Source organism: Pseudarthrobacter sp. 05T312, assembly GCF_056396685.1.
Genome location: NZ_JBFTLY010000002.1, coordinates 168,117 through 279,190, shown reverse-complemented (window position 1 = coordinate 279,190; position 111,074 = coordinate 168,117). Strand labels below are relative to the sequence as shown.

At 67.4% G+C, this 111,074-nt stretch carries 104 protein-coding genes, 1 pseudogene and 1 riboswitch (2 of these 106 cut by a window edge); of the genes and pseudogenes, 55 read left to right on the top strand and 50 right to left on the bottom strand.

The window, feature by feature from the left end:
- Window positions 1-1,400: the 3' portion of a choline BCCT transporter BetT gene (gene betT, locus AC1DIP_RS05420; protein WP_477733135.1), read on the top strand. It extends 835 nt beyond the left edge of the window; the window shows 1,400 of its 2,235 coding nt (coding positions 836-2,235); its start codon lies beyond the left edge, outside the window; the stop codon is at window positions 1,398-1,400.
- A gap of 38 nt (window positions 1,401-1,438) precedes the next feature.
- On the opposite strand, the gene AC1DIP_RS05415 is transcribed toward betT, so the two are convergent.
- Window positions 1,439-2,293: a prephenate dehydratase gene (locus AC1DIP_RS05415; RefSeq protein ID WP_476207652.1), complete on the bottom strand. Its 855-nt coding sequence runs from the start codon at window positions 2,291-2,293 to the stop codon at window positions 1,439-1,441.
- Window positions 2,294-2,344: 51 nt separating this feature from the next.
- Complete coding sequence (locus AC1DIP_RS05410) at window positions 2,345-4,258, bottom strand: amylosucrase (RefSeq protein WP_477733134.1); 1,914 nt, start codon at window positions 4,256-4,258, stop codon at window positions 2,345-2,347.
- A 135-nt stretch (window positions 4,259-4,393) separates the two neighbouring features.
- Between AC1DIP_RS05410 and AC1DIP_RS05405 the strand changes: the two genes are divergently transcribed.
- Window positions 4,394-5,446: a tartrate dehydrogenase gene (locus tag AC1DIP_RS05405; RefSeq protein ID WP_477733133.1), complete on the top strand. Its 1,053-nt coding sequence runs from the start codon at window positions 4,394-4,396 to the stop codon at window positions 5,444-5,446.
- Window positions 5,447-5,465: 19 nt separating this feature from the next.
- Here AC1DIP_RS05405 and AC1DIP_RS05400 read toward each other — a convergent pair whose 3' ends face one another.
- Window positions 5,466-6,134: a GntR family transcriptional regulator gene (locus AC1DIP_RS05400; RefSeq protein WP_159630237.1), complete on the bottom strand. Its 669-nt coding sequence runs from the start codon at window positions 6,132-6,134 to the stop codon at window positions 5,466-5,468.
- A 125-nt stretch (window positions 6,135-6,259) separates the two neighbouring features.
- Here AC1DIP_RS05400 and glyA point away from each other — a divergent pair, with 125 nt between their 5' ends.
- The 7 genes from glyA to purU (AC1DIP_RS05365) are packed head-to-tail and all read left to right on the top strand — an operon-like array spanning window position 6,260 to window position 15,148.
- Window positions 6,260-7,600: a serine hydroxymethyltransferase gene (gene glyA, locus AC1DIP_RS05395; protein ID WP_477733132.1), complete on the top strand. Its 1,341-nt coding sequence runs from the start codon at window positions 6,260-6,262 to the stop codon at window positions 7,598-7,600.
- Window positions 7,597-8,817: a sarcosine oxidase subunit beta family protein gene (locus AC1DIP_RS05390; RefSeq protein ID WP_477733131.1), complete on the top strand. Its 1,221-nt coding sequence runs from the start codon at window positions 7,597-7,599 to the stop codon at window positions 8,815-8,817. Before glyA ends, AC1DIP_RS05390 begins: the two co-directional genes overlap by 4 nt.
- Window positions 8,818-8,846: 29 nt before the next feature.
- Window positions 8,847-9,251 (top strand): sarcosine oxidase subunit delta, encoded by a 405-nt coding sequence (locus tag AC1DIP_RS05385; RefSeq protein WP_457946819.1) that lies wholly within the window; start codon window positions 8,847-8,849, stop codon window positions 9,249-9,251.
- Complete coding sequence (locus AC1DIP_RS05380; RefSeq protein ID WP_477733130.1) at window positions 9,248-12,190, top strand: sarcosine oxidase subunit alpha family protein; 2,943 nt, start codon at window positions 9,248-9,250, stop codon at window positions 12,188-12,190. The genes AC1DIP_RS05385 and AC1DIP_RS05380 overlap by 4 nt, the downstream gene beginning before the upstream one ends.
- Window positions 12,183-12,833: a sarcosine oxidase subunit gamma gene (locus AC1DIP_RS05375; protein WP_477733129.1), complete on the top strand. Its 651-nt coding sequence runs from the start codon at window positions 12,183-12,185 to the stop codon at window positions 12,831-12,833. The genes AC1DIP_RS05380 and AC1DIP_RS05375 overlap by 8 nt, the downstream gene beginning before the upstream one ends.
- Complete coding sequence (locus AC1DIP_RS05370) at window positions 12,833-14,248, top strand: L-serine ammonia-lyase (protein WP_477733128.1); 1,416 nt, start codon at window positions 12,833-12,835, stop codon at window positions 14,246-14,248. Before AC1DIP_RS05375 ends, AC1DIP_RS05370 begins: the two co-directional genes overlap by 1 nt.
- 3 nt (window positions 14,249-14,251) lie before the next feature.
- Window positions 14,252-15,148, top strand: a complete 897-nt coding sequence (gene purU, locus AC1DIP_RS05365) for a formyltetrahydrofolate deformylase (RefSeq protein ID WP_477733127.1) — start codon at window positions 14,252-14,254, stop codon at window positions 15,146-15,148.
- A gap of 158 nt (window positions 15,149-15,306) precedes the next feature.
- Here purU (AC1DIP_RS05365) and AC1DIP_RS05360 read toward each other — a convergent pair whose 3' ends face one another.
- Window positions 15,307-15,885, bottom strand: a complete 579-nt coding sequence (locus AC1DIP_RS05360; RefSeq protein WP_477733126.1) for a TetR/AcrR family transcriptional regulator — start codon at window positions 15,883-15,885, stop codon at window positions 15,307-15,309.
- Between the two features lie 170 nt (window positions 15,886-16,055).
- On the opposite strand from AC1DIP_RS05360, the gene AC1DIP_RS05355 reads away from it, so the two are divergent.
- The 3 genes from AC1DIP_RS05355 to AC1DIP_RS05345 all read left to right on the top strand — a co-directional run bounded on the left by AC1DIP_RS05355 (window position 16,056) and on the right by AC1DIP_RS05345 (window position 19,364).
- Entirely contained in the window at window positions 16,056-16,400 is a 345-nt protein-coding gene (locus AC1DIP_RS05355) for a cupin domain-containing protein (RefSeq protein ID WP_477733125.1), read from the top strand.
- A gap of 11 nt (window positions 16,401-16,411) precedes the next feature.
- A complete protein-coding gene (locus tag AC1DIP_RS05350) occupies window positions 16,412-17,785 on the top strand; it encodes a flavin monoamine oxidase family protein (protein ID WP_477733124.1) in 1,374 nt (457 codons plus the stop codon).
- A gap of 103 nt (window positions 17,786-17,888) precedes the next feature.
- Window positions 17,889-19,364: an APC family permease gene (locus AC1DIP_RS05345; protein WP_477733123.1), complete on the top strand. Its 1,476-nt coding sequence runs from the start codon at window positions 17,889-17,891 to the stop codon at window positions 19,362-19,364.
- Here AC1DIP_RS05345 and AC1DIP_RS05340 read toward each other — a convergent pair.
- A complete protein-coding gene (locus AC1DIP_RS05340; RefSeq protein WP_477733122.1) occupies window positions 19,357-19,986 on the bottom strand; it encodes an AmiS/UreI family transporter in 630 nt (209 codons plus the stop codon). The genes AC1DIP_RS05345 and AC1DIP_RS05340 overlap by 8 nt on opposite strands.
- Window positions 19,987-20,187: 201 nt before the next feature.
- Between AC1DIP_RS05340 and gdhA the strand changes: the two genes are divergently transcribed.
- On the top strand, window positions 20,188-21,525 hold the full coding sequence (gene gdhA, locus AC1DIP_RS05335) for an NADP-specific glutamate dehydrogenase (RefSeq protein WP_477733121.1): 1,338 nt from the start codon (window positions 20,188-20,190) through the stop codon (window positions 21,523-21,525).
- A 12-nt stretch (window positions 21,526-21,537) separates the two neighbouring features.
- On the opposite strand, the gene AC1DIP_RS05330 is transcribed toward gdhA, so the two are convergent.
- Entirely contained in the window at window positions 21,538-22,497 is a 960-nt protein-coding gene (locus AC1DIP_RS05330; protein WP_477733120.1) for an AraC-like ligand-binding domain-containing protein, read from the bottom strand.
- A 164-nt stretch (window positions 22,498-22,661) separates the two neighbouring features.
- Between AC1DIP_RS05330 and AC1DIP_RS05325 the strand changes: the two genes are divergently transcribed.
- Window positions 22,662-23,336 (top strand): DUF1345 domain-containing protein, encoded by a 675-nt coding sequence (locus AC1DIP_RS05325; RefSeq protein WP_476207621.1) that lies wholly within the window; start codon window positions 22,662-22,664, stop codon window positions 23,334-23,336.
- 86 nt (window positions 23,337-23,422) lie between these two features.
- On the opposite strand, the gene AC1DIP_RS05320 is transcribed toward AC1DIP_RS05325, so the two are convergent.
- Both AC1DIP_RS05320 and AC1DIP_RS05315 read right to left on the bottom strand, forming a co-directional pair.
- Window positions 23,423-23,599 carry a CsbD family protein gene (locus AC1DIP_RS05320; protein ID WP_141182627.1) on the bottom strand — a complete coding sequence of 59 codons (177 nt, stop codon included), beginning with the start codon at window positions 23,597-23,599 and terminating at the stop codon, window positions 23,423-23,425.
- An 86-nt stretch (window positions 23,600-23,685) separates the two neighbouring features.
- Window positions 23,686-24,291 (bottom strand): TetR/AcrR family transcriptional regulator, encoded by a 606-nt coding sequence (locus AC1DIP_RS05315; RefSeq protein ID WP_477733119.1) that lies wholly within the window; start codon window positions 24,289-24,291, stop codon window positions 23,686-23,688.
- Between the two features lie 121 nt (window positions 24,292-24,412).
- Between AC1DIP_RS05315 and AC1DIP_RS05310 the strand changes: the two genes are divergently transcribed.
- Together AC1DIP_RS05310 and AC1DIP_RS05305 are read left to right on the top strand one after the other, a co-directional pair.
- Window positions 24,413-26,353, top strand: a complete 1,941-nt coding sequence (locus tag AC1DIP_RS05310; protein ID WP_477733118.1) for a primary-amine oxidase — start codon at window positions 24,413-24,415, stop codon at window positions 26,351-26,353.
- Window positions 26,340-26,804 carry a hypothetical protein gene (locus AC1DIP_RS05305; protein ID WP_477733117.1) on the top strand — a complete coding sequence of 155 codons (465 nt, stop codon included), beginning with the start codon at window positions 26,340-26,342 and terminating at the stop codon, window positions 26,802-26,804. The genes AC1DIP_RS05310 and AC1DIP_RS05305 overlap by 14 nt, the downstream gene beginning before the upstream one ends.
- A gap of 11 nt (window positions 26,805-26,815) precedes the next feature.
- Here the strand turns inward: AC1DIP_RS05305 and AC1DIP_RS05300 are convergent, their stop codons facing one another.
- From AC1DIP_RS05300 to AC1DIP_RS05285, 4 genes are all read right to left on the bottom strand, one after another.
- Window positions 26,816-27,802 (bottom strand): NAD-dependent epimerase/dehydratase family protein, encoded by a 987-nt coding sequence (locus tag AC1DIP_RS05300; protein WP_477733116.1) that lies wholly within the window; start codon window positions 27,800-27,802, stop codon window positions 26,816-26,818.
- Between the two features lie 103 nt (window positions 27,803-27,905).
- The gene (locus AC1DIP_RS05295; protein ID WP_477733115.1) at window positions 27,906-28,280 is read right to left on the bottom strand and encodes a cupin domain-containing protein; all 375 of its coding nucleotides are present in this window, start codon (window positions 28,278-28,280) and stop codon (window positions 27,906-27,908) included.
- Window positions 28,281-28,427: 147 nt separating this feature from the next.
- Window positions 28,428-29,186: a ThuA domain-containing protein gene (locus tag AC1DIP_RS05290; RefSeq protein WP_477733114.1), complete on the bottom strand. Its 759-nt coding sequence runs from the start codon at window positions 29,184-29,186 to the stop codon at window positions 28,428-28,430.
- A complete protein-coding gene (locus tag AC1DIP_RS05285) occupies window positions 29,186-30,319 on the bottom strand; it encodes a Gfo/Idh/MocA family protein (RefSeq protein ID WP_477733113.1) in 1,134 nt (377 codons plus the stop codon). The genes AC1DIP_RS05290 and AC1DIP_RS05285 overlap by 1 nt, the downstream gene beginning before the upstream one ends.
- Before the next feature lie 148 nt (window positions 30,320-30,467).
- Between AC1DIP_RS05285 and glnT the strand changes: the two genes are divergently transcribed.
- The 8 genes from glnT (at window position 30,468) to AC1DIP_RS05245 (ending at window position 39,513) form a co-directional block, all read left to right on the top strand.
- Complete coding sequence (glnT, locus tag AC1DIP_RS05280; RefSeq protein WP_477733112.1) at window positions 30,468-31,874, top strand: type III glutamate--ammonia ligase; 1,407 nt, start codon at window positions 30,468-30,470, stop codon at window positions 31,872-31,874.
- A gap of 26 nt (window positions 31,875-31,900) precedes the next feature.
- Window positions 31,901-32,809 carry a class II glutamine amidotransferase domain-containing protein gene (locus AC1DIP_RS05275; protein ID WP_477733111.1) on the top strand — a complete coding sequence of 303 codons (909 nt, stop codon included), beginning with the start codon at window positions 31,901-31,903 and terminating at the stop codon, window positions 32,807-32,809.
- Window positions 32,797-33,519, top strand: coding sequence for a protein glxC (locus AC1DIP_RS05270; RefSeq protein WP_477733110.1), 723 nt, complete (start codon window positions 32,797-32,799; stop codon window positions 33,517-33,519). The genes AC1DIP_RS05275 and AC1DIP_RS05270 overlap by 13 nt, the downstream gene beginning before the upstream one ends.
- Window positions 33,520-33,528: 9 nt before the next feature.
- Window positions 33,529-34,884, top strand: a complete 1,356-nt coding sequence (locus tag AC1DIP_RS05265; protein WP_477733109.1) for an FMN-binding glutamate synthase family protein — start codon at window positions 33,529-33,531, stop codon at window positions 34,882-34,884.
- Window positions 34,884-36,035, top strand: coding sequence for an FAD-dependent oxidoreductase (locus AC1DIP_RS05260; RefSeq protein ID WP_477733108.1), 1,152 nt, complete (start codon window positions 34,884-34,886; stop codon window positions 36,033-36,035). Before AC1DIP_RS05265 ends, AC1DIP_RS05260 begins: the two co-directional genes overlap by 1 nt.
- Window positions 36,036-36,046: 11 nt before the next feature.
- A complete protein-coding gene (locus tag AC1DIP_RS05255) occupies window positions 36,047-37,333 on the top strand; it encodes an allantoate amidohydrolase (RefSeq protein WP_477733107.1) in 1,287 nt (428 codons plus the stop codon).
- Between the two features lie 49 nt (window positions 37,334-37,382).
- On the top strand, window positions 37,383-37,994 hold the full coding sequence (locus AC1DIP_RS05250; protein ID WP_477733106.1) for a helix-turn-helix domain-containing protein: 612 nt from the start codon (window positions 37,383-37,385) through the stop codon (window positions 37,992-37,994).
- A 226-nt stretch (window positions 37,995-38,220) separates the two neighbouring features.
- Window positions 38,221-39,513, top strand: a complete 1,293-nt coding sequence (locus tag AC1DIP_RS05245) for an ammonium transporter (RefSeq protein WP_476207609.1) — start codon at window positions 38,221-38,223, stop codon at window positions 39,511-39,513.
- A gap of 69 nt (window positions 39,514-39,582) precedes the next feature.
- Here the strand turns inward: AC1DIP_RS05245 and AC1DIP_RS05240 are convergent, their stop codons facing one another.
- Window positions 39,583-43,059 (bottom strand): DEAD/DEAH box helicase, encoded by a 3,477-nt coding sequence (locus AC1DIP_RS05240; RefSeq protein ID WP_477733105.1) that lies wholly within the window; start codon window positions 43,057-43,059, stop codon window positions 39,583-39,585.
- A 220-nt stretch (window positions 43,060-43,279) separates the two neighbouring features.
- Here AC1DIP_RS05240 and AC1DIP_RS05235 point away from each other — a divergent pair, with 220 nt between their 5' ends.
- The 4 genes from AC1DIP_RS05235 (at window position 43,280) to AC1DIP_RS05220 (ending at window position 46,291) form a co-directional block, all read left to right on the top strand.
- Complete coding sequence (locus AC1DIP_RS05235) at window positions 43,280-43,882, top strand: DMP19 family protein (RefSeq protein WP_477733104.1); 603 nt, start codon at window positions 43,280-43,282, stop codon at window positions 43,880-43,882.
- 150 nt (window positions 43,883-44,032) lie between these two features.
- Window positions 44,033-44,743 (top strand): protein tyrosine phosphatase, encoded by a 711-nt coding sequence (locus AC1DIP_RS05230; protein ID WP_477733103.1) that lies wholly within the window; start codon window positions 44,033-44,035, stop codon window positions 44,741-44,743.
- 179 nt (window positions 44,744-44,922) lie between these two features.
- Window positions 44,923-45,501 (top strand): RNA polymerase sigma factor, encoded by a 579-nt coding sequence (locus tag AC1DIP_RS05225; RefSeq protein ID WP_477733102.1) that lies wholly within the window; start codon window positions 44,923-44,925, stop codon window positions 45,499-45,501.
- Window positions 45,494-46,291 (top strand): hypothetical protein, encoded by a 798-nt coding sequence (locus AC1DIP_RS05220; protein ID WP_477733101.1) that lies wholly within the window; start codon window positions 45,494-45,496, stop codon window positions 46,289-46,291. Before AC1DIP_RS05225 ends, AC1DIP_RS05220 begins: the two co-directional genes overlap by 8 nt.
- 24 nt (window positions 46,292-46,315) lie before the next feature.
- Here the strand turns inward: AC1DIP_RS05220 and AC1DIP_RS05215 are convergent, their stop codons facing one another.
- Window positions 46,316-46,882 (bottom strand): COG4315 family predicted lipoprotein, encoded by a 567-nt coding sequence (locus AC1DIP_RS05215; protein ID WP_477733100.1) that lies wholly within the window; start codon window positions 46,880-46,882, stop codon window positions 46,316-46,318.
- Between the two features lie 253 nt (window positions 46,883-47,135).
- Between AC1DIP_RS05215 and AC1DIP_RS05210 the strand changes: the two genes are divergently transcribed.
- Together AC1DIP_RS05210 and AC1DIP_RS05205 are read left to right on the top strand one after the other, a co-directional pair.
- Window positions 47,136-47,636, top strand: coding sequence for a sigma-70 family RNA polymerase sigma factor (locus tag AC1DIP_RS05210; RefSeq protein WP_477733099.1), 501 nt, complete (start codon window positions 47,136-47,138; stop codon window positions 47,634-47,636).
- Window positions 47,633-48,289, top strand: coding sequence for a zf-HC2 domain-containing protein (locus AC1DIP_RS05205; RefSeq protein ID WP_476207594.1), 657 nt, complete (start codon window positions 47,633-47,635; stop codon window positions 48,287-48,289). Before AC1DIP_RS05210 ends, AC1DIP_RS05205 begins: the two co-directional genes overlap by 4 nt.
- Here AC1DIP_RS05205 and AC1DIP_RS05200 read toward each other — a convergent pair.
- Both AC1DIP_RS05200 and AC1DIP_RS05195 read right to left on the bottom strand, forming a co-directional pair.
- Window positions 48,286-48,804, bottom strand: coding sequence for an SRPBCC family protein (locus AC1DIP_RS05200; protein ID WP_477733098.1), 519 nt, complete (start codon window positions 48,802-48,804; stop codon window positions 48,286-48,288). The genes AC1DIP_RS05205 and AC1DIP_RS05200 overlap by 4 nt on opposite strands.
- Before the next feature lie 27 nt (window positions 48,805-48,831).
- Window positions 48,832-49,650 carry a DUF1206 domain-containing protein gene (locus AC1DIP_RS05195; RefSeq protein WP_476211801.1) on the bottom strand — a complete coding sequence of 273 codons (819 nt, stop codon included), beginning with the start codon at window positions 49,648-49,650 and terminating at the stop codon, window positions 48,832-48,834.
- Between the two features lie 211 nt (window positions 49,651-49,861).
- Between AC1DIP_RS05195 and AC1DIP_RS05190 the strand changes: the two genes are divergently transcribed.
- Window positions 49,862-51,442: a hypothetical protein gene (locus AC1DIP_RS05190; RefSeq protein ID WP_477733097.1), complete on the top strand. Its 1,581-nt coding sequence runs from the start codon at window positions 49,862-49,864 to the stop codon at window positions 51,440-51,442.
- Window positions 51,443-51,447: 5 nt separating this feature from the next.
- On the top strand, window positions 51,448-51,894 hold the full coding sequence (locus AC1DIP_RS05185) for a hypothetical protein (RefSeq protein ID WP_477733096.1): 447 nt from the start codon (window positions 51,448-51,450) through the stop codon (window positions 51,892-51,894).
- A gap of 21 nt (window positions 51,895-51,915) precedes the next feature.
- Here the strand turns inward: AC1DIP_RS05185 and trmB are convergent, their stop codons facing one another.
- Together trmB and AC1DIP_RS05175 are read right to left on the bottom strand one after the other, a co-directional pair.
- On the bottom strand, window positions 51,916-52,839 hold the full coding sequence (trmB, locus tag AC1DIP_RS05180; RefSeq protein WP_476207588.1) for a tRNA (guanosine(46)-N7)-methyltransferase TrmB: 924 nt from the start codon (window positions 52,837-52,839) through the stop codon (window positions 51,916-51,918).
- Window positions 52,840-52,913: 74 nt separating this feature from the next.
- Complete coding sequence (locus AC1DIP_RS05175) at window positions 52,914-53,267, bottom strand: hypothetical protein (protein ID WP_477733095.1); 354 nt, start codon at window positions 53,265-53,267, stop codon at window positions 52,914-52,916.
- Window positions 53,268-53,461: 194 nt separating this feature from the next.
- Here AC1DIP_RS05175 and AC1DIP_RS05170 point away from each other — a divergent pair, with 194 nt between their 5' ends.
- Complete coding sequence (locus AC1DIP_RS05170; RefSeq protein WP_477733094.1) at window positions 53,462-54,808, top strand: MFS transporter; 1,347 nt, start codon at window positions 53,462-53,464, stop codon at window positions 54,806-54,808.
- 8 nt (window positions 54,809-54,816) lie between these two features.
- Window positions 54,817-56,241 (top strand): MFS transporter, encoded by a 1,425-nt coding sequence (locus tag AC1DIP_RS05165; RefSeq protein ID WP_477733093.1) that lies wholly within the window; start codon window positions 54,817-54,819, stop codon window positions 56,239-56,241.
- On the opposite strand, the gene AC1DIP_RS05160 is transcribed toward AC1DIP_RS05165, so the two are convergent.
- Entirely contained in the window at window positions 56,238-56,975 is a 738-nt protein-coding gene (locus tag AC1DIP_RS05160) for a class I SAM-dependent methyltransferase (protein WP_477733092.1), read from the bottom strand. The two genes, AC1DIP_RS05165 and AC1DIP_RS05160, sit on opposite strands and share 4 nt — an antisense overlap.
- Before the next feature lie 318 nt (window positions 56,976-57,293).
- Here AC1DIP_RS05160 and AC1DIP_RS05155 point away from each other — a divergent pair, with 318 nt between their 5' ends.
- Window positions 57,294-59,189: a DEAD/DEAH box helicase gene (locus tag AC1DIP_RS05155; protein WP_477733091.1), complete on the top strand. Its 1,896-nt coding sequence runs from the start codon at window positions 57,294-57,296 to the stop codon at window positions 59,187-59,189.
- 80 nt (window positions 59,190-59,269) lie between these two features.
- On the opposite strand, the gene AC1DIP_RS05150 is transcribed toward AC1DIP_RS05155, so the two are convergent.
- From AC1DIP_RS05150 to AC1DIP_RS05120, 7 genes are all read right to left on the bottom strand, one after another.
- The gene (locus AC1DIP_RS05150; RefSeq protein ID WP_477733090.1) at window positions 59,270-59,920 is read right to left on the bottom strand and encodes an MBL fold metallo-hydrolase; all 651 of its coding nucleotides are present in this window, start codon (window positions 59,918-59,920) and stop codon (window positions 59,270-59,272) included.
- A 21-nt stretch (window positions 59,921-59,941) separates the two neighbouring features.
- Window positions 59,942-60,244, bottom strand: coding sequence for a putative quinol monooxygenase (locus AC1DIP_RS05145; RefSeq protein ID WP_477733089.1), 303 nt, complete (start codon window positions 60,242-60,244; stop codon window positions 59,942-59,944).
- Between the two features lie 48 nt (window positions 60,245-60,292).
- Window positions 60,293-61,321 carry an aldo/keto reductase gene (locus tag AC1DIP_RS05140; protein ID WP_477733088.1) on the bottom strand — a complete coding sequence of 343 codons (1,029 nt, stop codon included), beginning with the start codon at window positions 61,319-61,321 and terminating at the stop codon, window positions 60,293-60,295.
- Window positions 61,322-61,351: 30 nt separating this feature from the next.
- Window positions 61,352-61,978, bottom strand: a complete 627-nt coding sequence (locus AC1DIP_RS05135) for a nucleoside/nucleotide kinase family protein (protein WP_477733087.1) — start codon at window positions 61,976-61,978, stop codon at window positions 61,352-61,354.
- A 9-nt stretch (window positions 61,979-61,987) separates the two neighbouring features.
- Complete coding sequence (locus tag AC1DIP_RS05130) at window positions 61,988-62,353, bottom strand: DMT family transporter (protein WP_477733086.1); 366 nt, start codon at window positions 62,351-62,353, stop codon at window positions 61,988-61,990.
- Window positions 62,353-62,676: a DMT family transporter gene (locus tag AC1DIP_RS05125; RefSeq protein ID WP_477733085.1), complete on the bottom strand. Its 324-nt coding sequence runs from the start codon at window positions 62,674-62,676 to the stop codon at window positions 62,353-62,355. Before AC1DIP_RS05125 ends, AC1DIP_RS05130 begins: the two co-directional genes overlap by 1 nt.
- Window positions 62,677-62,685: 9 nt before the next feature.
- Window positions 62,686-62,751: riboswitch (guanidine-III (ykkC-III) riboswitch) on the bottom strand.
- A 69-nt stretch (window positions 62,752-62,820) separates the two neighbouring features.
- Complete coding sequence (locus AC1DIP_RS05120; protein ID WP_477733084.1) at window positions 62,821-63,390, bottom strand: HutD/Ves family protein; 570 nt, start codon at window positions 63,388-63,390, stop codon at window positions 62,821-62,823.
- A gap of 105 nt (window positions 63,391-63,495) precedes the next feature.
- Here AC1DIP_RS05120 and AC1DIP_RS05115 point away from each other — a divergent pair, with 105 nt between their 5' ends.
- Both AC1DIP_RS05115 and AC1DIP_RS05110 read left to right on the top strand, forming a co-directional pair.
- A complete protein-coding gene (locus AC1DIP_RS05115) occupies window positions 63,496-64,107 on the top strand; it encodes a phosphoribosylanthranilate isomerase (protein ID WP_477733083.1) in 612 nt (203 codons plus the stop codon).
- A 110-nt stretch (window positions 64,108-64,217) separates the two neighbouring features.
- Window positions 64,218-64,619 carry a YccF domain-containing protein gene (locus AC1DIP_RS05110; RefSeq protein ID WP_141159156.1) on the top strand — a complete coding sequence of 134 codons (402 nt, stop codon included), beginning with the start codon at window positions 64,218-64,220 and terminating at the stop codon, window positions 64,617-64,619.
- 10 nt (window positions 64,620-64,629) lie between these two features.
- On the opposite strand, the gene AC1DIP_RS05105 is transcribed toward AC1DIP_RS05110, so the two are convergent.
- Together AC1DIP_RS05105 and AC1DIP_RS05100 are read right to left on the bottom strand one after the other, a co-directional pair.
- Entirely contained in the window at window positions 64,630-65,439 is an 810-nt protein-coding gene (locus AC1DIP_RS05105; RefSeq protein ID WP_477733082.1) for a 2-phosphosulfolactate phosphatase, read from the bottom strand.
- Entirely contained in the window at window positions 65,436-66,305 is an 870-nt protein-coding gene (locus AC1DIP_RS05100) for a DUF4031 domain-containing protein (protein WP_477733081.1), read from the bottom strand. The genes AC1DIP_RS05105 and AC1DIP_RS05100 overlap by 4 nt, the downstream gene beginning before the upstream one ends.
- Window positions 66,306-66,423: 118 nt before the next feature.
- Here AC1DIP_RS05100 and AC1DIP_RS05095 point away from each other — a divergent pair, with 118 nt between their 5' ends.
- From AC1DIP_RS05095 to clpB, 6 genes are all read left to right on the top strand, one after another.
- Complete coding sequence (locus AC1DIP_RS05095) at window positions 66,424-66,834, top strand: TOBE domain-containing protein (protein ID WP_477733080.1); 411 nt, start codon at window positions 66,424-66,426, stop codon at window positions 66,832-66,834.
- A gap of 44 nt (window positions 66,835-66,878) precedes the next feature.
- Complete coding sequence (gene modA, locus AC1DIP_RS05090; protein WP_477733206.1) at window positions 66,879-67,676, top strand: molybdate ABC transporter substrate-binding protein; 798 nt, start codon at window positions 66,879-66,881, stop codon at window positions 67,674-67,676.
- Window positions 67,677-67,777: 101 nt separating this feature from the next.
- Window positions 67,778-68,212, top strand: a complete 435-nt coding sequence (locus AC1DIP_RS05085) for an SRPBCC family protein (protein WP_476207553.1) — start codon at window positions 67,778-67,780, stop codon at window positions 68,210-68,212.
- A 55-nt stretch (window positions 68,213-68,267) separates the two neighbouring features.
- Window positions 68,268-69,113, top strand: a complete 846-nt coding sequence (locus AC1DIP_RS05080) for an ABC transporter permease (RefSeq protein WP_476207550.1) — start codon at window positions 68,268-68,270, stop codon at window positions 69,111-69,113.
- On the top strand, window positions 69,110-70,183 hold the full coding sequence (locus AC1DIP_RS05075; protein ID WP_477733079.1) for a sulfate/molybdate ABC transporter ATP-binding protein: 1,074 nt from the start codon (window positions 69,110-69,112) through the stop codon (window positions 70,181-70,183). Before AC1DIP_RS05080 ends, AC1DIP_RS05075 begins: the two co-directional genes overlap by 4 nt.
- A 153-nt stretch (window positions 70,184-70,336) precedes the next feature.
- Window positions 70,337-72,979 carry an ATP-dependent chaperone ClpB gene (gene clpB / locus AC1DIP_RS05070; protein WP_477733078.1) on the top strand — a complete coding sequence of 881 codons (2,643 nt, stop codon included), beginning with the start codon at window positions 70,337-70,339 and terminating at the stop codon, window positions 72,977-72,979.
- A gap of 44 nt (window positions 72,980-73,023) precedes the next feature.
- Here the strand turns inward: clpB and AC1DIP_RS05065 are convergent, their stop codons facing one another.
- On the bottom strand, window positions 73,024-73,704 hold the full coding sequence (locus AC1DIP_RS05065; protein WP_477733077.1) for a septum formation family protein: 681 nt from the start codon (window positions 73,702-73,704) through the stop codon (window positions 73,024-73,026).
- Between the two features lie 272 nt (window positions 73,705-73,976).
- Between AC1DIP_RS05065 and AC1DIP_RS05060 the strand changes: the two genes are divergently transcribed.
- A complete protein-coding gene (locus AC1DIP_RS05060; RefSeq protein WP_387561713.1) occupies window positions 73,977-74,210 on the top strand; it encodes a DUF3073 domain-containing protein in 234 nt (77 codons plus the stop codon).
- A gap of 166 nt (window positions 74,211-74,376) precedes the next feature.
- Window positions 74,377-75,153 (top strand): VOC family protein, encoded by a 777-nt coding sequence (locus AC1DIP_RS05055; RefSeq protein WP_477733076.1) that lies wholly within the window; start codon window positions 74,377-74,379, stop codon window positions 75,151-75,153.
- A gap of 46 nt (window positions 75,154-75,199) precedes the next feature.
- Here AC1DIP_RS05055 and purM read toward each other — a convergent pair whose 3' ends face one another.
- Genes purM through AC1DIP_RS05040 form a run of 3 tightly spaced genes read right to left on the bottom strand, consistent with a single transcriptional unit; the run spans window position 75,200 to window position 78,377 of the window.
- On the bottom strand, window positions 75,200-76,345 hold the full coding sequence (gene purM / locus AC1DIP_RS05050; protein ID WP_477733075.1) for a phosphoribosylformylglycinamidine cyclo-ligase: 1,146 nt from the start codon (window positions 76,343-76,345) through the stop codon (window positions 75,200-75,202).
- Entirely contained in the window at window positions 76,342-78,003 is a 1,662-nt protein-coding gene (gene purF, locus AC1DIP_RS05045) for an amidophosphoribosyltransferase (protein WP_477733074.1), read from the bottom strand. The genes purM and purF overlap by 4 nt, the downstream gene beginning before the upstream one ends.
- A 59-nt stretch (window positions 78,004-78,062) precedes the next feature.
- On the bottom strand, window positions 78,063-78,377 hold the full coding sequence (locus AC1DIP_RS05040; protein WP_477733073.1) for a hypothetical protein: 315 nt from the start codon (window positions 78,375-78,377) through the stop codon (window positions 78,063-78,065).
- A 316-nt stretch (window positions 78,378-78,693) separates the two neighbouring features.
- Here AC1DIP_RS05040 and AC1DIP_RS05035 point away from each other — a divergent pair, with 316 nt between their 5' ends.
- From AC1DIP_RS05035 to fdhA, 6 genes are all read left to right on the top strand, one after another.
- Window positions 78,694-79,779, top strand: coding sequence for an S-(hydroxymethyl)mycothiol dehydrogenase (locus AC1DIP_RS05035; protein ID WP_477733072.1), 1,086 nt, complete (start codon window positions 78,694-78,696; stop codon window positions 79,777-79,779).
- Window positions 79,779-80,399 (top strand): MBL fold metallo-hydrolase, encoded by a 621-nt coding sequence (locus tag AC1DIP_RS05030; protein WP_477733071.1) that lies wholly within the window; start codon window positions 79,779-79,781, stop codon window positions 80,397-80,399. Before AC1DIP_RS05035 ends, AC1DIP_RS05030 begins: the two co-directional genes overlap by 1 nt.
- 117 nt (window positions 80,400-80,516) lie before the next feature.
- Window positions 80,517-82,871, top strand: a complete 2,355-nt coding sequence (locus AC1DIP_RS05025) for an FdhF/YdeP family oxidoreductase (RefSeq protein ID WP_477733070.1) — start codon at window positions 80,517-80,519, stop codon at window positions 82,869-82,871.
- 373 nt (window positions 82,872-83,244) lie between these two features.
- On the top strand, window positions 83,245-84,549 hold the full coding sequence (locus AC1DIP_RS05020; RefSeq protein ID WP_477733069.1) for an aromatic ring-hydroxylating oxygenase subunit alpha: 1,305 nt from the start codon (window positions 83,245-83,247) through the stop codon (window positions 84,547-84,549).
- Complete coding sequence (locus tag AC1DIP_RS05015) at window positions 84,546-85,946, top strand: ferredoxin reductase (protein WP_477733068.1); 1,401 nt, start codon at window positions 84,546-84,548, stop codon at window positions 85,944-85,946. The genes AC1DIP_RS05020 and AC1DIP_RS05015 overlap by 4 nt, the downstream gene beginning before the upstream one ends.
- A 134-nt stretch (window positions 85,947-86,080) precedes the next feature.
- Window positions 86,081-87,295, top strand: coding sequence for a formaldehyde dehydrogenase, glutathione-independent (gene fdhA / locus AC1DIP_RS05010; protein ID WP_476207527.1), 1,215 nt, complete (start codon window positions 86,081-86,083; stop codon window positions 87,293-87,295).
- A gap of 164 nt (window positions 87,296-87,459) precedes the next feature.
- Here the strand turns inward: fdhA and AC1DIP_RS05005 are convergent, their stop codons facing one another.
- The 7 genes from AC1DIP_RS05005 to purU (AC1DIP_RS04975) form a co-directional block, all read right to left on the bottom strand.
- Window positions 87,460-89,967 (bottom strand): GcvT family protein, encoded by a 2,508-nt coding sequence (locus tag AC1DIP_RS05005; protein ID WP_477733067.1) that lies wholly within the window; start codon window positions 89,965-89,967, stop codon window positions 87,460-87,462.
- A 255-nt stretch (window positions 89,968-90,222) separates the two neighbouring features.
- Entirely contained in the window at window positions 90,223-91,635 is a 1,413-nt protein-coding gene (locus AC1DIP_RS05000; protein ID WP_477733066.1) for an MFS transporter, read from the bottom strand.
- 528 nt (window positions 91,636-92,163) lie between these two features.
- Window positions 92,164-93,450: a molybdopterin molybdotransferase MoeA gene (locus AC1DIP_RS04995; RefSeq protein ID WP_477733065.1), complete on the bottom strand. Its 1,287-nt coding sequence runs from the start codon at window positions 93,448-93,450 to the stop codon at window positions 92,164-92,166.
- 198 nt (window positions 93,451-93,648) lie between these two features.
- Window positions 93,649-94,554 (bottom strand): bifunctional 5,10-methylenetetrahydrofolate dehydrogenase/5,10-methenyltetrahydrofolate cyclohydrolase, encoded by a 906-nt coding sequence (locus AC1DIP_RS04990; protein ID WP_477733064.1) that lies wholly within the window; start codon window positions 94,552-94,554, stop codon window positions 93,649-93,651.
- Window positions 94,551-95,177: a cyclodeaminase/cyclohydrolase family protein gene (locus AC1DIP_RS04985; protein WP_477733063.1), complete on the bottom strand. Its 627-nt coding sequence runs from the start codon at window positions 95,175-95,177 to the stop codon at window positions 94,551-94,553. Before AC1DIP_RS04985 ends, AC1DIP_RS04990 begins: the two co-directional genes overlap by 4 nt.
- 4 nt (window positions 95,178-95,181) lie before the next feature.
- Window positions 95,182-97,674 (bottom strand): GcvT family protein, encoded by a 2,493-nt coding sequence (locus AC1DIP_RS04980; protein ID WP_477733062.1) that lies wholly within the window; start codon window positions 97,672-97,674, stop codon window positions 95,182-95,184.
- A gap of 46 nt (window positions 97,675-97,720) precedes the next feature.
- Window positions 97,721-98,626, bottom strand: a complete 906-nt coding sequence (purU, locus tag AC1DIP_RS04975) for a formyltetrahydrofolate deformylase (protein WP_477733061.1) — start codon at window positions 98,624-98,626, stop codon at window positions 97,721-97,723.
- Window positions 98,627-98,748: 122 nt separating this feature from the next.
- On the opposite strand from purU (AC1DIP_RS04975), the gene AC1DIP_RS04970 reads away from it, so the two are divergent.
- Together AC1DIP_RS04970 and AC1DIP_RS04965 are read left to right on the top strand one after the other, a co-directional pair.
- On the top strand, window positions 98,749-99,429 hold the full coding sequence (locus tag AC1DIP_RS04970; RefSeq protein WP_477733060.1) for a GntR family transcriptional regulator: 681 nt from the start codon (window positions 98,749-98,751) through the stop codon (window positions 99,427-99,429).
- Window positions 99,430-99,558: 129 nt separating this feature from the next.
- Entirely contained in the window at window positions 99,559-99,837 is a 279-nt protein-coding gene (locus AC1DIP_RS04965; RefSeq protein WP_477733059.1) for a hypothetical protein, read from the top strand.
- 274 nt (window positions 99,838-100,111) lie between these two features.
- On the opposite strand, the gene AC1DIP_RS04960 is transcribed toward AC1DIP_RS04965, so the two are convergent.
- The 7 genes from AC1DIP_RS04960 to AC1DIP_RS04930 form a co-directional block, all read right to left on the bottom strand.
- Window positions 100,112-100,921, bottom strand: coding sequence for an IclR family transcriptional regulator (locus AC1DIP_RS04960; protein WP_477733058.1), 810 nt, complete (start codon window positions 100,919-100,921; stop codon window positions 100,112-100,114).
- Window positions 100,922-101,003: 82 nt separating this feature from the next.
- Complete coding sequence (gene uraH, locus AC1DIP_RS04955; protein ID WP_477733057.1) at window positions 101,004-101,342, bottom strand: hydroxyisourate hydrolase; 339 nt, start codon at window positions 101,340-101,342, stop codon at window positions 101,004-101,006.
- Window positions 101,339-101,836, bottom strand: a complete 498-nt coding sequence (gene uraD, locus AC1DIP_RS04950; protein WP_477733056.1) for a 2-oxo-4-hydroxy-4-carboxy-5-ureidoimidazoline decarboxylase — start codon at window positions 101,834-101,836, stop codon at window positions 101,339-101,341. The genes uraH and uraD overlap by 4 nt, the downstream gene beginning before the upstream one ends.
- Window positions 101,837-102,015: 179 nt before the next feature.
- A complete protein-coding gene (locus AC1DIP_RS04945; protein ID WP_159629873.1) occupies window positions 102,016-102,441 on the bottom strand; it encodes an ATP-binding protein in 426 nt (141 codons plus the stop codon).
- Complete coding sequence (locus AC1DIP_RS04940; RefSeq protein WP_141945622.1) at window positions 102,434-102,766, bottom strand: STAS domain-containing protein; 333 nt, start codon at window positions 102,764-102,766, stop codon at window positions 102,434-102,436. Before AC1DIP_RS04940 ends, AC1DIP_RS04945 begins: the two co-directional genes overlap by 8 nt.
- The gene (locus AC1DIP_RS04935; protein ID WP_477733055.1) at window positions 102,766-104,724 is read right to left on the bottom strand and encodes a glycosyltransferase family 2 protein; all 1,959 of its coding nucleotides are present in this window, start codon (window positions 104,722-104,724) and stop codon (window positions 102,766-102,768) included. The genes AC1DIP_RS04940 and AC1DIP_RS04935 overlap by 1 nt, the downstream gene beginning before the upstream one ends.
- On the bottom strand, window positions 104,721-105,833 hold the full coding sequence (locus AC1DIP_RS04930) for a SpoIIE family protein phosphatase (RefSeq protein ID WP_476207497.1): 1,113 nt from the start codon (window positions 105,831-105,833) through the stop codon (window positions 104,721-104,723). Before AC1DIP_RS04930 ends, AC1DIP_RS04935 begins: the two co-directional genes overlap by 4 nt.
- Window positions 105,834-106,075: 242 nt before the next feature.
- Between AC1DIP_RS04930 and AC1DIP_RS04925 the strand changes: the two genes are divergently transcribed.
- Window positions 106,076-106,357 carry a hypothetical protein gene (locus AC1DIP_RS04925; RefSeq protein ID WP_477733054.1) on the top strand — a complete coding sequence of 94 codons (282 nt, stop codon included), beginning with the start codon at window positions 106,076-106,078 and terminating at the stop codon, window positions 106,355-106,357.
- 172 nt (window positions 106,358-106,529) lie between these two features.
- On the opposite strand, the gene AC1DIP_RS04920 is transcribed toward AC1DIP_RS04925, so the two are convergent.
- Window positions 106,530-107,102 (bottom strand): GNAT family N-acetyltransferase, encoded by a 573-nt coding sequence (locus tag AC1DIP_RS04920; RefSeq protein ID WP_477733053.1) that lies wholly within the window; start codon window positions 107,100-107,102, stop codon window positions 106,530-106,532.
- 97 nt (window positions 107,103-107,199) lie between these two features.
- On the opposite strand from AC1DIP_RS04920, the pseudogene AC1DIP_RS04915 reads away from it, so the two are divergent.
- Window positions 107,200-108,589 (top strand): annotated as a pseudogene (locus tag AC1DIP_RS04915) (MFS transporter).
- 67 nt (window positions 108,590-108,656) lie between these two features.
- Here AC1DIP_RS04915 and bcp read toward each other — a convergent pair.
- From bcp to allB, 3 genes are all read right to left on the bottom strand, one after another.
- Complete coding sequence (bcp, locus tag AC1DIP_RS04910; RefSeq protein ID WP_476207491.1) at window positions 108,657-109,136, bottom strand: thioredoxin-dependent thiol peroxidase; 480 nt, start codon at window positions 109,134-109,136, stop codon at window positions 108,657-108,659.
- A gap of 81 nt (window positions 109,137-109,217) precedes the next feature.
- On the bottom strand, window positions 109,218-109,886 hold the full coding sequence (locus AC1DIP_RS04905) for a winged helix-turn-helix domain-containing protein (RefSeq protein ID WP_477733052.1): 669 nt from the start codon (window positions 109,884-109,886) through the stop codon (window positions 109,218-109,220).
- 9 nt (window positions 109,887-109,895) lie between these two features.
- A protein-coding gene (gene allB, locus AC1DIP_RS04900; protein WP_477733051.1) for an allantoinase AllB crosses the window boundary here: on the bottom strand, window positions 109,896-111,074 show its 3' portion. Its footprint extends 165 nt past the window's final position; 1,179 of the gene's 1,344 nt are visible here — the last part of the coding sequence; the start codon falls outside the window, past its right edge — the gene reads right to left on this strand; it ends in the stop codon at window positions 109,896-109,898.

Below are 111,074 nucleotides of genomic sequence, written 5' to 3'. Positions count from 1 at the left end.
TGGCGCTGCAGATCGCCCTGGTGGTTGTCGCCGTCGTCCTCACCGTGGCGGCCTGCACCTCAGGGGTGGATAAAGGCATCCGCTGGATCTCCGAACTGAACATCTGGAGTGCCGCGGCCATGCTGCTGTACATCCTGGTGACGGGCCAGACGTCCTTCCTGCTCAACTCGATGGTGGAAAACATCGGCCGGTTCCTGTTCACCCTGCCCGACCGCACCCTGCAGACGTTCGCCTATGAGGACGGGGGCTCGCAATGGATGGCCAGCTGGACGCTCTTCTTCTGGGCGTTCTGGCTGGCATGGGGGCCGTTTGTGGGGCTGTTCCTGGCGCGCATTTCCCGTGGGCGGACCCTCCGGGAATTCGTGATTGCCGCCATCACCGCACCGGTGCTCTGCGACTTCCTGATCGTGAGCATCTTCGGCAACAGCGCCATGCATGAGGTCCTGGGCGGCAACACAGAGTTCGCCCGGCTCGCCATGGCCAGCCCGGAGGAGGGCTGGTATGCCCTCTTGAACATGTTCCCCGGAGCGGGCTTCCTGATCGGGCTGGGCACGCTGTCCGGCATGCTGTTCTACCTCACCAGCGCCAACTCCGGCGCCATGGTCATGTCCAACTTTTCGTCCACCATTCCCGACCCGGCACAGGACGGCGCCAAGTGGCTGCGCATTTTCTGGGCTGTCCTGACTGCGCTGTTGACCATCGCCATGCTGGTGGCCGGCGGCGTCACCACCATGGAGTATGCAACCCTGATCTTTGCCCTCCCGGTGACCGTCATCGCGTGGCTCGTGATGGCATCGTTCTCCAAGGCGCTGAGGATGGAGCGGGCCGAACGGGAAGGGCAGGTCCTTCGACGGCAGTCCACCGCTGCCCACGGCGGCCAGGTGCCCGACCGCACGTGGCGGCAGCGGCTGGCCGGCATGCGCGCCTACCCCTCCAGGAAGCAGGTGGCCCTCTTCATGGAGGAGACGGTGCAGCCGGCGCTCGCCGATGTAGTGAAGGAGTTCACCAAGCAGGGCTACCACGCCACCCTGGACCTGCTGCCAAATCCGCACACGGGTATTTCCAGCCATGCGTTGGTGGTCAGCATCCCCGGGCACCGGGACTTCCATTACCAGGTGCAGGCCGTTGAAGCGCCGGTGCCGATGTTTGGCGGCCGCATGTCCCGGCAGACGGATGTCTATTACCGGGTCGAGGTATTCGCCCAGACCGGCTCGGAAGGCTACGACCTGATGGGATTGTCCCACCAGCAGGTAATCGACGACGTCCTGGACCGGTATGAAGCGCATCTGGGCTTCCTCACATACTCAACCCAGCACGATTACGCGTCTGTGCTCACCCCGCCGATGTCCACGGCAAGCACGGCAGTGGTGGAACCCGACGGCGGCGCGCGCCGGGAGTAACGCCGCGTCTCCCGCTGTGGCGTCGCGGGATCGCGGGGTCAGGCGGTGGCGGCTGCGGCCCGGTAGTCGGCCGCGGCGTACACGCCGAGGATCCGCACCTCGGTGGTGAAGAAGTCCAGTTCCTCGAGGGCCAGCTTCAGCGGCAGGTCCTCGGGGTGGCCTTCGACGTCGGCCATGAACATGGTGGCGGCAAATTCGTTGCCCACCATGTAACTTTCCAGCCGGGTCATGTTCACGCCGTTGGTGGCGAAACCACCCAGCGCCTTGTACAGGGCGGAGGGGACGTTGCGCACGCGGAACACAAAGCTGGTGACCGCGGGACCGGGAAGTTCGTCCTTTGCCGGAAGCGCCTTTTCGCGGGCCAGGACCACGAAGCGGGTGGTGTTGGAGGGGTCGTCCTCCACCCGCGAGGCCAGGACCTCCAGGCCGTAAATCTCTGCGGCCAGCGGGGGAGCCAGGGAGAGCTTGCGGGGATCGTTCCACTCCGCCACCTCCCTGGCCGAACCGGCGGTGTCGCCCGCGATAACGGGCTTGAGGCCGTGCTCGCGGATCAACTTCCGGCACTGGCCCAGCGCGTGGATGTGGCTGTGGACCTCCGAGGCGCCTTCAATGGTGCTGCCCGGGATGCCCAGCAGGTCGAAATGGATGGGCAGGAAGTACTCGCCCACGATCTGCAGGTTGGACTGCGGCAGCAGGATGTGGATATCCGCCACCCGCCCGGCGATCGAGTTCTCGATGGGGATCATGGCGAGCTCCGCCTCACCGCTAGCCACCAGCTCAAAGGCATCCTCGAAGCTGGCGCACGGCACGCTTTCCATGTCCGGGAACATTTGCTGACACGCGATGTTGGAGTTGGCGCCGGGCTCACCCTGGTACGCAATCTTGGAGGCCATGATCCGTATGGTTTCACGCCCCGGTGCCAGGTCCCAATCGCAGGCTCCCGATTACCGCGGCGTGACGCGCAGCCAGAGATATTGCCGGGGAAGGAGCGTGACGCCGTCGTCCATGTGCAGGGCAGCTTCGGAGAGAAGGTCGACGGCGGCAGGGGAGAAGCCGCCGAACGTTTCCGCCGGGAGGGTCTGGGCGGAGTCGCTGAAGTTGGCCAGGGCCAGGATGGTGGGACCGTCCTCCGTCGCGCCCGGCCGCTGGTACCCGAGCACTGACCGGTTGTTGGTGCCGAAATCGATCAGCCTGGTCCCCGCCAGTTCCGGTGTGCTGGTCCGGACCTCGATCATCCGCCGCAGCCCCGCATACACTGCTCCTTCCGGCGTGGACGGGTCTGTCCTGCGGGCGTACTGGTCCGCGGGGAAGTGCGGCCGGTGCACCCACCGGCTGTCCGCGTCGTGTCCCGGCTCCGATGCGTAGGCGTAGTCGTTGACCTGCCCCACTTCGTCGCCCAGGTACAGCAGCGGGACGCCGCCGGTACTGAAGGGCACCGAGTGGGCCAGGAGGATCCGTTCCACCGCCTCAGCCGGGTCAACCTCCATGCCGCACAGGGACGCCGTCGTGCCTGAAATCCGGCAGTCGTCGGTCTTGGGGTTGTCCTGGAAGGGGACGCCGCGGGCGAAGCTGCCTGGGAAACGGTTGACGTAGAAGGAGTTCAGGAAGCGGCGGTGGTCGAAGCCGTTGATGCCCAGTTCTGCCGCGTCCTCGTCCGCGAAGGTCCAGCCGATATCGTCATGGCTGCGGACGTAGTTCACCCACGCCGTGCCGTCCGGGATGTTGTGCCGCCGGTGCAGGGCCTGGGACAGGAGCGAGACATCCCGCGTGGCCAGGGATTCCCAGATGAGTGCCATTTGCAGCGGGTTGTAGGAGAGCTGGCATTCCTTGCGGTCGATGTAGAGCGCCACCTCGTCCGGGTGCACGATGGCCTCGGACTTGAACAGCAGGGCCGGCGCCGCCAGCCGGCACACCGCGTTGAACGCCCGCAGCAGCGTGTGCGCCTGCGGCAGGTTCTCGCAGGGGGTACCCAGCTGCTTCCAGATGAACGCCACCGCATCCATCCGCAGGATGTCCACGCCCTGGTTGGCAAGGAACAGCATCTCGGCAGCCATGGCCCGGAAGACCTCCGGGTTGGAGTAGTTCAGGTCCCACTGGTAGGTGTGGAACGTGGCCCAGACCCACCGGCCGTCCTCCATCCTGATAAAGGATCCGGGGTGGTTTTCCGGGAAGATCTCGCGGACATCCGCCTCGAAGGCGTCCGGGATGGTCCGGTCCGGGAAGATCCAGTAGTAGCCGCTGTACTCCGGATCGCCTGCGGCAGCCATGCGGGCCCACTTGTGCTCGTCCGAAGTGTGGTTGAAGATGAAGTCCACCACCAGGCTGATGCCGTTGTCCCTCAGTTCCGCTGCCAGGGAGCGCAGCTGCTCCATGGTGCCCAGCTTTGGGTTGACCTCACGGTAGCTCGAAACCGCATAGCCGCCATCCGAGTGTGGTTCGGGCGCCAGGAACAACGGCATGAGGTGCAGGTAGGTCAGGCCCAGTTCCTTGAAATAGGGGATGCGGGCACGGACCCCCTCCAGGCTTTCCGCGTACCGGTCCACGTAGCAGACGCCGCCGAGCATCCTGTTGGACTGGAACCAGTCCGGGTCCGCCTCCCGTTCGACGTCCAGCGCCTTCAGCTCCTGCGGGCGTTCCTGCCACGAAGCCGCGCTCTGCACCACCAGCGCGGAGAGCTGCTCCAGCCAGTCCGTCCGGTCACCGTACAAGGAATGGAAGAGGCTGCGGAGCGTGGGAAAGTGCCCGGTGAAGCGGCGGTCGAAGTCCGGGTCGGGGCGCAGCCCCCGGCCACGCTCAGCCGCCAGCACTGCCAGGACATGCCGCCGGGCCTCTTCGTCCTCGTTGACGAATTCCTGCATGGCCACCTGCCCCTTCAAAATATCCCGCCGGAACATCCGGCGCGCTTGTACGGAAGTATTCCACGTCACACCGGGATACCCGGCCGCTGCCTCTAAGCTTTACGCACCGCACAAACCACGAATGATTGGACAGCCATGGCCCGCACCTACACCATCGATTCGATTCCCGGTGACGGCATCGGCGTGGATGTCACCGAGGTGGCCATGGGGTGCGTGGATGCCGTGGCCGGGCTGCATGGCTTCACCGTCAACTGGCGCGTCCGTGACTGGAACAGCGACCTCTACGTCAAAACCGGCCGGATGATGCCCGTTGACGGCATCGAGCAGCTCGGGAGCGGGGACGGGATCTACCTGGGGGCGGTGGGCACCCCCGACGTCCCCGACGACGTGACGTTGTGGGGACTGCTGATTCCCATCCGCCGGGAGTTCGACCAGTACGTCAACCTCCGCCCCATGAAGCTGCTGCCCGGGGTCAAGGGAGCGATGCCGGGCCTCGAGGACCTGGACATCGTGGTGGTCCGGGAAAACGTTGAAGGCGAGTACTCGCAGATTGGTGGCCGCTTCGGTGCGGGGACGGACGCTGAATTTGCCGTCCAGGAGAGCGTCTTCACCAAAGCCGGCATCAGCAGGGTGGCCCGCTACGCGGCAGAGGCCGCCACGAACCGGGGCGGCATCCTGGTCTCGGCCACCAAATCCAACGGCATCATCCACACCATGCCGTTCTGGGACGAAGTGGTGGCCCGGACGGTGGAACAGTTCCCCGGCGTCACGGTGGACAAGGTGCTCATCGATGCGCTCGCGGCCCGGCTGGTCATGAAGCCCACCAGCGTACGGACCATCGTCGCATCCAACCTGTTCGGAGATATCCTGTCCGACCTCGTCGCCGGAGTGGCCGGTTCCATCGGCATCGCCCCGAGCGCCAACCTGAACCCCGAGCGCCGGCACCCCTCGATGTTCGAGCCCGTCCATGGTTCCGCCCCGGATATCGCCGGCAAGGGCATTGCCAACCCGGTCGGCGCGCTCTGGGCTGCGGCCATGATGCTGGACCACTTGGGCGAGGCGGCGGCCGCCCGGTCCCTTACCGGTGCTTTCGAATCGGCGCTGGCAGACGGCATCGCCACACCGGACCTGGGCGGCTCGGCCTCCACGCTGGAATTCGCGCAGGAGGTGCGGGCCCGGCTGCGCTAGCCGCGCCCGGGCACGACGGCTAGAGCACGTTCCGGATGGCCTGCTCGAAACTGGTGACGTGCTCGAGGGCGAGCTTGCCGGCCCGGTCCGCGTCGCCGTCGGCCACTGCTTCCAGCAGCTCAACGTGCTCGGCAATGTGGGACGCGACGGACGGCACCTTTTCGAGCACCATGCACCAGATTCGCGTGGCCAGGTTGTCGTAGCGGATCAGGACGTCCTCGAGGTGCGCGTTGGCCGCGGCCCGGTAGATCAGCCGGTGGACCTTGATGTCGTACCGCATGAGGTCGTAGGGATCGTCGTCATCGCCCATGGTGGAGATCGCGGCCGCGGTTTCCCGGATTTCCGCCCGCAGCGCCGGCGTTGCCAGCTTCGCGGCGCGGCGTGCGGCCAGGGGTTCCAAGGATTCGCGCAGCTCCGAGACGTCGGCCAGTTCGGTGATGTCGACGATGGTGGCGAACGTTCCGCGGCGGGGATAGGACACCACCAGGTGGTCGCTTTCCAGCCGCTTGAGGGCTTCCCGGACCGGCGTCCGGCCGATCCCGAGCTCGGCGGCCAGCTTGCCGTCGTTGATCGCCTCGCCCGGCCGGATGTCCAGCATGATGAGCCGGTCCCGGAGGTGCCGGTAGGCCTGTTCGGAGAGCGAGAGGTCCCCGTCGCCGGCCAGGTGGTTCTCTAATGTGACGCTCATTTCGAGCCTTCCCAGGAGTGCTATTGACGTCCAAGTGATCTGGAACATACTATTACGACAGTTCTAATATATCAGTTACAGATCAGTTATAGGTCAGTAACTCCGAAGGGCTCAAAAGGAGAACAATGCAGGACGTACTGAACGCCTCGCTCGCCACGGTCGACGCCGACGTCGCCGCCGCTGTGGCACAGGAACTGCACCGCCAGCAGTCCACCCTGGAAATGATTGCGTCGGAGAATTTCGCTCCGGCCTCCGTCATGGAGGCCCAGGGCTCGGTGCTCACCAACAAGTACGCCGAAGGCTACCCGGGCAAGCGCTACTACGGCGGCTGCGAGCACGTGGACGTCATCGAGCAGCTCGCCATCGACCGCGTGAAAGCACTCTTCGGCGCCGAGTTCGCCAACGTGCAGCCGCACTCCGGTGCCCAGGCCAACGCCGCCGCCATGTTCGCCCTGCTGAACCCGGGCGACACCATCCTGGGGCTCTCCCTGGCGCACGGCGGACACCTCACGCACGGCATGAAAATCAACTTCTCCGGCAAGCTCTACAACGTGGTTCCCTACCACGTCCGCGAGGAAGACCTCCGGATCGATATGGCCGAGGTGGAAGCCCTGGCCCTGGAACACAAGCCCAAGCTGATCGTGGCCGGCTGGTCCGCCTACTCCCGCCAGCTGGACTTCGCCGAATTCCGCCGCATCGCCGACCTCGTGGGCGCCTACCTCATGGTGGACATGGCGCACTTCGCCGGACTCGTCGCCGCCGGACTGCACCCGAACCCCGTCCCGTACGCGGACGTGGTCACCACCACCACCCACAAGACCCTGGGCGGTCCGCGCGGCGGCGTCATCCTGGCCAAGGAGGAATACGCCAAGAAGATCAACAGCGCGGTGTTCCCGGGCCAGCAGGGTGGTCCGCTGGAGCACGTTGTGGCAGCCAAGGCCGTGGCGTTCAAGCTCGCTGCCGCCCCCGAATTCAAGGAACGCCAGGAGCGGGTGCTGCAGGGCGCCAAGCTGCTGGCCGAGCGCCTCCTCCAGGACGACGTCGCAGCCGCAGGCATTTCCGTGGTCAACGGCGGCACCGACGTCCACCTGGTCCTGGTTGACCTCCGCAACTCCGAACTGGACGGCCAGCAGGGTGAGGACGCACTCCACCAGATCGGCATCACGGTCAACCGCAACGCCGTCCCCTTCGACCCCCGCCCGCCGATGGTCTCTTCCGGCCTCCGGATCGGCACCCCCGCCCTGGCCGCCCGCGGCTTTGGCGCCGCCGAGTTCACCGAGGTTGCGGACATCATCGCCACGGCCCTGATTGCCTCCGCCGGCACCGGCACCCTCCCCGGGGACACCGCCGTCGAACTCCGGGAACGCGTGACGGCCCTGGCCGGCAAGTTCCCCCTCTACCCGCACCTCTCCGCCGACGCCAACCTGGCCGGCATCGAGGCAGACCTGATTGGAGCCGCCCAGTGAGCACCCAGCACCTTCCGGAGCACCCGGACTTCCTCTGGCGGAACCCGGAACCCAAGTCCTCCTATGACGCCGTGATCGTCGGCGGCGGCGGGCACGGCCTGGCCACCGCATACTTCCTGGCCAAGAACCACGGGATGACCAACATCGCCGTCCTCGAAAAGGGCTGGCTCGCCGGTGGCAACATGGCCCGCAACACCACCATCATCCGCTCCAACTACCTCTGGGACGAGAGCGCCGCCATCTACGAGCAGGCCCTCAAACTCTGGGAAATCCTGCCCGAGGAACTGGAGTACGACTTCCTCTTCAGCCAGCGCGGCGTCATGAACCTGGCCCACACCCTGGGCGACGTGCGCGAAAGCATGCGCCGCGTAGGTGCCAACAAGCTCAACGGCGTGGACGCCGAATGGCTGGACCCGCAGCAGGTCAGGGAACTCTGCCCCATCCTGAACATCCGCGACAACATCCGCTACCCCGTCATGGGCGCCACCTACCAGCCCCGCGCCGGCATCGCCAAGCACGACCACGTGGCCTGGGCCTTCGCCCGCAAGTGCGACGAAATGGGCGTTGACATCATCCAGAACTGCGAGGTGACCGGCTTCCTGAAGGACGGCGACCGCGTGGTGGGCGTCAAGACCAACCGCGGCACCATCAACACGGAGAAGGTGGGCCTCTGCGCCGCAGGCCACAGCTCCGTCCTGGCCGAAATGGCCGGATTCCAGCTCCCCATCCAGTCCCACCCCCTGCAGGCCCTGGTCTCCGAACTGCACGAGCCCGTCCACCCCACGGTGGTCATGTCCAACCACGTGCACGTCTACGTCTCCCAGGCGCACAAGGGCGAACTGGTCATGGGTGCCGGCGTGGACTCCTACAACGGCTACGGCCAGCGCGGTTCGTTCCACGTGATCGAGCAGCAGATGGCGGCCGCCGTCGAGCTCTTCCCGATCTTTGCCCGGGCCCACGTGCTCCGGACCTGGGGCGGCATCGTGGACACCACCCTGGACGCCTCACCCATTGTGGGCCTGACCCCCGTGGAGAACATGTTCGTCAACTGCGGCTGGGGCACCGGCGGGTTCAAGGGAACCCCCGCCGCGGGCATGACCTTCGCCCACACCATCGCCACCGGCGCCCCGCACCAGCTGAACAAGCCGTTCTCTCTGGAACGCTTCGAAACCGGCGCCCTCATCGACGAACACGGCGCCGCCGCCGTGGCCCACTAGCCGCCGCCACAAGAAAAGGACTAACGCACATGCTGCTGATCCCATGCCCCAACTGCGGCCCGCGGGACGAAACCGAATTCCACTACGGGGGACAGGCCCACGTTCCGTACCCCGAGAACCCCAACGAGCTGAGCGATACGGAGTGGTCCCGCTACCTCTTTTACCGGGAGAACCCCAAAGGCATCTTCGCCGAGCGCTGGGTCCACAGCACCGGCTGCCGCCAGTGGTTCAACATGCTCCGCGACACCGTGAGCTACGACATCAAGGCTGTCTACCCGATGGGGTCGAAGCGGCCTGACCGCTCCCCGGACGGCGCACCCGAAACCGGGACTGCCAGCACCGGCCCTGACAGCACCACCACGGGAAGTGCCGCTCCCAGCACCTCCACCACGAGCATCCTCAGCACCACCGCCCCGGAAGGAGCGACCAAGTGACTTCCCAGAACGCCCGCCTGGCTACCGGCGGCCGCATCGACCGCACCATCTCCTGGCGCTTCACTGTGGACGGCGAGGAGTTCACCGGCCACCCCGGTGACACCCTGGCCTCCGCGCTGCTGGCCAATGGCCGCATCGCCGCCGGCAACTCCCTCTACGAGGACCGCCCCCGCGGCATCATGTCCGCCGGCGTGGAGGAGGCCAACGCCCTGGTCCGCGTGGAAGCCCGCTTCCCCGGCCACGTTGCCGAATCCATGCTCCCCGCCACCACCGTCTCCCTGGTGGACGGACTCCAGGCCACCCTGCTCAACGGCCTGGGCAAGCTGGACCCGGAGGACGACCGCGCCGAATACGACAAGAAGTACGTCCACACCGACGTCCTGGTCATCGGCGGCGGCCCCGCCGGGCTGGCCGCAGCCCGCGAGGCTGTCCGCACCGGCGCCAGGGTCATGCTCCTCGATGACCAGCCCGAACTCGGCGGCTCGCTGCTCTCCGGTTCCACGGTTCCCGGCCATGCCGAAACCATCGAGGGAAAGCCTGCCCTGGAATGGGTGGCCGACGTCGAAGCCGAGCTGGTATCCGGCGCCGAATCCACGGTCCTGAACCGCACCACCGCATTCGGCGCCTACGACGCCAACTACGTCATCGCCGTCCAGAACCGCACCGACCACCTCACCAGCCCTGCCGCCCCCGGTGTTTCCCGCCAGCGGATTTGGCACATCCGTGCCAGCCAGGTGGTGGTCGCCCCCGGCGCCCACGAACGCCCCCTGGTGTTCGAGAACAACGACCGCCCCGGCATCATGCTGGCCTCCGCGGTCCGCAGCTACCTGAACCGCTACGGCGTGGCCGCCGGAAAGCGCGTGGTCATCAGCACCACCAATGACAGCGCCTACGCCATCGCAGCCGACCTCGCCGCCGCAGGCGTCAAGGTCGCCGCCGTGGTGGACGCCCGTCCGGCCCTGACCGCAGCGGCGACTGCCGCCGTCGAATCCGGGCTCCGGGTGCTGATCGGCAGCGCGGTGGCCAATACCTCCGCCGGCCCCGACGGCCGGCTGGACGGCGTGACCGTCCGCAGCATCAACGACGACGGCGAGCTCACCTCCGGCGTCGAGCAGATCGCGGCTGACCTGCTGGCTGTGTCCGGCGGCTGGAGCCCGCTGGTCCACCTGCACTCCCAGCGCCAGGGCAAGCTGCGCTGGGACGAGGAGCTGGCAGCCTTCGTGCCCAGCACCGAGGTACCCGACCAGCAGACCATTGGCGCCGGCCGCGGCTCGTTCGCCACCGAAGACTGCGTCGCGGAGGGCATTTCCGCCGGCGCCAAGGCGGCCATCGCCACAGGCTTCGAATCCGCCGTCGAACCCTCCGTGTTCGGCGACCCGAAGGCCTCCGCCCCCACCCGCCAGCTGTGGCTGGTACCGGGCGAGAGCGGCACCCCGGATGACTGGCACCACCACTTCGTGGACTTCCAGCGCGACCAGTCCGTGGCGGACGTCCTCCGCTCCACGGGTGCCGGCATGCGCTCGGTGGAACACATCAAGCGGTACACCTCCATCAGCACGGCCAACGACCAGGGCAAGACCTCCGGCGTCAACGCCATCGGCGTCATCGCCGCGGCCCTGCGCACCGCCGGCGAAGCCTCCCGCGGCATCGGAGACATCGGCACCACCACCTACCGCGCCCCCTTCACCCCGGTGGCTTTCGCGGCCCTGGCCGGACGCCAGCGCGGGGAACTGTTCGACCCCGCCCGCGTTACGTCCATCCACCCCTGGCACGTGGCCAAGGGCGCGCTGTTCGAGGACGTTGGACAGTGGAAGCGGCCCTGGTACTACCCGCAGGCCGGGGAGGACATGGACGCTGCCGTGCTGCGCGAATGCGCCGCCGTCCGCGAATCCGTTGGCTTCATGGACGCCACCACCCTGGGCAAGATCGAAATCCGCGGCAAGGACGCAGGGGAGTTCCTGAACCGGATGTACACCAACGCGTTCAAGAAGCTCGCCCCGGGCTCGGCACGCTACGGCGTCATGTGCACCCCGGACGGCATGATCTTCGACGACGGTGTGACCCTCCGCGTCGACGACGACACCTACTTCATGACCACCACCACCGGCGGCGCCGCCAAGGTACTGGACTGGCTGGAGGAATGGCTGCAGACCGAGTGGCCGGAACTGGACGTGCAGTGCACCTCCGTGACGGAACAGTGGAGCACCATTGCCGTCGTCGGGCCCAAGTCCCGTGAGGTCATCGCCAAGGTGGCGCCCGAACTGGCTGCCAACGGCGGCCTGGACGCGGAAGCCTTCCCGTTCATGACCTTCCGCGAAACCACCCTCGCCTCCGGCGTGCGCGCCCGGATCTGCCGGATTTCGTTCTCCGGTGAACTTGCCTACGAGATCAACGTCCCGGCCTGGTACGGGCTGAACACCTGGGAATCCGTGGCCGCCGCCGGTGCCGAGTTCAACATCACCCCCTACGGCACCGAAACCATGCACGTGCTGCGTGCCGAAAAGGGCTACCCGATCGTCGGACAGGACACCGACGGCACCGTCACCCCGCAGGACGCCGGCATGGAATGGATCGTTTCCAAGGCCAAGGACTTCATCGGCAAGCGCTCCTACACCCGGTCCGACGCCCAGCGTGAGGACCGCAAGCACCTGGTCAGCGTCCTTCCCGTGGACGGCACGCTGCGGTTGCCCGAAGGCACCCAGCTGGTGGAAAAGGGCCGGTCGACCAACCCCGCCTACGGCCCCGTGCCGATGGAAGGGTTCGTCACCTCCAGCTACCACAGCGCAGCGCTGGGCCGGTCGTTCGGCCTGGCCCTGATCAAGAACGGACGCAACCGCATCGGTGAAACGCTGGTGGCAGCCGCCGGCGACCAGCTGGTGGACGTGGTTGTCGCAGAAACAGTGCTTTTTGACTCTGAAGGGACCCGTAAAGATGGCTGAAACAGCAGCATCCCCGACCTCCGCCAAGACCAACGCCGAGAAGAACCTCGCCGCCCGCGTCAGCCCGGTCCGCCAGCTGGCGGACGACTTCGCGGCCGGCTCCCTGGCCGGCACCGTTGAAATCTCCGAGGTGCCGTTCCTGACCATGGTGGGCCTCAGGGCCCTCGCGGGATCCGCCGCGGCGGAGCGCCTGGCCGGTGTCACCGGGGGCCTTCCCGCCGGATCAGGTGCCGTGGCCGGTAACGGCGACGCATCCGTCCTGTGGCTCGGCCCGGCCGAGTTCCTGGTGGTTGCACCCACCGAGGCGCACGAATCCCTGGGCGGGGACCTCATCCCCGCGCTCCGGGACGCGCTGGGCGGCGACGCGGGCCAGGTGGTGGACCTGTCCGCCAACCGGACCACGTTCGAACTGACGGGCCCCCGGGCCCGCGCCGTCCTGGAAAAGGGCTGCTCGCTGGACCTGCACCCGCGGGTCTTCAAAGCCGGCACCGCCTTCTCCACGGAAATCGCGAACATCCCCGCCATCCTGTGGAAGACCGGTGACGAGTCCTTCCGGATCTTCCCCCGCGCTTCCTTCGCCGAGTTCCTGGGCCGGTGGCTGCTGGACGCCATGCGGGAGTACGCCTCGCCAGAGGTCCCCTAATGGCGCTCAGCGTCCTTGACCTCTTTTCCGTCGGCATCGGGCCCTCGTCGTCACACACGGTGGGCCCGATGCGGGCGGCGAAGCTGTTCGCGGACGGACTGAAGGGTGACGGCCAGCTGGCCGCCACCGCCCGCGTCCAGACCGAACTGTTCGGCTCCCTCGGCGCCACCGGCCGCGGCCACGGGTCGGACAAGGCAGTGGTCCTGGGGCTGAAGGGCCTGGACCCGGAAACCGTGGACACCACCACCGCCGACGACCAGGTGGCAGCCGCCGCGCTGGACGCCGAACTGCACATCGCCGGGGCGCACCGGGTGGACTTCAACTGGGAAGAGGACGTGGTGCTCCACCGGCGCAAGTCCCTTCCCGCGCACCCCAACGGCATGACCTTCCGGGCCCTGGACCACGCGGGTGCGGTGCTGAGCGAGCGGAGTTTCTACTCGATCGGCGGCGGCTTCGTGGTGGACGGCGACGCCGAGGGGGCGGACAAGTTGGTGCCGGATGACACCGTGCTGCCTTACCCGTTCTCCACGGCGGATGAACTCCTGGAGATCTGCAGCCGGGAAGGCATGTCCATCTCCGAGGTCATGCTGGCCAACGAACTCACCTGGCGCAGTGAAGCGGAGCTCCGCGAGCAGCTGCTGGGGCTGTGGGCCGTCATGCGCGAATGCGTGGAGAACGGCTGCAACGCCGAAGGCATCCTGCCCGGAGGCCTGAACGTCACCCGGCGCGCCCCCGCACTGTTCCGCACCCTGACGGCCTCGGCCGCCAGCGCCGAAGCCGCGGCAGCCTCGCCGTCGCCCGTCCAGGCACCGGCGGATCCGCTGTTGGCCATGGAATGGGTGAACCTCTTCGCGCTGGCCGTGAACGAGGAGAACGCCGCCGGCGGCCGGATCGTCACCGCCCCCACCAACGGGGCCGCGGGCATCGTGCCGGCCGTCCTGCACTACTACGTGAAGTTTGTTCCAGGGGCCGACGACGACGGTGTGGTCCGCTTCCTGCTGGCGGCGGCCGCCGTCGGAATCCTGTTCAAACTGAACGCCTCCATCTCCGGCGCCGAAGTGGGTTGCCAGGGGGAGGTGGGCTCCGCCTGCTCGATGGCTGCGGCCGGGCTCTGCGAGGTGCTTGGCGGAACGCCAGCGCAGGTGGAGAACGCCGCCGAGGTGGGGATCGAACACAACCTGGGCCTGACCTGCGACCCCGTTGGCGGCCTGGTGCAGATCCCATGCATCGAGCGGAACGCGATCGCCAGCGTCAAGGCGATCAACGCGGCCCGGCTGGCCCTGCATGGGGACGGCAGCCACAAGGTCTCGCTGGACAAGGCGATCAAGACCATGCGTGACACCGGAGCCGACATGAAAACCAAGTACAAGGAAACCTCCCGAGGAGGCCTCGCCGTGAATGTGATCGAGTGCTGAACCATGACTGTTACTGAAACCCATATCCCCGCATCGAAAGCGCCCACCACCGTGGAACACGTCCTGACCCTGGACTGCCCGGAGGGGCCCGGCATTGTGCACGCCGTGTCCGGGTTCCTGCTGGAGCACGGCTGCGACATCATCGACAACAAGCAGTTTGGTGAGCGCTCCGAAGGCCACTTCTTCATGCGCGTGCACTTTGTCTCCGAAGGTGACGATTCCACGCTGGAGGAGCTGCGGACCTCCTTCGCCCCCGTGGCGGAAAAGTTCGGCATGCGCTGGCAGCTGGAACGCCACAGGTCCAAGCGCAAGGTGCTGATCATGGTGTCCAAGTTCGGGCACTGCCTCAACGACCTGCTGTTCCGGGCCCGGATCGGAGAACTGCCGGTGGAAATCGTTGCGGTGGTATCCAACCACCGGGACCACGAGGCACTGGTGGAGTGGCACGGCATTCCGTTCCACCACATCCCGGTCACTGCCGACACCAAGCCCGCAGCGGAAGCCGCGCTGATGGCGCTCGTGGACGGGCTCGACGTCGAACTGGTGGTGCTGGCCCGCTACATGCAGGTGCTCAGCGACGACCTGACCCGCAAGCTGGACGGCCGGGCCATCAACATCCACCACTCGTTCCTGCCCAGCTTCAAGGGTGCCAAGCCCTACCACCAGGCCTACGCCCGCGGCGTCAAGACCGTCGGCGCCACGGCCCACTACGTCAACGCAGAACTGGACGAGGGACCCATCATCTCCCAGCAGGTGGTGGACGTGGACCACACGTACGGGCCCGAGGACCTGGTGGCCGCCGGCCGCGACACAGAATGCAAGGCCCTCTCCAACGCGGTGAAGTGGCACTGCGAAGGCCGGGTCATCCTGCAGGGCAACCGCACCGTGGTGCTCCGGTAGCTGTTCTCAACTAAACACTGTCAGCGCGGCTGGCTGCCCCCAGGGCGGCCGGCCGCGCCTTTTGTTTGCCTGGCGCCTGCCCGGACCCAAGAGCATTGCCGCCTTCGACGCGACGGTCCGCAAAGTTATTTGAACGGTTCCTTGCCGCGGGGCGCCACCTAGTCGCGCCGCAGGAGAACCACCTGGTGCACTTCCTCCAGGGCGGCCGCGATCTCGTCCCGGCCCACACCGGCAAGGTACTGCATGACCAGCCCGTCCAAAGCGGCGAACAGCGTGCGGGCAACGACGCGGACATTATTCTGGACGCCGAATGCCTCCAGGCCGGCGGACAGGGCGTCCACGTAGCTTTCATACAGCGCGGCCACCGGTCCTGCCAGCTCCGGCCGGCGACGGGCCTCGAGGATCATCTCGTACTGGAACACCTGCAGCCCCGGATCTTCAAGCAGCAGCTCCAGCAGCGCCTCCGTGAACGTGCCGCCGTTTTCGGCTGCTTCCCGCAGCCGTGACGCGCCGATGGACTGCTCCGAGGACCAGAGGAGCGCTGCCTCGATCAGGGCGTCCCGGGTTCCGAAATGGTGGGCCACCAGGCTGTTGTTGACCCCCGCAGCCTCCGCGACTGCACGGAATGTCAGCCCCCGGAGGCCTTTCTGCGACACCACATCCACCACCCCCCGCAGCAATGCTTCGCGGCCCTCGCCATATTTCGGCGTGGCGGTGCGGGCGGCGGAAGCGGTCATGGTTCCGATTCTAGCCAGCCGCCACCATGCAGGAAGCAGCTCTTGACTTAAAACTAAGCAATTGCTTAGATTGCTTCCACGCGGTGATGCCCGTCACAGGACCCCCGCCATCCCACACACCTCCCGCGGCGCGACCGTTTCCCCGCCGCCCCTTCCCCTCTGGAGTACCCATGGCCACCACCCCTGCTTTCAGCACCTCTTCCTTCCTTGACCCCGCCAAGAATGAGCCCTTCGAACTCGGCGAGGTCCAGTGGGTCCGCCGCTTCGGCGAAGGGGGCAGGCCCGCGCTCGCCTGCGGGTACTGGCACGTGAACCCCGCCGAGGCACCGGAGCCTTTCGACCTGGTGATGGAGGCCGACGAAACGATCCATATCATCGAAGGCCACCTGCGGATCGAGGTGGAGGGCGGCGACGCGTACGACCTCACCGCCGGCGGTGCCGCCTCCTTTAATAAAGGTGCCCGTACCCGGTGGGCCGTCCTGGCTCCCACCGTCGAGTTCTTCGTCTATTCGTAGGAAGCTGCGCCATGAAAAAGGACAACAGCGCCATGGAGCAGGACCTGGACGTCGTCATCGTGGGTGCAGGGTTTGCCGGCCTCACCGCCGCCCGCGAACTGACCCGGCAGGGGCTGGCGGTCCACATCGTCGAAGCCCGGGACCGCATCGGCGGCCGGACCTGGCTGGACCTCCGGCTGGGGCGCGACCTGGAGATCGGCGGCACGTGGGTCCACTGGACCCAGCCGTACGTCTGGGCGGAGTTGAAGCGTTATGGCATCGGTACCGTCGCCAGCCCCGAGCCGCAGCGCGCATACTGGTGGGCCAACGGCGGCCGCCGGGAAGGTGACCCCGGAGCCTTGCTTGAGATGATCGGCCAGCACAACGGCGAATTCACCAAGGAGTCCCGGACCTACTTCCCCGAACCGTTCAGGCCGTTGGCCACGGATGCCTTCAAGGGCATCGACCACATCCCGGTGCAGGACCGGATCCGGGAACAGTTTCCCGCCGGCGACGCCCGGGACATCCTCGAATCCTTCTGGACCTTGAACTTCAACGGCCCCCTGGAGGACGCGGCACTGACCCAGGCCCTCCGCTGGGTGGCCCTGACCAACGGTGACTGGACCGTCAACTTCGAAGCCTGCGCCACGTACAAGATCCAGGGCGGAACCGCCGCACTCGCCGAGGCCATCCTTGAGGACTCCCGTGCCGCCGTCGACTTTGGTTTCGCCGTGGAAGGCATGACGGACGACGGCGGGAGCGTCACCCTGCGGAGCCCGGACGGCCGAACCATCAGCGCCAGGGCCGCCATCGTCACGGTCCCCCTTCCCGTCCTGGGAACCATCGACTTCCAGCCGCCGCTGCCGCCGGCCAAGACGGAAGCCGCGAAGCGCGGACAGGTTTCCAGGGGCGTCAAGGTGTGGATCCGGCTGCGGGGCGAACATGCCCCGTTCGTGGCGTTGGGCAAGGCGGACTGGCCGCTGAACTTCTTCCAGGCCGAGTACACGCTCGACGGCGACACGATCGTCGTCGGCTTCGGCCCCGACGCAACAAGAATTGACGCGTCAGACGCAGCGGCAGTCCAGGAGCAGCTGGCCCGGCTGGTCCCCGGCGTTGACGTGCTGGACGTGGCCACCCACGACTGGGTGGCGGACCCGCTGGCGGGGGAGACCTGGCCGATGCACCGGACGGGTTTCCTGGGCGACCACCTGGCCGCCATGCAGTCCGGGCACGGCAACCTGCTTTTTGCCGGCTCCGATATTGCCAACGGCTGGGGCGGCTTCATCGACGGTGCCATTGAGAGCGGCATGGAAGCGGCGCAGGCCGCCGCGTCGCTGCTTGGCCTCCGCTCCGCCGCCCGACCGGCCGCCCAGGAACCAGTGCCGCAAAATCCTGCACTGCGCTGACAATCAACAACCCGTCGCTGGTGGACAAAGGGCTTCGGCGCCCCGCTGCCAAGCTGGATTCCACAGCAATTTTCCCGAACTCATGACCGTTAAGAAGGATCAAATGAGTATTTCGAATTCTGAGCCCCGGACCACTGACGCTCCGGCCAAGGAGCATTCAACGGCACTGCGCGCCGGCAGCATCGGCGTCCTGGGCATCCTCTTCTTCGTCCTGTCGGCGCAGGCACCCCTCACCGGGATCGTGGGCGCTTCGCCGCTGGCCGCAGCGCTCGGCAACGGTGCCGGCGCACCCGGCGCATACCTGATCGTGGGCATTGTCATCGTCATCTTCGCCGTCGGATTCGTGGCGATGAGCCGCAAAATCCAGGCCAACGGCGCTTTCTATGCCTACGTCACCGCAGCCTTTGGCAGGAAGACCGGCGCCGGCGCCGCCTGGCTGGCCCTCCTGGCCTACAGCACCGTCCAGGCTGCGATGTATGGGCTATACGGTGCGGCGTTCTCGGGCCTGCTCGCCTCGATTGGGCTGGAGGTTCCGTGGTGGCTGCTCGCCCTGGCCACCATGGCCGGCGTCCAGGTGCTGGGCTCCCTGAACATCGAACTCGGTGCGCGCGTGCTGGCCCTGCTGGTGGGCCTCGAGGTGGCCATCCTGCTGCTGTTCGGCTTCACCGTCCTGCTCCACGGCGGCGGCCCGGAAGGCATCAGCGTGGCCGCGTCCTTCTCGCCCGAGGCCATCGGGGCCGGCGCGCCGGGCGTGGCCATCATGTTCGCCGTGGCTTCGATGTTCGGTTTCGAATCCACGGCCATCTATTCGGCCGAGGCCAAGGACCCGCACCGCACGGTAGCCCGGGCCACCTACCTGTCCGTGGGCGTCATCTCCGTCTTCTTCTCCTTCATCTCCTGGATGCTGGTCAGCTACTACGGCCCGTCCCAGGTCATGGACGCCGCCGGGGCAGCCCTCGAATCAGGCGACGCCACGTCCTTCGTGCTCGGTCCCATGGTGGAGCTGTTCGGACCATGGGCGGGCGTGGTGGCAGGCATCCTGCTGGTTACCTCGCTGCTCGCCGGCATCATCGCCTTCCACAACGGCATCAACCGCTACCTGCACTCGCTGGCCCTGCGCGGTTCCATGCCCGCCGTGCTGGCCCGGACCAACCGGCACCGCGCCCCTGCCTTTGCCGCCTGGATCCAGACCGCCACCGCCGTCGTGCTGGTGCTTCCCTTCGCCATCCTGGCCCTGGACCCGGTCCTGACCCTCTTTTCCTGGTTCAGCGGCCTGGCCGTGGCGGCACTGCTGGTGCTCTACATGCTGTGCTCGGTGGCGGTGGTCAGCTTCTTCCGCCGCGAACGTGCAGGGGCGCAGCTGTGGCAGACGCGCATCGCCCCCGTCCTGGCAACGGTGCTCCTCGCCTGGGTCCTGTTCCTGGTGGTCAGCAATTTCACGGCCCTGATCGGCGGCAGCGCGGAAACAGCCATCGCCCTTCTCGCCGCGGTCCCCGTGGTCTTCGTGGCAGGGGTTCTGGTGGAAACCGCCATCGAGCGCCGGCACCACGCCGCCACCCTGGGACACGCGCTTACCTAGCGCTCACGGCTTCCCCTTCACTGGCCCGACGCGGACTGGCAGGTCCGCGCCGGGCCAGCACGCGTGCCGCGATAAACAGTCCGGCCAGGAAGGCTGCCGCCAGCCACGCCGGCCCGGCCGCCCTGGGCCACAAACCTGCCAGGCCCAGGAACGCCGGAAAGGTTGCCGTGACCTGGCTGGCCAGGACCAGGGCCCAGCCGGTGAACGGCTCCAGCCGCGCCGCGCCCAGGGCCTCGGAGGCGAACAGCAAACCCCACAGCACGGACCAGCACACCCACAGCACCGCGAGCAACGGATCAGTAACCAGCCAGAAACCCGCCAGCAGCAGGCCGACACATGCCACCATGCCGCAGAACCAGCCGAGCCCCCGCGAGCCCAGCCCCAACAGGGAATCCAGCCCGGCATAGACGTACGTCAGCCCGAACAGGAACATGCCCGCGGCCGCCGGAAGCACCTCGGACCCGGCGCCGCCGGTGGAAACATGGACGACGCCGAGCAGCAGTTGGGTGCCGCCGAGCACCAGGCTGAAGGTGGCGGCGTCGCGGCGGGGGAGCCGCCCCAGCGTCGCCAGCCCGTTGACCAGCAGCGCGGCGCCGGAAAGGAGGAGGCACAGGAAGGGCATCAGAGCGCCTCCGATGTGCAGCAGGGACGCGCCAAGACTCTCGTATTATGGAATATCTGTGTCACATTACGGAGATTAGTTGATTCGGACTGCCCCGCCTACTGGTCTCCGGTCGTAATCCGATAAGTTGAAGAGTAAACCTATGAGGCGACGTTGCTTTTGCGCTGTCCCTCGTTTCGGCTCAGAGGTAAGGAACAGCCCATGGACGCACGGCTCGAAGCCATCAAAGACACTGTCCTCGCACGGAATCCCGGGGAAGCGGAGTTCCACCAGGCAGTGGTGGAGGTCTTCGAAAGCCTTGGCCCGGTCCACGACAGGCACCCGGAGTTCCTCGAGGCCGCCATCCTGGAACGCCTCTGCGAGCCCGAACGCCAGATCATCTTCCGCGTGCCGTGGACCGATGACTCCGGCCGCGTCCAGATCAACCGCGGCTTCCGTGTGGAGTTCAACTCCGCGCTAGGCCCGTATAAGGGTGGACTGCGATTCCACCCGTCGGTCTACTTGGGCATCGTGAAGTTCCTCGGCTTCGAGCAGATCTTCAAGAATGCCCTCACCGGCATGCCCATCGGCGGCGGCAAGGGCGGCTCCGACTTCGACCCCCGCGGCCGCAGCGATGCAGAAGTGATGCGGTTCTGCCAGTCCTTCATGACCGAGCTCTACCGCCACATCGGCGAATACACGGACGTTCCGGCCGGCGACATTGGCGTGGGCGGCCGCGAAATCGGTTACCTCTTCGGCCAGTACAAGCGCATCACCAACCGCTACGAGTCCGGGGTGCTCACCGGCAAGGGGATCTCCTGGGGCGGTTCCCTGGTCCGGCCCGAAGCCACCGGCTTCGGTACCGTCATCTTCACCCAGGAAATGCTCAAAACCCGCGGAGCGTCCTTTGATGGCCAGCGCGTGGTGGTGTCCGGCTCCGGCAACGTTGCCATCAACGCGATCGCCAAGGCCCAGAGCCTTGGAGCCACTGTGGTGGCCTGCTCCGACTCGTCAGGCTACGTGGTGGACGAGGCAGGCATCGACGTCGCGCTTCTCCGCGAAGTGAAGGAAGTGCAGCGCGGCCGCCTGAAGGACTATGCCGAACGCCGGGGCGGCGTGACCTACATGGACGGCGGCTCGGTGTGGGACGTCGACGCCACGGTGGCGCTGCCCTGCGCCACGCAGAACGAGCTCGACGGCGCTGCTGCCGCCCGGCTGGTGCGCAACGGCCTGGTTGCCGTCGGAGAGGGCGCCAACATGCCCTCCACCCGTGACGCTGTTGCGGTGTTCCAGGAGGCGGGCGTCCTGTTCGGGCCGGGCAAGGCCGCCAACGCCGGCGGCGTGGCAACCTCGGCCCTGGAAATGCAGCAGAACGCCAGCCGCGATTCGTGGTCATTCGAGCACACCGAAGAGCGGCTGACCGAGATCATGGTTGGTATCCACGACCGTTGCGCCGCCACCGCGGAGGAGTACGGCGAACCCGGCAACTACGTGCTCGGCGCCAACATCGGCGGGTTCGTCAAGGTGGCCGATGCCATGCTGGCGCAGGGGCTGATCTAGCCGGGGGTGGCTTCAGGAGCTCCGCCGCCACTGGCTGGGCGAGACCCCGAAGGCATCCCGGAACGTGCGGCTGAAATGCGCGGCATCCAGGAAGCCCCAGCAGGCGGCCACCGCGCCCACCGACTTGCCCGCGTGCAGCGGGTCCCGGAGGTCGCGGCGGGCACCTTCCAGCCGTTGCGTCCGGATCCAGCTGGCTACCGTGGTCCCCGACTCGTGGAAGACGTTGTGCAGGTGCCGGGTGGAAATGAAATGCGCGGCGGCGATGCTTGCCGGGGACAGCAGGGGATCGGCGAGGTTGGCCTCGATGTACTCGCGGACCGAGACCGCCAGCAGTGCCTGCGGCTTCATGCGGTCAGGCGTGATGTCCATTTCCGCGTGCAGCATGGTGGACACCAGGTCCAGGGCGTTGGTGGCGAGCCGTGATCCGCTGGGGCCGTTCAGGACGTCCAGGTTCGCTGACAGTTCCCGGATGAACTGGCCGACGATTCCGCTCAGGCCGCCGCTGCCCATGCGCACCGCGGCCAGCTGTCCCACGTAGTCGGCCGGTAGTGAGAGCGCGTCGCAGGGGAACATCAAGACCATGATCCTGGTGCTGTCCTCGAAGGCGAGGGTGTACGGGCGGTTGGTGTCGTAGATTGCCAGGTCCCCGGGCTGCAGGACGGCTTCCCGGTTGTCCTGGATCAGCAGGCCGGTACCTTCCAGCTGCAGGTTCAGCTTGAAGTAGCGTTCGTGGGCCTGGGCGATCAGTGCCGGGGTGCGGTGGACCTCGTGGGAGGTGGCGGTGACCTCCACGATGGACATCCGGTCCAGCACCCGGGCGCGCATACGGCCCTGGAAGCCGTCCACGTCGGCGGTGCGGGCGGTGAGGGGAACGAAGGACTCCGCCACCAGGTGCTTCCAATGGTCGAACGACGCGGCCACCCTGGAGGTCAAGTCCTGGTGTGGGGTGCTGGCTGTAGTTGCTGATTGCATGGATGTTCCTCGCGACGGATGGCCACTTCACGTTTCCCCCGGGGCTGTGTCCTGCGACACAGTCCAATCAGGCTAGCGGCCCGAGGTTCTTTTTTCAACGGTTGGCGAAAATAAGAAGTTTGTTTTTCCAGCCGCAGCCCAGACTCCCGTGCCATGATCGGGCCATGAGGTCCATGACGGCTGCTGGTGACCATTACCGGAACTTCAACTCCCGCGCGCACCACTCCCGGCTCCGGATGGTGGTGATGCTGGCCGTCGGCCTTGCCGCGGCACTGGCGGTAGGCACATTCGGCAGCTGGACGTATGCCCCGGCGCTCGGCTGGGCCGCCGCCTCGGCCACCTACCTCATCTGGGTCTGGAGCGTCATCGCTCGCCTGGGTCCGGCGGCCACTGCTGCGCACGCCAGGCGGGAGGACCCCGGCCGGGTCTTTTCGGACGCGCTGGTCCTGGGGGCCACGATGGCCAGCTTTGCGGGGGTGGCCCTGATCCTGCTTGACGCCTCCAGCGAGCAGGGCGGCGCCAAGGATGCCACGGTTGCCATGGCGCTGGGCAGCATCGCCCTCTCGTGGTTCCTGGTCCACACCCTGTTCACCCTGCGATATGCGGCGATCTACTACCGCGAAGGCACTGGGGTCGATTTCAACGAAGGCAGCCAGCCCCGTTACGCGGACTTCGCCTACCTGGCTTTCACCGTGGGGATGACGTTCCAGGTCTCCGACACGGACCTGAAGACCAATGCCATCCGCTCGACGGTCCTTCGGCAGGCGTTGCTGTCCTACCTGCTCGGCGCCATTGTCCTGGCCACCACCATCAACCTGGTGTCGGGGCTGATTCACTAGGCGTCCCGGCCGGGCACGCCGTGCCGGGGGCTTAAACGCAATGGGTGCAACTCCGGTTGGAGTTGCACCCATTATGCGAGCGCCGACTAGTCCTTCTTGAAGGCGTCCTTGACGTGTTCGCCGGCCTGCTTAATGTCCGACTTTGCCTGGTCCGTCTGGCCTTCAGCCTTCAGGCTCTCGTCGCCCGTGGCGTTTCCGGCAGCTTCCTTGCCCTTGCCGCCGAGCTTCTCTGCAGCGTTGCCGATCTTGTCATCCAAACCCATGGGAGATGCTCCTTACAGTTCGTGCTCGCTCCGGCATCTGCCAGAACCTGACCCACCAATAGTAAGCATACTTTCGAGTTTGGCGCTCATTTCCCGCCGGGAATTTTCCCAAGGAGCGCGAGATAGCCCTCAAGCTGGGCAGCGTGGCCAAAATCCGTGTCGCCTTCCGGCGCCAGGGCCGCCTCGATCTGTGCTCCCAGCAGCATGTTCAGCAGCTGCCCGGCAAGGATGGAATCGTCGACGGCGGCGGCCACGTCGCCGCTGTCCCTCGCCTCCGCCAGGAAGCGGCGGATGGCCGCCAGCCATTCATCCATGGACTGCTGGTGGATCGCCGCCTTCTGGGGATCATTGATCGCCCTTTGCCAGAACGGGACCACAATCCTTGCCTCATTCACGCGCTCTTCGTCAAGGGGGAGTACTTCGAGGCAGAAGGCCCGCAGCGCCGCCAGACCGGCCTTGCCCGCAGTGACCCCGGCGATGCGCTGGTTGGTCCTGTTGAACACGTGGCTGAAGGCAAATTCCAGCAGGGTGTCCTTGGTGGGAAAGTAGGGTTTCAATGCGCCGTTGGCAAAGCCCGCCTCCGAGGCGATCTCGCGCATGGTGGCGCTCTCAATACCCTGCCGGGCGATGATCCGCCACGTGGCATCCACGAGTTCCAGGCGGCGCTCGTCATGGTCAACTATCTTCGGCACCGCGGCCACTCCCCGGAAATATTTCTCTCAGACTCTTGTGGGCCATGTTACGGACGTTTATTCTCTACAACTATAGAAAATAAACCAGCGGCCGGCGACGGCCCGGACAAAGGCTCTTCCCATGACTCTTGCACCAACCGAAACTGCATCGGCCTTCCGCCTGGCAACCGCGGAGGAAATCCTGGACGTCCGCGCCATCCTGCAGTCGGAAGGCCACCTGGACCCGCAGCACCGCATCGCCTACCTGGGCCTGCTGGATCCGGGGCGGGGAGCGGGACCGCAAGCGGTGGACCGACGTTTCCGGGTCTTCATCCACGATGCCTCCGGGGCCGCGCCGCGTGACGTCGTCGTCTCCACCACACAGCAGAAGGTGCTCTCCGCGGTTGAACTCGATACAGCGGTGACCGGCGAACTGCCGGTCCTGGAGGAGGAGTTCGAAGTGGTGGAGTCCCTCCTGGCCACGGACGAACGCTGGCTGAAGGCACTCGCGGACAGGGGACTCGACGTCGGAAAGGTCCGGGTTGCCCCTTTGTCGGCCGGCGTCTTCGAATACGGCGAAGAAAAGGGCCGCCGCATCCTCCGCGGCCTGGCGTTCGTGCAGGAATTCCCGGAGGACAGCGCCTGGGCGCACCCGGTAGACGGCCTGGTGGCCTACGTGGACGTGGTCAGCCAGGAGGTCACCCAGGTGATCGACCTCGGCGCCATGCCTATCCCGGCCGAGCACGGCAATTTCACCGACCCCGAACTGACCGGACCCATCCGCGACACCCAAAAGCCCATCAGCATCACCCAGCCGGAAGGACCCAGCTTCACCGTCACCGGCGGCAACCACGTGGAGTGGGAAAAGTGGAGTGTGGATGTCGGCTTCGATGTCCGCGAAGGCGTGGTCCTGCACAACCTCGCATTCCAGGACGGCGGCCGGAAACGGCCCATCATCAACCGTGCGTCCATTGCCGAAATGGTGGTGCCGTACGGCGACCCGTCACCCATCCGGTCCTGGCAGAACTACTTCGACACCGGCGAATACCTGGTGGGCCAGTACGCCAACTCGCTGGAACTGGGCTGCGACTGCCTGGGTGAGATCACCTACCTCAGCCCGGTCATCAGCGACGCGTTTGGCAACCCGCGGGAAATCCGCAACGGCATCTGCATGCACGAGGAGGACTGGAGCATCCTCTCCAAGCACTCGGACCTCTGGAGCGGGGTCACCTACACCCGCCGCAACCGCCGCCTGGTGATCTCCTTCTTCACCACCATTGGCAACTACGACTACGGCTTCTACTGGTATCTCTACCTGGACGGCACCATTGAATTCGAGGCCAAAGCCACCGGCATCGTGTTCACCTCCGCGTTCCCGGAGGGCGGCTCGGACAACATCTCCCAGCTCGCCCCGGGTCTGGGTGCACCCTTCCACCAGCACCTCTTCAGCGCCCGGCTGGACATGGCCATCGACGGATTCACCAACCGCGTGGAGGAGGAGGACGTCGTCCGCCAGGCCATGGGCCCGGGCAACGAACGCGGCAATGCCTTCTCCCGCAGGCGCACCGTCCTGGCCCGCGAATCCGAAGGCGTCCGGGTGGCCGACGCCCGCGCCGGCCGGACCTGGATCATCTCCAACCCGGAATCCCGCAACCGCCTGGGCGAGCCGGTGGGCTACAAGCTGCACTCCCACAACCAGCCCACGCTGCTGGCGGACCCGGGTTCCTCCATCGCCCGGCGCGCAGCCTTTGCCACCAAGGACCTGTGGGTCACCCGGTACGCCGAGGATGAGCGCTACCCCACGGGCGACTTCGTGAACCAGCACGCCGGCGGCGCAGGCCTCCCGGCCTACGTGGCGCAGGACCGGGACATCGACGGCCAGGACATCGTCGTCTGGCACACCTTCGGCCTGACCCACTTCCCCCGGGTGGAGGACTGGCCCATCATGCCCGTGGACACCGTCGGTTTCAAGCTGCGGCCGGAGGGTTTCTTCGACCGCAGCCCGGTCCTTGACGTCCCTGCCAACCCCAACATGCAGGAATCGTCCTGCCACAGCGAGGGCAGCAGCGGTGGCTGCCACTAGCCTCACCCCCGCTCGGGCAGGGAGTACGACGGCGGCAGGACGGGTCCGCGCCCAACGGCCCGTCCTGCATGCCCGGCTCGTAGCCGTGGTTACCGCCGTCTCCTGCGCGGCCCACGTGTGGCTGGCCGTAGCCGGGCGCCACGGCGCGTGGCTGAGCGTCCTCATGCTGGCGCTCGCCGCCGTCTGCGTCCCCTGCACGGTCCATATCTGGCGGCACGGCCGGGTGGGCGCGCTGCACCAGGTCACTTTCGCTGCCGTGGCGATGGCTGCCCTGCATGCCGCCCTGCTGCTCGGCGCCGGTGGTGCCGGGCACGCGCATGGCGGCCCGCCGCCGTCGTCCGCTGGAAGCGGTTCCGGCAGCACGGACCTGCTGCTGGTTGTTGCCCTGGAACTGGGGACGGCGCTCCTCGCCGCAACACTGGTGGCCCGGCTGCGGCGCTTGCGCCCGTAGGGTTTCGGGGCTCAGCCGGTCGCGACGCCGAGCGGGCGGGCGACATGCAGCTTTTCGTGGTCGACCAGCCACTGGATGGATTCGAAGATGGCCTGCTCCGGTTCGTACCGCGGCGCGTAGCCGAGCACGGAGGCCGCTTTTTCGATGCTGAAGCACTGGCTGCGGTAAAGGTGGTTCCAGCTCGCATCCGCGTGCTCGCGGGAGGTGTTCTCGCGGAAGCGGTCCCACGACACCGTCTCCAGCACTGCGGCGTGGCCGAACCAGGCGGCAGCGATGTCTGTATAGCCGCGGACCGTCAGCGCCGTGGGGGCAACGATGTTGAAGTCCTCACCGGTGGCTGCCTCCCGCCGGGCAATCGCCTTCTCGAACGCCTGGGCCACGTCATCGGCGTGCACATGGTGCATCAGCTCCGCCCCGCTGCCGGGAATCCGGAGGGGCTGGCCTGCAGAGATTGTCTGCCAGGCGGTGGGATCAAGGTTTCCCAGCGGACCAACGGGCTGCCAGCCCGGCCCCACAATGTGGCCGGGATGCAGGGACGTGGTGGCCAGGCCGCCGCTGGCGGTTTCTTCCTGCAGCATCAGGGCAATCCTGTTCTTCTGGATGCCATATTCGCCAAAGGGTGGAGCAGCGGAATCCGATCCCTCCCTGATGGGCAGCTTCAGGCTCTGCCCGTACCGCCAGATGGAGCCGCAGTGCAGGAGGTGCCCCACGTCGCCCCGCAGCTGCTGCACAAGCTGCGCCGCCGATTCCAGGGTGAAGCAGACCAGGTCCACCACGACGTCCGGTTTGAGGGCCGCCACCCGGTCCGGGAATGTTCCGTCCCGGTCTTCTGCTTCCCGGTCCGCGGTGACGTGGTGCACCTGCTGCCACTCGGGTGCCTCCGTGTACGGCCTGCTGGTCCCGCGGCTGATGTTGGTGACCTCATGGCCGGCCCGGACCAGCCGGGGGACCAGGAACGACCCGATGTGGCCGCTGCCGCCGATGACGGTGACTCTCATTGCTCTCCGATCGTTGCGTTTCCTCAACGGTAGGGCCGTAGCACCGGGAAAGGGAGGGCCTTGCGGACCTCCCTTTCCCGGTGGTTGGCGGCGGGCCGCCGGGTCATTCCGGCTTGGCGTACTCTGCGGCGCTCATCACTTCATAGCAAACGTAGGTTTCGCCGCCCTCCACCCAGGCGTCGTGGCCTGCCGGGATGGAGTACGCCTCACCGGCATGGATGGTCATCTTGCCTCCGTCGACCAGTTCGATGGCCAGGGTTCCGGCGACGCAGACGCCCAGGTGGCTGACCTGGCAGCTGTCCGTGTGGACCACCGTCTTGACGGTTTCCGACCAGCGCCAGCCGGGTTCGAAAGTGAAGCGGCCCAGTGTGGTGCCGCCGAGGGTGACGACGTCCACCTGTGTCATGGGCGGCCGGCGCTTTTCATCCGGCTCATCGAAGGATTTTGATTCAAGGTCCTTGACCGTTATTGCGGGCATTTCAGGCTCCTGGGAAGGAGGGTTGTTTAGTTCACCCGGGCGTGTGGGCGCTCCGGGAGGGTGGTCCAGCAGGGAGGGGTGTGCCCGTCCGGAACCTGCCGAACCTCGTGCGCGACGATCCCAATCTGCTCCGCCGCGGGGGTGATGTCAATGCTGTTTTGCCCCGTCAAACCACTCCTGGGCCGGGTTGGTCACAGCAGGCGCGGAACGGTCCAAATCCGGCTGCGCAGCCCACCGCACGCCGTTGGCCAGGACCCGCTGGACCTGTGGATGGTAGTACACCGGGTACTCCTGGTCACCCGGGCTGAAGTAGAAGATGCGGCCCTTTCCGCGCGTGAAGGTGACGCCGGAGCGGAACACCTCTCCGCCGGCAAAGGAGCTGATGAAGATCAGGTCGTCCGGGTCCGGGATGTCGAACAGTTCGCCGTACATCTCCTGCTCCGGGATAACGATGGGGCTGTCCACCCCGTCCGCGATGGGGTGGGATGGCTTGACGGTCCACACCAGTTCGCGCTGGCCGTCATTCCGCCAGGCCAGGGAGCAGCTGGTGCCGAGCAGTTTGGTGAAGATCCTGGAGAAGTGTCCAGAGTGCAGCACGAGCAGTCCCATCCCGCCCAGCACGTGCCGGTGGACGCGTTCGACGACTGCATCCCGCACCTCGGCGTGCGCGATGTGGCCCCACCACAGCAGGACGTCCGTCTCCGCGAGCACCTCTTCGCTGAGGCCGTGGTCGACGTCGGTGGCCAGGACCGCTGTCGTGATCTCGGCGTCCGGAAGATGCGAGCGGAGGCCGGCGGCGATGGCGCCGTGGATGCCGTCCGGGTAGATCTCCCCGATGTGTGCTGGTTCGTTGTTTGCTTCGTGGACGCCTTCGTTCCACACACGGATCCGCAGTTTGCCGTCCATCAGAGCCGAACCTCCCTCTGCTCGCGTGCGGACTGGTAGCACGCGTCGATGACCTGCGCACGGTACAGGGCCACGGATCCGTCATGGTTGGCCCAGGCCTGGACGCCGCCCCGCACGGCGGTCACGAAATCCTCCACCACAGCATCGTGCGCGCGGCCCGGCAAAACCGGGGGCAGGTAGTCCGCAGCACCGCCGTCCTTGTCCGTGAACACCCGCAGCCGGCCCACCGGCGGGAAGGGTGCCCCGTGCACCCTGAGCTCGGCGCCGCCGTCGGTCCCGTACACGGTGAAGTCCAGCTGGTCATCGGTTTCCCGGTAGGCAGCCCAGCTGGCCTCGACCAGCAGGGTCGCGCCGCCCTCCAGCCGCAGGAACGCCGTGGCGAAGTCCTCCACTTCGAAGGCGTGGCTGGTGGCGTGGGCGGAGAAGCGGCTGCCACCGCCCCGGCCCTGGGGGCCCAGTTCGGCATGGGTGGCCGCGGAGACCGCCACCACCTTGGGCTCGCCGAGGAGGTACAGGGCGAAGTCGAGCACGTGGACGCCGATGTCCGCCAGGGGCCCGCCGCCGGCGAGCTCCGGGTTGGTGAACCAGCTGCCCAGTGTGGGGATGCCGGCGCGCCGCAGCCATGAGGCTTTCGCGTAATACGGCCGGCCCAGCCCGCCGCCGTCGATGACGTCCTTGAGTGCCCTGATGTCGCCGCGCCGGCGGTGGTTGAAGGCGACGTCCAGGACGCGGCCGGCCTTCCGGGCGGCGTCCACCATGGCCCGGCCTTCCACGGCGTTGCGGGCGATCGGTTTCTCGCTCAACACGTGGAGGCCCCGTTCCAGGGCGGCGATGGCGATCGGGGCGTGCAGGAAGGTGGGCACTGCCACGCTGACCGCGTCCAGGCCGCCGTGCTCCAGCATGTCCTCCCAGCCGGCGAAGGCGTCCGGGATGGCGTATTCGGCCTGCAGGGAGTCGCGGAGGTCCTGTTCCATGCCTGCGACCGAGACGATGCTTACTCCGTCCAGTGCCGAGTAGGCCTTGAGGTGCTGCTGGCCGGCCCAGCCGATGCCCACCACCCCCACCCGTAAGTCCTGGACTGGGGTCTCTGCCGGGGCGGGTGGCTGCGGGTTGGGGGACTGCTCGTGGCTCAACGGATACGCCCTTTCTTTGCTGGACGCTTACCCCCATCCCACCGAAACATGCATTTAACCTTCCGGCCCGACGCGTGAAATATGGACTTGGATACTCTGGTGCAACAAGGTTTACTGATAGCTAACCAACCCGGACAGGAATGTTTCGATGACCAGTGTCGCAACCCCTGCTGTAACCCCCGCCATGGAGCCGGTCCCTGCGGCCGCCGCTTCAGCAACGGGACCGACCATTTCCCTCGCAGACATCGCCCGTGCCCATGACGTCCGCTTCCTCCTGGCCACCTTCGTGGACATGACCGGCAAGCCCTGCGCCAAGCTCGTCCCGGTGGAAGCCGCCGACGAACTCGAAGCGGGTGCCATGGGCTTTGCCGGCTACGCGGCCGGCCTCATCGGCCAGAAGCCCCAGGACGGGGACCTCATCGCCGTCCCGGACCTGGCCTCCTTCACCCCGGTTCCCTTCATCAAGGAAGGGCTGGCCATCATCCACTGCGACCCGCATGTCGACGGCAAGCCCTGGCCCTACGCCCCGCGCGTCATCCTCAAGAACGCCCTGGCCCGCTTGGCTGACCGCGGCATGCAGGCCAAGGTGGGCGCCGAGGTGGAGTACTTCCTGGTGAACAAGAACGACGACGGGACGCTGAGCACCGCCGACGCCCGCGACGATTCGCCCCGCCCCTGCTACGACGCGCGCGGCGTGACCCGGATGTACGAGCACCTCACGTCCATCAGCGACGCGATGAACTCGCTCGGCTGGGGCAATTACGCCAACGACCACGAGGACGCCGCCGGCCAGTTCGAGCAGAACTTCACCTACGCCGATGCCCTCACCACCGCCGACCGCGTGGTCTCCCTCCGCTACATCCTGAACATCCTGGCCGAGCAGCGCGGCATGACCGCCACGTTCATGCCCAAGCCCTTCACGGACCGCACCGGGACCGGCCTGCACTTCCACCTCTCGCTGTGGTCGGGTGCGGAGGCGCTGTTCCCGGGGGAGGACGGAAACGCGGACGACGGCGGACGCGGCCTGGGGCTGTCCGGCCTCGCGTATTCCTTCATCGCCGGAATCCTGGACCACGCCCCCGCTCTGCAGGCCTTCCTCGCCCCCACGGTCAACTCCTACAAGCGCACCGGCGCCACCACCAGTTCCTCCGGCGCCACCTGGTCCCCGCGGAAGGCCTCCTACGGCGGCAACGACCGGACCCACATGATCAGGGTGCCGGACAACAAAAGGATCGAACTCCGCTCCGGGGACGGCTCCGCCAACCCGTACCTCGCCGTCGCCACCGCCATCGCCGCAGGGCTGGACGGCGTGGAGAAGTCCCTCGACCCGGGCACCCCGTCCGGGCCGGGGGAGTCCAAGGCGGATGCCCATTCACTGCCCGCCACCCTGCTCCACGCCGTGGAAGCGCTCCGGAGGGACCCCGTGATCCTGGCCGGCCTGAGCGGAGATCCGGAGATCGGAACCTACTACGCAAACGCCAAGGAAGAGGAGTTCCTCAGCTGGCACAACCAGGTCAGCGACTGGGAAATCCGGACCTACCTCACCTCGATCTAATCCCTACGAAATAAAGGAATCCCACCATGTGCGGAATCGCCGCGCTGCAGCTGCGCAATCCCTCGCTGCACCCCCGGATGGGCAGCCTGCTGTCCTCGATGCTCTGCCAGATCGTGGACCGCGGACCCGACTCCGCCGGCCTCGCCGTCTACAACACCCCGGGCCTGGTGTCGCCAGGCATGTCCACCCTGAGCCTGCTCGGCAGGGACCAGGGAATGACGACGACGGACATCACCTCAGGTGTCGGGGCGCTCCTGCCGTCTGACGCGGCAGCGGCCGTGCAGGTGGTGGGCGACACCACCCTGGTGAGCGCCGCCGTCGGGACGGACTTCCTGGTCAAGGCGGTCACCGAAACCCTGCCGGCCGCCACCGTCATCGGCCGCGGCGAACACGTGGCCGTGATGAAGAGCGTGGGCCACCCCATGGAGATCGCCGCCGACCACGGGCTGGAAGCCATGGCGGGCAGCCAGGGCCTGTCCCACACCCGGATGGCCACCGAATCCGCCGTCACCGCCGGCGGCTCGCACCCCTTCTCCGTGGCCGACGACCTGTGCCTGGTGCACAACGGGTCCTTCTCCAACCACGCCACCGTCCGCCGCGAGCTCAAGCGCGAAGGCGTGGTGTTCGACTCCGAGAACGACACCGAGGTGGGCGCACGCTACGTCGCCTCCCGACTGCAGCAGGGCGACACCCTCGAGGAAGCCCTGGTGAACCTGGGCAAGGTCCTGGACGGTTTCTACACCCTGGTGGTCACCACCGCGGACAGCATGGCCGTGGTCCGCGACCCCATCGCCTGCAAGCCCGCAATCATCGCCGAAACCGGCGACTACGTGGCCATGGCCTCCGAATACCGCGCCCTGGCAGCACTGCCCGGCATCGACACCGCCCGCATCTTTGAACCGGAACCCGGAAAGGTCTACACATGGTCACTCTGACAGCCCCCGAAGCCACTGCCCCCGCACTGGACGGCCCCACCGTCGTCGACCTCGCCCGAGCCCAGGTCCGCGACCTGAACCAGGCACTCCACAACGCGGCCGATGGCCAGTCCTGGACCGTGACCAACCCCGGCGGCAAGCACAGCCTCGCCGTCGGCATCAACGCCGACGCTACCGTGACCATCGAGGGCCACGCCGGCTACTACGCCGCCGGGATGCACCAAAAGGGAACCGTGACCGTCACCGGCAACGCCGGCGTCGGACTGGCCGAGAACATCATGTCCGGCACCGTCCATGTGAAGGGCGACGCCTCGCAGTCCGCGGCCGCCACCGGCCACGGCGGCCTGGTGGTCATCGACGGCAACGCCGGCGCCCGCTGCGGGATCTCCATGAAGGGCGTGGACATCGTGGTGGGCGGCAACATCGGCCACATGTCTGCGTTCATGGCCCAGGCCGGACGGCTGGTGGTCTGCGGCGACGCGGGGGATGCGCTGGGGGACTCCATCTACGAGGCCAGGATTTACGTGCAGGGCACGGTGGCCTCCCTGGGCGCCGACTGCATCGAAAAGCCGCTGAAGGCCGAGCACCTGGCAGAACTCGCGGAACTCCTGGCCGCCGCCGGCCGCACCGACAACCCGGCCGACTTCAAGCGCTACGGCTCCGCCCGGAACCTCTACCACTTCCACGTCGACAACTCGACTGCCTACTAGGAGGCCCCCATGACCATCACCTCCCTTCCGGTTCCCGCCCAGGACATCGCCGAACTGGGCCTCCGCGAGTCCGCCACCTTCGACCGCGCCACCATCGCCGACATCCAGCGCGCCGCCGCCACCGGCGTCTACGACATCCGCGGCTGGGGCGCCAAGCGCAAGGTCCCGCACTTCGACGACCTGCTCTTCCTCGGCGCCTCCATGTCCCGCTACCCGCTGGAGGGCTACCGCGAAAAGTGCGATACCGACGTCGTCCTCGGCGATCGGTACGCCAGCCGCCCGCTGCACCTGGCCACCCCGGTGACCATCGCCGGCATGAGCTTCGGCGCCCTGTCCGCCAACGCCAAAGAGGCGCTGGGCCGCGGCGCGTCCGAGGTGGGCACCTCCACCACCACGGGCGACGGCGGCATGACCCCTGAGGAGCGCGGCCAGTCCAAGCACCTGGTGTACCAGTACCTGCCGTCCCGCTACGGCATGAACCCGGACGACCTCCGCAAGGCCGACGCCATCGAGATCGTGCTGGGCCAGGGCGCCAAGCCCGGCGGCGGCGGCATGCTGCTGGGCCAGAAGATCACCGAACGCGTGGCCGGGATGCGCACCCTCCCGGTGGGGATCGACCAGCGGTCCGCGAGCCGCCACCCGGACTGGACCGGCCCGGACGACCTCGAGATCAAGATCGGCGAACTGCGCGAGATCACCGACTGGAAGACCCCCATCTACGTCAAGATCGGCGCGTCCCGGCCGTACTACGACACCGCTCTCGCCGTGAAGTCCGGTGCGGACGTGGTGGTGCTCGATGGCATGCAGGGCGGCACCGCGGCCACGCAGCAGGTATTCATCGAAAACGTCGGCATCCCCACCCTCGCCGCCATCCCGCAGGCCGTCCAGGCGCTGCAGGAACTGGGCATGCACCGCAAGGTCCAGCTGATCGTCTCCGGCGGCATCCGCACCGGCGCCGACGTCGCCAAGGCCATGGCCCTGGGCGCGGACGCCGTGGCCATCGGCACCGCGGCGCTGATTGCCCTGGGCGACAACGACCCCCGCTACGCCGCCGAATACTCGGCCCTGGGCTCGGCCGCCGGGTTCTACGACGACTTCCAGGACGGCCGCGACCCCGCCGGCATCACCACCCAGGACCCGGAGCTCTCCTCCCGCCTGGACCCCGTCGCAGCCGGTAAGCGGCTGGCCAACTACCTCCGTGTCCTCACCATGGAAGCCCAGACCATTGCCCGGGCCTGCGGAAAATCGCACCTGCACAACCTGGAGCCGGAAGACCTGGTGGCTCTGACCATCGAGGCCTCCGCGATGGCCCGGGTGCCGCTGGCAGGCACCAGCTGGATCCCCGGTGTGCAGGGAAGCTTCTGATGGCGGAGTCCTCTGATTACGTGGTGGTGGGCGCCGGCTTGGCCGGAGCCGCCACCGCGTGGCAGCTCGCGGCGCAGGGCCACCAGGTCACGCTGGTGGAGCGCGACGTACCCGCCGCCCACGACGGCAGCTCCCACGGCTCCGCCCGGATCTTCCGCTACGCCTACCCGGACCCGTTCTACACCCGGGCCGTGCTCGACTCCAAAGCGCTCTGGGACGGGCTCGCAGCGGACGCCGGCGCGGAGCTGATTACGCCGTTCGGCGCGGTGGACTACGGTCCAAAGCGCAATCCGGCGCAGCTCGCGGAGGTGCTTGCGGCCGTCGGCATCGACCACGAGCTGGTGTCCGCCACCGAAGCCCGGGGCCGCTGGCCGCAGATCGCGTTCGACACCGAGGTCCTCTGGCACCCCGGCGCCGGCGTGATCGACGCTGAAACGTCAGTCAACGCCATGGTGGCGCTCGCGTTCCGGCACGGCGCAAAAGTCCTGACCGGCTGGAGCCTGGACCGGGTGGAACGGCTGGGCGGCGGCTACCGGTTGCACTCCTCCACAGGGGAAACGCTCGACGCCGGCAACGTCGTCGTCAGCGCCGGCGGGTGGCTCCCGCGGCTGCTGGAGTCCCTCCCGCTGCCGGCGGGCTTCCTGGCCGGCCTGCCCGACTTCACCGTCCGGCAGGAACAGGCCTTCCACTTCCGGTACCGGGAAGACCCCGGCTTTTCCTCCACCAACTGGCCCACCTTCATCCACAAGGCCGGCGACATCCAAACCTACGGCCTCCCCGGCGGACGGGACGCCGGGTTCGCGGGCCAGAAGGTGGCCGAATACGACGGCGGCCCCCGCATCCCGTCGGCCGCCGAACAGACCGGAGTAGTGGACCCGGCCAACCGCGCCCGCGTGGTGGAGTACGTCCGCCGCTACCTGCCCGGCCTGGACCCGGAACCCTACGCCGAAACCACCTGCCTCTTCACGAACACGCCCAACGAGGACTTCCTGATTGACCGGGCGGACAACCTCACCGTCGTCTCACCCTGCTCCGGCCACGGGGCCAAGTTCGCTCCCCTGATCGGGCAGTGGGCCGCGGACCTGGCCACCGGCGCAGGGGCTGTTCCGGACCGGTTCCGCAGCTCCGCCTCACCGGCACTCACCACATAGAACGGAATCCCGTGACCCTTCCCCAGACCGCACCCGCGCCGCACGCGGTATCCGCCGAAACTGCCGGCGCACCTACCGTCGCAGGCCTCCTTAAGGAAATCTCCGACGTCGGACGTGACAGTGCCCGCGGTGGCTACTCCCGCCCGGTGTTCTCCACCGCCGAATCGGACCTCCGCACCTGGTTTATCGAGCAGGCCGGCCGGCGCGGGCTGGACGTCCACACTGACGCCAACGGAATCATCTGGGCCTGGTGGGACACGGCCACGGGCGTGCGGAAGGACGCCGTGGCCACCGGCAGCCACCTCGATTCCGTCCCCGGCGGCGGGGAGTATGACGGCCCCCTGGGCGTCGCCTCGGCGCTGGTGGCCGTCGACCTCCTCAAGGCCCGGAACTTCCGGCCGCGCCGGCCCCTGGCGCTCGCCGTCTTTCCGGAGGAGGAAGGCTCCCGGTTCGGCGTGGCCTGCCTTGGGTCACGGCTCCTCACCGGCAGCCTGGACCCGGACAAGGCCCGCAACCTCCGCGACCCGGACGGCAACACCTTCGCCGACGTCGCCGCCGCGAACGGACAGGACCCGCGGTTCATCGGCGCCGACTACAAGGCCCTGCAGCAGCTGGGGATGTTCGTGGAGCTGCACGTGGAGCAGGGGAGGGGACTGGTCGACCTGCACCGGCCGATGGCCATCGGGTCGTCGATCCTGGGCCACGGCCGCTGGAAACTGAGCATCACGGGCGAGGGAAACCACGCCGGAACCACGCTCATGAGGGACCGGCGGGACCCCATGATCGCGGCCGCCCAAGTCATGGTGTCCATCCGGGACACCGCCCGGAAGTACAAGGATGCCCGAGCCACGGTGGGCCGGCTGCAGCCCGTCCCCGGCGGTACCAACGTGATCGCCTCGCGGGTGGACCTGTGGATCGACGTCCGCCACCCCGAAGACTCAGTGACTGCGGCCCTGGTGGAGGCCATCGGGCTGAACGCCCAGGTCATCGCCGCGGAGGAAGGCTGTGAGGCGGCCCTGACCACGGAGTCGCTGAGTCCCACGGTGCACTTCGACGGCGGCCTCCGGGACCGGCTGCGGGAGCTCCTGCCTGCCGCCCCGATACTGGACACCGGGGCAGGCCACGACGCCGGGGTGCTGGCCGCACACCTGCCCACCGCCATGCTGTTCGTCCGGAACCCCACGGGCATCTCGCATTCGCCCGACGAACTCGTGGAGGACACCGACGCCGAGGCTGGCGCACAGGCCCTGGCTGACGCCCTGGCCGGGCTCCTGGGCGGGGTCCGCGTCATTGGCTAGCACCGGCGTCGTACACCTGGGCCCGCGTGGCCCGCCTAAGATGGCAACCATGACCGAACAGGCCGGGGACCGCGGAGCAGACCATGACGGCGACCAGGTGGCCGGCCGGCTGGAGCAGGTCATCGCGGCCCAGGTGCGGCACTACCGCACCACGCAGGGCCTGTCCTCCGCCGAACTGGCAGCCCGGACGGGCATGTCCAAGGCCATGATCTCGCGGGTGGAAACTGCCACCACCTCCTGCTCGCTCACCACCTTGCAGCGGCTCGCCGACGGGCTGAACGTTCCAGTCACCGCACTGTTCCGCGGCGCGGACACGGACCGGGACGCCACCTTCACCAAGAGCGGCCAGGGCAGCCTGACGGTCCGCACCGGCACCCAGCACGGCCACGAATACCGCGTGCTGGGCACCCTCAAAGGCCGGACCGATGCGCTGGAACCCACCCTGGTGACCCTCACGGACGCCAGCGACGTGTTTCCCCTGTTCCAGCACCCCGGCACCGAGTTCATCTACATGCTCGCCGGGAAAATGGTGTACGGGCACGGCTCCTACGAGTACGCCATGGAACCGGGGGACTCCCTGCTGCTCGACGGCGAAGGCCCGCACGGACCCCTGGAGCTGCTGGACCTGCCCATCAGGTTCCTGGCCATCTCCGCCAAATAGTACATCCGGTACGCCTGCGCTCAACGGGACCTGTGAAACTCGCGTGCAAAAGGCTGAAACGATCATTTAACACACCGGAAACCCATCCAAAAATCACCGCCATACTCTGGTATCAGACGGCAAAAGCCGCCCTCCGCCGGCCGTGGTTTCTCCACCCGCGGCCCACTCGGCGGAACGGCTCTGACGGCAACTGACCGTTCTTTTCGCATCTTGAAAGGGGTTTCCCATGGACTCGGGAAATGTCGCTTGGATTTTGGCCAGCTCGGCGCTGGTATGCATGATGATTCCCGCCCTGGCCCTGTTTTACGGGGGCATGGTGGGGTCCCGCCGCATCCTGAACATGATGATGATGTGCTTCGGCGGCGCCAGCCTGGTGGCCGTGCTGTGGGCACTGTTCGGCTACTCGATGGCCTTCGGAAACTCCGTGGGCGGCCTGGGACTCATCGGTGACGTCACCGAGTTCCCCGGCATGGGGCAGCTGCTGGCCAAGGACGATTCCGCGTCCATCCCGGTCATCCTGTTCGCAGCATTCCAACTGTTCTTCGCCTGCGTCACCACCGCACTGGTTGCCGGTGCCGCCGCGGGCCGCATGAAGTTTGGCGCCTGGATGCTGTTCGCCGGCATCTGGGCCACGGTGGTCTACTTCCCCATTGCGCACTGGGTGTTCGCGTTCGACTCGGCGGACGGCAGCACCGTCGGCGGCTGGATCGCCAACGGCATCAAGGCCATCGACTTCGCCGGGGGCACCGCAGTCCACATGAACGCCGGCGCCGCGGCCCTGGCCCTGGCCCTGGTGCTGGGCAAGAGCTCCGGCTGGCCCAAGGTGGAACACGCCAAGCCGCACAGCCGGCCGCTGGTCCTGGTGGGCGCAGGCCTGCTGTGGGTGGGCTGGTTCGGCTTCAACGCCGGCTCCGCGCTGTCTGCCGGCCAGTCGGCGTCCGTGGTGTTCCTGAACACCGCTGTGGCAGCTTCGGCCGGACTGCTTGCCTGGGCCCTTGTTGAGCGGTTCCGCCACGGCGCAGCCACCAGCATGGGCGCCGCCTCCGGCCTCATCGCCGCGCTGGTGGCCATCACCCCCGCCTGTGGCGCCGTCAGCCCGCTCGGCGCACTGGCCATCGGCGCCATCGCCGGGGCCGTCTGCTCGCTGGCCATCGAATGGAAGTTCCGCCTGGGCTTCGACGATTCCCTCGACGTCGTCGGCGTCCACCTGGTGGGCGGCATCCTGGGCACGCTGCTGATCGGCCTCTTCGCCACGGACAAGGCCCCGAACGGCGTCAGTGGCCTCTTCTACGGCGGCGGCTTCGAACTGCTGGGCGTCCAGGCCCTCGCCACCATCACGGTGCTCGCCTACTCCTTCGGTGTCACCTGGATCCTGGCGAAGATCCTGGACAAGACCATGGGCGGCCTGCGCATCAAGCCCGAGGACGAACTCCGCGGCATCGACCTCGCGGCCCACTCGGAGCTGGCCTACCTGATGGACGAGGACCCGGTGGAGCTGGGCTCCCCGCAGCGGGTCTAGTTCCCCGCCCAGAAGCTGCCGGGCGCCCGCCTGCTGGGGGCGGCGCCCGGCATACCTGCGCGCCGGCACCTACTCCTTGAACAGCCCCGCAAGGTCCTCGGCCGTGATGGCCCCGCCGGCCAGGGCATCGCCCTCCATGACGTCAGCGAACAGCTGCGACTTACGGGTCTTCAGCGCCATGACCTTCTCCTCAATGGTGTCCTTGGCCACCAGCCGGTACACCATGACGTTCCGGGCCTGCCCGATCCTGTGGGTCCGGTCCACGGCCTGGGCCTCGGAGGCAGGGTTCCACCACGGATCGAGCAGGAAGACGTAGTCGGCCTCGGTGAGGTTCAGGCCGAACCCGCCGGCCTTGAGCGAAATCAGGAACACCGGCGCGCTGCCGTTCTTGAACTCGCTGACAACGTCGGCACGGTTCCGGGTTCCGCCGTCGAGGTAGCAGTATTCGATCTCCTCCTGGTCCAGCCGCTCCCGGACCTTGCCCAGGAACCCGGTGAACTGGCTGAAGATCAGCGCCCGGTGCCCCTCGGCCACCAGGTCCTCGAGCTGCTCGAACAGCACATCCAGCTTCGAGGACCGAACCGCGGACAGGGCAGGGTCCACCAGGGACACATCCAGGCTGAGCTGCCGCAGCAGGGTCAGCGACTGGAAAATGGTGAACCGGTTCTTGTTGACATCTTCAATCAGCCCCAGGATCTTCTGCCGCTCACGCTGCAGGTGCGTCTGGTAGACCTTCTGGTGGCGCGGATTCAGCACCACCTCCAGGATCTGCTCCTGCTTGGGCGGCAGGTCCTTGATCACCTGGTCCTTGGTGCGGCGCATCATCAGCGGCCGGACGCGGCGCCGGAGCTTCTCCAGTTGCCCCTTGTCGCCGTTCTTTTCGACCGGTTTCTGGTAATACTCGGCGAAGCGTTTGGGGCTGGAGAACAGGCCCGGAGCGACGATGGATGTCAGGGCCCAAAACTCCATCAGGTTGTTCTCCAGCGGGGTGCCGGTGATGGCCAGCTTGAACGCGGCCGGCAGCTTGCGCGCGCACTGGTAGGCCTTGGACTGGTGGTTCTTCACGAACTGGGCCTCATCCAGGACCAGCCCGTTCCAGGTGCGGGAGGCGTAGGCCTCGTAATCGATCCGGAACAGGGCGTAGGACGTGATCACGATATCTGCCTCGCCCAGGGCCTCCGCCACGTCCTGCCCGCTCTTGGCAAAGGTCTCGCCGACAGTCCGGACGGTCAGGCCCGGGGCGAAGCGGGCGGCTTCCAGCGCCCAGTTGCCCACCACGCTGGTGGGTGCCACCACCAGGAAGGGCGCGACGGCGGCGGGCCGGCCTCCGGAGCCGGCGGCAGCACCGGCGTCGGACGTTTCCAGGGACGAAGCAGCCGCGACCGCCAGCTCCTTCGCCGCGCACATCAGCGCCAGCGCCTGGACGGTCTTGCCCAGGCCCATATCGTCCGCCAGGATGCCGCCCAGCCCGTGTTTGTAGAGGAAGCTCAGCCAGTTGAACCCCTCCAGCTGGTACGGCCGCAACTCCGCGTCCAGGGTGGCCGGCAGCGGCAGCCCGTCCGTGCCGCCCTCCAGGAGCCCGCCGACGGCGGACCGCCAGGCCGCAGCCTGTTCGTCCACGATCCCCAGCTGCGCCAGCTCGTCCCATAGCCCGGCCTGGAACCTGCTGATCTGCAGGGGAGCATCCTTGTTGTCCTGCAGCGACCTGGCTTCCTCGATCAGAGCCCGCAACTGGTGCAGTTCCGGCAGGTCCAGCGAGAAGTAGGCTCCGCTGGGCAGCAGCATCTTGGTCTGGCCGGCCGCCAGCGCGGAGAAGACGGCAGCGAAGGAGACTGGCTGGCCTTCCAGCGAAATCTGGATGCCCAGGTCGAACCAGTCACGCTGCTCGGTGGCCTTGGTGGAGATCGACACCACGGGTGCTTCCTCGGCCTCGCGGTAGTCCGCGATGTCACCCACGGTTTCCACATCCACGTCCGGCGCTTCCCGCAGCCGGGGGAGCACCTCCTCGGTGAACGCCAGCGTGTCCAGGCCGGTCAGTTCCGCGGACGCCGCCAGCCGCGGAGTGCCCCAGCCTCCCGTTGCTGATTCACCCAGGGCAGGGACCACGTCCCATGGCTGGCCGATGCCCTCCAGGATGCGGGCCTCGGCGGTGTCGTCACGGTAGCCGTGATCGCCCGGGTGCCGCCACAGGGGCTGGGCGGTGACCAGGGTCCCGGTCTTGTAGTGCCATTCCCAGTGCAGCCGCACCCGGTGGTCGGCACCGTAGTTGGCCAGCAGGGACAGGGTGGGGACGGCCAACTCGGGCAGTTCCACGGACTCGTCGCGGGCCGTCACCCGGGCCGCCTGCTTCAGTTTCGGGTAGAATCCGGTCAGGAAGCGGGATTCGTCCCTGGCCGGGATGTGCAGCATGCTTCCCGCAGTGACGAACGCCAGCAGCTCCTCGCTCAGCCCGTTCTCCAGCGGCGCCAGCGTGATGGTGCCGTTGGGGTCCGGCACGCCCGGCAGCGAGGCTTCCCCGGAGGTAAAGAACAGCCCGTGCGCAGGGCGCCCGATCGTTCCCACCGACGCCGGATCAACCTCCGCGCCCTCAACCGTGATGGTGGGCGAAAGCTCCAGGCCGCCGTCGGACGTGTCCGCTTTTGCCCCGGCGGCTTCCGCGGCGGGCTCCGCCACCGGAGCCCCGTACCGGCTCAGGGAAAGCCCGACGGCGGCGGGGGCCTCAGCGACGTGGACCGGTTCCGTGCCGCGCGAGTGGACCAGCGCGAGCCCGATCTTCCGGGCGTCGGACAGCAGGCTCCACAGGTTCCTGCCCGCGTACGAGTTCAGTCCCAGCCACAGGCCCGCGGCGTTGTGCACCCGGCTGGCGGAGGACGAATGGCCGGCCAGGAACTCCTGCAGCCACTCGACGTGCGCCTGGTTCGATTCCCGCCGGAAGTTCAGGTAGCTCAGGGTGTTCCAGGAAACATCGCCCCGGATCCATTTGCCCTTGGCACCCATGATGACCGGCCGGACCTTGAGCTGGCGGACGCCGCGCACGGGGTCCCTGCGGCCGGTGTAGGAGAAATGCGGAGGCGGTTCCTCCACCTCGAACTGCAGGGCAAGCGGAACCCCCTGGGTGGAGGCGGTGGGACCGGGCCGGGAGATCAGGGGGCTGAGGGCCTGCTCCCAGTCGGAAAGGGCCGCGGCCGGCGCACGGGACACCTGGGTGGAGGTGGACGGAGCCAGCAGCTGCACCCGGATGGCGGGGTTGTCCTCGGCCGCGAACAGCAGGGCCGCCACATGCTTGCAGTCCTTGCGGACCGGGCAGCTGCACACACCCACGGTGCAGCTCCAGCCGCCGCCCTTCCGGACCAGCTTGGCGGTGGTGGAGTACGGAACGTCCGCCCCGCCCCGGACCTTCCCCAGCATCAGCCCCGTGCCGCCGTCGAACGATATGCCCGAGACCCTGCTTGCCATGGCATACGCCAGCCCGGCCGCCAGCGAGCGGTCGTTGATTGCAGGTGTCTGTATTGCCAGGTCCGCACTCTCGTCCGGTTGGGATGGCATGGTGGGGGCTACTTTCGGCAGGCCACGGCGGAGCCGGGTCCGGTGGGAGGTTATCTGATCCATCTTAGTTCGCCCGGGGGCGCCCCCATGCCGCCGGGGTCCCTTCCCTGCCGGTCCCGAAAACTTCGCTTGACGTTCATTTCGTTCGCGATGCTGCCGTGAACCGGCCGTCGTAGCGTGAAAGCGTCCGGAGCAACACCACCGCCCAGCAAGGATCGCCATGACCATCACGCACCAGCCCGTCGTCCTGACCAGCAGCAGCATCGGAGGCAGGGACGAGGAAGTGGTGGAGGCCAATGCTGCCATCATCGACGCTATGCGCAAGGCCATGCTGCGGCTGGAGGACATGTCCCCGGTTGCCGTCCGAAGCTGCCTGGTGGATTTCTACCTCTCCCAGGCGCTGGAGGGAGGCTTCGCCCAGTACGCCGTCATGGCCGGGGGCCGGATCGCCACCGACCCGCTGGTCCGCGAAGGCATGGCAGGGATGGGCGCAACCGCCCACCTGGACCTCTTCAACCGAACCGCGGAGGCCTACGCCGTGCTCACCGCCGGAACGGCAGCGTCCTACCTGGCCGGTGGCACCGATGACAGCGGTGCCGTCACGCGCGCCGTCCTCCGCATCGAGGAGCTCGACGGCGAGTTCGAGGAACTGCTGGAACACGAGAACATCACCTCCCTCAACGCCCGCTGGCTGCGCGGCCAGCCGGACCTGCTGGTGCTGGACGACGAGGAAGTGGGGCCGTACATCCAGCGCCTTGCCGCCATGGCCCTCGAGGATGCCGGCGCGGCGGCTGTGGGCAGCGGCGGGGCAAATCCGTTCTAGCGGGTTCACTGGCCGGCTGGCCTGCCGCAGGGGGCAGAAAAAAGAAATTCACCGTGCCCGTAACTTTTCCGCAACCGCAGGCGATGTAGTCAGTGATGGGTCCGCCCGGCGGGCCCAGTCCGATGTGTTGTCTAGGTTTTGGAGAAGTAAATGTCTGTATTCACCGTTCTCGCCACCAGTAAAGTCGCCGCCGGAGTCCTGGCCGCCGGGACTCTGGCAGTAGGCGGAACCGGCGCCGCAGCCGTCTCCGGTGTCCTCCCCACCCAGGCCCAGCAGACCGCCCACGAGCTCTTCGGTGCGCCGGCCCCCAAGCTCGCCGCCGAGGCAGCAGCTGACGCCCAGGCCACCCCGGCCCCCACCGCCACCGCTGCAGTCTCGGACGTCCTGAAGAGCGCCGACGCCACCGCGGAAGCCACCGGCAAGGCAACGGCCACGGCCACGGCTTCCGACGAAAAGGCCAGCGCCGACGTAACCGGTTCCGCAACGGCCAACACCGCCGTTGACGCCGCCGGCCCTGCATCCCTGGGTCTCTGCACCGCCTTCACCCACGGCGGCCTGGACGCTTCCTCCAAGGCGTTCTCCTCGCTGTCCATCGCCGCCAAGGGCGACGCCAACATCAAGAGCTACTGCACCGACGTCGTGGCCAAGGCCGACGCCGCAGCCAAGGCCGGTGCCGAGGGCAAGGGTTCAACGTCCGTTGACGCCACCAAGCCTGAGGTTCCCGCTGTTCCGTCCGCTCCCGCAGTGCCCGCCGTTCCGGCTGTCCCGGGCGTAGACGGCGCCAACACCGTTCCCGCTGTTCCTGCCGTTCCGGCGGTGGGTGGCAACACCGTCCACACGCCGTCGGTTTCGGCCCGCTAAGGCTCATTGGCTAGTCTGGACTGCGGCTGCGGCCGCAGTCCGGGCAGCCGGCCGGGGACGCGCGACGCTGGAAGGCTTGAAGGAGCGCCCCTGGCAGACCTGCCATGAGGCAGCCGGAATACCACGGGGATTGGCAGCCCAAACCGGAAACCGGGATAAGGCGAGGGCCTGGTCCCGGGATGGAGGAGCCGCTGGTGCTGGACACTTTGGCCCAAGAAGAGATCGACATATTCGACAACGCAGCCGGAACTGATCCGGCCGTGTTGTTCGCTGCTGCCTATCGAACCTTCGCGGGCCCGGTGCTGGGGTACCTCAAAGCGCGCGGACTGGATGATCCCGAGGCTGTCACCCAGGACGTGTTCATGGCCTTCTACCCCCGGATCGGCACCCTCACCGGTGGACTGCAGGGCGCAAAGTCCCTGATCTTCTCCATCGCCCACGCCCGCATGGTGGACCACTACCGCCGGCTGGAACGCAGGCCTCAGTTGACGCCCTACGATCCCCAGCATGACGCCCGGACCACCCCGTCCGCGGAGGACCACGCCGTGGAACTGACGGCCGGTGCCGAAGCCATGCTGGAAGGCCTCAGCGAAGAACACCAGGAGGTCCTGGCCCTTCGCGTCGTGGCCGACCTGTCCATCGAGCAGGTGGCAGCCATCATGGGCAAGAGCGCCGGAGCCATCAAGCAGCTCCAGCGCCGGGCCCTCCAAAACCTCAAGGCACAAACGCTCAAGAGAAACCAGGCAGATCATGAGTGATACCGCAGGATCCCGCAACGACGGTGCCGTTGACCAGCTTCTGCTGGAAGCAGGCATGGACGGCGACGGCCAGCTCCGCGACGCACTGCTCGACCTGCGCGCCCTGGCGGCCGGGGCCCCGGCACCTTCGGCCGACATCGCGGCGCTGATGGCTAGCCCCTCAGCAGCCACCACCACGGTTCTTCCGGTGGGTGCATCCGCCACCACCGCGCTTCCCACCGTCACTGCTGCCCTTCCCCCCGCCGGGACTGCCGCGGAGCCTGCTGCCGGGCAGCCGGCTGACCAACTGGCCGCCCGCCGCAGGGCCAAGCGCCGCATCACGCTCACCACGCTCTCCGTCGCTGCCTCGCTCGCGGCCGGCGGCGCAGTGGCCGCCGCCTCCGACCAGGGATTCCGGGACTCCATCTCCCAGCTGAACCACGCCGTCACCTCGTTCGTGACTGGCTCAACCCCCGTCCCTGCCGGCAATGACACCAAGCAGGTTCCGGTTCCCGCGCCGGCAGCCCCCCGGCCTTCGGCAACCAGCAGCGCGGATGCCGTCCCCCCGGCACCCGCGCCCGCTTCTGCACCTGCCGCCGCCGCGCTGTCGAGCGCTCCAACACGGCAGGGAACCATGCCTGCCCACGGCACGCCCCCGCAGAAACCTGCGGAGGTCCCGGCGGCAGCCGCACTGCCCACCGAGGTTCCCGGAGACGTCCGGAAGGGGCTGGAACAGAGCCCTAAACTGCCCGTTCCGCTGCCCACCGACATCCCGCTCCCGGGCAAGACCGCGGACGTGCCGCTGAAGTAGCCCCTCCGGGCGGATCCGGCCGGGCTAGTAGCCCTGTCCGGCCGACTTGATCAGGGCGCCCGACGGATCGGACAGGTACCAGACGCCGCCCACACCCTGGCCCAAGGTGTCGCCCGGCTTGGTGTCCTTTGCGAAGTAGTAGAGGGGCATGCCGTTCAACGTCACCTGCTTCTTGCCGTCAGGCGTGGTGATGGTGCCCACTTTCCCGGTGACTCCTTCTGCCGTGGGTGATCCTGAAGTGCTGGTCAATGGAGGCCACTGGACCAGGCAGGAACCAGTGCAGGCGCTGGTGCCGGAGTCCTTGGTGTCCTTGGTGAAGAAGTAGAGGCTCATTCCCTTCGCATCGACCACAATGCTGCCCGCCGTCGAGGACGCCGCCTTGAGGTCGACGGCGGAACTCGCCTGCGACGACGACGCCGACGTTCCGGAAGGGCTGGCGGAGGACGTCCCGGACGGGGTTCCGGCTGAACTGCTTGAGCCGCCCGTGGCCGGGCTGGAGGCCGCCGGCGTGGTCCCGGTGCTGCTGCCGCAGCCGGTGAGGGCCGCCGCCAGGGCCAGGATGGCAAGGCCTGCCCCGAGATGGTGTTTCATGGTGTGCTCCTTGGGTGTTCTTCTCTGGCTGTGTGCGTGCTTGGGTGTGCCGCTTCGCGGGCGCCCGGCGCTGGATCACCGCGCTAACCCCTACGACGCCTCCGGGTGAAGAATGGTTCACAGGTGGGCTGCCACGCCGGACGGTTGAACCGTTTCCTGATTTCCGTCGTGGTAACAGCCGGGAGCGCAGCACGCCGCGGCGTTCCCGGCGGCAGTGCCGGGCAGTGGTGTTGGCAGTGACGGGAGGAGCGGGATGCCGCTCGACGACAACGTGGTGGAGGCCATCTACCGTGAACATGGCAGCGCCCTGCGCCGCTTCGTGCTCAGCGCCACCAGGGATCCACAGCTCGCGGAGGACGTGGTCCAGGAGACCGTGCTCCGCGTCTGGCAGCACGCCCCGGAGGTCAACGGCAGCTTCCGCAGTTACTTGTACCGCACAGCCAGGAACATCATGATCGACAATTACCGCCGGAGCCAGCGCCGCCCGCATGAGGCGCTGGAAAGCAGCCTCACCGATCCCGCCGAGGTGATGGGCCGCGTTGACGAGCTGCTGAACCGGGTCCTGATGGAGGAGGCGCTGCTGCGGTTGAGCAAGGAACACCGGGACGTCCTGGTGGCCCTCCATTACCGCCGGTTCACGGTCAACGAGGCTGCTGTCCAGCTCAACATCCCCAGCGGCACCGTCAAGTCCCGCGCCTTCTACGCGCTCCGGGCTTTGCGCACCATCCTGGACGAGATGGGGGTGGAACGGTGACTCCCACACCGCACCACCTGCTGGGTGCCTACGTGCTGGGCGGCCTCGACGCGGCCGACCTCAGCCTTTTCGAAGCACACCTCCAGGGCTGCGCCGCCTGCCGCAAAGAGCTTGCCGTACTGGAGAAAGTCCCGATGCTCCTCGATGCCCTCCCCGTCCCCGACGCCGTGGCGCTCACTGCCGCGCCCGGCGGCACGGAGGGAGCTGACACCGGCGCCCCGGCGCGCCTGTTCAGCGAGCTGGCACACCGCCGCAGGACACTACGACGGCGGTGGGTGGCGTTGGCAGGCGCTGTGGCCGCTGCCTGCCTGGCGGTGGGCCTGGCCGTGGGGCCGCTGCTCGCCAGGCCGCCGCAGCCGGATGCCACCTACTCCGTGGCCTCCGGCGGAGGGCTCCAGGTGAACATCGACATGGCCCGGAAGACCTGGGGGACCGAGCTGGCCGTCAGCGGCAGCAGCCTGCCGGAGGAAGGGACGCTGTCGCTTTGGGTGCGCGACCGGGCCGGCGCGGAGGACCGGGCGTGTGCCTGGACCGCCACGCCCAGCGGGAAGGTCAAGGTCACCGGTGCCACACCTATCCAGCTTGGCAGCATCTCCAGCGTCGAACTGCGGGATGGCGCCCAGCGGGCCGTGGCGGTCATAACGGTTCCCTAGGACTGCGGATCCGGGCCAGGCTGGTTGTGTCCCCGGCCCGTTCCCAACGCACGGAATTCCGCCACCAGGGCCTCATCCTCGCAGGCGCGGGCGAAGGCGGCGATCCGCCGTTCGATCTCGTAGCCCAGCAGATGGCTGCCGATCCGCTCCATGATGGGCCGGAGCAACGCCGGGCGGCACGAAAACGTGTACTTCCAGACGGCCCGGGTGCCGTCGTCGTCCGCGGTGAACCGCCAGCCGCCGCCGAAGTTCGTGAAGAACCACGGGCCGGACACCATGGTCATCCCGACGCTCCTGGGCGGCGCATACGAGACGTACTGGCTCACCATGGCCAGCCCAAGGCGTGACCTGGTGCGGGTGCGGACGCCCTTTCCCGGTGCCTGCGCCCCGTCAAGGAAGCCCTGGGCGGAAATGAAGGGATCCCACTTGAGCCGGAATTCCCCCGTGGTTTGCGAGAAGGCGAAGGCAGTCCCAGGGTCGATGCGGATCCAGCGTTCGGCGCGTACTTGGGGCATGCCCCAACTTAACCACGCCGATGCCGGCTACTTGGTCATTTTCGCCAACCGCGCTCGCATGATCATGTAGGCGCCGTAGCAGATCAGCCCGGCTCCCACCGCTGCCAGCAGGTAGGGTCCCATCGGCTGGTCACGGAGGGCCCGCAGGCCGCCGTCCAGGCCGGTGGAATCCTCCGGATGCCGCTTGAGCGTGGCGACGGCGATGAGCAGGCCTGCCAGCAGGAGTACTGTCCCCTTCGCCAGGTAACCTGCCACGCCTAGTGCCGTGACGGCCGTCCTGGCCGGCCCCGGAGCCGGCATCCGCAGTTGCTTCTGGAAAGACTTCTTTGGTCCCCGGATGCCGTAGACCACACCCGTCACGGCAACCGCCACACCGATCAGGACCAGCAGGGCAACCCCGCCCGGGGCCTGCATCATGGACACGGTGAAGTCGCTCGCGGCCTTGCGGTTGTCGCCGCCGTTTCCAGTGCCCGTGAGGAAGTGCGAAAGGGTCAGGGCAAGGACGGCGTACACGATCGCCTGCAGGGTGGCCTTGGCCTTGTTCTTCACCTTGGTCTTGGTGGCCTGGTGGTTGAAGTCGAAGATCGCATCGCCTGCCTGCCAGAGCGACAACGCGGCGCAGGCCGCGAAGCTTCCCCACAGCAGGAACGGGCCGACGGGCACCGTGGCAAGTTCCGCTACCGCACCGCTGAAGTCAGCATTTCCGGTTCCGCCCACCGCCAGCCGGATCGAAATGGCCCCCACCAGCAGGTGGAGGATCCCGCTGGCCGCAAACCCGGAACGGGCGAAAATCTCAAGGACGCGCGAATTGGTGACGTCCTCGGCCTTGTCAACGGCCTGTTTCAGTTCTTCTTTGATCGTCTTTCCTTTTGGACGGCGCGGTAGTGCGCTGGTGTGCGTGCCCTTCTTATAAGGGCAATCGTGCCACGCCGTGGGGTCCCGGAACAGCTGGTTCCGGGCCGCCGATGGGGAGGGATCCCCATCGCCGCGATCCCATACCTGTGCAACCATGAGGACCAGCGATCGAAACGCACCGCACTCTTTTCCGGGGGAAACCATGACTTTTTACGGCGCAGACATCAGCCAGCTGCGGGCGCTGGCCAAGGCCGCCGACCAGGCAGCGACATTGCTGAGCAGCCGTGCCGGGTCCCTGCACAGCCAGATCCAATCCGCGCCGTGGAAGGGCCGGGACGGTGAACGCTTCCGCCAGGAGTGGAGTGCCAGCCACCGTCCCAGCCTGGACAAGGTGGTGGCCAGCCTGCGGGAAAACTCCAAAATCCTGATGAAGCATGCCGACGAGCAGGAAAAGGCGTCCACCACGGGAGGTGGGGGCTCCGGCGGCAGCACCTGGGACCGGATCACCTCCATGGCCGAGCAGGCGAGGGAGTGGTTCAAGGAGCGGGCCGAAGAAGCCAGGGCAGCGGCCGAGCACCGCCGCGACCTCGCAGCCGGACTGGACCGCATGGTCAACGCCAGCCCGGAAGAGCAGGCAAAGTGGTGGGCCGGACTGTCCGATGCCGACAGGCAGTACCTGATCCAGGGCGAAGGCAGCAACGGCCCGTTTGCCGAAGACCTGATGCGCATGGACGGCGGCATTCCCGCCGCCGCGCAGGAACTGGCGAAGCACCACCTGCAGGAACTGGCCAAGGCCGACATTCCGGTCTACACGGAAACAGGCAAGGCCTCCATCGAAGCCCGGGTTGCCTGGGTCCACGGCGGCGCCGAAGTGGGCACCGAGGTGGTGGAAAACGCCGACGGGTCCGCCACCATGAAGGTCTACGGAAACATGGGCCTGGGCGTCAATGACGCCTCCGGCACCGCAGGGGCAACACTCACCGGCGAGGTCTCCCGCGAGTACACGTTCGCCAGCGTGGAGGAAGCCATGGCCGCCCGCAAGCAGATGTACCACGACCTTCCGCCGGACAGCATCGGGGCGATCAAGGATGTGGCCGGCAACCCGCCCGGCTACATCCTGGACACCATCAATGATGCCGCGAAGGACAACGGCTCCACCGGCCAGACGGATAAGGCCAAGGGCACCTTCTCGCTGGATGCAACCGGCGAATCCAGCACGGTATCCGGCGGCGCGAAGCTCGACCTCGCCTACGAACGGAACCTGACCGACGGCACCTCCACGGCCAGCGGCGAGGTCTCCGCCAACGGCCAGCTCAAGCTGGACGGCAGGGTCTTCGAGGCCTCCGGCAAGGGCGGCCTGGAAGTCAACATGGACAAGCACAACAACATCGATTCCGTCTCGGTCTCCATGGACGGAACCGTGGCCCAGGGCGTCACGTCCGGCCTGAAGACCGAGGGGGCGAAGTTCGATTCGACCGTGACCGCCGGGACCCAGGGCACCGTCAAGATCGACGTCGACTACACGCCCGAGAACCGCCCCATCATCGACAGCTACCTGCGCAACGTCGCCTTGGGGAATGACACCGGTGCGGCCCATGACGCGGCCCGGCTCTACGAGGCCGGCTCCGCCACCGTCCAGGTGAACTCGGTGCTGACTGCCAAGAACGAGGCGGGCATCGATCTGAAAGTGGGTGAGGTGGACATCAAGACCGAGAACCAGTCCACCACCAACGTGTCCACGTACTATAAAGTCCCCAACGACACCAAGCTCGAGAGGCTCTGAAACCCATGTCAGTGCACATCGAATCCCCGCTGGGCTTCACCGCGGACTTCCCCGAGCACACCCAGGTCCTGGACGATTCCACGGCGGGCCCCAACAGCGAGCAGTTTGGCCTGCTGGGCGGTGTGCTGGTCACCGTCATCAAGGACGACACCTCCGTCCAGGACGCGCCGCAGGCCAACGGCTGGGCGCACCTGATGGCGGGCTACTACCTTGAGGACCGCGGCGGCACCCTCCTGGCGGAGGGCGAGCTGAACCTGCCGGGCAAGGCTGCATACGCCGTGGTGGCGGGATACGACGACGACGGCGGCCCGGCCAAGGTGGCAGCCACAGTGGGCGTGTGGGAAAGCAGCATGTTCATCGGCGTCGTGGTCGTCTGGCCGTACCTGGACCCGGAAGCCGAACCGCGCCTGGACATGCTCAAGGAGATCGTGGCCGCCATCAACGTCGGCTAGCGGCCTTCCCGGCCCCGCCGCTTAGCGGCGGCGGTAGCAGAGGTCGAAGATCAGCCGGCCGGCCTCGTGGGCCTTCGCCTCGAAGCTGGTCCGGATCCTGCCCTCGAAGCGGGGAGCCCAGCCGCCGGTCTCGTCCACGCCTTCGTTGGGCCCGGTGTGCTCCGTGCTCACCGGTGCGCGTCCTTCCCGCACGGGTGCACCGCCCACCACCGATTCGACACCGGACTGCCACACCTGTGTCAGCGGGCTTTCGGGGCCGCGGCGCTCGCCGTTGTGGAGGTTCTCGAAGTCCTTCGAGCCCGCCATGACATCCCGGACATGGACAGCATAGTTGGACCAGTCGGTGGCGATCCGGAACAGGCCGCCCGGTTTAAGCGCGCGGGCAGCGAGGCCTGCGAACTCCGGCTGGATGAGCCGGCGCTTGTGGTGCCGCGACTTGTGCCACGGGTCCGGGAAGAAGACCCACAGTTCGCTGACCGAGCCTTCGGGCAGCATGGTGGCCAGGACTTCGGGCGCGTTCGCCTCCACCACGCGGACGTTGTCCAGGCCCCGGCTGTTGATCTTGATGATGGTGTTGGCCAGTCCCGGGGTGTAGACCTCCACGGCCAGGAAGTTCGTGCCCGGGTTCTGTTCCGCCGCGTGGCAGACGGCGTCGCCCAGGCCCGAACCGATCTCAACGATGAGCGGGGCTTCGCGGCCGAACTCAGCGGCGGCGTCAAAGGTGTAGTCGGGGTGGACCGAGGTGTTGGCCACGTGCCGGGGCACGTCGACGGCCCACCGCTCGGCGTGCTCGGCCCAGGCTGCCTGCCGGCGGCCTTGGAGGCGGGTGCCGCGTCGCACGAAACTGACCGGGCGGCCGCCGTACGTGCCGAAGGAGGCCTGGGTTCCCGGCGTCACGGGCCTGGGGACATGCGGCTGCTGGGGGTTTTCAGGGGATTCACTCATCCCTTCCAGAATAGCGCCGCAGGCCCAGCGGAGAGTTTGGGCGCAAGCATGGGTGTGCCCGGAACAGGGTTCGTTCAGAAGACGCCTATGAGATTGAGTGCCGGGCCGAGCGCCAAAGCGAAGACCAGGCCGCAGATGCATAGGGCCACTGCCGCTGCGGACCGGCTTCCTGATCCCCGTGGCAACTGTTTCAGCGCCTGAAGCGCCGGCCGGAGGCCAATCGATGCGAAGAGGAGAGGCAGGCTGAACATTACGACGGGAGTTACCCAGGGCGTGGGGGAGTAGCCGCTGTCCGAATAGGTCATCAGCATGGCAAGCCCAGCGAGCGGTCCGGTCAGGAGCATGCTGGCAGGAGCAAGGATGGCCAGGACCAGGCTGTTTGTGGCCTTCCTGCCGACCCGGGTGTTCTTGGGTTCTCCGGCTGGCACCGGGGTTGCATTGTCCATCGGCGCCGGGCGGGGGTTTGGTTGAGGGGTCGTATCCACGGTGCTCCCGTTGGTCGGTGCGGCCTTATGCCTGGCCGCGGCTGGTTTCAACGTATGGAGCTGGAAACAACGCCGGAAGGTACGCCGGCCCGTATGTGGAAAACTCCGTGGCGGCGGCCGCCTGCAAGAATGGGCCCATGACGGACGGAATGAATGCTGCGGCAAGGAAGCAGCGGCGAACGGCTGCCTCCGGGGACGCCACGGGCGGGACCCGGACGGGCAGCAGCGTGGTGGACCTCAGCACCCTGGTGGACGCAGAAATCGATGAGCTGCCGGCGGCGCAACCCACCCGCGTGGGCAGCCGGCGCGCCCTCGCCTACCTCGGCGTGTGCCTGGTCCTGATCGGCCTGAACCTGCGCAGCGTCTTTTCCAGCCTCTCCGCCGTCCTGCCGGAAGTGACCTCCCAGGCCGGGCTGCCCGGCTGGTCCGTGGTGGTGCTGACCACGGTTCCGGTCACCCTGCTGGGTGTCTTCGCGCCGCTCGCCCCAGTCCTGGCCCGCCGATTCGGTGCGGAGCGGGTGCTGCTGGGCGCCATGGCATTACTGACCGCGGGGCTCCTGCTGCGGCCCGTGGACACCGGGACAGCAACGGGCGGGGGCGGCCACCTTCCTGCCCTCCTGGTGGGCACGGCAGCCTGCGGCGCCGCCATCGCCCTGTGCAACGTGCTCCTCCCGGGCCTGGTGAAACGCGACTTCCCGCACCGGCTGGGGCTCATGGGCGGGCTCTACACCACGGCCATCTGTGCCTCGGCCGCGCTCGGGGCCGGCTTCACCTACCCGGTGTACACGGCGACGGGTGAGTGGACCAAGGCGCTGTGGGTCTGGGCGCTGCCCGCCGCCGTCGTGCTTCTCCTGTTCCTCCCCGTGGCCCTGCGCCAGGGCACGGTCCGGCACCAGGCGGTCCGGGACGGGATCAACGTCTGGCGCTCACCCGTCGCCTGGCAGGTCACCATCTTCATGGTGCTGCAGGCCATGATGTCCTTCAGCGGCTTCGCCTGGCTGGCGCCCATCCTCCGGGAACGGGGCGTGGACGGGGCCACCGCAGGGCTGATCGTTGCCGTGTGTATCGTGCTGCAAATGCTGGGATCCCTGTTCGCCCCCGCCCTGGCCGCGAGGTTCCGGGACCAGCGCGCCATCAACACGGTTGTAGCGTTGATGACCGGCGGGGGATTCGTACTGAGCATCCTCGGCCCCCTCAACCTCATCTGGGTGTGGGCCGGCCTGCTCGGACTGGGGCAGGGAAGCCTCACCGCCGCGGCCCTGACCCTGATCATGCTCCGCACCCGCGACGGGCACACCGCAGCCCACCTCTCCGGCATGATGCAGGGCGTGGGCTATGGGGTGGGCTCCACGGGCACCCTCATGGTGGGCCAGCTCCACCAGGCAACGGGGTCCTTTGTTCCCGCCGGGATCCTGTTTATGGTGGTGGGCCTGCTCGCGGCGGTCTTCGGCTACCGGGCCGGCCGGAACCGGTTCGTGGAGTAGGGCCTGCCGTGCAGGACTCCACGCTCCCGGGAACCCGCGACGCCGCCGGAATCTTCCGGCCCCCATACCTGTGGGTGACCGTGGGAACCTGCGCCCTGGTGTTCCTGGCCGCCTTCGAATCGCTCGCCGTGACCACCATCATGCCCCTGGTCAGCCGGGAGCTGAACGGCGGAAGCCTCTACGCGCTGGCCTTTGCTGGGCCAATGGCCACCGGCGTGATCGGCATGGTGGGGGCGGGTAACTGGTCCGACCGCCGCGGACCCGCCCTGCCGCTGTACGCCTCCGTGGCCCTTTTCGTGGCGGGCCTGCTGATTGCGGGCACCTCGGTGACCATGCCCATGCTCGTCGCCGGCCGCCTGGTGCAGGGTCTCGGCGGCGGCGCCCTCACCGTTGCGCTCTACGTGCTCGTGGCGCGCTTCTTCCCGGGCCAGCTGCATGCCCGGATCTTCGCTGCCTTCTCGGCGGCCTGGGTGGTCCCGTCCCTGGTGGGGCCCTTCGCCGCCGGCGTGGTGGCCCAGGTTTTCAGCTGGCACTGGGTGTTCCTGGGCGTGGTGGGCCTGGTCATTCCCGCGTTGGCCATGATCGTGCCAGTGCTGCGCGGACTGGACGGCCCCGACGCGGAGGGACAGCCGGCCGGAACAGGCCAACCGGGAGGAACCGCGCCGCCGTGGGCCCTGGGCCGGCTGGGCTGGGCGGCACTGGCCGCGCTCGCGGTGCTGGGGCTCAATCTTTCCGCAGACGCCCGGATCCCCGGCTTCCCGGCAGCCACGGCACTCCTGGCGCCCGCCGCCGTCGTCCTGGCCCTGGTGGCCGTGCGTCCCCTGGTGCCCCCAGGCACCCTCGCCGCCCGCCGCGGGCTGCCGAGCGTGATCCTGGCGCGCGGGCTCGCCTCGGCGTCGTTCTTCGGCGCCGAGGTCTACCTTCCGTATCTCCTGATCGACCAGTATTCGTTCCCGCCCACCCTGGCCGGGCTGACCCTCACCGGCGGCGCGCTCGCTTGGGCGGGGGCCGCCGCCGTCCAGGGACGGATGGGCACGCGGCTGCCGCACCGCCGCGCCGTCCAGGCCGGATCGCTCATGGTCCTGGCCGCGATAACCCTGGCCCTGGCCACCACCGCGCTGCACTGGCCGGCCGCCACCGCCATCGCCGGCTGGGTGCTGGCAGGGGGCGGTATGGGACTGCTCTACCCACGCCTGAGCGTGATGACCCTGGCGCTGTCCACCAAGGAGAACGAAGGCTTCAACAGCTCCGCCATGTCCATCTCTGACTCCCTGGGCGGGGCGCTGTCGCTGGCCACCACGGGGATTGTCTTCGCCGCATTCGCTACGCCGGTCCAGTCCTTCGCAGGAGTGTTCGCGTTTACCGCGGCCATCGGGGTCGCAGCGGCATTGGTGGCGCCGCGCGTCACCACCCCAGCTCCTCCGGCAGGTTAGGAAAGGCGGGTGGCGCGCAGGACGACGTCGGCGATGGTCGCTTCCTGCCCTTCCGGTCCCGTCGCCGGGCGCTCCCGGCTGGTGAGGACCTCCACCTGCCACTCGGGCTGGTCCAGTCCCAATTCCTGCACCAGCTGGTCCCCCGTGTAGAACATGTCCAGGTGCTTGTGGTGGTCGTTGCCCCAGGGCGGCAGCCGGTCCGGGTGGTGGCCCACCACCAGCAGCGTTCCGCCGGCTTTGACGGCCGAGGCCGCTGCGCGCAAGGGGACCCGCCAGTCCAGCTCCTGGGAATGCAGGAACTGCGATGTCACCAGGTCGTAGGAGTTCCCGGGGTGCCACTGCGCCAGGTCCGCCTGCTGCCAGGTGATCCGGCTTTCCATGGTGCCGTTCGAGGCATGCACGCTTTCCCGCGCCAGTTCGGCCAGTTCGTGGGAGCGGGCCCGTTCCAGGGCAACGGCGGAGACGTCGACGGCGGTCACGGACCAGCCCTTTTGCGCCAGCCAGATGGCGTCGGCGCCTTCCCCGCATCCCAGTTCCAGCGCCGTCCCGGGCCGCAGGCCACCGGCTTCCCGGACCAGCTGCGGGTTCGGCTTCCCGCTCCACAGCCTGGCTTTGCTGCGGTACCGCTCGTCCCAGGCGGAAGCCGCGTCAATGCCGCCGCCACCCCCGTCCAGGGCCGCCCCGCCGTCGTGCGTGTGCCCTTCATGCTGTTGCGTGTCCTGGTGCTCGCTCATGCCTCAACACTGCCCCGCCAGGTCCCCGAAGGCAACGCCGACGACGGGTTCCCGGCGCGGGGATGCTAGACTGGAGGAACTTGATGTGCAGTGATGCCGCCTGCTCCGGATCTGGAGGTTCCTTTCCAGGGAGCGGGCTTTCTTCATGTGAGAGGCACATCCTGCGTCGATGAACGCGTTCCATTTGGTCCCGGCCGGCTGTCCTGATTTACAGCGCCCGGTTGATCACCTGACTTTTCTTCGGCGAAACCCCTGGTCCAACCGGCATCGGGGGCCGATATCCGCCCGGATACCGCCAGAAAGACCGTAAAAAACTACATGACTACTTTTGCTGCCCTCGGTACTCCCAAGGCCCTTGCAGACACCCTTACCGCCCAGGGAATCGTTGAACCGTTCCCCATCCAGGTGAAGACCCTTCCGGACACGCTGTCCGGCCGTGACGTCCTGGGCCGGGGCCGGACCGGATCCGGTAAGACCATTGCTTTCGCTATCCCGCTTGTAGCAAGACTCGCTGAGCGGGAAGCCAAGTACTTCCGCAAGCCCGGCCGCCCCATGGGCCTGGTCCTGGCACCCACCCGTGAACTGGCAACCCAGATCAACGCCACCATCGAGCCGCTGGCCAAGGCCGCCGGCCTGAACACCACCGTGATCTACGGCGGCATCTCCCAGGCCCGGCAGGAGAAGGCGCTGCGCGCCGGCGTCGACATCGTCATCGCCTGCCCCGGCCGCCTGGAGGACCTGATCCGCCAGCGCATCCTGACCCTCGAGGCTGTGGAGATCACCGTCCTGGACGAGGCCGACCACATGGCCGACCTCGGCTTCCTGCCGGTGGTCAAGAAGCTCATGGACATGACCCCCAGCGAGGGCCAGCGCCTGCTCTTCTCCGCCACCCTGGACAACGGCGTGGACAAGATCGTCCAGCGCTACCTGTCCAACCCGCTCACCCACTCCGTGGACGATCCGCAGGCAGCGGTAACCACCATGGAGCACCACGTGCTGGTGGTCAACGACCAGACCGTCAAGAAGCAGCTGATCGTGGAGCTCGCCTCCGGAGCCGGCCGCCGCGTCCTGTTCATGCGGACCAAGCACCACGCCCGCAAGCTGGCCAAGACCCTGACCGACGCCGGGATCCCCGCCGTCGACCTGCACGGCAACCTCTCCCAGAATGCGCGTGACCGCAACCTGGCCGAGTTCTCCAACGGCGACGTCCGCGTCCTGGTGGCCACCGACGTTGCCGCCCGCGGTGTGCACGTCGACGACGTCGAACTGGTCATCCACGTGGACCCGCCCACCGAGCACAAGGCGTACCTGCACCGTTCAGGCCGCACCGCGCGTGCCGGTTCCGACGGTACCGTGGTCACCCTGACCCTGCCCGAGCAGCAGGCTGACGTGAAGAAGCTCATGAAGGCCGCCGGCGTGGATGTCAGCTTCGAGCGCGTCACCGCGAGCTCACCCATCGTGGCCGAACTCGTTGGCGACATCGCCGAGAAGGTGGACCCGCGGACCCGTGCCGCACTGCTGGCAGCCAAGGCCCCCAAGCAGGGCGGCGGCACCTCCACCGGTGCCAATGCGGAGCGCAAGCGCGCACGCCGCCAGGCTGCTCCCACCACCGGTGGGCGTGGCGGACGTGGTGGACGCGGCAAGGTTTCGGCCGAACCCGCCCGCAGCGACGCCACCCGCGCCGAACGCCGCGCTGTCGCCTTCGAAGGCCGCACGGAAGCCCGTGCAGCGTTCGACCGCAATGCCGAGCAGAACGAGGACCGCGCAGTGGCAGCAGCCGCTGCCCGCCGCAATGCCCGCGGCCGCGCCACGGCTTCCACGCACCGCAACGACGTTCCCGCAGCAGGTGGCCGCTCATCGGCCGGCCGCGGGTCGAACGGACGTGCAGTCGAGGGCCGCAGCGATTCCCGGATTACCCGCAGCGACGCTCCCCGCGGCGGCACCGGCCGCCCGGCTTCCGGCGGACGCCCCGCGTCCGGTGGTGGCCAGCGCAGCGGCCGCCCCGCAACCGGCCAGCGCGCCGCAGCGGGTACCTCCGGCCAGCGCTCGGGTGCAACCGGAGGAAGCAAGGCAGTCTGGTCCTCCAACACCGGCGGAACCTCGGGTGGGTCATACGGCTCCGGCAGCGGCGGCAATGGTGGCTCGGGCCGTCCTGCCCGCAGCGGCCCCCGCCGCGCGTCCGCACCGGCGTCGAACGAGCGCCGCGGCCGCTAGTCCCCACCGGCCGTAAAACTGCAGCGGCGGTTGAGTTTGTCGAAACCCGGTTTCGACAAACTCAACCGCCGCTTTTGTTTTTACCAGCCGCGGGCGCGCCACTCATCGAGGTGCGGGCGCTCAGCACCCAGCGTGGTGGGTTTCCCATGCCCGGGATGCACGACGGCGGTGTCCGGGTAGGCGTCGAACAGCCGCTCCGTAACGTCGGACAGGAGCTGGTTGAACCGTTCCGGGTCCTGCTGGGTGTTGCCGACGCCGCCGGGAAACAATGAGTCGCCGGAGAAGATGTGCGCAGGTCCTTCCGGGTCCTGGTACACAAAGGCTATGGAGCCCGGGGTGTGGCCGCGCAGGTGGGCGGCGGTGAGCTCGAAGCCGTCGAACTTCCCAACGTCGCCATGGCTTAGCCGCACCTCCACGGGGACCGGCAGCGCGTCGGCGTCGTCCGCTCCGGCGGCTGCCGGTGCGCCGGTGGCATCCACCAGTTCCTTCAGGGCGCGCACGTGGTCCCAGTGCTGGTGCGTGGTGGCAATCAAGGCAAGCCGCGGGGCTGCGGACGTGTCCCCTGCCCCGTCCGCCAGCAGTTGCTGGATGGCAGGGAGATCGTCAGCGGCGTCGATCAGCACCTGTGCACCGCTCTCCTTCGCCGTCAGCAGGTACACGTTGTTGTCCATCTCGCTGACCGGGATGCTGCGGATGGTGAGGCCCGGCAGGTCGTATCGAAGTGAGTCCATGGGCTTCAGTCTAAGGACGGGCTAGAGGCCGAGAGGCAGGGTGGTGGAGTAAACCTGCTTGGACGGCCGCGCGGCGAGTACCTCGTGCAGCGTGCTCCTGCCTTCCGGCGTGGCCCGCCAGGCGGCGTAGTCGTCGTGGTCCTGGGTGGTGGCCCAGGTTTCCACCACCAGGATGTGGCAGGGGTCCGCATCGTCCACCAGCGCTTCGATGCCCTGGTTGCCGGGCCAGGCGCGGGTGGCGGCGAGGGTTTCCGCCAGGTATTTGGCGGCGTCGTCAACATGTTCGGGCTTGAACTGGACTTCGAAGTGGACGATGGCAGGCACGGGGCTCCTTGGGTTCGTAGTTCGTAGTTCGGAATGAGGGGAAGGCTGCTATTCGCGGCCCTCGGACACCCACGTGGGGTCCGCGGAACGGGAGCCGACGACCGCGTCGGACGCTGCGTCCAGGGCCTCCAGGTGCGCCGGGGCCAGCTCCAGGGACAGCGCGCCGAGGTTTTCGTCGATCCGGGCGGCCTTGCGGGTACCGGGGATGGGGACCACCGGCAGGCCCAGCCGCTTGCCCTGCGCGAAGATCCACGCCAGGGCAACCTGCGCTGGAGTGGCGGCCAGTTGGTCCGCCACGGACCGGACGGCGTCCACCACGGACTGGTTGGCGCCTGCGGCGTCCGGGGCGAACCGGGGAATATTCCGCCGGAAGTCCTTTGCGCCCAGGCTGGCGGTATCCACGGTTCCGGTGAGGAAGCCACGGCCCAGCGGGGAGTACGGGACAAAGCCCACCCCCAGGCCGGCGGCGGCGGGGACCACGTTGCGTTCCACGTCCCGGCTCCAGATGGACCATTCGCTCTGGACCGCCGCGATCGGGTGGACCGCCGAAGCGTCCTGCAGTTCCTGTGCCGTCACCTCGGACAGGCCCAGGTGCCTGACCTTCCCCTGCTTCACCAGCTCCGCCATCGCGCCCACGGTTTCCTCGATGGGGACGCGGACGTCGCGGCGGTGCATGTAGTAGAGGTCGATCACGTCGGTGCCCAGCCGCTGCAGGCTCCGATCCACTGCTTCGCGTACATAGGCGGCGTCGCCGCGGATGTCCGTGTAGCCGTCCGTGGGCGTGCCCACCAGCGCGAACTTGGTGGCCAGCTGGACTTCGTCCCGCCGGTCCTTGAGCAGCTGGGAAATGAGTTCCTCGTTGCTGCCGCCGCCGTAGATGTCAGCGGTGTCGATGAAGCTGACACCGGCGTCGACGGCGTGGTGCAGGGTCTGCAGCGCCTCGGCAGGGTCCACCTCGCCGTACACCGGCGTGAGGGCCATGCCGCCGAAGCCCAGGGGGCTGACGGTCAGTCCATCACCGAGGTGGACATTTCGTGCGGCTTCATTGCTGCCGGATTCGCTGGGTGCGCTTGCCATGGTTCTCCTGTTCGTTTCCTGCGTTGAAATTTACAGCCAAGGTAGGACGCGGTCCGCCGCCGGGCGGGTGGCCTGGATCAGGCGGGCATTGGCTTCGTCGGGTCCAGTGGCCCAGGCAACCGCAGCCTCACGTTGCATGCCGAACGAAACGTGCCGGTCCACCAGGCGCTGCAGCCGGAGCGCCAGCGGAGTTTCGAGGAACCACACCTCATCCAGCTGCGCCCGCACGTCCTTCCACGGTTCCTGGTCCGCCAGCAGGTAGTTCCCCTCGGTGATCACCAGCTGGACCTCGGCGGGGACGGCAATGGAAGCAGCCACCGGCTCGTCCAGGGTGCGCCGGAACTCCGGTGCGTACACCACCGCCTCGTCCCGGAGAGCCAGGCGGCGCAGCAGCGCAAGGTAGCCGCCGGCGTCGAACGTATCAATGGCTCCCTTGCGCTGCCTGAGCGGGGTCCCCTCGATGATTGCGTTGCCCAGGTGGAAGCCGTCCATCGGCACCACCACGGAGGTGCCGGGGCTGAACTGCTCCTGCAGCCAGGCGGCGAAGGTGGACTTGCCGGACCCGGGCGCCCCCGCTACGCCCAGGATGGTCCGTGTTCCGGGCACCAGCCGGCGCCGCAGCGTATCCACGGCCATTGTGATCTCGGGGGAGTGCATGGCAAAAGCCTAGTCACCGCCGGGTGCCGGCCGCGCATCTTTTTCTGCCGGCAGCGCTTTCAGGCCCGCGGCGCAGCCCACGATCCCCGTGATGAACAGCAGCTTCACCACGCTGAAGGGCTCCGCGCCGGTGGCCATGGCCCAGCCCACGGTCAGTGCGGCGCCGATGCCCACCCAGATGGCGTAAGCCGTGCCCAGCGGGATGTTCCGAATGGCCACGCCGAGGCCCAGCATGCTGAGCGTGGCGGTGACGGCGAAGACGGCGGTGGGCAGTGGGCGGCTGAAACCGTCGGACAGGCCGAGCGCGGTGGCCCAGACAGCTTCCAGGACGGCCGACGCCAGCAGCACCAGCCACGGAACGGAACGCTTCAACATCACGCCACCACCTTGAGGCCAACCACGCACGCGGCGATGCCGGACAGCAGGAGCAGGCGCGCCGCCGTCGGACGTTCAACCCTGGTGGCCATCGCGTAGGCGGAGGTGAGGACCACCCCCACGCCCACCCACACGGCATAGGCCGTTCCAGTGGGAATGGACTGCATGGCCACGGCAAGGCCGCCGGTGCTGGCGGCAACGGCCGCCAGGAACAGGACCCCGGGGGCGATTCGGCGGCGTCCGGAAACCTGTGCGGCCCGGTGCAGCGCAGCTGCCCAGACGGCCTCCAGCGCGCCGGAAAGAATGAGGATGATCCACGGCATGACAGTTCCTTTGGCCAGTCTTGTCGCGTGCCGGGTACTGAACCGTCGTCCGGAGGCCGGGGTGGGGGCCTTGGCTTCCAAGGTAGCAAGGCACGACGGCGGGCTGCCACCGTTGGTGCGCAACCTCACCACCAGCCCAGGTGCTTACGTTGCAGGATCCTGGGGGTCGATGGACACCACAGCCAGGAAGCCGCGGCCCAGGATTTCCGGGGAATCGCTGTCGGACCCCACCACGGCGTCGTAGCGGCCAAGCTCCAGCGGTTCGCCGGCGCTGTCGCTGACCTTCGCCTGTCCCTGCAGGAGCACCCCGAGCTGCCCTTCGAATACGGGGTGGGCGCGTTTCTTGGACAGCTCGATGATGGAGGTGAAGGCCTTGAACGCCCCGGTCCGGGTGATGACGTTGAGGTCACGGATGTCGCCGGTGGGCAGTGCCGCTGTTGTGGCGGCGCCGCCGTCGAAACGGAACGGACGGTACTTCTCAAGGGGCTGTTCCGCGCCGCCAACGGTCAGCAGCAGCAGTTCCCCCTCGATGACCGTCAGTACCCGCTCCATGCCGGGGAAAGCGGAAAAGTCGCCGGCCTTGGCCACATCCGCGATGCTGACCCGCCAGTCCCAGCCGCCGTCCGCCGACCCCTGGCGTGCGATTTCCCTTGTCACCCCGCCACCGTTGCGCCATGGTTCGGCCTTGAGCCCTGCGAAGCGGATGATCTGCATCAGCCCAGCCTAGTTCCCCGCCGCGGATGCCCGTCGCACGCCGGTCCCGTGCCTGTTACTCTCCTCCGGGGGGTCAACACGAAAAAAGCCTGAAGGAGCCCGGGAATGTTCGTCAAAGTGTGTGGTCTCAGCACGCCCGAATCGGTCCGCGAAGCAGTGGACGCCGGCGCGGATGCGGTGGGTTTCGTCCTCACCGCCAGCCCCCGGGTTGTCTCACCGTCACAGGCCGCCTCCCTGCTGGCCGGGGTACCGGACACCGTCTCACCGATCGGTGTCTTCCGGGAAGAGCCCGTCGCCGACGCCATCGCCATCGCCCGGGCCGCCGGTCTGGAGTGGGTCCAGCTGCACGGGGCCCGGTCCCGCACGGACGTGGCAACAGTGCACGACGCCGGCATGAAGCTGGTCAGGGCCATCACCATGGGTGCCTCGCCGGACGAGTTCGAGGACTGGGGTGAGGACCTCCTCCTGATCGATGCCGCCGTACCGGGTTCCGGGGAGTCCTGGGATTACGCTTCCGTGGCTGCCCTGCCCGTGCTCCGGGGACGGAACTGGCTGCTCGCCGGTGGCCTGGAGGCGGCCAACGTGGGCCAGGCAGCGGCCGCTGCGCACACCTGGGGCGTTGACGTGTCCTCCGGCGTCGAGGCGTCCCGCGGCGTGAAGGACCTGGCCAAGATCCGGGCGTTTGTCCAGGCTGCCAAGGCCGCTGCCACGGTCTAGCGGCCATCCACGTGTGCCCGGCGGCCGCCGGGTCAGGGCAAGCTCAGGGATGTCCCCCATCTTTTGGCCGGAGGGCCTTTTTGTCGGGGGGTCGAGGGCACAATGGGTGCATGAAGACACTTCTGAACATCATCTGGCTGGTTTTCGGCGGCTTCTGGCTGGCCCTGGGCTATTTCCTCGCAGGCGTGGTCTGCTGCCTGCTGATTGTCACCATCCCCTGGGGCATCGCCTCATTCCGGATTGCTTCCTACACGCTATGGCCGTTCGGCCGGATGGTGGTGGACAAGCCTGGCGGTACTGGTGTCTTTTCGCTGCTGGGCAACGTGATCTGGCTGCTGGTAGCCGGAATCTGGATTGCCATCGGACATGTGGTCACCGCCTTCGCCATGGCCGTGACCATCGTTGGAATCCCACTGGCCATCGCCAACCTCAAACTCATTCCGGTATCCCTGATGCCGCTCGGCAAGCAGATCGTGCCAACCAGCACTCCGTTCGTCAGCACCTACCGCTAAGGTTTGCCGGTCATAGCGGCCGGAACGACCCATCCCTGAGGATGGCCGTCCGCTCACTGCCGTCCAGCTCAGCGGCGATGTCCACGTCCTCCGCGTAGCCTGCCCCGGACAGTTCCCGGCCGCTGGAGCAGTTCTGCAGCAGCTCGCGCAGCCGTGGTTCGGCGGACTCGAAAACAGCCATGGCCGCCACTGCCTCCGGAGCATAGCCGTGCCGCCCGTCACCTGCTTCGTAGCCGCCCTTCCCGGCGGCCACCAGCCCCGCGATGAAGGCGCCGGCCCCGATCTGGTCCTCCACGGAAGGCCGGATTGCGCCGTCGGGCCACCGCTCGCCGGCGGCGACCACGGCCACCACCGCATCGGCAGCGAGGTTGGCCGCCACCCATTCCGCCGTGGCCGCCGCGTTCCGCAGGCAGGCTGCGGCCACGAGCGGCACTTCGGCGGCCAGCGCATGGCAAAGCTCGGAACCGTTGGGCGAGGGCAGCACCACACGGTCCAGCGACTCTGCGGCGCGGAGGCTTGCGGGCGACAGGCTCAGGCCTCCGCCGCCGCGGGGCCCGGCCAGCTGGGCGCGGTGGTGGGCGGCGTAGTCCTCGGCCGTGGTGTCCCGCCAGCGGTAGGGAAATACTTCGGCGCCCCGGTCCAGGGCCACGCTGACGCAGGTACTGAAGGACAGGACATCCACCACTACCGCGATGTCGGCCCCGGCCGCCACCGTCCTGGCACCCTCCAGCCCCCACTCCAGCCGGACGGTGAAAGGGAGTTGGCGGTGCGCCGCATTGGCGGAGTGCGTGTGCCGCGGGCTCGTGCCGGGTGCGTTCATGCCAGTTCGCCTTCCAGGTTGCGGTGTGCGGTGTCCAGCCACAAGGCCCTTGCCCGCCGGTGGTGGAACAGCGGGTCCAGTTCCAGCAGGCGGCGGACGACGGCGGACCTTCCGGCTGCGAAGTCGGCGTCGCCGATGTGCGCGTAGTCCTGCCGCACCGCAGCGACGTAGCGGGCGTACTCGTCCGGTTCGGCGCCCAGGATGGAAAGGTCCGCGTCGCACAGGAGGGCCCCGTCGTCGTCGCCAGGCTCCGGCCGGTGGTCCGACGTCAGCCGGACCAACCGGGCAACTTCCGCCACTTCTTCCTCGGGAAGACCGGCGTCGGCCAGCCGGTCTTCGGCCAGCCGCGCGGACTCCTCCTCGTCCTGTTCCGCGATCCCGCGGTACACGGCATCGTGGAACCAGGCCGCCAGCAGGACCGTCCGTGGCGGGTCGCCAGGTTCCGTGAGCAGGTCGATCGCCTCGAGGACCGATAGCAAGTGGGTGCAGCCGTGGTAGTGGCGGTGTGGTTCGCTCCACCGGTCCAGCAGGTCAAGGAACAGTGCGTCGTGCCCGGGCATAATGGCTTCCCAACGGTTCAGCAGCGGGACCTTCAGCGACTTGTTCCGCCGGCGCGCCGGGATCCGCAGGCCGCTGGCGATGAGCCGGCGTACCAGCACCCTTCCCTCCACCGGAGTGGCGCCGGCAGCCACCAGGTCATCGAACCGGCGTTCCGGCACATCGTAGTGGTCGCCGTCGAAGGCCCGCTCAGGAATCCCGGCGGCAGCAGCGAACGAATGCAGCTCATCCAGCGATGTGTCCGACACCAGGTGCGAGAAATGCGTTCCGTGGGCAGGCCACAGTGGCGGGTCGATGTAGATGGCCATGGAAGGAGTCTAGTGCCGCCGCCGGCTGGGACCCCGTGGCGGCCGAGCGGGTGGCATTCAACCTCGACTGCGAATCCATGCAAGCCTATGTCCCGCATTTGCGGCATATAATCCTCACATGGCACTCATCCGCGTCTCCGAAGCAGCCCGGTTCCTGGGCGTAAGCGACGATACTGTGCGCCGGTGGACGGAGCAGGGGACCCTGACCGCGCTTCGGGACGCCTCCGGCCGCCGGGTGGTGGACGGACTGGAACTGGCAACGCACGCACGGAAGCTCGCCCAGCTCCCGGACGACCCCAAAAACGGCAGCAGCTCGGCACGGAACCGGTTCGTCGGCCTGGTCACCAATGTCATCACGGACAAGGTCATGGCACAGGTGGAACTGCAGTGCGGTCCTTTCCGGGTGGTCTCCTTGATGAGCAGCGAGGCCGTGCGCGAACTCGGGCTGGAACCGGGGGCCGTTGCCACCGCCGTGGTCAAGGCGACCACTGTCATCATCGAATCATCGAAGGGCCGGGCCACCGCATGAACCAGCCACTTGCCCGGCCCGGGCACTCACCACTCCGGAAACGCATGCTTTCGCTCGCTGTCCTGCCAGTGGTCGCGCTGCTGCTGGCGGTCCTCCCGGGCTGCGCCGCAGGGGGCTCCGCGACGGATGCCGGTGCCGGCACCACCGCAGACGGCAAGCCCGGCGGCGGGATCACCGTTTTCGCGGCGGCCTCCCTCAAGCAGGCCTTTACCGAGCTCGCCAGCACTTTCGAAGCGGAGCATCCCGGCACATCGGTCGCGCTGAGTTTCGCCGGTTCCTCGGACCTCGCAAGCCAAATAAGCCAGGGTGCACCCGCCGACGTCTTCGCGTCCGCGGACACCGCCAACATGAAGAAAGTGCAGGACGCAGGCCTGGCCAATGGCACGCCGGAAAACTTCGCCACCAACACCCTGGCCATCGCTGTGCCGCCGGGCAATCCTGCCGGAGTCACATCGCTGAAAGACCTGGCCCGGCCCGGCATCAAACTGGTGACCTGCGCCAGCCAGGTTCCCTGCGGCGCCGCCGCGGCCCGCGTGGCCCAGGCGGCGGGGCTTACGCTGAGCCCGGTCAGTGAGGAAAACGCAGTCACCGACGTCCTGGGCAAGGTCACCTCCGGCGAGGCGGACGCCGGGCTGGTCTACGGCACTGACATCAAGGCGGCCGGGACCAGGGTGGCAGGCATCCAGTTCCCGGAGTCGGGGAGTGCCGTGAACACCTACCCGATAGCGGGCCTCGCCGGTGGCCGGAACCAGGCCACCGCGCACGCCTTCATTGACCTGGTGGCAGGCCCGGAAGGCCAGAAAGTCCTTGCCGCCGCGGGTTTCGGACCCGGCGGACAGTAGGGTGGGGCCAGGAGCGGCCGGCGGTTCGCCGGGCCGTGCCGGTCAACACCACCCGTCCAGCATCCACCGTTCTTCAGCCGACATGTCCGGAGGAAACCAGCATGGCCCACGCAGAAAACAGCATCACCATCAACCGGCCGGCACGCGAGGTCTACGACTTCCTGGCCGACGGCCTGAACAACACCGCCTGGCGTGAGGGCGTAAAATCCATTTCCCTCAAGGAAGGCAGGGCAGGTGAGCCCGGCGCGATCTACAGCCAGACGCTGACCGGACCCAAGGGCCGCCCGCTGCCGGGTGACTACAGGATCACCACCGCAGAGCCCGGCCGCCTGCTGCGCTTCGAGGTGGTTGCGGGGCCGGCCCGGCCCACCGGCACGTACACCCTGGCCGGGGAAGCCGGCAGCACCACCGTGCACTTCGCCCTGGACGCCAAGCTTCCGCTCCTGATGCGCGTCCTCGATTCGATGGTCACGAGGACCATGGAATCCGAGGTAGCCCAGCTGTCCAGGCTCAAGCAGGTCCTCGAAAGCCGCTGAGCACTTGGGTACAGCAGGCACGGAAACGGGGAAAGGCAGCGGGGGAGCGCGACAGGTGGACAGACACGCGTACTCCGGCATCCCCGCATGGGTCCGGGTGCTGGCGGTCCTGGCGGCCGTCGTCGTCGTCCTTCCCCTGCTGGCCATGGTGCTGCGCGTCGACTGGGCCCAGTTCATTCCGTTGGTGACGTCGGGCCCATCCCTGACGGCGCTTGGGCTGAGCCTTCGAACTTCCGCGGCGAGCACCGTGCTGTGCGTCGTGCTGGGCGTTCCGCTGGCACTGGTCCTGGCCCGCGATTCCTTCCGGCTGCAGGGACTCCTGCGCTCACTGGTACTCCTGCCGCTGGTGCTTCCGCCGGTGGTGGGCGGCATCGCCCTGCTGTACACATTCGGCCGCCAGGGGCTGCTGGGGCAGACCCTGGAGGTGCTCGGGCTGCGCATCGCCTTCTCCACCACGGCCGTGGTCCTGGCGCAGACGTTCGTGGCGCTGCCCTTCCTGGTCGTCAGCCTGGAAGGGGCCCTGCGGACTTCGGGCTCCCGCTACGAAGCAGTGGCCGCCACGCTGGGGGCGCCGCCGGGCACGGTGTTCCGGCGGGTCACCCTGCCGCTGGTCCTGCCAGGCCTCGCGTCCGGCGCCGTCCTCTCATTCGCCCGCAGCCTGGGCGAGTTCGGCGCCACGCTCACCTTCGCCGGCAGCCTCCAGGGGGTGACCCGGACCCTGCCCCTGGAGATCTACCTGCAACGGGAAACGGACCCTGATGCCGCCGTCGCGCTGTCCCTGCTCCTGGTGGCAGTCGCTGTCGCCGTCGTGGCGCTCGCATACCGGCAGCCGGCAAAGAGCCGCCCCTGGACTGCAAAACGCACGACGCCGCCCGCACCCGTTCGCGGGGAAGTCCCGTGACGCTGTCCTTCCGGGCAGCCGTGGCCGGGCGGGGTTTCGACGTGGACCTGGCCGTCCAGCCGGGCGAAACGCTGGCCGTGATGGGACCCAACGGCGCCGGCAAATCAACCCTGCTGGCCAGCATCGCTGGCCTGCTGCGGCCGGACAGCGGCCGGGCGGAACTCAACGGCAGGACGCTCTTCGACGTCGACGGCGGCAAGCGGACCTGGCTGCCTCCGCATCACCGCGGCACGGCCCTGCTCGCCCAGGAACCCCTGCTGTTTCCCCACCTCAGCGCGGTGGACAACGTCTCCTTCGGGCCCCGCAGCGCCGGCGTCCCCAAGCGGGACGCGAAGGAGCAGGCCATGCGCTGGCTGGCTGATGTGGAAGCGGAACACCTCGCCGGACGCCGTCCCGCAGAACTGTCCGGCGGCCAGGCCCAACGCGTGGCCGTGGCCCGTGCGCTCGCCGCCGATCCGGCGCTCCTGCTGCTCGATGAACCGCTGGCCGCCCTGGACATCCATTCCGCGCCGCTGCTGCGCCGCCTGTTCAAGCGGGTCCTCGCGGGGCGTCAGGCCATCATCGTCACGCACGATGTCCTGGATGCGCTGATGCTCGCGGACCGCGTGGTCATCCTGGAAAACGGCAGGATTGCGGAGGAGGGGCCCACGCGGGAGGTCCTGGAACGTCCCCGCAGCTCCTTCGCCGCCGGACTCGCCGGACTGAACTTCATCCCTGGCACGTTGGACGGCGCGGGAGTGCGTACCTCCCGGGGCCTGAGGATCGCGGGGCACGACCAGGAACCAGCCTCCGCCGAACCCGGCCCGCTGCCCAAGCCGGCCGGTGCGGGCGTGGCCGTCTTCCCGCCGTCGGCCGTTTCCGTGTTCCTCGACGACGCCCATGGAAGCCCGCGGAACTCGTTCGCCGTCACCATTACCGACCTCGAACCCCACGGCGACCAGATCCGCGTCAGGGCAGGCGGGCTGGCCGCCGATATCACGCCTGCCGCCTCCGCGGACCTGGGCCTTGCGCCGGGCATGACGGTGCACTTCGTGGTCAAGGCCACCGCCGTCTCCGTCTATGGGACCTAGCGGCAGGCCGGCAGCCAAGCGACCCCGGGCAGGAAGGACCTCCGGCTCTGGACAGCCGTTTCGCCGTGGGCAAACATGGCTAAGGAACGTCGCCGCGCAAAGTTGAGCGTAGTACACTCAACTTAGTCAACCAGCCCCCGAAAGGAGCTCTCTTTGGACGTCAAATTCACCACCAAGAGCCAGGAGGCTCTTTCCGCGGCGGCAATGAACGCCTCCACGGCCGGCAACCCCCAGGTGGAACCGGCGCACCTCCTCAAAGCCCTGATGGACCAGCGGGAGGGCGTCGCTGTTGCGCTCCTCCGCGCCACGGGCACCGACCCGGACGTTGTCAGCGTCCAGGCCAGTAGCGCCATCAAGGCCCTGCCCGCCACCTCGGGCGGCTCCAGCCAGCAGGCGCAGCTGTCCCGGCCCGCACTGCAGGCCATCCAGCACGCCAAGGAGGAGGCCGACCGGCTGGGCGATTCCTTTGTGTCCACCGAGGTGCTCCTGGTGGGCCTCTCCGCCGGCAACGACGCTGCTGCCCGGCTGCTCCGCGAGGCAGGCGCGTCCCGGGAAGCCCTGCTCGCTGCCCTCCCCGGAGTCCGCGGCGACCGCAAGGTGGACAGCCCGGACCCCGAAAACACCTTCCAGGCGCTGGAGAAGTACGGCACGGACCTCACTGCCATGGCCCGCGCCGGCAAGCTGGACCCGGTGATCGGCCGGGACTCGGAAATCCGCCGCGTGGTCCAGGTGCTCTCCCGGCGCACCAAGAACAACCCGGTGCTGATCGGCGAACCCGGCGTGGGCAAGACCGCCGTCGTCGAAGGCCTGGCCCAGCGCATGGTGGCGGGCGACGTCCCGGAAAGCCTGCGCGGCAAGACGCTGATCTCCCTGGACCTTGGGTCCATGGTGGCCGGCGCGAAGTACCGCGGAGAGTTCGAGGAGCGGCTGAAGGCTGTCCTCGAGGAGATCAAGGGCTCCGAGGGCCAGGTTGTCACGTTCATCGACGAAATCCATACCGTGGTGGGTGCGGGCGCCACCGGAGATTCCTCCATGGACGCCGGCAACATGCTCAAGCCCATGCTGGCCCGCGGCGAGCTGCGCCTGATCGGTGCCACCACCCTGGACGAGTACCGCGAGAACATCGAAAAGGACGCCGCCCTGGAACGCCGCTTCCAGCAGGTGTACGTGGGCGAGCCCAGCGTGGAGGACACCATCGGCATCCTCCGCGGCCTCAAGGAGCGCTACGAGGCGCACCACAAGGTCTCCATCGCCGACTCTGCCCTGGTGGCCGCCGCCACGCTGTCCAACCGCTACATCACGGGCCGGCAACTGCCGGACAAAGCCATTGACCTCGTGGACGAGGCAGCATCCCGCCTCCGCATGGAAATCGACTCCGCTCCGGAGGAAATCGACCAGCTGCGGCGGCAGGTGGACCGGCTCACCATGGAGGAACTGGCCCTGACCGGCGAATCGGATCCCGCGTCCGTGGAACGCCTGGCCGCACTCCGCGCCGACAAGGCGGACAAGGAGGAGGAACTCTCCGCGCTGAACGCCCGGTGGGAAGCGGAGAAGGCCGGCCTCAACCGGGTGGGTGACCTGAAGGCAAAGCTGGATGAACTGCGCTCCGCGTACGACAAGGCTGCCCGCGAAGGCGACCTCGAAACCGCCTCCCGGATCCTCTATGGGGAGATCCCGGCCCTCGAGCGCGAGGTGAACGCCGCTGCCGAGGCCGAGGCCGCCGTGACGGACAAGTCCACGCAGATGGTGGCCGAGGAAGTGACCGCTGAGGATATCGCCGAGGTCATCTCCGCGTGGACGGGCATCCCGGCCGGCCGCATGCTGCAGGGCGAAAGCCAGAAGCTGCTCCACATGGAAGAGGAGCTGGGCCGGCGCCTGATCGGCCAGGCCAAGGCCGTGACGGCCGTGTCCGACGCCGTCCGCCGCGCGCGGGCCGGCATCAGCGACCCCAACCGGCCCACCGGTTCCTTCCTGTTCCTGGGCCCCACGGGCGTGGGCAAGACCGAACTGGCCAAGGCGCTGGCGGATTTCCTGTTCGACGACGAACGCGCCATGGTGCGCATCGACATGTCCGAGTACGGCGAGAAGCACAGCGTCGCCCGGCTGGTCGGGGCGCCTCCGGGATACGTGGGCTACGAGGAAGGCGGCCAGCTGACCGAGGCCGTCCGCCGCCGCCCCTACTCCGTGGTGCTGCTGGACGAGGTGGAGAAGGCACACCCCGAGGTTTTCGACATCCTCCTGCAGGTGCTCGACGACGGCCGCCTCACCGACGGCCAGGGCCGCACCGTGGACTTCCGCAATGTGATCCTGGTGCTGACCTCCAACCTGGGCAGCCAGTTCCTGGTGGACCAGTCCCTGGACGCGGCGGCCAAGCGCAGCGCGGTCATGGCCACGGTCAACGCGTCCTTCAAGCCGGAGTTCCTCAACCGGCTCGACGAAGTGGTGCTGTTCGACGCCCTCACGGTGGAGGAACTGGCCCACATCGTGGAGCTGCACGTGGAAGAGCTGGGGCGGCGGCTGCGTGAACGGCGGCTCACCCTGGAAGTCACCGACGGCGCCAAAGCCTGGCTGGCACTTTCCGGCTACGACCCCGCCTACGGCGCCCGGCCGCTGCGCCGCCTGGTGCAGCGCGAAATCGGCGACCGGCTGGCCAAGGCCATCCTCGCCGGTGGGATCAGCGACGGCGACACCGTGCTTGTCGACACCGCCGCGGACCTTGGGGAGCTCACCGAGGGCAACGTGGACGCGCTGACCGGTGCCCCAAGCTCCGGCCTCTCAGTACGGCGGAAGGACTAACCGGCCGGCAGGGCCGGCGGAGTGCTGCCCTGGCGGGCTGGACGTCAGGGCAGCACGCTCGCGTTGATCACGTTGCCGGCATCGGCCGTGACGTAGCAATCCACCCTGCGGTCCCCGGACTCCCAACTCGTGTTGCTGGGAAAGCTGCGCTGGTAGTTGAGCTGGAACTGCTTGGCCGCCGGGCCGAGTTTCGCTGCCTGGCAGACTTCCAGCGCCTTGGCCTTGAGCGGGTCCGCTCCCGGATACTTGGCGCTCTCCGGGTAGTGGAGGGTGGCTACGAGCTGCGCTGAATGGCCCGTGTCGCACGGCACCAGGGTGGACGCCAGGGCCTGCGGGTCGAAGTCCTTGAAGCAGTCGCCCACCGCATAGTCTGCCGGCGCAACCCCATCACGTGGGAGGGGTTGCGGGTTGGCCGGCGGGGTCACTGCGGTCTGCAGCACGCCAGGATCTGAACTTTTCGCCGGGCCCGTCCCGGGCGACGCGTTCAGCCACACGGCGAGCCACACCAGCGAACCGGCGACGGCAATGATGACAGCGGCGAGGAATGCCTTCCAGAACGCAGGCCTCCTGCTGACGCGCTGGTCCGGTCCCGGATCCCGGCGCGGCTGGGACCAGGTGACAGACTCCGGGGCGGGCGCTGGACCGGCGTCCCGGCCCGGCACCGTGGGCAGGCTTCCGGTTCGGGGCGGGAGGGCCGGCTTCGGCGGGACGTCCTGGTGGTTCACGGGTGCGCATCCTCCTGGGTTTTGGTTCCGCGGCTCGCCAAAGGCCACACAAAATCGGCACTTCTTTAGTGACTCTACCGAAGAAAAATCCCGGAATCCCGCGGGTGGAGGTGCGTCATGGTACCCCACGCCGCAGCCCGGCCCGATAGGCGGCAAGCAGGGGCCGCCGAAAGCATGTAATCTAGGTGTACGACAAATTGACCAAACATTCCGGGGCCTCACCGATCGCCAAGGTGACCACCTCCGGTCCAAGTACAAAAGGGGGTCACGCCATGGGGCGCGGCCGTCAAAAGGCAAAAGCTACCAAGCAGGCTCGGGACATTAAGTACTACTCCCCGAACACTGACTACTCGGCACTTCAGCGTGAGCTGACGGGTCCGGGCAGTCGTTCGACGAGCCATTACTCGAGTGAGCCGGTTGAACCGGACTATTCGGCTTATGTGGACAAGTACGCGGATGATTTGGATGACGATGACGACGAGGTTGACAACCGTCGCATCGGATAGTTGTCGCAAGCCTGCCGTGGCTCAGCGCCCGGCTGCTGTGATCTCCTTCTTGTAACCCGGATTCGGGTGACCGCTTACATCATGGAGCCCGTTGCTACACCGGAGTGCCGGTGCGGCAACGGGCTTTCCGTGTTTGTCCGACGCCCCGGCTTGGTAACCTGACCGGATGAGTGTTCGGACCACCTATGCCACCGGCGAGCCCTGCTGGGCAGACCTGCAGACCCCCGATGTCCCGGCCGCCAAGGACTTCTACAACCGCATCTTCGGCTGGACGTACAAGGATTTTCCCACCTCGGACGGCCGCAGCTATGCGCAGGCCTTTGTCCGCGGGCAGCTGGTGGCCACCATCGCACCGCAGAGCCCGCTGCAGCTGCAGGCCGGCACCTCGGCAAAGTGGAACGTCTACTTCGCCACCGCAGACGCTGCGGACCTGCTGGCGGAGGCCGGCCATGCAGGAGGGGCGGTCCAGTTCGGGCCGGAGCAGGTGGGTGATACCGGTGTACTGGGCTTTATCGCCCCTCCCGGAGGCGGCACCACAGGTATCTGGCAGCCAGGAACCCACTACGGCAGCCAACTCTTCAACGAGCCGGGCGCGCTGGCCTGGGCGGAACTTTTCACGCCCGAGCCGCAGGCCGCCGTCGGCTTCTTCCAGCAGCTTTTCGGGCATGACGTCACGGAATACCCCCAGGACGACGGCGGCAGCTACAGTACCCTGCTTACCGGCGGCAACGAGGTGGCCGGGGTCGTTCCTGCCGATCAGGGCGATGAGGCGGACTGGCAGGTCTATTACGGTGTGGCAGACGTTGCCGCGGCGGCAGCGGCCGCCCAGGCTGCAGGGGGCCAGATCCTGGTGGAGCCGGACGGGCATCCCGCCGACGGATCACTGGCCACCATCGAGGACCCGCAGGGCGGCGTCCTCAACCTGATCCAAACCACCGCTTAAACGCCGAGTGCTCCCCGACGGTGGCGGGGAGCACTCGAAGAAGGCCCTATGCGTAGGCGTTGACCAGGCGGACAGCGCCGCCGTCCACGCCCTTGGCGCCCTGGACATAGTCGGGTCCGGACTTGGAAATGGCGTCTGAGTCCTCGGTGACGGTGCCCATGATCCAGGACGGCAGGCCCCGTTCGTTCAGGCGCGCGACGGCGGCATCCGCGGCGTCGGGGGACACGATGGCCACCATGCCCACGCCGAGGTTCAGGGTGCGTTCCAGGTCGGCCAGCGGAACGTTGCCCAGCTCGGACACCAGCTTGAAGATGGCCGGCAGCTCCCACGTGGCGCGGTCCACCGTGGCCACCAGGCCCTGGGGGAGGACGCGGGCCAGGTTCGCGGCAAGGCCACCGCCGGTGACGTGGCTGAAGCCGTGGACGGCTGCGCCGGTGCTGACCGGGAAGGTGCGGGCCAGGTCCAGGCAGTCGGCAGCGTAGACGCGGGTGGGCTCCAGGAGCTCCTCGCCCAGGGTGCGGCCCAGTTCGGAAACCTGGCGGTCCAGGGCCCAGCCGGCGTGGTTGATGACGCGGCGGACCAGGGAGTAGCCGTTGGAGTGCAGGCCCGAGGAGGCCATGCCGATCACCACGTCGCCGGCGCGGACGCGGTCCGGGCCCAGCAGGGAATCGGCTTCCACAACGCCGGTGGCAGCGCCCGCGACGTCGTATTCGTGTTCACCCAGCAAGCCGGGGTGCTCGGCGGTCTCGCCGCCCACCAGGGCGGTGCCGGCCACCGAGCAGGCAGCGGCGATGCCGCGGACGATCCCGGCGATGCGCTCGGGGACAACCTTGCCGCAGGCGATGTAGTCGGTCATGTACAAGGGCTCGGCGCCCACCACCACGATGTCGTCCACCACCATGCCCACCAGGTCGAACCCGATGGTGTCGTGGATGTCCATGGCCTGGGCGATGGCTACCTTGGTGCCTACGCCGTCCGTGGAAGTGGCCAGCAGGGGCTTCTTGTAGGTCAGCAGCCGGGAGACATCGTAGAGGCCGGCGAAGCCGCCCACCCCGCCGATCACCGAGGAGTTGTGGGTTGCCTTGACGGCATCCTTCATGAGCTCGACGGCGCGGTCCCCGGCTTCGACGTCCACGCCCGCGGACGCGTAGGTGATGCCGGCGTTGTCTGCGGCGGGGCTGGCGGAGGTCATACGGAGTCCTTCTTGTCGGCGGCGTGTACGTCGGGCACGAGGTCGGCTTCGGTCAGCAGGTTCTCGAATTCGGAGTCCGGGCCCGGATCGCAGCCCGTGGCGCCGGCCTTTTCCGCCGGGTCTTCGGTGGCGTCAACGGCCAGGGCGGCCGTTTCGCCGGGCAGGGCGGCGGGGGAGGGCTTGATGCCGCCCAGGTCGGTACGTTCCAGCAGGTTCTTGCCCAGCTTGTCCGCGTCGGGCAGCTTGATGGGGTACTTGCCGGTGAAGCAGGCGGTGCAGAGGCGTTCGCGCGGCTGCCGGGTGGCGCCGATCATGCCGTCCTCGGAGATGTAGGCCAGCGAGTCCGCGCCGATGGCCTGGGAAATTTCCTCGATGGTGGCGCCGTTGGCGATCAGCTCGGCGCGGGAGGCAAAGTCGATGCCGTAGAAGCAGGGCCACTGCACGGGCGGGGAGGAGATCTTGACGTGCACGGCAGCGGCGCCGGCTTCCCGGAGCATCCGGACAATGGCCCGCTGGGTGTTGCCGCGGACGATCGAGTCGTCCACCACCACGACGCGCTTGCCGCGGATCACGGACTCAAGGGCGTTCAGCTTGAGCCGGATGCCCAGCTGGCGGAGGGTCTGCGAGGGCTGGATGAAGGTGCGGCCCACATAGGAGTTCTTGACGAAGCCGTGGGCGAACGGAATGCCGGATTCCTCGGCGTAACCCACGGCTGCCGGAGTGCCCGATTCCGGCACGGGAATGACGATGTCGGCCTCGTGGGTGTTCTCCCGGGCCAGTTGGCGGCCCATCTCCACGCGGGACTCGTACACGGAACGGCCGGCGATCGCGGCGTCCGGGCGGGCAAGGTAAACATATTCGAAGACGCAACCGGCCGGCGTCGGCTCCGCGAACTTCTTGGACCGCACGCCTTCTTCGTCGATGGCGATGAACTCGCCCGGCTCGATCTCACGGATGAAGCTGGCGCCCACCGTGGCCAGTGCGGATTGTTCGGAAGCGACAACCCAGCCGCGCTCCAGGCGGCCCAGGACCAGCGGGCGGATGCCGAAGGTATCGCGGGCTGCGTACAGGGTTCCCTCGTCCATGAAGACGAAGCAGAAGCCACCCTTGATCTTGGGCAGGAGCTCGGTGGCCGTCTCTTCCAGGCTCTTGCCCGGCTCGCCCTCCAGCAGGGCGGTGACCAGGGCGGTGTCCGAGGTGTTGCCCTGTTTCATTTCGCCGGTGAGCTGCCCGCCGTTGCGCTCGGTAATCATGGCGTTGAGTTCGGCGGTGTTCGTCAGGTTGCCGTTGTGCGCCAGGGCCACCGTGCCGGTGGAGGTGGCGCCGAGAGTGGGCTGCGCGTTGGCCCAGTGGCTGGCGCCGGTGGTGGAGTACCGGCAGTGGCCTACTGCCAGATGCCCGGTCAGGGTGTTCAGTGTCGTCTCGTCAAAGACCTGGGACACGAGGCCCATGTCCTTGTAGACGTTGATCCGTTTGCCGTCGCTGGTCGCTATGCCAGCCGACTCCTGACCGCGGTGCTGCAGTGCATACAGCCCGTAGTAGGTAAGTTTTGCTACTTCTTCACCGGGTGCCCAAACACCGAAGACGCCACAGGCATCCTGGGGTCCTTTTTCGCCGGGAAGAAGATCATGGGAAAGTTTGCCATCGCCGCGTGCCACTGATCGATTATCGCACGATATGGGGTATGACTTTCCCCTGCTTCAATTTGTGACCCCGGTCAGTCCTGGGGATCGGTATCGGCTTCCGAATCCGGAACGGCCTCCACGACGGCCCGTTCCTGCCGCTTCACGCTGCGGCGGTCCAGGACAAGCGCCAGGGCTGCGCCAAGGATGGCGCCGACGGCGGCAAACATGATCAGGAAGAATCCGAACACGGCGCCGGGATCGAACGTCGAGTCACCGGGTGCTGCGTAGGCCACCACTGCAGCGGCGACAATGCCTGCCAGTGCCCCCAGGATCAGGAAGGGGACATACTTCGGCGCGCGGCGCACGGTCACCTCGCGCCGTTCGGCAGGGGTCTGTTCAAAAGCCATGCCATCCAGCCTAATGCCGGACCCAAGGACGCGTGTAACGCAGTGCAGGGCGCTTGGGCGGTGGATTGGTGGAGGCGGACGCCGAAGGCCCGACCTGGTAGCCACGGAGCCTGGAACTGATATATCTATTGACATGGAGTGTGGCCACTGTCATATTTTCCCGTAGGCGCTATGTGCATCTTGTTGTGTAATACGCAATTAGGCGCGGGCCGCCGTGGCGGCATGACGTGGTCTCCCGACGTGGCATGTCAGCTAGATTGGCACTTGGTGCCGACTCACCGGATCCGGCCGGATCCAGGAAAGGAACACAAGAACCATGGTCCATAAAGTTCAAGCTGTCGTTGTCCGGGAGAAGAATGCCCCGGTGTCGCTGGAGACCATCCTGGTGCCGGATCCGGGCCCGGGGGAGGCCCTGGTGGACATCCTGACCTGCGGTGTTTGCCACACAGACCTGCACTACAAGCAGGGCGGCATCGGCGATGATTTCCCGTACCTGCTGGGCCACGAGGCCACCGGTGTGGTCTCTGCAGTTGGTCCGGACGTGACCTCCGTGGCCCCCGGTGACCGGGTCATCCTGAACTGGCGTGCGGTGTGCGGCGAGTGCCGGGCCTGCGCCAAGGGCCAGCCGCAGTACTGCTTCAACACCCACAACGCCACCCAGAAGATGACCCTTGAGGACGGCACGGTCCTCTCTCCCGCCCTGGGCATCGGTGCCTTCGCGGAGAAGACGCTGGTCGCCGCCGGGCAGTGCACCAAGGTCGATCCCGAGGTGGACGCGGCCGCGGTGGGCCTGCTGGGCTGCGGCATCATGGCCGGCATCGGTGCCGCGATCAACACCGGCGAGGTCAAGCGCGGGGAATCCGTGGCAGTGATCGGCTGCGGCGGTGTGGGCATTGCCGCGATCGCCGGGGCGAAGTTGGCGGGTGCAACGACGATCATCGCCGTTGATATCGACGACAACAAGATTGAAATGGCCAAGTCCCTCGGCGCCACCCACGGCGTGAACTCCAAGCAGGAGGACGCGGTGGAAGCCATCCGGGCCCTGACCGGAGGCAACGGGGCCGACGTGGTGATTGACGCCGTCGGCCGTCCCGAAACGTACAAGCAGGCGTTTTATGCCCGCGACCTCGCCGGCCGCGTGGTCCTGGTGGGCGTCCCCACGCCGGAGATGCAGCTGGAGCTGCCGCTGCTGGATGTCTTTGGCCGCGGCGGATCGCTGAAGTCCTCCTGGTACGGCGACTGCCTGCCGTCCCGGGACTTCCCCATGCTGGTGTCCCACTACAAACAGGGCAACCTGGACCTGGATGCTTTCGTGTCCGAGCGCATCACCATCGACCAGGTGGAGGAGGCTTTCGGGAAGATGCACGAGGGCAAGGTCCTGCGCTCAGTGGTGGAGATCTGATGGCCGTGGCCATCGAGAACCTGGTCACCTCGGGCACGTTCTCGCTCGACGGCGGAACCTGGGATGTGGACAACAACGTCTGGATCGTGGGCAACGACGAGGAATGCGTCATCATCGATGCGCCCCACGACGCCGCCGCGATCATCAACCAGGTGCGCAGCCGGAAGGTCAAGGCCATCCTGCTGACCCATGCGCACAACGACCACATCGGTGCCGCGCGGGAAGTCGCTGACGCCCTGGGCGCCCCGATCATCCTGAACGCCGAGGACCTGGTGTTGTGGGAGCAGGTCTACCCTGACGCCAAGCCGGACCGCTACCACTCCGACGGGGACGTGTTCGAGGTGGGCGGGACAACCCTGAAGGCCATCCACACGCCGGGCCACTCGCCGGGGTCCACCTGCTTCTACCTCGAAAGCGAAGGAACGGTCTTCACCGGGGACACACTGTTCAACGGCGGCCCGGGTGCCACCGGCCGGTCCTACAGCGACTACCCCACCATCCTCGCGTCCATCCGGGAGAAGCTGCTGACCCTCCCCGCCCAGACCGTGGTCCGTACCGGCCACGGCGACAACACCACCATCGCCACAGAACAGGAAACCCTGGCGAAGGTTCCCCAGTAGCGGCAATACGCGACGACTGCCCTGGAGGCGCGCCGGGATTCCCGGCGCGCCTCCACTGCACATGAACAACAGAGGCCGGCACGGGAACTCCCCGGTGGCGGCGAGGAAGTGGGAACAATGAAGTTCGGCAAGCAGCCTGCCCCCGTTGTGGACATCGACGAGGACACGCTCGAAGTCCACAAGCCCAAGACCGAGGCTGCCGGGGTCAAGGCCGTCATGGTGGCCCTGGAACGCGCAGTGGCACAGGCCGGCGTGACCCGAACGGCGCAGTCCCTGCTCCGGCTGAACCAGCGCGGCGGCTTCGACTGCCCGGGCTGCGCGTGGCCGGAATCGGACAAGAAGCGCAAAGCGGCCGAGTTCTGCGAGAACGGTGCCAAGGCCGTGGCCGAGGAGAACACCCTGCGGACCGTGGGCGCGGAGTTCTGGGCCAAGCATTCCATTGCCGAGCTGTCAGGGAAGACCGAATACTGGCTGGGGAACCAGGGCCGCCTCAGCGAACCGATGGTGATCCGGGAGGGGGACACCCACTACTCGCCCATCTCCTGGAATGACGCCTTCGAGCTGATCGGTGAGCACCTCCGGGCGACCACCCCGGACCGCAGCGTCTTCTACACCTCCGGCCGCACCGCGAACGAAACAGCGTTTCTGTACCAGCTGTTCGCCCGGTCACTGGGCACCAACAATCTGCCGGACTGCTCCAACATGTGCCACGAGTCTTCCGGATCGGCGCTGAACCCGACCATCGGCATCGGCAAGGGCACCGTGTCCCTCGACGACATCCACGACGCCGAACTGATCTTCGTCGTGGGCCAGAACCCCGGTACCAACCACCCCCGCATGCTCTCCGCGCTGAAGGAATGCAAGGACAAGGGCGGCAAGGTGGTGGCCGTGAACCCGCTGCCCGAGGCCGGCCTGTTCAACTTCAAGGACCCCCAGACCGTTTCGGGCGTGGTGGGCGGCGGCACCCCGCTGGCTGACGAGTACCTGCAGATCAAGGTGGGCGGAGACCTGGCGCTGTTCCAGGCGCTGGGCCACCTGCTCCTGGAGGCCGAGGAACAAAACCCGGGGACCGTCGTCGACCATTCCTTCATCGCCGCGCAGACGGACGGGTTCGACGCCTACCGCGACGCCCGCCGTGCCCTTGATTGGGACGAAACTGAAACTGCGACCGGCCTGGCCCGGGAGCAGATCGAGAAGGTGGCCGGGATGCTGGTGGCGTCCAAGGCCTCAATCTTCTGCTGGGCGTTGGGCGTGACGCAGCAGCCGCACTCGGTGGACACCATCAAGGAAATGGTCAACGTCCTGCTGCTCCAGGGGAACTTCGGCAAGCCGGGTGCCGGGGCCTGCCCGGTCCGCGGGCACTCCAACGTGCAGGGCGACCGGACCATGGGTATCTGGGAGAAACCCAGCGAAAAGCTGCTCGCCGCGATCGACGCCGAGTTCAGCATCTCGTCCCCGCGGCACCACGGCTTTGACGCCGTCGAGTCCATGGAAGCGTTCGAACGGGACGAGGTGGACGTGTTCGTCTCGATGGGCGGCAACTTCTCCCTGGCCTGCTCGGACACCGAAACCCTGGAAGCGGGGATGCAGCGGATCGGGTTGACAGTGCACATCTCCACCAAACCCAACCGCTCCCATGTGGTCCACGGGCGCACGTCCCTGATCCTGCCCACCCTGGGCCGGACGGACAAGGACGACAAGCACCCCAAGGGCGCCCAGTTCCTGTCCGTGGAGGACTCCATGTCCGTGGTCCACTCCACCCAGGGACGGCTCACCCCGGTCTCCGAACACCTGCTGGCCGAGCCCGTGATCGTGGCCCGCATGGCCGAAGCCACCTTCGGGCCGGACCACCCGGTGGACTGGCGCGGCATGGCCGAAGACTACGACGTGATCCGCGACCATATTGCCCGCGTCCTGCCCGGCTTCGAGGACTTCAACGCACGCGTCCGCACCAGGAACGGCTTCGTGCTCCCCAACCCGCCGCGCGACACCCGCTCCTTTGCCACCGACGTCGGCCGCGGACGGTTCACCGTCAGCCCGCTCGAATACCTGACGCCGCCCAAGGGGCACCTGGTGCTGCAGACCATGCGCAGCCACGACCAGTACAACACCACCTTCTACGGCCTGGACGACCGCTACCGGGGCATCTCCGGCGGCCGCCGCGTGATCCTGATCCACCCGGAGGACCTCGCCGAAGCCGGCTTCCAGGACCGCGAGCTCGTTGATGTGGTGAGCACGTTCCAGGGCGTCGACCGCAGGGCAGACAAGTTCCGCCTGGTTGCCTACCCCACCGCGAAGGGCTGCGCCGCGGCGTACTTCCCCGAGGCCAACGCCCTGGTCCACAAGGAAAACGTGGCCCGCGTGTCCAACACCCCCGGCTTCAAGGCCATGTTCGTCCGATTCGAACCGCACAAGGGTGCCGAAGCCGTGGCTGGGGAGGCGGCAGGGGAGCTGGCAGGCACCCCGGCGTAGCCGCGGTCACCTCCACTCCACAGGCCCGCGACGGCGGCACACCGGCAGCCCGGTGTGCCGCCGTTTTTGTGCTGCCGTTTTCGAGCCGGGAGCAGGCGTATGGGGCCTGAACGCACGCCCGGTGCGGCACCCCGCGCAATGCTTTTTCGTCATATCCGAAATTGATTGACACTGGGCGTGGCAAGAGTCACACTGTTGCATATGGTGATCGCTGTTGCGTTAGGTGCTTCCAGATCTTCTTCTGGAGTCATCGCTTCTGTTCCCGATTGACCTCCCCACATTCAGGAACAGGGTCTTAGACACCCCCTGTTGCCCCGCCTGCTCCGTAATCACCCACAATGCTTACAACCCAGCCCTATTCGGGAGGAAACACATGACTACCTCAGTGAACGCGCCGCTCAGCGCACGCGGAAAGCTCGCCTCAACACTGCCTGCCGAGCAGCTGGCTGAAATTACGGATCTGTTCGCCCTGCGGCGCACGGGCTACTCCCTCGATGCCCCCTTCTACACTGACCCGACGGTCTTCAAGCTCGACATGGAGGCCATCTTCGGCCAGCACTGGATCTTTGCCGGCAGCGTCGCCGAGCTTCCGGAGCCGGGCGACTACATCACGGTCGACTACGGCCCCTACTCCCTGATCGTGCTGCGCACCGATGAGGGCGAGGTCAACGTCCTGCACAACGTCTGCCGCCACCGCGGTGCACGCGTCCTGACCGAGGCCGCCGGTTCCACCGGAAACCTGGTCTGCGGCTACCACTCCTGGACCTACTCGCCCGAGGGCAACCTGATCCACGCCTCCGCCCCCGGCGAGGCCAAGTTCGACAAGAACTGCTTTGCGCTCAAGCGCGCCCACAGCCGCGAAGTTGCCGGCCTTATCTTCGTCTGCATCGCCGACGTTCCGCCCGCAGACTTCGACGAGACCGCCAAGATCTTCGAGCCCTACCTGGCACCCCACGACCTGTCCAAGACGAAGATTGCCTACCAGCAGAACATCATCGAAGAGGGCAACTGGAAGCTCGTCATGGAGAACAACCGTGAGTGCTACCACTGCGACGGGCACCCGGAACTCGCCTGTTCCCTCTTCCCCACCTGGGGCCTCACCGAGGGCCTGATCCCCACCCACCTCGAAGAGGTGTGGGACCGCAACAAGGAAGCCCAGTCCTCGCTCGAGGAGAGGTGCCGCCGCTACGGCCTGCCCTACGAAGTGGTTGAGGAACTCGATACCCGCATCGCCGGCATCCGCATTTCCCGCGAATCCCTTGACGGAGAAGGCGAATCGTTCTCGGCCGACGGCCGCAGGCTCTCCAAGAAGCTGCTCGGGGACCTGCGGGACTTCCGCCTGGGCCGCTGCTCCATGCACCTGCAGCCCAACAGCTGGTTCCACTTCCTGGGCGACCACGTCATCACGTTCGGCGTTTTCCCCATCAACGAGCACCAGTCCCTGGTCCGCACCACCTGGCTGGTGGCCGACGACGCCGAGGAAGGCGTCGACTACGACCTCGACAAGCTCACCTACACCTGGAAGCAGACCAACATCCAGGACAAGGCATTCGTTGAGCTGTGCCAGCAGGGTGCTGCCAGCCCCGCCTACGAACCCGGCCCCTACATGAAGAGCGAATACCAGGTGGAGGCCTTTATCAACTGGTACGTCCAGCGCGTGCAGGAGCACTTGGCATGATTGAGGTCCTCACTGAGACGCCCGTCCAGGAACCACAGCGCATCCGTGGCCTTGAAATGCCGTGGAACCGGGTGATGGGCAGCATCGAAGGACCGGCCAGCGCAGCCAAGGCGCTGGGCCCGTGGCATCCGCAGGAGTTCATGGCCGAATGCGTCGAGACCGTTCCCGAGGCGGGCGGCATGATGACGTTCGTGTTCCGCCGCTGCGACGGCGCCCCGCTGGCGTTCCGTCCGGGCCAGTACGTCAACATCGCCTTCCCCGTGAACGGCGGGGACCAGGAACCGGTGGACCGCAGCTACTCGCTGTCCAGTTCGCCCACGGAACCCTGGACCTTCAGCGTCACCGTCAAGCGCGATGCCGGCGGACTGGTTTCACCCTGGGTGCACCAGAACGTCAGGCCCGGCACCGTCCTGGACATGCTGGGACCTGTGGGGGCGTTCCACCTCCCTGATGCCGACCGGCGCGCCCGGTACCTGTTCCTGGCCGCCGGCGCCGGCATCACGCCCATCATGTCGATGGTGCGGACCATCCACTCGCTGCCGGGAACGGCCGACGTGGTGGTGCTGTACCACGGCGCGGAGGCCGGCGGCTTTGCCTTCCACCGGGAGCTGGCCTACATCGCTTCCGTGGACTCGCGCATCAAGGTCTTCTACGCCCTGGGCGACCGCGGCAGGCCCGAGGACTGGGAAGGCTTCAGCGGGCGGCTGACCTCAGCCATGATCGATGAGGTGGCACCCGACGCCAACGGCCGCCAGGTGTACGCCTGCGGACCCGAGGGGTACCTGAACACCGCGACTGAACTGCTCGGGAGCGTGGGCGTCGACGACACCTCCATCTACATGGAGTTCTTCTCCGGGGACCGTCAGACCCTCCTTGAATACCAAGCGGAGCTCGCCCTGGCGGCGGACATCGCCGAGGAGATCGCTGAGGAAATCGCGGAGTCCGCGGAAGACTACTTCGAAGGCCAGCCCGCGGCGTTCGGGATGTACGAGCCCGGCTACGACGAGGATGGAACCCTGCAGGCCACGGGACTCGCGCTGGAAGCCGCCACCCCGGAAGCTGCCCCCGGCACCCCGGCTGCGGCCCCGGAAGCGCAGACCCCGGACGCCTCAAGCTTCGACACCGTGGGAACCGGCAGCCTTACCCTGTCCTTCATGCGCACCGGGATCAATGTGCGGATCGACCCCGAGCAGCACATCCTTGAGGTGGCACAGCGCGCCGGTGTCCGGATCGGCGCCAACTGCAAGGAGGGCATGTGCGGCTCCTGCAAGGTGGTCAAGCTGTCCGGGGAGATCGACATGAACCACCAGGGCGGAATCCGCAAACGGGAAATCGATGCAGGCAAGTTCCTTCCCTGCTGCTCCACCGCGCGCACCGACATGGTGATCGACGCGTAGGCCCCTGGAACGGCGGGAGCCATGCGCACCCCCCAAGATTCACTGCAAGTGAAAAGTAAGACCACACGGAAGGCCGGGGGCATTAGCGTCAGGCCTTCCGTGGCAATCGCACGCCAACGATAGGAGCCATGCCCATGTCAGGAAACAAAGCTGTTGCCTACAAAGAGCCCGGAGTCGTCGAGGTCATCGACACCCCGTATCCCACGTTTGAACTGAAGGCCGGACCCGGCGTCAATCCCGCCAATATTGGCCGGAAGGTTCCCCATGGCGTCATCCTGCGCACCGTGAGCACCAACATCTGCGGGTCCGACCAGCACATGGTCCGCGGCCGGACCACCGCCCCCGCCGGGTTGGTCCTGGGGCACGAGATCACTGGCGAAGTCATCGAGACCGGGCCCGACGTCGAGTTCATCAAGGTCGGGGACATCGTCTCGGTCCCCTTCAACATCTCGTGCGGGCGCTGCCGGAACTGCAAAGAGCGCAAGACGGGGATCTGCCTGAACGTGAACCCTGACCGTCCCGGCTCTGCCTACGGCTATGTCGATATGGGCGGCTGGGTGGGCGGCCAGGCGGAGTACGTGCTGGTTCCCTACGCGGACTGGAACCTGCTGCGGTTCCCCGACCGGGACCAGGCACTGGAGAAGATCATGGACCTGACCATGCTCTCCGACATCCTGCCCACCGGCTTCCACGGTGCGGTCACGGCCGGCGTCGGTGTGGGGTCCACCGTGTACGTTGCCGGAGCGGGTCCGGTGGGCCTTGCCGCGGCCGCCAGCGCCCAGCTGCTGGGAGCCGCGGTGGTTATCGTGGGCGACCTGAACGAGGACCGCCTGGCAAGGGCCAAGTCCTTTGGCTGTGAAACCGTCAATGTGGCCAACGGCGACCCCGCCGACCAGATCGAGCAGATCCTCGGCGTCCGGGAAGTCGACTCCGGCATCGACGCGGTCGGTTTCGAGGCCCGCGGCCACGGCCATGGCGCCCAGGAAGCGCCGGCCACAGTGCTCAACTCGCTGATGGACCTCACCACTGCCGGCGGTTCCGTGGGCATTCCCGGGCTCTACGTCACGGGCGATCCGGGAGCTGCGGACGAGGCCGCCCGGAAGGGAAGCCTGTCCCTGTCCCTGGGTACCGGCTGGGCCAAGTCCCTGTCCTTCACCACGGGCCAGTGCCCGGTGATGAAGTACAACCGGCAGCTGATGATGGCGATCCTGCATGACAGGATCCAGATCGCCAAGGCGGTCAATGCAAAGGCCATTTCGCTCGACGACGCCCCGCGCGGGTATGCGGAGTTCGACGCCGGAGCTGCCACGAAGTACGTCCTGGACCCGAACGGCTACCTCAACAACTGATATCCGGAGCCCGGTTTCTGAAGGGCAAAGGAACCAGTCCCAAGGATCAACCTTGGGACTGGTTCCTTTTTCGTTGCCGCAGTGCCCGCTCCATTGGGCAACAAAAAGGTGGTTGGGCCTGCTGGTCTCAAGCAGGCCCAACCACCTGGCGTGGTGTGGGCAGGTTAGCCGCGGAGGCGTTCCATCCCCGGGTCAAAGAGCGGCTCGGCGCTGACGGTGGCGGCTACGCGCCGGCCAAAGTACTCGATTTCCACGGAGTCCCCTTCGGTCACCGACGTGGGCAGCCAGGCGTAGGCGATGGGCTTGCGGACGGTGTAGCCGTAGGCCGCGCTGGTGACGTACCCAACGGCTTCCCCGCCCACATACACCGGTTCCTTGCCCAGCACCACTGACGTGCCGTCGTCGACGGTCAGGCAGCGCAGCGTCTTGGCTGCCGGCTGTTCCTTGCGGACCGCCAGTGCGTCGGCACCGACGAACCCGGTCTTGTCCTTGGCCACGGAGAAGCCCAGGCCGGCCTGGTACGGGTGGTGCTCGGTGGTCATGTCCGTGCCCCAGAGCCGGTAGCCCTTCTCCAGGCGCATGCTGTTGAAGGCGCCGCGGCCGGCAGCGATGATGCCGTGCTCGCGGCCGGCCTCGAACAGCAGGTCCCACAGCTTCAGTCCGTATTCGGCGGTGGTGTAGAGCTCCCAGCCGAGTTCGCCAACGTAGGAGAGCCGCATGGCCGTGACGGGGATGCCCCCAACGGAGATCTGCTTGGTCCGGAAGTACTTGAGGCCGTCGTTGGTGAGGTCGTCGTCGCTGACCTTGCCGATGACCTCGCGGGCCAGCGGGCCCCACAGGCCGATGCAGCAGGTGCTGCCGGTGATGTCGGTGACGTGCGCCCACTGGGAGGGATCCGCCGCTGACTGCCGGCGGGCCTCCACCCGGAGGTAGTCGAAGTCCACGTTGCTGTTCACGCCCAGCTGGAACTCTTCCTCCGCGAGCCTGGCCACGGTCACGTCGCTGCGGATGCCGCCGTCGTCCGCCAGGAGCAGGCAGTAGGTCACGGCACCCGGCTTCTTGGCGATGTTGCCCGTGCTGAGCCGGTGCAGCAGTGCCTGTGCACCCGGGCCCACCACGGAGAGGCGCTTCAGCGGCGTCATGTCGTAAAGCCCGACGGCGGTACGCGTCTTCCACGCTTCGGCTGCGGAAATGGGGGAGTGGAACATGTTTGCCCACTCCTCGCGCTCCGGGGCGCGCCATTCTTCCGGCAGTTCGGCCAGGAGTCCGCGGTTGGCTTCGAACCAGTGCGGGCGTTCCCAGGCGGCGGACTCCAGGAAGAAGGCGCCGAGCTCCTTCTGGCGGACGTTGAAGGGGCTGACGCGCAGGTCGCGCGGCGATTCGCGGGGCTGCAGCGGGTGCATGACATCGTAGATCTCCACGAAGTTCTGCTGTGAGGTCTCGCTGACGTAGGCGTCGGAGGTCTGCACCTTCTCGAAACGGGTCAGCTCGCAGCCGTGCAGGTCGGTCTGTGGCTGGCCGTCGATGATCAGCTCTGCCATGGCCTTGGCAACGCCGGCCGAGTGCGTGACCCAGACGGCCTCGGCCACGAAGAAGCCCTCGAGGTCCGGTGCCTCGCCCATGAGCGGGCCGCCGTCCGGGGTGAAGGAGAAGATGCCGTTGAAGCCGTCCTGGATTTCGGTGCTGCGCAGTGCCGGCAGCAGGTCCTGGCTGTCCTCCCAGGCGGGAATGAAGTCTTCGAGGGTGAAGTCCAGGCGGGAGGGCATGCGGTGGTCGGACATGTCCTCGGCAGGGACCTTCGGCAGTGCGGACATGTCCACGGGCATCGGGCGGTGGGCGTAGCTGCCGATGCCGATGCGGTCGCCCCATTCGCGGTAGTACAGGTCCTTGTCCTGGTAGCGCAGGATGGGCTTGCCGGCGCCGTTGGGAAGCTCGTTGGCGCCCTCGAGTTCGGCGAGGGGCGTGGTGATCGCGTATTGGTGGGCCAGTGGCAGCAGGGGCACTTCCAGGCCCACCATCCGGCCGAGTTCACGGCCCCAGAATCCTGCGCAGGACACCACGATGTCGGCAGGGATTACGCCGGAGGAGGTTTCGACGCCGGTGACTTTGCCGCCCTCCTGGGCAATGCCGGTGACGGTGGTGGAGCCGCGGTAGGTGACGCCGCGTTCGCGCGTGCGCTCGATCAGCAGCTGTACGGCCCGGGCCGCCAGCGCTAGTCCGTCGGTGGGGATGAGCAGGCCGCCCAGGACCTCGCGGCCGCCGGTGAGCTTGCCGGTGTTCAGCAGCGGGTAGATCTTTTCGCATTCGTCGGCGTCGATGATCCGGCTTTCGACACCCCAGGAGGTCATCAGGCCCATCTTGCGCTTGAGGTCGGCCAGGCGTTCGGGAGTGGTTGCCAGCTCCAGGCCGCCCACCTGGTTGAAGCAGGATTGGCCGTCCTTGCCCAGGGCGAGGAGCTTGTTGACGGTGTACGTGGCGAATTCGGTCATGGTCCGCGACGGGTTGTTCTGGAACACGAGGCCCGGGGCGTGCGACGTGGAGCCGCCGGCGAGCTCCAGCGGGCCTTGTTCGACGACGGTGATGTCGTCCCAGCCGCGGCTTGCCAGCTCGTCGGCGAGGTTGGTGCCGACGATGCCGGCTCCGATGATGACGACGCGGGGTGATGCGCTCATGATTTTTGGTTCTCCTGGTTGGTGCTGGAATCCGCCTGACCGGGTGATGGAATTTGCTTCGCTATGAGCAACGCGCATCACTATATGCAACAGGGTGTCTCAGCTCACATGGGATGTCAAGGGTTTCCTGCTTTGTTGCGGCCATGGGCGGGGCTGTGTTCATAGGCGGCAAAGAGGCCCCCGCCGCTGGTGCGGCGAAGGCCTCTTGTGTGCAGCGCCGGTTATCCGGCGGCGCGTAGCCGTGCTGTGCCGGTATTAGTGGGAGACGTCTGCAGAGATCTCGGCGAGGGTGCGTCCCTTCGTCTCAGGCGCGAGCCACTGTGAGAGGACTGCGCCGAGCAATGCAACGATGGCGGCCACGACCATGCTTGGGCCCAGGCCGATGTTGCTGATTGCCCACGGCAGGGCGAAGGTGCCAAGTGCTGCTCCGATGCGGCTGAAAGCCGCGGCGAAGCCCATGCCGATGCCGCGCAGGGGGGCGGGGAATACCTCGGCCGGATAGACCTGGGTCAATGTAGTGTAGCCGGCGTTGAAGAAGGAGAACGCGAGGAATAGGGCGAGCACGAGGATCGCTGGTGCGTCCGCCCATACGCCGATGACCAGCAGGATGCCTGCGCAGAGCCACTGTCCGGGCACGGTGAGGATCCTGCGGCCCAGCTTGTCGATCAGAAGCACGGTGGTAACAACACCCGCGGCCGCAAGTGCGGACAGGCCGACTCCACCGGCCCAGCCGCCGCCGAAGCCGAATTGGCTGAGCACGTCGTCGGCGAAGGTCGCGATCGCAAAGTACGGGGTGACCGCGCAGAACCAGAAACCCGCGGTGAACAGGGTGGTCCGCCAGTGCTCCCTCGAGAACAACATTCCAAAGGAGGCGTTCTTGATTTTGGTCCGGCCCTTTGCGGCCTGGGCCTCCTGGATCATCCTCAGGTCGATCTCCTCGGTGATGCTGTTGTGCATCTGTGGCGATTCGACGTATTTGTGGGCGATCGCGAGTGCTTCCTCACGCCGTCCCTTCGTGATGAGCCAGCTCGGCGATTCGGGGAGGCCTATGCGCGCGATGAACAGAACGAAGGCCAGTATCGTGCTCGTGCCAATGACAAGGCGCCAGGGGGTGCCGGCGTCGTGCAGGAGGGTGCCAATGATGAATGCCATCATGAAGCCGACGTACCAGGCGATCAGGGTCAGCCCGAGCAGCCGCCCGCGGAGCTTCGGAGGGGAGAACTCCGACAGCAGCGGGCCGCCGATTGAGTACTCGCCGCCGATCGCGACGCCCATCATGAATCTGATGAGCGCCAGCTGGATCACGGCGCCGTCTCCGGAGGTTACGAAGAACTGGGCCGCTGAGGCGATCAGGAACAGGCCCATGTCCACGAGGAACATCGGCTTGCGGCCGAATTTGTCAGTAGCCCACCCGGCCAGCGGGGAGCCGATGAAAATGCCAGCCAGCGGGCCTGCGGCAATCATGCCCAGCGACAGGGCGTCGAGCTGGAGATCTGACCTCATGGGTCCGGTGACGGGGCCGATGATGCCGAGGATGTAGCCGTCGAGGAACATCCCGCCGATGAAGACCGCGACAAGCCGCACCATGAAGCGGCGTTTGAACTTGGAGCTGGTCTCTTTTGATGAGGAGGTGTCGACGGGGCCCGTCGTCTTGGTCGGATTGATCATTGAGATTCGTTCCCTTCCGGCTTCAGCGCAAACCGCTGAAGGCGCCAGAGCGTTGTTTCCTGGACCCGCGGACAGGCTTCGGCGTCGTTCCCCGGTTTCGGCGCCCCGCGCTGCTTTGATCGATGGTGCTGCCATCCCTGATAGTCATAGACAGTTTCCTTTGGTGATCTGGCGCTGCCGCATGGATGCTGGCAGCGTTGTGCGGCCGATGCGCAGGCCAGGGGCCCTTTTGGATCGGCCATCATGAATTCGTTCGTCTGTTCCCCAAAGTCATCACGGGTGGAGCCGGGGGGACGGGAGGAGCATATCCGGGTGGGCTTCGTTCCGTGATGATCAACAACCTTCGCTGTATGCAACAAAATCGTGCGCTAGCTCACATTCAATGTCAAGAGTGTGACCCGCTAAAGGCGAAGTAAGTAGGCGCTCCTGTGGGTACTCCAGGGCACGCCAAAAGCCCTGCCCTCTGGGACAGGGAAACCTCTGCCGTACCGGGTGCCTGGTGAGGGGTAAGCAGGGCAAATCTCAGCGTCAGGGTGGGATGGTGGCCTCCGCCCTGGGTGCCCTTGCGGTTTCTGGTTGTGCTGCCCACGGAAGCGGGAGCACGGGAACGGGTCCTCCGGAATCAACGCCCTCTGGTGGAACGGCCATCACGGCGTCCGCCCAGGCAAGCCCCCGCATCATGCCGGGGCCGGTGTGCTGGACCGGGAACGCGAGGCCGGACAGGAACCGGCAGGGGACCAGGCGTGTCCTTCCCGGATCGCCTTCAAGGTCGCAGCCGGACATTACGAGCTGCAACGGAGGCAGCTCGGTGCCCCCAAGCGAGGCGATCAGGGGTGCGCCGATGGTGAGCAGGGCCATTACGGCCGCCAGGGGATTGCCTGGAAGGCCGATCACGAACCGCCCGTCGGGAAGCCCCGCGAGCACGGCCGGATGCCCGGGGCGCATCGCTATGCCGTCCACCAGCAACAGTCCGCCCAGGGCGTCGATGGCGGCACGGAAATGGTCCGTCCCGGACTTACCGGTGCCGCCGGTGGTGATGATGACGTCTGCGGCGCCGGAGGGCCGGACGGGGCTGTCCAGGGCATCCAGCCAGCTGCCCAAGGAGTCGCCGATCCGCTGCGGGGCGCCGGGAACGCCACCCAGGAGGGAAACGACGTTTCCCAGCTGCGGGCCAAAGGTGTCCCGGACCTGCCCGGGCGCCGGGATGCCCTGCGTCACCACTTCAGCCCCGGTGAGTACGACGGCGACGGCCGGCCGGGCGCGGACCTGCAGGGCGTCGTGCCCTGCCGCCGCAGCCAGGGCCACCTGCACGGGATTTAGGACAGTGCCGGCGGGTATGAGGACGTCCCCGGACCGGGCTTCCTGCCCGGCGGGACGGATGTGTTGGCCGCTGCGCGGCTCTCCGGCCTTCGCCTCCGGGCGGAGTCCCAGGACGTGGTTGCCTTTGGTGTCCCTTGCAGCAAGGCCACTTTCTTTCCGCAGGACGGCATCGGCGCCATGCGGTATTAGGCCGCCGGTGGCAATCACGGAGGCGCTGTTTGCAGATAAAGATCTGTTGCCTTCGCGGGGCAGGGATGGGTACTGGCCGGATCCGGCCAGCAGCCAGGGGCCGGGTCCGTTCACGGCCCAGCCGTCCATTGCGGACGAGGCATAGTGCGGCAGGTCCTGGAGCGCGGTGACATCCCGGCTCAAGGTCCGCCCAATGGCCTCAGCGAGCGGGACGTTCACCGGCGGGAGCGGAATGGCCGAGCCGTAGGCGACATGGCGCGCTTCAGACCACGGTATGCATCCCCGTTCCTGGACGGGACCGGGCATGCCTGCACTTCTGATAACGGTAGTTGTCGGTCCAGTGCCGGGCATCCGGCCCCCTCCTAGTTGATTGGCGGGCGCACACCGGCCACGGGGCCCCGTTTTCCGAAAACGGTGCTTCGATGAGGAATACCTCCCCAGGTCTTAGGCCCACCGAAGCACCTTTTACGAAAAACGGGACACCCGTAGCTGACGCTGCCTTTCCTAGCCCGCGGCTTCCAGGACCTGGGCCCCAGCGGCTTCGGCCGGCAGCGGCAGGGACGACGATTGCCGGCGTGCAGCCTCCACGGTGTGGAGGAGCAGCAATGCCGTGGTGACAGACCCCACCCCGCCAGGAACAGGGGTGAGTCCGGCTGCGGTCCCGGTGACGCTGGCTTGGTCCACATCACCCACCAGCGAGCCGTCGGCAAGGACGTTCGTGCCGACGTCGACCACTATGGTCCGCGCAGAGACCTGGCTGCCGGTCAGCAGCCCCGCGCGCCCGGCTGCGACCACCACGACGTCGGCATCCTTTGTGTAGCGCTCCAGCGGGCCCGACTTGGAATGGCAGACGGTCACGGCTGCGTCGCGTGCCAGCAGGAGGAGGGAGAGCGGCTTGCCCACAACGGCGGACCGGCCCACCACCACTACGTCCTTGCCCGCCACGGGAACCTGGTAGTGGTCCAGGATTTCGACGACGGAGCGGGCGGTGGCGGGAGCAAAGGCCGGCTGGCCCACGGCGAGTCGGCCGAGGCTCAGCGGGTTGGCGCCGTCAATGTCCTTTTCCGGGGCGATGAGGCCCACGAGGTTGTCGGTCCGGACCCCTTCCGGCAGGGGGGTCTGCAGGATGATGCCGTTCACGGACGGTTCGGCGCTGAGGTCCCGCAGGACACCGGCCAGCGCCGGTTCCGTTGCATCATGGCCAAGGTCGATGACCCGGCAGCCGATTCCGGCGCGCTCCGCTGCCCGCTCGATGGAACGGACGTACCAGCGCGTCGACTCATCGGCGGTCGCCATGACCACCGCAACAACCGGTCGGACGCCGTCCCGTCCAAGCGACCGGACCTGGTCCTGGACCTCCTGCTGGAACAAACCGGCCAAAGGCTTTCCGGATAGTACTGCTGTGCTCAACCCAGGATCCTTTCGCGAACGCGGGCCGAGAGGGCATCTGCCGCCAGGACCACTTTCTCTTCGATGCCGTCCGTCTGCCGGGCCAGCAGCGCGCGTGCCTCCGGATCCTTGACCGCCACGACGTTGATGTCGATGTTGACGCGCGCCGTGGTGGCAGCTGCCCGGGCGGCGTCCGCGGCCGCGGCAACGTCGCTGATGACGTTGGCGTTGGCGACGTCGAACAGTTCGGCGGCAAGGTCCACGATGCCGCCCGACAGCTCGATGAGCCGGGCAGGGGTCTGTGCCGCCTGGATAAGCGCTGACTGGATCCCGGCCGCCCGGGCGGCCTTGAGGTCATCGGTGCCGGACGGGAGCTTGTAGGAGTCGATGACCGCCTGGAAGGCCTGTTCATCCGCTTCAGCCAGGCGCAGTGCCTCGGTGGCGAGGTCGTCCGCAGCCTGGGTGATGCGCTCTGCCAGTGGTGCGTGCTCTTCGTATTTGGCGCCGGTGGTGTAACGCGCCACCATGGCCACCAGGGCGGCGCCCTGGGCTGCGTGCAGGGCCGCGGCGGCGCCCCCGCCCGGCGTCGGCTGCTTTGCGGCCAACCGGGCGAGGTAGCTGCTGACTGTTTCTGAACTGATCATGGTGCTAGCCGCGCAACCGGGACATGGTGGGGTCGTACAGCGGATCCTGGGTCACGGTGGCCACAATCCGGCGGCCGAAGTACTCGATCTCCACCGAATCGCCGACCGAGACCTCCGCGGGCAGGTAGGAGTAGGCGATGGGCTTGCGGACGGTGTAGCCGTAGGCGGCGCTGGTGACGTAACCCACCGCCTGGTCCTTGTAGAACACCGGTTCCTTGCCCAGCACCAGGCTGCGTCCGTCGTCGACCGTCAGGCAGCGCAGGCGGCGTCCGGAGTTTTCTTCGGCGCGTCCCTCCAGGGCTGCCTTTCCGACGAAGTTCTCCTTGGCCATCTTCACCGCGAAGCCGAGTCCGGCCTCGAAGGGGTCGTGCTCGGTGGTCATATCGGTTCCCCAGGAGCGGTAGCCCTTTTCCAGGCGGAGCGAGCTGAACGCGGCGCGGCCGGCGGCGATGATGCCGAACGGCTGGCCGGCCTTCCACAGCGCGTCCCAAAGGCGCTGGCCGTTGTCGGCGCTGGTGTACAGCTCCCAGCCCAGTTCCCCGACGTAGGACAGCCGCATCGCGGTGACCGGGACGCCGCCGATGACCACCTGCTTGGACCGGAAGTACTTCAGGCCGTCATTGGTGAAGTCGTCGCTGCTGACCGCGCCGACCACCTCACGGGCCAGCGGGCCCCAAAGGCCGATGCAGCAGGTGCCGCCGGTGGTGTCGCGGACCTGGACCCAGTCTTCGGTGCTGCCGCTTTCGGTCTGGTGCCGGGCAGCCCGCTCGAAGTAGGCGGTGTCGATGTTGCCGTTGGCGCCGAGCTGGAAGGTCTGCTCGTCCAGGCGGGCCACGGTGATGTCGCTCCGGACCCCGCCCTGCTCGTCCAGCAGGAGCGTGTAGGTGACGGCTCCGGGCTTCTTGTCCATTTCTGCGGTGGTCAGTTCCTGCAGCAGCTTCAGGGCGCCGGGGCCGGAGATTTCGAGGCGCTTGAGCGGGGTCATGTCGTACATGGCGACGGCGGTGCGCGTCTTCCATGCCTCGGCCGCGGCAATCGGGGAGCTGAACATGCCGGACCAGGAGTCGCGGGCCGGCGGCTGCCAGTCTGCGGGCATTTCCTTGAGCAGTTCGGCGTTGGCCTCGAACCAGTAGGGGCGTTCCCAGCCGGCGCCTTCCAGGAAGTAGCCGCCCAGCTGCTTGTGCCGGGCGTGGAAGGGGCTGACGCGCAGGTTGCGCGGGGAGAGCTTGGGCTGCAGCGGGTGCAGCACGTCGTAGATCTCCACGAAGTTCTGCTGCGAGGTTTCGCTGACGTACTCCGGGGTCAGCTGCACTTCCTCGAAGCGGTGGATGTCGCAGTCGCCCAGGTCGATCGAGGACTTGCCGTCCACCAGGAGCTCGGCCACGGCGCGGGCGATGCCTGCCGAGTGGGTGACCCAGACGGCTTCGGCCACGAAGAAGCCGTCCAGTTCCTTGGACTCGCCCACCAGCGAGCCGCCGTCCGGGGTGAAGGAGAAGATGCCGTTGAAGCCGTCTTCGATTTCGCTTTCGCGCAGGGCAGGCAGGATCTGCTTGGTGGCCTCCCAGGCCGGGAGGAAGTCTTCGAGGGTGAAGTCCAGGCGCGAGGGCATGTTGTGCTCGCTGATCTCGTCCGGCTTGAAGCTGCCGAGTTCGTCCAGGTCCACTGGCATGGGCTTGTGGGCGTAGGAGCCGATGCCGTAGCGGTCGCCGTGTTCGCGGTAGTAGAGGTCCTGGTCCTGGTGGCGGAGGATGGGCAGCCGGGCGCCGTTGGGCAGTTCGTTCTTGCCCTGCTGCGCCGGGACCGGGGTGGTTTTGACGTACTGGTGCGCCAGCGGCAGCAGCGGCACGGACATGCCGATCAGCTCGCCGACCTTTGCACCCCAGAAGCCGGCGCAGGAGACCACGATGTCTGCCGGGATCACGCCGTCGGGCGTCTGGACACCGGTGACCCGTCGGCCGGACTGCTCGATGCCGGTCACTTCGGTGTTGCCGATGTACTTTACGCCGGCCGCCTCGGTGCGCTGGATCAGCAGCTGGACCGCGCGGGCGGCCAAAGCGAGGCCGTCGCTGGGAACGTGGAGGCCGCCGAGGATGTCCTCGTAATTGATGAGCGGGTAGAGCTCCTTGCACTCGGCCGGGGAGAGGATGGAGCCCTCGATGCCCCACGCCTGGGCGTAGCCGAGCTTGCGCTTCAGGTCCGCGAGGCGGGTCTCGGTGGTGGCAACCTCCAGGCCGCCCACCTGGTTGAAGCAGCTGACGCCGTCCTCGGTCAGGGACAGCAGCTTCTCCACGGTGTACTTGGCGAACAGGGCCATGGACTTGGAGGGGTTGGTCTGGAAGACCAGTCCCGGGGCGTGCGAGGTGGAGCCGCCCGGCATGTTGAGGGGTCCCTGGTCCAGGACGGTGATGTTGTTCCAGCCGCGCGTGACGAGTTCATCCGCGAGGTTGGTGCCGACGATGCCGGCTCCGATGATGACGATGCGTGGTGACGATTCCAAGGGAGTCTCTCCTGCTGCTTTACGGGTTATGTCTGCGGACGGGTGCTTACCGGAACACCACGGTGCTGGTCTGGTCCAGCAGCACGCGGTGCTGGCAGTGCCACCGGACGGCGCGGGAGAGGGCGAGGGCTTCGGCATCCTGGCCCACGGTGGACAGCTGGGCCGGGCCGTAGGTGTGGTCCACGCGGATGACTTCCTGCTCGATGATCGGCCCCTCGTCCAGGTCTGCGGTGACGTAGTGGGCGGTGGCGCCCACCAGCTTGACTCCGCGGTCGTAGGCCTGGTGGTAGGGGCGTGCGCCCTTGAAGCCGGGGAGGAAGGAGTGGTGGATATTGATGGCCCGGCCCTCCAATGCCCGGCAGAGGTCGTCGGAGAGCACCTGCATGTAGCGGGCCAGGACCACGAGGTCGGCCTCGTACTCGTCCACCAGCTCCAGTAGCCTGCGCTCGGCATCGGCCTTGGTGTCCGGGGTGACGGGGACGTAGATGAAGGGGAGCCCGGCGGCTTCCGCCATGGCGCGGTGGGTCTCGTGGTTGGAGACAACTGCCACCAGTTCGCCGCCGAGGCTGCCGCCCCGCCAGCGGAAGATGAGGTCATTGAGGCAGTGGCCGAACTTGGACACCATGACCAGGACGCGCTTGGGGGTCTGGTCGTGGAAGCTGAACTTCATGTCGAACCGGCCGGCGATGCCTGCGAACTCTTCCTCGAGCATGGCAGGCGTGTAGCTGGGGGAGCCGGAGAACGCGGTACGCAGGTGGAGCGTCTCGCGCAGGCTGTCGTCGAACTGCTGGTGCTCGTCGATGTTGAAGCCACGTTCGAACAGGAACGTGGTTACGGCCTGCACAATTCCTGCCTGCTCCTTGCACGACAGGGTCAGCACCAACTTCTGCTTCTGCTCTTCCTTGAGCGCCGGCAGGGTGATGGTTGCTGAGGCTGCTTCGATGAGGGTCATAGCCCCTCCTCCTTCTAGATATATTCAAAAGCGACGGACTGATATATTAGATTGAGTGCCAGCGTATACTGGTCCACAGGCGAGGTCAATAGTTTTTTCTGGTCGGGAAGAAGGGGCTCAGCATGGCATTCGAAGCTTTGGCGGTGGCGGACGACATGGGGCGGAAGTCCCTGGCCGAGGTTGCCTACGAGAGCATCCGCGACTGGCTGCTGACCCTTGAAATCAAACCCGGTGAGCTGCTGAACGACGAGCTCCTGGCCAAGAATCTCGGCGTCGGGCGCACTCCGGTGCGCGAAGCCCTGAAGCGGCTGGAGCTGGACCGGCTGGTGAAGACCTATCCCCGGCGGGGCACCTTTGCCACCAGGGTGGACGTAACCGACCTTTCCTTTATTTCGGAGATCCGCGCCCAGCTTGAGCCCCTTGCGGCGGCGCGTGCCGCACGGGTGGCATCTCCTGCGGTCCGGGACGGGCTGCGTGCCACTCTCGAAAAGGTTGAGGCGTTCGATGTGTCCTCGGCAACCGTGACGGAGACGCTGCAGCTCGATGCCCAGGTGCACCAGGGCATCTACTCCGCCGCCGCCAACCCGCATCTGGAAGACATCCTGATCCGCTACGACAACCTGGCAACGCGGATCTGGTGCATGGTCATCGACCGGCTGCCGGACTTGTCCCACCACGTTCGTGAACACCTCGATCTGCTCCGCGCCGTCATCGACGGTGATGAGGAGCGGGCCGCGGAGCTTGCCGGCGCCCACGTCAGCGGATTTGAAAGTGCGGTCCGGGAGGCCCTTTTCAAAGCGTAGTGCCGGCTGCCTCGGGGCGCCTGTTGACATGGAGTGTGACCTGGACCATGCTCGGATTCCAGATTGATATATCAATCAAATATCAGAGACGGTTTCGAGCGGCGACGGCGCCGGCGATCGGAGTGACCAGTGAATTCCCAGGCAACCCTTGAAACCCCGCACGGTGCCATCGACCTTGACCCCGAACGCGACGGCAACGGTGACGCGTCCAAGAAGGCTCTCGGCCTCCGTGCCGACTGGGCGCGCCTGCCCGGCCGCAGCGTCGAAGTGTGGCTGCGGGGAGAGCATGTGGCCAGCGGGGTGGTGGACCAGGCTGCGGAGGACGGCACGGTGCTCTGGATAGCCGCCGAGGGCATCAGCACACGCCGCATCTTCGACAAGTCGTCCGGCTATCAAATCTGGACGTAGCCCCTGGATTGGGAGCTTCAGCTCCCAATCCAGGCAATAACCATGGAGCCCCGGCGCTGTACGCGCCGGGGCTCCGTTCCACATGGCTGGTTCTGCAAAGATCAACAGAGTTCGCGCTAAGCAACAAGAGTGCGGTACGTCACTTTCAAAGTCAAGGGCGCCATGCACAGCGAAAGCGGATTCTGCAGGCACGCGGAAAGGCCCCCTTAACAAGGCAGTGACCCCGGGTTCCAACGAAACCCGGGGTCACTGCGTTGCTGACGCTGGCGGCCTTTCAGCGCTGCGTGTACCCCATGTTGGCGCTGACTTTGAGTCCGGCGTCCTTGAGGGTTTCCAGCAGGCCGGGGATCTTCTCCGGCTCGAAGCGGAATGCCGGCCCGGAGATGCTGAGGGCGCCGATCACGACCCCCTGGTGGTTGTAGACGGGCACTGCCACGGCATTCAGGCCGATCTCGAACTCCTCCCGCACAACCGCGTAGCCCTTGGCTGCTACCTCGAGCAACTGGGCGTCCAGTTCCTTGCGGGAGGTGATCGTACGGGCAGTGCGGGCAGTCAGGCCTGTTTCCTTCAGGATCCTGTCCCGGTCGTCCGCCTCCAGGGCCGCGAGGAGGACCTTTCCGCTGGAGGTGGCGTGCAGCGGGGTCAGGCTTCCCACCCAGTCGTACGTGGCCAGGGTGGAAGGGCCCATGGCCTGGTCCACGTTCACGGCATAGTTGGAGCGCAGGACGGCCAGGTTCACGGTTTCCTTGAACTCATCCGCCAGGCTCTCCAGGACGGGCCGTGCCTCCCGGACCAGGCTCAGGCGGCCCGGAATCGAGCTGGCCAGGCGAAGGATCCCAAAACCGAGCTGGTACTTCCCGCGCTCGCTGTTTTGATGGACCATCTCGCGGGTGACCAGCGAACCCATCAGCCGGGACACAGTGGACTTGTGAATCCCCATTTCCTCGGCGATTTCGCTCACGCCCGCATGTCCCTCGCGTGCCAGGATCTCCAGGACGGTCAGGGCCCGCTCCACGGACTGTACGCCGCCGGACTGTCCGCCTTCCGCATCGGTATCGGATTCAGTTTCCTTATTCGAAGCCATACTTCCTGATCCTATGCCGGTTAATGTGATGGCCATGACATTGCGGCAGTCCGGCCGGCCTGCGGAAGCCCGGGGCGGGCTGCTAGCTGCCGCGGTAGGTGGAGTAGGCGAACGGGCTCAGGAGCAGCGGAACATGGTAGTGCTCGGGGCCGGTGACCTCGAAAACCAGGTCCACTTCCGGGAAGAACGTCTGCGTCTGCAGGCCTGAGTAGTAGGCGCCCGTGGCGAAGTTCAGTTTGTAGTGGCCCGGTTTCAGCTGCTCCGGCCCAAGGTCCTTGGCCCGGCCGTCGGCGTCGGTGCTGGAAGCGGCCAGCTCACGCCAGGTGCCGGCGTCGTTCCATGAAAGGACGACGGCGACCCCCGCCGCTGGGCGTCCGGCACCGGTATCGAGGATGTGGGTGGTCACGTGGGAGACGCTCATTCGTTGATCAGTCCTTCGAGCCGCAGTACGGCGATTTCGCGCAGCTGCTGGGCCACGATGCTGTCTTCTTCTTCGGGGGAGTTGGTGAGCCGCTGCTTCAGGGCCGCAAGGATGTCCTGGGCGCTGCGACCGGCTGCCCGGATCAGGAAGACGCGGCCGAACTTCTCCTCGTACTCCCGGTTCCCGCGCGCCAGGGCATCGGCGACAGCAGTATCGGCAGGGTCCACGCCGGCCTGCTCGGAACGGGACATGGACGCCTCGGCGCTGGTCGCCGTCGGGCGTTCCCCGATCCTGGGGTGGTGGGCCATGGCGGCTTCAACCTCTGCCGAGGTGAAGGGGCTGGCCGCTTGGGCGGCGAACTCCAGGAGCTGATTGCGGGCGGCGAAGGGCCGGGCCCCGGCTACGGCCTCCACCCAGCGGCTGACGTCGATGCAGGGCCGCAGGAGGGCCTGGGCGGAGGCCGGATCCGCGCTGTTGAATTCGGCAAGCTTCATGCTGGCAGTAATCCTTGGGATGATGCTGGCATCCATGGTGACGGCTATGCGGACGCCGGAAAACCCGGCACCTGCCTGTGGAAACTCCACAAGCAGGCTTCCGCATCATGGAACTGTTATTTCAGCATACGTAATATTCAAGAGCAGGCGCGCTGCACTGTCAAGCGGTTCGGGAGTCCCTAGTCCTGCGACGACGTCCGGGACAGGACCCACGTGTTGGTGCCGTCCTGGCGTTCGAAGGTCACCGTGGTCACCAGCGCCTCGATCAGGGCCAGCCCGCGCCCCGACTCTGCGTCCTCGCCGGGGACGGCCGGCTCCATGGGGCCGAACGGCGGCTTCGCGTGGTAGGCGCTGACCCGTGCCTGCAGCATGGCCGGCTGCACGGTGGTCTCCACACCCAGTTCCACGTCCCGGTCCCCGGCGGGCTGGGCGTGCTGGACGATGTTGGACGCGGACTCGATGACCGCGGTGGTGAACGTCATCTGGTCCATGTCGTTGACGAACGGAACGTCGAGCCACAGGCTGTCGAGGTCGTTGTGGACTGCCTCGATGGCGTCCTCGGCGGCGGGTCCCCGGAAGCTGCGCGAAGCCAGGACTTCAGTCATTGCTGAACGCCTCCTCGGCCGTGGGGTAGGCGGTGAGGACCTTGTCCATGCTGGTCAGCTTCAGCACCATGTTCACCTGGGGCTGGACGGCGGCGATCCGCAGGTCCCCGCCGGCCTGGCGGGCGGCCTTCAGGCAGCCGATCAGCGCGCCGAGTCCAGAGGAATCCATGAACGCCGTGTTTTCCAGGTTGACCACGATCCGGTTGGACCCACCCGCGATCACGTCCGTCACGAACTCGCGCAGCTTGGGCGCGGAGACCATGTTCAGCCGCCCGTCCGCCTTGACCTCCGCGTACGAGTCTTTGACCTCATAACTGAACTCCATCAGGATTCCTCTCTGTTTGCAGGTTCTGCGGCCGGCTCGTACCCCTTGTAGAGGACGGCGCGGACCAGGATGCTCATGACCACCAGGTCAAAGACCACCCAGACAACGTTGACCAGGGTGCCCAGCGGTTCCGCCAGGCCGGTGGCCAGGCGGACAATCCCGACGACGGCGGCCAGGGCGAGCAGGATGGACACCACGATCTGGGGCCGGATGAGGCTCCAGCTGGGTCCACCGCTTTGGCGTGCCTTGGGGGTGACGGCAAACCCGAGGGGACGGCCGAACCAGACGTTGCGGGCCGCTGTCGTGCACGCCTTGATCCAGGTGGGGAACAGCGCAAGGCTGTACTGCTGGCCGCGCCAGGTGGGGATGCCGCGGCCGGCCACGGCGAACAGCAGCTGGTTGACCACCATGAACGGGATGAACCGGATGAAGAAGTCCCAGCTGAGGCTGCTGACCGGCAGAATGCCCAGCAGCAGGTAGATGATCGGGGCCGCGAAATAGATGACGGCGGCGAACCCGCTGAGGTATGTCCACATGGTGGCGAAGTACATCAGGCGCTGGCCGATTTTGAGGCCCTTCTGCACCAGGGGGTTCTCCCGGAGCAGCACCTGGATGGTGCCCTGGGCCCAGCGGAGGCGCTGCGTGAGCATGGTGGCGATGTCCTCCGGCGCCAGGCCATACGCCAGGATTTCGTGGTGGTACACGCTCTCCCAGCCCATGGCGTGCATGCGCATCGCTGTGGCCATGTCCTCGGTGACCGAAATGGTGGCCAGCGGCATGACGGGCTGTGCCTCGTTGCTGCGTTCCACGGTCAGCGCATCCAGCACGGCCTGGACGGATTCCAGTGCACCCAGGGGGGACCAGTCGCGGGCGGACATCCGCTGCACGGCGTCGTCCGCCACCACAGGGACGCCGGACTCGCCCACATGGGCCAGTTCCATCGCGGCGATTTCCTCGAGGTCGGCCTGCAGGGCTGCGACGTCGGCCTGGACCAGGGTCTGCACGGCGGCGTCCACGCGGCGGCGCACCCGGTACGTGACTTCGCTGAGGGGCCGGCCGGCGTCCACTTCCTCCTGGGCTTCGCGGGTGGCGGCCTCTACCTCGTCCAGGACCTCCGCCACCAGGGGTGACTCCACGTCCGCCGACTTCCGGGCCTGCTTGATGGCTGCCCGGGAGGCGGCCAGGGCGCGGCGGATGCTCTTTTCGGTCTCCTTGACGTAGCCCACCAGGCCCAGCTGCATCAGGGCCTCGCGGCGCAGGATGGCGTTGGATCCGCAGAAGAAGGCGGCGTTCCAGCCGTCCTTGCCCTGCTGAATGGGGCCGTAGAACAGCGGTGCCTGGCTGCCCAGCGGATCGCTGGCAGGAACATTGCTGAAGTACTGGGGCGTCTGGACCAGGGCCACCCGGCGGTTGTTGAAGTAGCCCAGGGTCTTTTCCAGGATGTCCGGCTCGGGGATCTGGTCCGCGTCCAGGATCAGCAGGAACTCACCGTGGGTGACCATGAGGGCGTTGTTAAGGTTGCCCGCCTTGGCGTGCCGGGGCAGGTCCTTGGTCCAGTCATCGCTCCGGGTGACGTAGCCCAGGCCATGCTTTTCGCAGAGGGCCTTGAGCTCAGGGCGTGCGCCGTCGTCCAGGATCCACGTGCTGTGCGGGTGCCGGATTTTCTGGGCCGCCAGTGCGGTGGTGAGGACCATGTCCAGGTCCTCGTTGTAGGTGGTGATGAACACATCCACGGTGGCGTCGTGCGGCGGCTCCGGCGCACCCTTGCGGATCTTCAGCTTCCACACGGTCATGCCGAAGAGCATGACGTCGATGAGGCTGTAGGTTTCGGCCGCCACCAGGGGGAGGGCGATCCACCAGGCGTCCCAGTTGAGCGAGGACATCCAGCGCCAGGCGATGTAGTTCAGGCCGGTCAGGACGGTCAGCACCACCACCAGGCGGGTCCAGAAGCGGGTCACGCGGCCACGCCTTCGGGGAGGCGGCGGACCACGACCACCGTGACGTCGTCCTCGGCCGTCTCTGCAGGAGCCAGGGCCAGGATGGCGTTGGTGGCTTCCTGCGCCGAACCTGCCAACTGCGTGGCCCGCCGGACGGCGTCGGTGAAGTCCTCCACCGATTCAAAGACGTCCAGCACGCCGTCACTGACCACCACCAGCGAGTCGCCGGGTGCCAGTTCCAGTTTGGCCTGCGGCCATTGTGTCCCCGGCCAGGCTCCCACCGGTGGTCCGCCCGAGGGGAGGCGGTCCGCCGGCCCGGCAGGCTGGACGTGCAGTGCCAGGCCGTGCCCGGCGTCGACATAGCTGACGTTGCCGGACGCCGCGTCCAGGCGGGCGTGGAACAGGGTCACGAAGGAGTTGGAGGAGTCCAGGTCCGTGGCGATCGCCTTGCTGGCGGAGGCGAAACCGGCGTCGAGGTCCTGGCGCAGGCCGGTGGAGCGCATGACGGCGCGGACGGTGGCCGCGATCAGGGCCGCGCCCATGCCCTTGCCCATGGCGTCGGCGAAGGTCAGGTGGAGCCCGTCAGGGGTCTGGTACCAGTCGTAAAAGTCGCCGCCCACGTTGCGGGAGGGCCGGAACAGGCCTGCCACGTCGTAGCCGTCCACCCGGATGTCCTCTTTCGGCAGGAGGCTTTGCTGCACCTCCGTGGCACGTTCCAGCTCGCCCCGGGCCGCCGATTCCGCGGCGGCGGAGGGCCGGCGCCGGAACAGGGCATTGATCCTGGACTGCAGTTCGCGGGGGCTGAACGGCTTGCTGATGTATTCGTCGGCGCCGTTGTCCAGGCCGGTCAGCTTGTCCAGTTCGTCTGCCCGGGCGGTGAGCATCACGATGAACGCATCCGAGAATTCGCGCAGGAGCTTGCACACCTCCAGCCCGTCAAGGTCCGGCAGGTTCAGGTCAAGCGTCACCAGGTCCGGCTTGCGCCGGCGGACTTCCTCCACGCCCGGCAGGCCGGCGCCTGCGTGCGTGACGTCGAAGCCCTGCTTGACCAGGACACGGACCAGCAGTCCGCGGATGTCCGGATCATCTTCGATGACCACCGCACGGCGGGATTCGGAGGGAGAGACCATGCTCTACTTCTACAGTATTAAGGCGCACAGGGCATGTCTTAGGCTTCACAGTTTCTGGTGACGTCGCTGACAAACGCGTGGTGCAGGAACCACGCCCCCCGATCTTGCGGAAATCTTGGGATCTGCTTGCCGGGACGTTGAGGAACGCCGGTCACACTCGAAACAACGCAGCAGCTTTCCAGGAACAGGGTACGACGACGACTGCGCGGAAGCTGGCCAGTTTGCGGAAGGCGGGGAAGCCAATGGAACACGTAAAACAAAACGGGATGGACAAAGCCAGGGCCTTCCGGCGCGTCCTCTTCCACTCACGGAAGGTACGGGCCGCTGCCAGGGAACTGGAGCAGGCACTCGCCGAATCCCGGGAGGTCTCCAGCTGGCCCGGAGACCGGCTGCAGGTGGGCGAGGACATGTCCAGGCAGGTGGAAAAACTCACCCACCGGCTCAAGCTGGAGACCGAGGCGCACCACAGGCTTGAGGCCCTTTTAAAGACTGCGGGCGGAGGGCATTCCGTCGCTGCCTTGTAGGTGCCACACTTAGCAGCAATCGATTGGCTGGGGATAGTCAGGAGATTGCTGTGAGTTTGTTTGTCGGTTGGTCGTACCTGATGGCTGGACTCATGACCATGGACGCGATGCTGCTGGCATTGTGGGCCATGGAAATCGATTGGGGAAAGTACTGGCGCCGGAAGTAGCGCGGTTACTCCAGTTCCAGCCGCATCAGCACCCGCGGGAAGCCGTTGAGCACCGAGCTGGTGTCCGCAGCCTTGGTGAAGCCGGCGTCCTCGAAGAGCTTGCGGGTACCCACGTATGCCATGGTGAGGTCCACCTTGTGGCCGCCGTTGTCCACGGGATAGCCCTCCACCACGGGAGCGCCATAAGCGCGGGCCATGGCAACGGCGCCGGCCAGCAGATGGTGCGAGATTCCCTTGCCGCGGTGGCCGGGACGGACGCGGAGGCACCAGACCGACCAGGCGTCCTGGCCGTCGACATGGGGAATCCGCCTGTTCCGGGCGAAGCTGGTGTCCACCCGAGGGTGCACCGCTGCCCACCCGACTGGTTCGCCGTCGTCGTACGCCACGACGCCCGGCGGCGGATCCTGGGCCACCAGTTGCCTGACCAGCTCCCCGCGCTCCTCGCCCCGCAAGGACGCGTTCTGCTGTGGGGGGATGCGGTAGCTCAGGCACCAGCAGACGGTGGCGTCGGGCCGTTTGGGCCCCACCAAGGTCCTGACGTCCTCGAAGCCCGTTGCGGGGCGCACCTCAATGGCCATGCTGCGATGCTAACCCTGGACGCCTCCGGCCCCGAGTCGCCTCCCAGTCCGGCTTCCACCCTGTTGGCGCGCGCTGGCCCTCATTACACTGGGACGCATGACCCCGCAGGAACCGGGCAGTGCGGCCGCGGATCCGGATACCGTTGCCGCCTCCCTGCGAACGCCGGGCGAACGCTCCCGCACCTTCGCCGGCATCCTGGTGAACACCGCACTGGCCAACATCACCACCAGCTACCTGTGGTTCGCGCTGACGTTCTGGCTGTACCTGGAGACGCGCAACGTGATCGCCACCGGGGTGGTGGGTGGCGCCTACATGCTGTTGATTGCACTGTCCAGCATCAGCTTCGGCACGTTCGTGGACCGGTACCGGAAGCTGGCCGTGATGCGGTTCGCCGCCGCCTTCACCCTGGGGATGTTCGTGCTGTCAGGAGTGATGTTCCTGCTGACGCCTGCCGCGTCCCTGCTGGACCTGGGGCGGCCGTGGTTCTGGATCTTCACCGTGGTCATCCTGGTGGGGGCCGTGGTGGAGAACCTGCGGAACATTGCCCTGTCCACCACGGTGACCATCCTCATCGAGCCGGAGCGGCGGGCCAATGCCAATGGGCTGGTGGGAATGGTGCAGGGGCTGATGTTCATTGTCACGTCGCTGCTGTCCGGACTCTCGGTCGGATTGCTGGGCATGGGCTGGACCATCGCCGTCGCGCTGGTGCTCACGGCGCTGGCTGCGGCGCACCTCCTGACGCTCCGGATGCCCGAGGAGGTCCAGGTGGCGGCATCGGACGCCCACGGTGGCTTCGACCTTCGGGGTTCGTTCACTGCCGTCCTGGCCATATCGGGGCTGTTCGCGCTGATGGTGTTTTCCACGTTCAACAACTTCATCGGCGGCGTCTACATGGCGCTGATGGACCCTTACGGGCTGGAGATGTTTTCCGTGGAGATGTGGGGCGCCGTCTTTGCGGTTGGATCCACGGGGTTCATCATAGGGGGCGCGCTGATTGGCAAATTCGGGCTCGGCGCCAACCCGCTGCGGACCCTGCTGCTTGCGGTGGCGGCCATGGGGGTGCTCGGGGCGGTGTTCACGCTCAGGGAGTGGGCGTGGCTCTACGTCCTGGGGATCTGGCTGTACCTGGTGCTGGTGCCGTTCGTGGAGGCCGCTGAACAGACCGTCATCCAGCGGGTGGTGCCGCTGGAACGGCAGGGCCGTGTCTTTGGCTTCGCCATGGCCTTCGAGTCCGCTGCCGCCCCCGTCACGGCGTTCCTCAGTCGCCCCCATGGCCCAGTACTGGATCATCCCGTACGCGCGGTCCGCGGAAGGCGCCGCGCGCCTGGCACCACTCCTGGGTGAGGGCACCTCCCGCGGCATCGCCCTGGTGTTCCTGGTGGCCGGGATCATCATGATCGTGGCCGCACTGCTGGCCTTCCTGGCTCCGGTCTACCGCCGGGTGTCGGCATCGTATGCGCAGGTGGCAGCGGAAACTGCGGCTTAAGCCCGGACGCCCCGGCACACAGGGTGCCGGGGCGTCCGCGGATATGCTGCGGGAAGGGGTGGCGGGTCTAGAGTCCCAGCGCTTCCTTGAGGCGGGCGACGTGGCCGTCGGCCTGCACCTGGTACTGGGCCAGGGTGACGTTTCCTTCAGGGTCCACCACAACCGTGGAGCGGACGATGCCTTCGTGGATTTCGCCGTGGACCAGCTTTTCGCCCCAGGCGCCGTAGGCCAGGGCAACCGCGTGGTCGGGATCGGAGAGGAGGGGGAAGGTGAGGGAGAAGTCGCCGGTGAAGCCGGCCAGGGCTTCCTGGGCGTCCGGGGAGATGCCGACTACCTCGTAGCCCTTGCCCTGGAGGGAGGCGAGGCTGTCGCGGAAGTCGCAGGCCTCCGTGGTGCAGCCGGGGGTTGCGGCCTTCGGGTAGAAGTAGACGATGACGTTCTTGCCACGGTAATCGGCCAGAGAGGTCTCGCGGCCCTGGGCGTCCCGGAGGGTGAAATCAGGAGCCGGGGTACCGGGCTGAAGCTTGGTGGTCAGGGTGGGGCTCATGGCGTTCCTTTGTAAGACTCGGTCAGTGATGGCCAAACATCAAGTGAAGCGGGTCACCGCTTACTGATACAAACCAGCGCGTCATATGCAGTATTCCGCCGGACCCCGAACGGCCGCGAGCGGGCCCGGCACAAACTGGTAGCCGCCGCCGCGGACAGTGGCCACGGCATGGCGGGCGTTGCCCAGTTTCTTGCGGATCCTGCCAACGTAGACGTCGATGGAACGGGCGGTGGCGCCGGGGAAATCCAGCGATTCCAGGAAATCCTGCAGTTCTTCGCGGCCTACCGTGCGGGACAGGTGCGTCACCAGGTAGCGCAGCACCTTGTATTCGACGCCGGTCAGCGCCACCGGGCTGCCGTCCAGCAGGACGGAGTCGGCGGCGAGGTCCACGGCGACCCGGCTGACGGGGCCGCCCGACGGCGGCAGGCGAGTGCCGCCGTCGGGCCTGGTTGCGCCGGGGTTCTCCGCCGCGGAAGGAACGCGAGAGGAGTCGGCTGCGGCTCCTTCCGTGCCGCCGGAGACCCCGGACGTGGGGGCTCCGGCGGCAGGCCAATGGACTTCCGCCTCCGGAGCAGTTTCGAGGGCCCTGGCGAGGACCATTTGGGCGGCGTGGCGCAGGAGTTCCGGGGTGGTTCCTTCGGCGGGAACCACCCACACGGCCAGCCCGTGGGCGGTGGCCCGCCTGGCCGGAACCGGCTGATGGACCGGGTGCGGAACAGCCGTCCGGGGATGGTGTGCTTCCACTGCCATGGCGCGTCCCTAGACGCCGCCGCGGCGGATCAGCCTGCCCGTAGGGGTCTGGCCGTCCACTGCGGCGCCGCGGAGGAAGGTCTTGCGCACCACGCCGGACAGGGCCTTGCCGTCGTACGGGGTGATGGGGTTCTTGTGCTTGAGCTTGGACACGTCCACCACGAATGCCTCGTCCGGGGCGAACACGGCAAAGTCGGCGTCATAGCCCAGGGCGAGCTGGCCTTTGTTGGTGAGCCGCGCGAGGTTGGCAGGACGTTCTGCCATCCAGGACACCACCTGTTCCAGCGGGATGCCGCGGTGGCGCGCTTCGGTCCAGATCAGGGACAGGCCCAGCTGCAGGGACGAGACGCCGCCCCAGGCCACGGCGAAGTCGCCGTTCTCAAGGTCCTTCAGGTCCAGCGTGGAGGGGGAGTGGTCCGAGACGATGCAGTCGATGGTGCCGTCCAGCAGGCCCTGCCACAGCAGTTCCCGGTTGGAGGCTTCACGGATGGGCGGGCAGCACTTGTAGGCGGTGGCACCGTCCGGGATTTCCTCCGCCATCAGGGTCAGGTAGTGCGGGCAGGTCTCCACGGTGAGCTTGACGCCGTCGCGTTTGGCGCTGGCAATCATGGGCAGGGCGTCCGACGACGACAGGTGCAGGATGTGCGCACGCGCACCAGTCCAGCGGGCGCGTTCAATGACCTCGGCAATCGCCTTGTTCTCGGCGCCGCGGGGGCGGGAGGCCAGGAAGGTTTCGTAGTGGTCCCCGCCCGGGTGGGGTGCGCGGTCGATGGCGTGCGAGTCCTCGGCGTGGACGATCATGAGCGAGTCGAAGGACTTCAGCTCGGCCATGTCCTCTTCCATCTCGTCCGCCTCGAGGTGCGGGAATTCGTCCACGCCGGAGTGCAGGAGGAAGCACTTGAAGCCGAAAACGCCTTCGTCGTGCAGGGGACGGAGGTCGGCCTTGTTGCCGGGGATGGCGCCGCCCCAGAAACCGACGTCGACGAACGCCTGGTCCTCGGCCACTTCGCGCTTGAGCTTGAGGTTTTCCACGGTGGTGGTGGGCGGGACGGAGTTCAGCGGCATGTCGATGATGGTGGTGACGCCGCCGGCTGCCGCGGCGCGGGTGGCGGAGGCGAAGCCCTCCCATTCGGTGCGGCCGGGCTCGTTGACGTGGACGTGGGTGTCCACCAGGCCCGGGAGCAGGGT

What these genes read in the sequence shown, in the direction of transcription:
- AC1DIP_RS05220 (WP_477733101.1), top strand. Translation starts at nt 45,494, where the DNA reads ATGAGTGATACCGCAGGATCCCGCAACGACGGTGCCGTTGACCAGCTT.
- AC1DIP_RS05025 (WP_477733070.1), top strand. Translation starts at nt 80,517, where the DNA reads ATGAAGTTCGGCAAGCAGCCTGCCCCCGTTGTGGACATCGACGAGGAC.
- glnT (WP_477733112.1), top strand. Translation starts at nt 30,468, where the DNA reads ATGACCAGTGTCGCAACCCCTGCTGTAACCCCCGCCATGGAGCCGGTC.
- AC1DIP_RS05040 (WP_477733073.1), bottom strand. Translation starts at nt 78,377, where the DNA reads ATGGCTTTTGAACAGACCCCTGCCGAACGGCGCGAGGTGACCGTGCGC.
- AC1DIP_RS05210 (WP_477733099.1), top strand. Translation starts at nt 47,136, where the DNA reads ATGCCGCTCGACGACAACGTGGTGGAGGCCATCTACCGTGAACATGGC.
- AC1DIP_RS04925 (WP_477733054.1), top strand. Translation starts at nt 106,076, where the DNA reads ATGGAACACGTAAAACAAAACGGGATGGACAAAGCCAGGGCCTTCCGG.
- AC1DIP_RS05035 (WP_477733072.1), top strand. Translation starts at nt 78,694, where the DNA reads ATGGTCCATAAAGTTCAAGCTGTCGTTGTCCGGGAGAAGAATGCCCCG.
- purU (WP_477733061.1), bottom strand. Translation starts at nt 98,626, where the DNA reads ATGACCCTCATCGAAGCAGCCTCAGCAACCATCACCCTGCCGGCGCTC.
- AC1DIP_RS04940 (WP_141945622.1), bottom strand. Translation starts at nt 102,766, where the DNA reads ATGGAGTTCAGTTATGAGGTCAAAGACTCGTACGCGGAGGTCAAGGCG.
- AC1DIP_RS05405 (WP_477733133.1), top strand. Translation starts at nt 4,394, where the DNA reads ATGGCCCGCACCTACACCATCGATTCGATTCCCGGTGACGGCATCGGC.
- AC1DIP_RS05320 (WP_141182627.1), bottom strand. Translation starts at nt 23,599, where the DNA reads ATGGGTTTGGATGACAAGATCGGCAACGCTGCAGAGAAGCTCGGCGGC.
- AC1DIP_RS05030 (WP_477733071.1), top strand. Translation starts at nt 79,779, where the DNA reads ATGGCCGTGGCCATCGAGAACCTGGTCACCTCGGGCACGTTCTCGCTC.
- AC1DIP_RS05060 (WP_387561713.1), top strand. Translation starts at nt 73,977, where the DNA reads ATGGGGCGCGGCCGTCAAAAGGCAAAAGCTACCAAGCAGGCTCGGGAC.
- bcp (WP_476207491.1), bottom strand. Translation starts at nt 109,136, where the DNA reads ATGAGCCCCACCCTGACCACCAAGCTTCAGCCCGGTACCCCGGCTCCT.
- modA (WP_477733206.1), top strand. Translation starts at nt 66,879, where the DNA reads ATGCTTTCGCTCGCTGTCCTGCCAGTGGTCGCGCTGCTGCTGGCGGTC.
- AC1DIP_RS05295 (WP_477733115.1), bottom strand. Translation starts at nt 28,280, where the DNA reads ATGCCCGCAATAACGGTCAAGGACCTTGAATCAAAATCCTTCGATGAG.
- AC1DIP_RS05120 (WP_477733084.1), bottom strand. Translation starts at nt 63,390, where the DNA reads ATGCAGATCATCCGCTTCGCAGGGCTCAAGGCCGAACCATGGCGCAAC.
- AC1DIP_RS05235 (WP_477733104.1), top strand. Translation starts at nt 43,280, where the DNA reads ATGACCATCACGCACCAGCCCGTCGTCCTGACCAGCAGCAGCATCGGA.
- trmB (WP_476207588.1), bottom strand. Translation starts at nt 52,839, where the DNA reads ATGAGTGAATCCCCTGAAAACCCCCAGCAGCCGCATGTCCCCAGGCCC.
- AC1DIP_RS05215 (WP_477733100.1), bottom strand. Translation starts at nt 46,882, where the DNA reads ATGAAACACCATCTCGGGGCAGGCCTTGCCATCCTGGCCCTGGCGGCG.
- AC1DIP_RS04960 (WP_477733058.1), bottom strand. Translation starts at nt 100,921, where the DNA reads ATGGCTTCGAATAAGGAAACTGAATCCGATACCGATGCGGAAGGCGGA.
- AC1DIP_RS05125 (WP_477733085.1), bottom strand. Translation starts at nt 62,676, where the DNA reads ATGCCGTGGATCATCCTCATTCTTTCCGGCGCGCTGGAGGCCGTCTGG.
- AC1DIP_RS05290 (WP_477733114.1), bottom strand. Translation starts at nt 29,186, where the DNA reads ATGGACGGCAAACTGCGGATCCGTGTGTGGAACGAAGGCGTCCACGAA.
- AC1DIP_RS05140 (WP_477733088.1), bottom strand. Translation starts at nt 61,321, where the DNA reads ATGGCAAGCGCACCCAGCGAATCCGGCAGCAATGAAGCCGCACGAAAT.
- AC1DIP_RS05200 (WP_477733098.1), bottom strand. Translation starts at nt 48,804, where the DNA reads ATGCCCCAAGTACGCGCCGAACGCTGGATCCGCATCGACCCTGGGACT.
- AC1DIP_RS05250 (WP_477733106.1), top strand. Translation starts at nt 37,383, where the DNA reads ATGACCGAACAGGCCGGGGACCGCGGAGCAGACCATGACGGCGACCAG.
- AC1DIP_RS05160 (WP_477733092.1), bottom strand. Translation starts at nt 56,975, where the DNA reads ATGAGCGAGCACCAGGACACGCAACAGCATGAAGGGCACACGCACGAC.
- uraH (WP_477733057.1), bottom strand. Translation starts at nt 101,342, where the DNA reads ATGAGCGTCTCCCACGTGACCACCCACATCCTCGATACCGGTGCCGGA.
- AC1DIP_RS05150 (WP_477733090.1), bottom strand. Translation starts at nt 59,920, where the DNA reads ATGGACTCACTTCGATACGACCTGCCGGGCCTCACCATCCGCAGCATC.
- AC1DIP_RS05020 (WP_477733069.1), top strand. Translation starts at nt 83,245, where the DNA reads ATGACTACCTCAGTGAACGCGCCGCTCAGCGCACGCGGAAAGCTCGCC.
- AC1DIP_RS05225 (WP_477733102.1), top strand. Translation starts at nt 44,923, where the DNA reads ATGGAGGAGCCGCTGGTGCTGGACACTTTGGCCCAAGAAGAGATCGAC.
- AC1DIP_RS05270 (WP_477733110.1), top strand. Translation starts at nt 32,797, where the DNA reads ATGGTCACTCTGACAGCCCCCGAAGCCACTGCCCCCGCACTGGACGGC.
- AC1DIP_RS05240 (WP_477733105.1), bottom strand. Translation starts at nt 43,059, where the DNA reads ATGCCATCCCAACCGGACGAGAGTGCGGACCTGGCAATACAGACACCT.
- AC1DIP_RS05345 (WP_477733123.1), top strand. Translation starts at nt 17,889, where the DNA reads ATGAGTATTTCGAATTCTGAGCCCCGGACCACTGACGCTCCGGCCAAG.
- AC1DIP_RS05055 (WP_477733076.1), top strand. Translation starts at nt 74,377, where the DNA reads ATGAGTGTTCGGACCACCTATGCCACCGGCGAGCCCTGCTGGGCAGAC.
- glyA (WP_477733132.1), top strand. Translation starts at nt 6,260, where the DNA reads ATGCAGGACGTACTGAACGCCTCGCTCGCCACGGTCGACGCCGACGTC.
- AC1DIP_RS05385 (WP_457946819.1), top strand. Translation starts at nt 8,847, where the DNA reads ATGCTGCTGATCCCATGCCCCAACTGCGGCCCGCGGGACGAAACCGAA.
- AC1DIP_RS05135 (WP_477733087.1), bottom strand. Translation starts at nt 61,978, where the DNA reads ATGCACTCCCCCGAGATCACAATGGCCGTGGATACGCTGCGGCGCCGG.
- AC1DIP_RS05400 (WP_159630237.1), bottom strand. Translation starts at nt 6,134, where the DNA reads ATGAGCGTCACATTAGAGAACCACCTGGCCGGCGACGGGGACCTCTCG.
- AC1DIP_RS05155 (WP_477733091.1), top strand. Translation starts at nt 57,294, where the DNA reads ATGACTACTTTTGCTGCCCTCGGTACTCCCAAGGCCCTTGCAGACACC.
- AC1DIP_RS05185 (WP_477733096.1), top strand. Translation starts at nt 51,448, where the DNA reads ATGTCAGTGCACATCGAATCCCCGCTGGGCTTCACCGCGGACTTCCCC.
- AC1DIP_RS05340 (WP_477733122.1), bottom strand. Translation starts at nt 19,986, where the DNA reads ATGCCCTTCCTGTGCCTCCTCCTTTCCGGCGCCGCGCTGCTGGTCAAC.
- AC1DIP_RS05375 (WP_477733129.1), top strand. Translation starts at nt 12,183, where the DNA reads ATGGCTGAAACAGCAGCATCCCCGACCTCCGCCAAGACCAACGCCGAG.
- AC1DIP_RS05190 (WP_477733097.1), top strand. Translation starts at nt 49,862, where the DNA reads ATGACTTTTTACGGCGCAGACATCAGCCAGCTGCGGGCGCTGGCCAAG.
- AC1DIP_RS05170 (WP_477733094.1), top strand. Translation starts at nt 53,462, where the DNA reads ATGACGGACGGAATGAATGCTGCGGCAAGGAAGCAGCGGCGAACGGCT.
- purM (WP_477733075.1), bottom strand. Translation starts at nt 76,345, where the DNA reads ATGACCTCCGCCAGCCCCGCCGCAGACAACGCCGGCATCACCTACGCG.
- AC1DIP_RS04905 (WP_477733052.1), bottom strand. Translation starts at nt 109,886, where the DNA reads ATGGCAGTGGAAGCACACCATCCCCGGACGGCTGTTCCGCACCCGGTC.
- AC1DIP_RS05245 (WP_476207609.1), top strand. Translation starts at nt 38,221, where the DNA reads ATGGACTCGGGAAATGTCGCTTGGATTTTGGCCAGCTCGGCGCTGGTA.
- AC1DIP_RS05105 (WP_477733082.1), bottom strand. Translation starts at nt 65,439, where the DNA reads ATGAACGCACCCGGCACGAGCCCGCGGCACACGCACTCCGCCAATGCG.
- AC1DIP_RS05000 (WP_477733066.1), bottom strand. Translation starts at nt 91,635, where the DNA reads ATGATCAATCCGACCAAGACGACGGGCCCCGTCGACACCTCCTCATCA.
- AC1DIP_RS05015 (WP_477733068.1), top strand. Translation starts at nt 84,546, where the DNA reads ATGATTGAGGTCCTCACTGAGACGCCCGTCCAGGAACCACAGCGCATC.
- AC1DIP_RS05355 (WP_477733125.1), top strand. Translation starts at nt 16,056, where the DNA reads ATGGCCACCACCCCTGCTTTCAGCACCTCTTCCTTCCTTGACCCCGCC.
- uraD (WP_477733056.1), bottom strand. Translation starts at nt 101,836, where the DNA reads ATGAAGCTTGCCGAATTCAACAGCGCGGATCCGGCCTCCGCCCAGGCC.
- AC1DIP_RS05115 (WP_477733083.1), top strand. Translation starts at nt 63,496, where the DNA reads ATGTTCGTCAAAGTGTGTGGTCTCAGCACGCCCGAATCGGTCCGCGAA.
- AC1DIP_RS05360 (WP_477733126.1), bottom strand. Translation starts at nt 15,885, where the DNA reads ATGACCGCTTCCGCCGCCCGCACCGCCACGCCGAAATATGGCGAGGGC.
- AC1DIP_RS05300 (WP_477733116.1), bottom strand. Translation starts at nt 27,802, where the DNA reads ATGAGAGTCACCGTCATCGGCGGCAGCGGCCACATCGGGTCGTTCCTG.
- AC1DIP_RS05085 (WP_476207553.1), top strand. Translation starts at nt 67,778, where the DNA reads ATGGCCCACGCAGAAAACAGCATCACCATCAACCGGCCGGCACGCGAG.
- AC1DIP_RS04945 (WP_159629873.1), bottom strand. Translation starts at nt 102,441, where the DNA reads ATGACTGAAGTCCTGGCTTCGCGCAGCTTCCGGGGACCCGCCGCCGAG.
- AC1DIP_RS05005 (WP_477733067.1), bottom strand. Translation starts at nt 89,967, where the DNA reads ATGAGCGCATCACCCCGCGTCGTCATCATCGGAGCCGGCATCGTCGGC.
- AC1DIP_RS05310 (WP_477733118.1), top strand. Translation starts at nt 24,413, where the DNA reads ATGACTCTTGCACCAACCGAAACTGCATCGGCCTTCCGCCTGGCAACC.
- AC1DIP_RS04920 (WP_477733053.1), bottom strand. Translation starts at nt 107,102, where the DNA reads ATGGCCATTGAGGTGCGCCCCGCAACGGGCTTCGAGGACGTCAGGACC.
- gdhA (WP_477733121.1), top strand. Translation starts at nt 20,188, where the DNA reads ATGGACGCACGGCTCGAAGCCATCAAAGACACTGTCCTCGCACGGAAT.
- AC1DIP_RS05325 (WP_476207621.1), top strand. Translation starts at nt 22,662, where the DNA reads ATGAGGTCCATGACGGCTGCTGGTGACCATTACCGGAACTTCAACTCC.
- AC1DIP_RS05130 (WP_477733086.1), bottom strand. Translation starts at nt 62,353, where the DNA reads ATGTTGAAGCGTTCCGTTCCGTGGCTGGTGCTGCTGGCGTCGGCCGTC.
- fdhA (WP_476207527.1), top strand. Translation starts at nt 86,081, where the DNA reads ATGTCAGGAAACAAAGCTGTTGCCTACAAAGAGCCCGGAGTCGTCGAG.
- AC1DIP_RS05330 (WP_477733120.1), bottom strand. Translation starts at nt 22,497, where the DNA reads ATGCAATCAGCAACTACAGCCAGCACCCCACACCAGGACTTGACCTCC.
- AC1DIP_RS05275 (WP_477733111.1), top strand. Translation starts at nt 31,901, where the DNA reads ATGTGCGGAATCGCCGCGCTGCAGCTGCGCAATCCCTCGCTGCACCCC.
- AC1DIP_RS05260 (WP_477733108.1), top strand. Translation starts at nt 34,884, where the DNA reads ATGGCGGAGTCCTCTGATTACGTGGTGGTGGGCGCCGGCTTGGCCGGA.
- AC1DIP_RS05370 (WP_477733128.1), top strand. Translation starts at nt 12,833, where the DNA reads ATGGCGCTCAGCGTCCTTGACCTCTTTTCCGTCGGCATCGGGCCCTCG.
- AC1DIP_RS04985 (WP_477733063.1), bottom strand. Translation starts at nt 95,177, where the DNA reads ATGATCAGTTCAGAAACAGTCAGCAGCTACCTCGCCCGGTTGGCCGCA.
- AC1DIP_RS04995 (WP_477733065.1), bottom strand. Translation starts at nt 93,450, where the DNA reads ATGCCCGGTCCCGTCCAGGAACGGGGATGCATACCGTGGTCTGAAGCG.
- AC1DIP_RS05410 (WP_477733134.1), bottom strand. Translation starts at nt 4,258, where the DNA reads ATGCAGGAATTCGTCAACGAGGACGAAGAGGCCCGGCGGCATGTCCTG.
- AC1DIP_RS05415 (WP_476207652.1), bottom strand. Translation starts at nt 2,293, where the DNA reads ATGGCCTCCAAGATTGCGTACCAGGGTGAGCCCGGCGCCAACTCCAAC.
- purU (WP_477733127.1), top strand. Translation starts at nt 14,252, where the DNA reads ATGACTGTTACTGAAACCCATATCCCCGCATCGAAAGCGCCCACCACC.
- AC1DIP_RS04970 (WP_477733060.1), top strand. Translation starts at nt 98,749, where the DNA reads ATGGCATTCGAAGCTTTGGCGGTGGCGGACGACATGGGGCGGAAGTCC.
- AC1DIP_RS05095 (WP_477733080.1), top strand. Translation starts at nt 66,424, where the DNA reads ATGGCACTCATCCGCGTCTCCGAAGCAGCCCGGTTCCTGGGCGTAAGC.
- AC1DIP_RS04930 (WP_476207497.1), bottom strand. Translation starts at nt 105,833, where the DNA reads ATGGTCTCTCCCTCCGAATCCCGCCGTGCGGTGGTCATCGAAGATGAT.
- AC1DIP_RS05350 (WP_477733124.1), top strand. Translation starts at nt 16,412, where the DNA reads ATGAAAAAGGACAACAGCGCCATGGAGCAGGACCTGGACGTCGTCATC.
- AC1DIP_RS05110 (WP_141159156.1), top strand. Translation starts at nt 64,218, where the DNA reads ATGAAGACACTTCTGAACATCATCTGGCTGGTTTTCGGCGGCTTCTGG.
- AC1DIP_RS05100 (WP_477733081.1), bottom strand. Translation starts at nt 66,305, where the DNA reads ATGGCCATCTACATCGACCCGCCACTGTGGCCTGCCCACGGAACGCAT.
- AC1DIP_RS05230 (WP_477733103.1), top strand. Translation starts at nt 44,033, where the DNA reads ATGTCTGTATTCACCGTTCTCGCCACCAGTAAAGTCGCCGCCGGAGTC.
- AC1DIP_RS05265 (WP_477733109.1), top strand. Translation starts at nt 33,529, where the DNA reads ATGACCATCACCTCCCTTCCGGTTCCCGCCCAGGACATCGCCGAACTG.